Here is a 115,343-nt window from a genome sequence, read left to right as displayed (position 1 = left end):
GCATGCCGTCCCCGAGGCCGAAGCGCATGCGGATGACGCCGGCTTCTCGTTCGGAGAGCGAGTCGAGCAGGCTTTCCAGCTGCTTCTGCAACATCGTGAACCCGACGGCGTCCGCGGGCACAACGGCTTCCGTGTCCTCGATCAGGTCGCCGAACTCGCTGTCGCCGTCCTCACCGAGCGGAGTGTGCAGGGAGATGGGTTCGCGGCCGTACTTCTGGACTTCGACGACCTTCTCCGGGGTCATATCCAGTTCGCGGCTCAGCTCTTCCGGGGTGGGCTCCCGGCCGAGGTCCTGAAGCATCTGGCGCTGGACGCGGGCGAGTTTGTTGATGACCTCGACCATGTGCACTGGAATACGGATCGTGCGGGCCTGGTCGGCCATAGCACGCGTGATCGCCTGACGGATCCACCAGGTCGCGTAGGTGGAGAACTTGAAGCCCTTGGTGTAGTCGAATTTTTCGACGGCACGGATGAGGCCCAGGTTGCCCTCCTGGATCAGGTCGAGGAATTGCATGCCGCGGCCCGTGTAGCGCTTGGCGAGCGAGACGACCAGGCGAAGGTTTGCCCCCAGGAGGTGGCTTTTGGCGCGGGCGCCGTCTTTGGCGACCCACATGAGCTCGCGTCCGAGGGCGCTCTTCTTCTCGGCGTCGCTCATCTGGGACATCTTGTCTTCGGCGAAGAGCCCGGCTTCGATTCGCATCGCGAGCTCGACCTCTTCGGCGGCGTTCAGCAGGGCGACCTTGCCGATCTGCTTCAGGTAGTCCTTGACAGGGTCGGCCGTCGCGCCCGTGATTGCACTGGAGTAAACCGGCACCTCGTCGTCGTCGTCGACCAGTGACAGTACCAGGGCGCCGCTCGGGAGCGCCTCGGTGGATGCTGCGCGCTTCTTTTTGGCCTCGTCGGAGTCGTCGTCGGCATCCGCGTCATCTCCGCGGGCGGCCTCATCGTGTTCGTCAGATGCCGGCTTGGCCTTCGCCTTCGTGCTGGCGGCGCGCTTGCGCGGCGCGGGCTTCTCTTCACCGCTTACTGCGGCCGCTGCCGCAGTAGCGGCCTTGGCCAGAGCGGCCTTGGTCGGCTTCTTCGCGGCGGCCTTGGCTGCCGGCGCAACTGCGTCTGAAACCTCAGTGGTGCTCACGGTGAGTTCTTCGGTCTGCTCGATTTTTTTGCGGGTTGCCATTCGAACACCTCTCATGCCGTGGCGCGGGAGCCTGCGGCGCTGCCAAGCGGGTCCCGACCGGGTGGGTCTAGCGGGAGAGGAGCCTGGGCAGTTTGGATTTTGGGCAGTACTAGGACCCATGTCAAGTCCCGGGCTATTCACACCGACACTGCTGTCGTTGCTCCCAGGACCAGAACGGGCCCTATTGACAATTATTGCATGCTTTGTGTAGGAGACAAGCCAGGCGCGCAGCTATTCAGGCTGCTGCCTCCGGCGCCATGCCCGCGCCACGGCGACCCAGAGCGGCGCGACTTCCACTCCCTCGTCGCGGGACAGCTGGCTGCGGGTGCGGGCCCGGGCGTGCAGCAGGAAAATCACGCCGAGTCCCACAACCAGGAACTGCACAGAAAACGCAACCCGAAAGGAGTCGAGCGAATACAGATCGCTCACCTCCCCCCTGGCGGTGCGCCAGCCGTCCTGCAGGTCAAGCAGTAGCCCGATGAGGTAGACCATCACGAAACTGGCGGTGAAGCCGCCCACGTTCACGACGCCGTTCGCCGAGCCGTGGCTGCGCTGGGGGTTGAAGGTGCGCGCGAAATCGAAGCCGATCAGTGAGCCGGGTCCCCCGATGCCAAGTGCGACGAGCAGCACCAGCATCAACCAGAACGGCGGCTGCTCCGGCCACAGCAGCACCGCGGCCCAGGCCGCGCCCATCAGCGCGACGACGCCGAGCACGATGGTGCTGCGGCGCAGCGGAAAGCGCGCCGTCAGGATCCCCAGGATCGGCCCGCACACCATGCCGGCACCCACCAGGACCATCAGCATCGCCGCGGCGAGGGACGGGTCGTAGCCAAGTCCGTACACCATGAAAGGGAATCCCCAGAGCAGGGTGAAGACGGTTCCGGAGGACTGTGTGACGTAGTGCGACCAGAAGCCGAGCTGGGTTCCAGGCCGCTTGAAACTGTGTGTGAGCTGCAGTAGCGCGCCACGCCAGCTGGTGGTCCGGTTCTGCATGGATGCGCGCTCCGGCTGGTCCGTCACCACGACGATGACCACGATCAGGGCCAACACGGCAACCGAGGCGGCGGAGAGGAACGTCGGCGTCCACCCCCAGGTGTGCAGCACCCACGCCAGCGGTAGGGCGGACAGCACCTGGCCGAGCTGACCGATGTTGCCCAGCCACTGCGAGAGCTGAGGAACGATGCGTCCGGAGAACCACGAGGCGATGAGACGAATCATCGAGATGAAGATGGCGGCGTCGCCGGCACCGACGAGGATGCGCCCGAGCACGGCAATCGGGATGTCGGGGGCGAAGGCGAGCGTGGTCTGGCCGACCACCATCAGCCCTGTCCCGGAGGCCACCAGCACGCGAGGCCCGTACCGATCGATCAGGACGCCCACCGGAATCTGTGCCGCCGCATAGACGGCGAGTTGCACGACGGCGAGGCTCGACAGCAGCGCGGCAGACCCGCCGAACCGTTCGGTGGCGGCGACACCGGCGATCCCGAGGGAAGAGCGCTGCAGGACGGCGGAGAGGTACGCGAACGATCCGACGTAAAAGATCAACCAGGACCGGCGCGAGTTCATTGCCCCAAACTTACCCGCGCCGAAGCATCCGGATTCACGGCGACGCGCGGCGGATCAGGCCGGCGAACCGTCGTCTCTGCTGCGCCGGGTGGCGAGGAAGTTCTCCAGTTCGGCGGCGATCTCATCGGCGCTGGGCAATTCGCCGGCCTCGTCGGTCAGTGGGGAGCGCAGCGTGCTGCCCTCCATATAGGCGTCGTAGCGCTCTTCGAGCGTGCCGACGAGCTTGCCCAGCTCGGGGTTGTCCCGCACTTGCTCGTCGATGCGGGCGACGAACTCGCGGTTCTTCTCTCGCACCCGATCGGTGGGGAAGATCAGCCCGGTGGAGGCACTCGTGCTGTCCAGGGCTGCGAGGGCGGCGAGGGGGAATTCCGTGTCGGCCAGATAGTGCGGGATGAGCAGTACGAACCCGACGACGGAGACGCCAGCCTCCTGCAGCCGGTATTCCACCAGGTGCAGCACGTTCGCCGGAACCTGGGTGTTCGGACGCCAGACCGACATGCTCTCGACCAGATCGGACCGGTTTCCGCTGACGGTCACGCCGATCGGACGGGTGTGCGGGACCGGCATCGGAATCGCGTGCACCCAGGTTGTGGAGGCCACCTTGAAGCGGCGCTCAAGCTGCAGCACCGCGGCGGTGAACTGTTCCCAGCGGAAATCCGGCTCGAAGCCGGTCAGAAGCAGGAACGGCTGGCCGATCTCGTCCCGGGCCTGGTACACCCTCAGGGCGGGAGGCTGATAGTCGGTGAGGTGGTCCTGGTCGAACTGGATGATCGGCCGCCGCGCCCGGTAGTCGAGCAGCACGTCGGCGTCGAAGGTCGCGACGACGGTGTGGTCAAGGGTTTCCAGAAGGTATTCCGTGAATTGCGAGACGGCGCCACCGGCATCCGCGAAGCCCGTCAGACCCGCCACAAGGTGGAGCCCCTCCGGGACGTTTTGCGCGTCCGCAGTCAGCTCGTAAATGTCACCAGGATCCCGCATGACATTAACTGTAAGCGCCAAATTCCGGGCGGTGCGGGAATCGACGACCCCGCCGTGATGCCGAGAGCGAACACACCCGGAGCGTACGATCGGGGGATGAACGCACCCCGTCTGACCATATCCGCAGCACCCGCCCTCGAATCGGAGGTGGACGTTCTCATTGTCGGGGCGCTCCAGTCCGGCGACACCGCCGCCCTGTTCGCTGACGCCGCCTTCGCCGGCCTCGCGGACCAACTCGCCCCCCTGGGTATCACGGGTGGTCGCGATCAGGTGGTGCGACTGCCTGCGTCGATCGGCAACGCCCGCAGCATCGCCGTTGTCGGAATCGGCAAGGAGGTCACGGTCGATGCGCTGCGCCATGCTGCCGGGTCGGCCGTTCGCCAGCTGACCGGCGTGACCTCGGTTGCCTTCGCCTTCCCCATGACCACGGATGCCCAAGCGGAGGCCGTCCTTGAGGGTGCCGCGCTCGGTGCGTACTATTACACCGCGTACCGGCAGAATTCGCTCGCCGCGACCAAGATCCCGGCGCAGGAGATCACGGTGCACACCGCCGCGGAGGCGGCCGGAGCCTCCACCCGCGTCGGAGTCATCGCCGAGGCCGTCAACCTGGTCAAGGACCTGGTCAACATGCCGCCCTCCGACCTTTACCCGGAGGCACTCGCGCGCCTGTCCATGGACGCCGCCGCGGGCCTTCCCGTCGCCGTGCGCGTCTGGGACGAGGCGGAGCTGGCCGCGGATGGTTTCGGCGGCATCGCGGGCGTCGGCCAGGGTTCCAGCCGGCCGCCGCGCCTGGTCAAGGTCAGCTACACGCCGGAGGGCGCGACGCAGCACATTGCCCTGGTCGGCAAGGGCATCACCTTCGACACCGGCGGACTCTCACTGAAGCCGCCGGCATCCATGGTCGGCATGAAATACGACATGACCGGCGCGGCGACCGTGCTGGCCGTGACCCTGGCGGCCGCCCGCCTGGGGCTCAACGTGCGTATCACCGCCTGGCTCTGCATCGCGGAGAACATGCCGTCCGGCTCGGCCATCCGACCCAACGACGTGTTGCGGATCCGCGGAGGCCGCACGGTCGAGGTGCTGAACACGGATGCGGAGGGTCGCCTGGTTCTTGCGGACGGTCTCGTCGCGGCCGGCGAGGAGTGCCCGGATGCGATCGTGGACGTGGCGACGCTGACCGGCGCCGCCCTCGTCGCACTCGGCACCCGCTACTACGCCGCCATGGGTGAGGATGCCCTGGTCGCCCGGGTGCTCACCGCCGGCAAATCGGTGGGTGAGCTGGTGTGGCCGATGCCGCTTCCCGAGGAACTGCGCCCTCTACTCAACTCGGATGTCGCCGACATCGCCAACGCGAAGATCGGCAGCACCCACGGCGGCATGCTGCTCGCCGGAGTATTCCTGCAGGAGTTCATCGGAATCCGCGGCAACGGGGACGGCACCGAGACGATCCCGTGGGCCCACCTGGACATCGCCGGGCCGGCCCACAACACCGGCAGCGGGTGGGGATTCACGAATGCCGGGCCGACCGGAATCTCGGTTCGGACTCTGCTCCGACTGGCCGAGGACTTTTCGCGCCCGTAGTACAGTCAAGTGGGCGAGAAATCTCGCCCACTCTCGCCTGCCCGGATGCGTATCCTCGCTGCGGGCAGACCGGGTTGTGATGTATGAGGGAGTATCTGGGTGTCGGAACAGAATTTTGACCTTGTCGTTCTCGGCGGCGGAAGCGGTGGCTACGCGGCCGCATTGCGTGCCGTTCAGCTGGGGCTCACCGTTGGCCTGATCGAAAAAGGCAAACTCGGCGGAACCTGTCTGCACCTCGGTTGCATCCCGACCAAGGCACTTCTGCACTCGGCCGAGGTGGCCGATTTCAGCCGCGACGCCGCGAAGTATGGTGTCAAAACGCAGTTCGAGGGCATCGACATGCCCGCCGTGAACGCGTTCCGCAAAAGTATTGTGGCGTCGAAGTTCAAGGGGCTGCAGGGTCTGATCAAGTCGCGCGGCATCACAGTGATCGAAGGTGAAGGTCGACTGATTTCGCCGAACACCGTGCAGGTCGGTGCCGACACCATCGTGGGTAAGAACATCGTCCTCGCGACAGGCTCCTACTCCCGCTCCCTGCCGGGGCTCGCCATCGGCGGTCGAGTCATGACCAGCGAGCACGCCCTCGAGCTCGAGTTCGTCCCGAAGAAGGTCGCCGTGCTCGGCGGCGGCGTCATCGGCGCCGAATTCGCGAGCGTCTGGAAGTCCTTCGGTGCCGACGTCACCATCATCGAGGCACTTCCCCACCTGGTTCCCAACGAGGAAGAGTCCATCTCCAAGCAGCTGGAGCGCGCCTTCCGAAAGCGTGGCATCGAATACTCGCTCGGCATCCGGTTCCAGAGCGTCACTCAGCACGAGAACGGCGTTGTCATCACCCTGGAGGACGGCACCGTCATCGAGGCTGAGATTCTGCTCGTCGCCGTCGGGCGTGGCCCGTCGACCGCCGGACTCGGCTTCGAGGAGGTCGGCGTCACCATGGACCGCGGCTTTGTCCTGACCGACGAGCGCCTCGCGACCAACATCCCCGGCGTCTTCGCCGTGGGCGACATCGTCCCCGGCCTGCAGCTCGCGCACCGCGGATTCCAGCAAGGCATCTTCGTCGCCGAGGAGATCGCCGGTCTCAACCCGATCGTCGTCGACGACCTCAACATCCCCAAGGTCACCTATAGCGACCCGGAGATCGCCTCCGTTGGCTACTCGGAGGCCAAGGCTGCCGAAAAGTTCGGCGCCGACCAGATCTCCACCGTCGAGTACAACCTGGGTGGAAACGGCAAGAGCTCCATCCTCGGCACGAGTGGCTCCATCAAGCTCGTCCGGGTCAAAGACGGCCCCATCCTCGGTGTCCACATGATCGGCGCCCGCGTCGGCGAGCTGATCGGTGAGGGACAGTTGGTGGTGAACTGGGAGGCCTACCCGGAAGACATCGCCCCGTTCCTGCACGCGCACCCCACCCAGAACGAGGCACTCGGCGAGGCCTTCCTGGCGCTGGCCGGCAAGCCGCTTCACGCGTAGCCGTCGAACCTCTGCATTCAGACACTCAGTACTCTAATTACAGACAATTCGTTTTGAAGGAGACAATCGCATGAGCGAATCCGTTAACCTCCCGGCACTCGGTGAGAGTGTCACAGAGGGTACGGTCACCCGCTGGCTGAAGAACGTGGGAGACCGCGTCGAAGTCGACGAGCCGCTGCTGGAAGTATCGACCGACAAGGTGGACACGGAAATCCCGTCCCCCATTGCCGGCGTGATCGAGGCCATCCTGGTTCAGGAAGATGAGACCGTCGAGGTCGGAACTCCGCTGGTCACGATCGGTGACGGTTCCGGTGCCTCCGCTCCCGTCGCGGAAGCGCCTGCGCCGGTGGACGCTCCCGAGCCCGTCGCGGAAGCGCCGGCACCGGTGGCCGCCCCCGCACCCGTGGCGGCACCCGCACCCGTTGCAGCACCCGCACCGGTCGCGGCACCCGCACCGGTCGCGGCACCCGCACCGGTCGCCGCTCCCGAACCCGTCGCTGCACCCGCACCGGTGTTCGCGCCCACACCGGTCGCGGCACCCGTTGCTGCTGCGGCTCCTGTCGCTGCCCCCGTCGCCGCCCCAGCACCTGCCGCTGCCCCCGCACCTGCCGCTGCCCCCGTGGTCGCGCCGGAGCCGGCCGTCTCCCGCGGATCGCACGCGGGAACATCCGGCTACGTCACCCCCATCGTCCGCAAACTCGCGAACGAGGCCGGCGTCGATCTGTCTCGCGTGGTCGGAACCGGTGTCGGTGGACGCATCCGCAAGGAGGACATCGCGCTCGCCCAGGCCAGCGCTCCCGTCGGGACGGCTGCAGCAACAGCTCCGGCCGTGGAGGTTTCCGCCCTGCGCGGGACCACCCAGCCCATGTCGCGTCTGCGCAAGGTCGTCGCCGAACGCGCCGTCATCTCGATGCAGTCATCGGCGCAGCTGACCACGGTGGTCGAGGTCGACGTGACCCGGGTCGCGATTCTTCGCGACCAGGTCAAGGCCGATTTTCACGCCAAGACGGGTAACAAGCTGTCCTTTCTGCCGTTCTTCGCTCTCGCTGCAGCCGAGGCACTTCAGGCCAACCCAATCATCAACGCCACCATCAACGGCGACACGATCGTGTACCCGAGCCAGGAGAACATCAGCATTGCGGTCGATACCGAACGCGGCCTGCTGACCCCGGTCGTGCGCAACGCGGGCGAACTCGATCTGGCCGGATTCGCCGCTCAGATCGCCGATCTCGCTCAGCGCACCCGCGACAACAAGCTCAAGCCCGACGAACTGTCTGGTGGAACGTTCACGCTGACCAACACCGGTTCGCGCGGTGCGCTCTTCGACACCCCGGTCGTCTTCCTGCCGCAGAGCGCCATCCTCGGCACCGGGGTTGTCTACAAGAAGCCCATCGTCGTCAGCCAGGGTGGCCTCGACGCGATCGCGATCCGCTCGACCGTGTTCCTGGCTCTGTCCTATGATCACCGCATCATTGACGGCGCGGATGCTTCACGCTTCCTCGTCACCATGAAGCAGCGTCTCGAGGCAGGTGCCTTCGAAGCAAACCTCGGCATCTAGTCGATGTCGTCCGTGAGACCGGACCTTGACTAGTAGTCGAAAATATCCCTGATTCGCCAGCCGGCCTCGCCCTTGACCACAAGGACCGAGGCCGGCTGTCGTTCTGCATCCGGGGCCTGAAGCGACACGAGCGCGACATCCCCCATTCGCTCCACCAGAACCGCCGCCCACGACGACCAATCCTCGAATTCGGCGACCTCGCCGCCCTGTTGCATCATGCGCAGGGTGTAGCTGTCGGCCGCCAGAGCCGCCGATTGCGCCTGGTGCACGGCATCGAGGCAGACCACCGAAACCTCCGCAAGGCACCGGCTGCGGACCCGCAGCAGGGCCGGAAGCGCGACCACCGGGTCGTCACCGGTCACCACGGCTTCCTCTCGGGGAGACCCGTCGCCGCCTACTTCGTCGCCGTCAGCGGTGGTCGACTCGGCCGGCTTTGAAGAGCCCTCCGGCCGCGCTCCGTCGGTGTGTGCGGATCCACCCGCGGCCAGCGCCATCACCGCCAGTCCCGTACTCAACAGCGCCACGAGGGCCACGAGGAGCAGCGGCCCACGGCGGAGGCGGAACCGCCGGCCCAGCAGCGACTTCAGCCCACCGGCCAGGTGACCTTCCCACAGCCGGCCAACCGCCGTGCGAGCACGCGAGACCCGGCTGCCGAGCATCCGTTTGGCCCGGGGATCCTCTGCGGCAAAGCGGACCTTCTCCGTGGGAGCACATCCGACGAAATCGTCACTCAGAGGTCTCCGGAGCCAGTCGACGGCCGGTTGCGGCTCGCTGACGGCCTCGGGGCTCCGACCCAGCCTCACCGGCCTGGCCTCGGCCCAGGCGAACAGGAGATGCTCGACCTCGCCCCAGGTGCGGGCCGCCGAGCCAGCGGCCGGCACCGCACACCACCGTTCCAGGTCGCGGAGGACCGTCGGGACCGGCACGACGGGATCGACGTGGTCGAGCACCGTCCGGATGACCTGCGCGAGCCGGCCGTGCACCAGGGCGAGCGCCTCGGACCGCCCGCGACCGGCCTCGGGCAGCGCCCGGAGCTCTCCCAGCCCGGTCAGGACCGGGCGCCCGCTGGAGTCGAAGAGAATGCTCGCGAGGCTGACGGCCGGATGGATCAGGCCGATGGCCTGCAGCTCCGCCAATGCGGCCGCGATCGGCGCCAGGATCGTGACCGCCTCCCCGGGAAGCAAGTGGCTGCGGCCCTCCAGAAAGCCGCTCAGCGACCCGCCCGTGAGCTGTTCCAGTACGAGGCAGGTGCGGCCATCGGCCAGGGTGCCGACATCGACGAGCGTGGTCAGCCGTCCGACCGTCAGGGTGGTCAGGGCTTGGACCTCCCGTTCGATCGAGAGGTCATCCGTTCCCGGATGGAAGACCTTGAGCACGACGGACGTCGTGGAGCCACCCTGCTCCCACCCCCGCGCCTCATCCCCGGTCGAGGTCGACGGGGACGGCGCCACGCCCACATACAGGTCGGCCCGGTCGGTTGACGCCAAGCGCCGCAGAGCGCGGTAGCCTGCGACCAATGTGGGGCCGCCGCCGGGTACCGAGCCGGTCGAGTGCGGCGGGGACGCGGGCCCCGGATTGCGGACGCGTCGACCGCGAGTTCTCATACCGGACATGCTGGCCTCGCCGCTCCCCTCCCGGCCGACCCGGACTCGGTTCGGGGACAACCGGGCCGCCAACCCCGTGGGGAGGAGCGCCGGGGTTTAGGATGAGGGCATGCTCGACTTTGTCGTCGCGGGGCTAAGCGCCAACTCCGTGCCGTATGTTGAGGGCCTTGAGCTCCAACGCGCAGTCCACCGTTCCGTCGTCTCCGGGGAGAGGTCGGACACCGTCATCTTTCTCGAACATCCGAGTGTGTATACCGCCGGGAAGCGCACAGCTCCTGAGGAGCGTCCCCGAAACGGAACCCCCGTCATCGACGCGGACCGCGGTGGGAAGATCACCTGGCACGGCCCCGGGCAGCTGGTCGGGTATCCGGTTATTCGCCTCCGGGAGCCCGTCGACGTCGTCGGCTACGTGCGCCTCCTCGAGGGGATCCTCATCGACGCCCTCCTGGGCTTCGACATCGTCGGCTGCCGAATCTCGGGCCGTTCAGGAGTCTGGGTCGGCCCGGAGGGCCGGGAAGACAAAATCGCCGCCATCGGAATCCGCGTCGCGGAAGGAGTGACCATGCACGGCTTCGCCCTCAACTGCAACAACTCGCTCGAACCCTACGACCACATCATCGCCTGCGGGATCAAGGACGCCGGCGTCACCACCATCTCGAGAATGGTCGGCCACGACGTGAAACCGGCCGACCTCATCGCCCCCATCACGGCCCAGTTCGAGACCGTCTGGGCGGTGTCCGCATGAGCGCGGCGCCCGAGGGACGCAAGATGCTCCGCCTTGAGATCCGCAATATGGAAACGCCGATCGAACGTAAGCCCGCCTGGATCAAGACGGTGGCGAAGATGGGACCGGAGTACCGCAAGCTCCAAAACCTGGTGAAGGGCGAAAACCTGCACACCGTGTGCCAGGAGGCCGGCTGCCCTAACATCTTCGAATGCTGGGAAGACCGCGAGGCGACCTTCCTGATCGGCGGGTCACAGTGCACGAGGCGGTGCGACTTCTGCCAGATCGATACCGGCAAACCTGCCGAGTACGACACGGATGAGCCGCGCCGTGTCGCGGAATCCGTCGTCAAGATGAATCTGCGCTACGCCACGGTGACGGGCGTCGCCCGCGACGACCTGCCAGACGAGGGCTCCTGGCTCTACGCGGAGACCATCCGGCAGATCCATCAGCAGAGTCCCGGAACCGGCGTCGAGATTCTGGTCCCGGACTTCTCCGGTAACCCGGACCACCTCGGCGAGGTTTTCTCCGCCCAGCCCGAGGTCTTCGGCCACAATGTGGAGACCGTCCCGAGAATCTTCAAGCGAATCCGGCCGGCATTCCGCTACGAACGGTCCCTGGACGTCCTCACCCAGGGCCGCGATGCGGGACTTATCACGAAATCGAATCTGATCCTGGGCATGGGCGAGGAGCGCGCGGAGGTCAGCCAGGCCCTCCAGGACCTGCACGACGCCGGGACCGACATCATCACGATCACCCAGTATCTGCGGCCGAGCGCGCGTCATCTGCCCGTGGCCCGCTGGGTGAAGCCGGAGGAGTTCGTCGAACTCAAGGAGGAAGCCGAGGCCATCGGTTTCCTTGGTGTGCTCTCCGGCCCGCTTGTGCGCTCGTCCTATCGGGCCGGCCGGCTCTGGGCCCAGTCCATGCTGGCGACCGGTCGCGAAGTTCCGCCGCAACTGCGCCACCTGGCGGACGCATCCCTCGGGTTCGCGCAGGCGGTCTCCTGATCAAAAATCGGTCACGAGACATTCGGGTGACTGGGTAGTCTTGGAACCATGGCACGCAGCAAGGACAAGACTCCCCGCCCCCCCAAGAAGCCCGGCCGCATGAAGCAAATGTGGCAGGTGTTCCAGATGACACGCCGCTACGACAAGAAGATCGTGTTGTTCATGGTTCTCGGCTTCGTGGTGCCCGTCGCGGTCGCGCTGGGACTTGCCCTTATTCTGTCCCCCGGAAGCATCCTCAACATCGTCTTGTGGACGATTTCGGGTGTGCTCACCGGAATCCTCGCCATGCTCATCATCCTGGGCCAGCGGGCCGAGAAAGCCGCATACACGCAGATCGAGGGCCAGCCCGGCGCCGTCGGCGCGGTGCTGCGCGGTTCGCTGAAGCGCGGTTGGGTGGGAAGTGAGATGCCCGTCGCCGTCAACGGCAAGACTCAGGATGCCGTGTACCGGGCTGTCGGCCGCGGCGGCGTGGTGCTGATCAGTGAAGGGCCGCGCACCCGAACGGCCCGCATGCTCGAGGAAGAGCGCCGGATGGTGACCAGGCTCGGCGGCAGCATCGCCGTCACCATCATCAGCGTCGGCCCCGACGCCGATGCCGTGCCGCTGCACAAACTGGCCCGGCGCCTCACCCGGATCAAGCCCACCCTGACCAAGGCCGAGGTGCTCGCCGTGAACAACCGGTTGAATTCCATGACCAAGAAACTGCCGATCCCCAAGGGCGTCGACCCGATGAAGGCGCGTCCGCAGCGCGGAAACTAGGCTCTTCCCCTCGCGGCTCAGGCTAGGAGCGGATGAGCACCGTTCCCGCGACCTTGTCGTGGAAACCGCGCTGGTCCGAGTCCCAGACCAGAGCGGGGACCGCCAGCCCGAGCAGCAGGGACCGCACGACGGGGCGCCACAACCCGACCCAACCCGGCTGGAGCGGAACGACCCGGAGCCCGACCAGACGGTGGCCGATGCTGCCGCCGATGGTCGGGATGAACACGATCTGGAGCCCCACGAAAATGGCGGTCACAGCGAAGCCGTTGACCACGCCGCTCGTGCTGAAGAACAGTGCCGCCGCCCCGTAGGCCAGGGCCCAGTCCAACGCGAGGGCGCCGATCCTGCGGCCGACGCGCCCCACGGAACGAGTTCCCTCGTTCGGCAGGCCGAGGCGCTCCCCCGGCCAACGGCTCGGTGGAAGTTGTCCAAAAGTGGTCGAATTCGAGGCTGCGGCAGACACGGGCTGAGTCTACCGATCGGGCCCCGCTGTAACATGTGTGAAACATAAGCGTCACTGCCGGGTAATGGCATCCCAGTAGCCTCAAAGAAGCCGCAGCGCGCGACTTACACGTTCTATGCCCACGTCGTTTGGAGAAAAAACCGCATGTTCCGCGATTCGTCAGAAGTGCTCAAGTTCATCAAAGACACGGACGTCAAGTTCCTTGACATCCGTTTCACCGATTTGCCGGGTGTTCAGCAGCACTTCAACATCCCCGCGTCGACCGTCGATGAGGAGTTCTTCACGGTCGGGCAGATGTTCGACGGTTCGTCGATCCGCGGTTTCGCGTCGATCCACGAATCCGACATGCAGCTGATCCCGGACGTGACCACGGCCTACATCGACGCGTTCCGCACCGAGCGCACCCTCATCATGCTTTTCGACATCTACAACCCGCGCAACGGCGAGATCTATTCGAAGGACCCGCGTCAGGTTGCCAAGAAGGCCGAGAAGTACCTGGCCTCGACCGGGATCGCGGACACCGCATTCTTCGCTCCGGAGGCCGAGTTCTACATCTTCGACGATGTTCGCTACGAAGTGAACCAGCACTCCAGCTTCTACTCCGTGGACTCCAGCGAGGGTGCCTGGAACTCGGGCAAGGAAGAGGTCGGCGGGAACCTCGCCAACAAGACGCCTTTTAAGGGCGGCTACTTCCCCGTCAGCCCGGTCGACCAGCACGCCGACCTGCGCGACGACATCTGCCTCAAGCTGATTGACGCCGGACTCATCCTGGAACGCAGCCACCACGAGGTCGGCACCGGCGGCCAGGGCGAGATCAACTACCGCTTCGACACCATGGTGCACGCAGCCGACGATCTGCTCAAGTTCAAGTACATCGTCAAGAACACCTCGGCCGAGTGGGGAAAGACGGCCACCTTCATGCCGAAGCCTCTGTTCGGCGACAACGGCTCCGGCATGCACACGCACCAGTCACTGTGGGCCGACGGCAAGCCCCTTTTCTACGACGAGTCCGGCTACGGCGGACTGTCCGACGTCGCCCGCTGGTACATCGGCGGTCTGCTCAAGCACGCACCGGCCGTACTCGCCTTCACAAACCCGAGCGTCAACTCCTACCACCGTCTGGTGCCGGGGTTCGAAGCTCCCGTCAACCTCGTCTACTCGGCGGGTAACCGCTCGGCGTCCATCCGGATCCCGATCACGGGCACCAACCCGAAGGCGAAGCGCATCGAGTTCCGCGCTCCCGATGCCTCGGGCAACCCGTACCTCGCCTTCGCCGCCCAGCTGATGGCCGGACTGGACGGCATCAAGAACCGGATCGAACCGCACGAGCCGGTCGACAAGGACCTCTACGAGCTGCCGCCCGAAGAGGCCAAGAACATCCCGCAGGTTCCCGCATCGCTCGGCGAGGCCCTCGTAGCCCTCGAGAACGACCACGACTTCCTGCTTGCCGGTAACGTCTTCACGCCCGAACTGATCGAAACCTGGATCGACTACAAGCGTGAGATGGAAATCAAGCCGCTCGCGCAGCGTCCGCACCCGTTCGAGTTCGAGCTCTACTACGGCGTCTAGACCGCAGCCCCGGCAACCTGCTGGGTATCGGCAGGAGGACCTCATCCCCTCGGGGATGCGGTCCTCCTGCCTGTACCGGACCTACCCGCCGAAGGGGCCGGCGCGCTCCACCGGCCCGTAGAACAGGCGCTCGAACACCGCGCGGGCGCGGCGGGTCACCGAGAGGTATTCCTCCTCGAGCTGGTTGGCAGAGCCCGGCGGGTATTCCATCACCCGGGCGACGCCCTCGAGCTGCACGCGGTCGGTCGGGAGGACATCCGCGGTCTTGTTGGTCCAGAGGGTGATCGCGGACCGGCAGCGGGACGCGAAGAGCCACGCGGTGGTGAGAGTTTCGGCATCCGTCTCGTTGACCAGGCCCGCGGCGACGGCCGCGCGGAGGGCGCCGAGCGTCGACGAGGTACGCAGCTCGGCGATGTCGGCCGCATGCTGCAGCTGAAGCAGCTGCACGAACCACTCCACGTCGCTCAACGACCCTCGGCCGAGCTTGAGGTGCCGGTTGGGATCGGCGCCCTGCGGCAGCCGTTCGTTTTCGACTCTGGCCTTGATCCGCTTGACCTCACGGATCGCCTGTTCGCTGATCGATGACGGATACCGCACCTCGTCGGCGACGGCCTCGAAGTCGGCCAGGAGCCGGGCGTCGCCGGCGACTCCTCTCCCCCGCAACAGCGCCTGTGCCTCCCAGGTGAGCGACCAACGCCGATAGTAGGCCTCGTAGGACTCGAGGGACCTGGCAACGGAACCGTTCTTCCCCTCAGGGCGCAGCCCGATGTCCAGGTCCAGAGGCAGGCGGTTGTCATCGGTGAGCCGCGACAATTCCTTGACGATGAACTTCGCCCGGTCGTGGGCTGCCTCGCCGGTGAGGGTGCCCGGGCGAAAGACGTACATCACGTCGGCATCCGAGCCGAACCCCAGTTCCGAGCCGCCGAACCGGCCCATTCCGATCACGGCGAATTCGATCCCGTCGGCGTCCTGACCGTCTTCGGCCCCGTCGAGCGTGGTGCCACGGATGGCGGCGAGCACCCCCTCGATGATGGTGGCGGTGACGTCGGTGAGCCCCGTCGCCAGCTCGTCGATGCTGACCTGGCCCAGGATCGCCGAGAACGCCAGCCGCAGCATTTCGCGGCGCCGGGCCGTGCGCAGGATCGAGGCGGCCGCATCCGGGCTCTCGTGCCGTGCCAGCACGGCGCGGGCCTCCTCACGGAGGGTGGCCGCGCTGCGGGGCCGCAGGTCGTCCTCGTCTTCCAGCCAGGCCACGGATTCGGGAATCGTCTCCAGGAGCTCGCCGACGAAACGGGATGAGGACAGCACCCGGGTGAGTCGCTCGGCGGCCCCGGATGAGTCGCGGAGCATGCGCAGGAACCAGTAGGTCGTACCGAGACTGTCGCTCAGGCGCCGGAACGCGAGCAGCCCGTAGTCGGGGTCGGCTCCCTCGGAGAACCATTGCAGCAGCACAGGCAGTAGATTGCGCTGAATCGTCGCCCGTCGGGACACCCCGCCGGTGAGGGCCGCGATGTGACCGAGGGCGCCCTTGGTATTGCGGAATCCGATGGCGGCCAGCCGGGCCTCGGCCTGGGCGCTGGTGAGGCCCAGCCCGTCCGCGGGAAGCGCGGCCACCGCCGACAGGAGAGGGCGGTAGAACAGGCGCTCATGCAGGCCGCGCACCCGGTGCTTGGTGTTCAGCCACCGGACGCTCAGCTGGGCGGCGTTCGGGGCGAGCCCGGTCGCCCGGGCGAGGACGCGCAGGCTCGACTCGTCGCGCGGGACAAGGTGGGTGCGCCGGAGCTTCTCCAGCTGCAGGCGGTGCTCCATCAGCCGCAGGATGCGGTACTCCTGAGCGAACTCGGCCGCTTCAGCGCGCCCGACATATCCGCTCTCGGCCAGCGCGGTCAGCGCTGGCAGGGTGCCGGCCTGCCGAACCGCCGGATCCGCCTGACCGTGCACGAGCTGCAGAAGCTGCACGGTGAACTCGATGTCGCGGAGGCCGCCGGGGCCGAGCTTCAGCTGCACGGCGACTTCGTCCTCCGGAATGTTCTTGGTGACGCGCTCGCGCATCCGCTGCACGGACTCGACGAAATTCTCCCGGCTGGCACTGGTCCACACCTTCGGGGACACCGCCGCCACATACCGGCCCCCGAGCTCGAGGTCGCCCGCCAGCGGTCTGGCCTTCAGCAGCGCCTGGAACTCCCAGCTCTTCGCCCAACGGTCGTAGTAGGCCAGGTGAGACTCAAGGGATCGCACCAGGGCGCCGGACTTGCCCTCGGGACGGAGGTTCGGGTCCACTTCCCAGAGCTCGGGTTCGACGGCGGGCTGATTCAGGCCCCGCATCAGCAGGATCGCGAGCCGGGTGGCGATATCGACCGCGCGCGGCGCTTCCAGGCCGGCGGCCGGGTCACCCTCGGCGACGAAGATCACGTCGACATCACTGACGTAGTTCAGTTCGCCGGCGCCGGCCTTGCCCATGCCGATCACCGCGAGCCGGGTGGCGCGCACCTCTTCCTCCGGGAATACGCCTCGCCCCGCGACCAAACCGGTGGACATGCTACGCGCGACGGCCAAGGAGGCCTCCAGCGCGGCGGCCGCCAGGTCGGCGAGCGTGCGGGCGACGGCGTCCAAGCCCGCGACCGGGTCGGCCTGCTCGAGGTCGTAGGCGGCCAGCTGCGCCAGGCGGCGCCGGTAGCGCACCCGCAGGGCGACCCAGCCCTCATCGTCGACGAGGCTGGCGAACCCGTCCCGGGTACCGACCGCATCCAGCAGGTCCTCGATCAGTTCCGGCAGGTCGGGAAGGGTCGTGAGCGGCTGGGCGAGAACCGTCAATTCCTCCGGATGACGCAGGAAGAACTCGGTCAGTCCGCTCGACGCGCCGACGACCCGCAGCAGCCGCTGGGTCTGCTCCGGGTGCAGCAACAACGCCCGCACCTCGTGCGGTGCCTGGCGCAGCAGCGAAACGAGGGCCGCGAGGGCGGCATCCGGGTTGGCAGTCTTGCCGAGCAGCGGCAGCAGTGCGGCCGATTCGGGTCCGCCCAGGTCACCGACCTCGTCCAGCCGAAAACGCACCTCTCGTAGCTCGACGAAGCCTACCCGGGCGAGCTCGGTCAGGGTCAGCTGTTCCCGTGCCATCGGGTCTCGTCTCCCGCTGTTAGAGCATCTCGAGGTTCTTGTCGAGCTCGAAGGGAGTGACCTGCGAGCGGTACTCCTTCCACTCCTGGCGCTTGTTGAGCAGCACATAGTTGAACACGTGCTCGCCCAGCGTCTCGGCGACCAACTCGGACTCCTCCATGTACTGGATCGCGTGGTCCAGGCTCGCTGGAAGCTGCCGGTAGCCCAGGGCGCGCCGCTCGGTGTCGCTCAGGCCCCACACATTGTCCTCGGCCTCGGGGGGAAGCTCGTAGCCCTCTTCGATTCCCTTGAGCCCGGCGGCCAGCATGAGGGAGTACGCGAGGTACGGATTCGCTGCCGAGTCGATGGCCCGGTACTCGACGCGGGCGCTCTGCCCCTTATTAGGCTTGTAGAGTGGCACCCGGATCAGGGCGGACCGGTTGTTGTGACCCCAGCACACAAAGCTGGGGGCTTCGTCTCCACCCCACAGGCGCTTGTAGGAGTTCACGAACTGGTTCGTGACGGCGGTGATCTCCGGGGCATGCTTGAGCAGCCCGGCGATGAACTGGCGGCCGGTCTTGGAGAGCTGGTATTGCGCGCCCGCCTCGAAGAACGCGTTGGTGTCGCCCTCGAACAAGGACAGGTGCGTGTGCATTCCTGACCCGGGGTGCTCCGACATCGGCTTCGGCATGAACGTCGCGTAGACGCCCTGCTCGATGGCCACCTCCTTGATGACCGTGCGGAAGGTCATGATGTTATCCGCCGTGGTCAGCGCATCCGCGTAGCGCAGGTCGATCTCGTTCTGACCGGGACCTGCCTCGTGGTGGCTGAATTCCACAGAAATGCCAAGGTCTTCGAGCATCCGCACCGACCGGCGGCGGAAGTCGTGGGCTGTGCCGCCGGGAACGTTGTCGAAGTAGCCGGCGTGGTCCACCGGCACGGGGCCGTTCTTGCCATACTTGGACGACTTGAGCAGGTAGAACTCAATTTCGGGGTGGGTGTAGAACGTGAAACCGCGGTCGGCTGCCTTGGCCAGCGTGCGCTTAAGCACATTTCGCGGATCGGCGACGGCCGGCTGACCGTCCGGCGTCATGATGTCGCAGAACATGCGGGCGGTCGGGTCGATCTCACCGCGCCAGGGCAGGATCTGGAACGTGGTCGGGTCCGGGTGCGCGAGCACATCCGCCTCGAACGACCGGGTGAGACCCTCGATCGCCGAACCGTCGAAACCGAGACCCTCGGCGAATGCGCCCTCAACCTCTGCGGGTGCGATGGCCACCGATTTGAGGGTGCCGACGACATCCGTGAACCAGAGTCGGATGAACTTGATTCCCCGCTCCTCGATGGTCCGAAGAACGAAGTCGCGCTGCTTGTCCATTCACGCCCTTTCTTGTCGCTCCCTAGGCTACTGTCTGGCGCCGGCTCTCGGGCGAAATCGGCCGCCGATCGGCCTGAACGCGCCTTGACTACACTTGAGGCATGCCAGAGTCGACCGTTCCGGATGAACCCCAGCCCGTCAGCGAGCTGAATCCCTTCGTTTCCGTGCAGTCCGGACCCAAACGGGTGCGCACGCGCCATTTTCACAACGCCAAGCAGCAGGGCATTCCGATAACGGGGCTCACCAGCTACGACATGCTCACGGCCCAGATCTTCGACCAGGCCGGCATCGACTTCCTGCTCGTGGGCGATTCGGCCGGTAACAACGTGTTCGGCTACGAGACCACCCTTCCGGTGACGGTCGACGAACTCATCCCGCTCACCCGGGCCGTCGCGCGCGCCGTGACCCGCGCACTCGTCGTCGCGGACATGCCCTTCGGTTCGTACGAGACCGGCCAGAGCGAGGCCCTGCACACCGCCGTGCGTTTCATGAAGGAAGCGCAGGCCCACGCGGTCAAGCTTGAGGGCGGGGTTCGCAGCCACAAGCAGATCAAGCGCATCGTGTCATCGGGGATCCCCGTGATGGGGCATGTCGGCTTCACCCCTCAGAGCGAGCACGGGCTGGGCGGACACATGATCCAGGGCCGCGGCGAGGCCGCGGATGAGCTGATCGAAGACGCCCTCGCGGTGCAGGACGCCGGCGCCTTCGCGGTCGTGCTCGAGATGGTCCCGGCGACGGTCGCGGCACTGGTCACCGCACGGCTCGACATCCCCACGATCGGGGTGGGTGCTGGGCCCGACGTAGACGGCCAGCTGTTGGTATGGACGGATTTCGCCGGCATGACCGAGGGGCGGGTGCCCCGATTCGTTCGGCAGTACGCCAACCTGCGCGGCGTGCTGACGGATGCTGTGCACCGGTTCAAGGACGACGTCGACTCCGGCGCGTACCCCGGGCCGGAACACAGCTACGAGTAAAACTCGCCGCTCGCGGGACTAGCGGTCGTTCTCGGCCTCTTCCGCGGCCCATTTGGCGCTGTTCGCGCGCAGCTTCTCCAGCGCGTGGACGGCCTCCTCCCGGGTGGCGAATGGCCCGACGCGGTCCGCGGAGGGGGACTGCATCCCCTGTTCGACCGCGCCCGTGCGCATGTTGTACCAGAACTGATGATCGGTGCCTTCGGACATAAGCTTGATCCTATGCCTAAGGATTCTGTTGGTCACCTCCTCCCGGGCGCGGTTTCTCCGCTCCGCTCCGTTCCCCGCCACATCGTGCGCCCGGAGTACGTCGGCAAGGGGATGCCCTCGCCCTACACAGGATCGGATCTGTACTCCTCCGAGCGCATCGAGCTGATCCGGGAATCAGGCCGGATTGCGGCCGGGGCCATCGAAGCGGTCGCACAGGCCATCCGCCCCGGCGTGACGACAGAGGAACTCGACCGGATCGGCCACGAGTTCATGATCGAGCGTGACGCCTACCCGTCGACGCTCGGCTATCGGGCGTTCCCCAAATCACTGTGTAGTTCCGTGAACGAGGTCATCTGCCACGGCATCCCGGACGACACCGTTCTTGAGAACGGCGACATCGTCAACATAGACGTCACCGCCTACAAAAACGGTGTGCACGGCGACACGAACGCCACCTTCATCGTCGGCGAGGCACGGGACGAGGTCAGGCTTCTCGTCGAACGCACCCGGGAGGCTCTCGCCCGCGGTATCAGGGCCGTCGCTCCCGGACGCCAGGTGAACGTGATCGGCCGCACCATCGAGTCCTTCGCCAAGAGGTTCGGCTACGGGGTCGTTCGGGACTTCACCGGACACGGCGTCGGCGAGGCCTTCCACTCCGGCCTGATCATCCCGCACTACGACTCCGCTCCCGTCTACGACACCGTGATGGAGGTCGGCATGGTCTTCACGATCGAACCGATGCTCACCCTGGGCGGGACCGACTGGGACATGTGGGCGGATGACTGGACCGTGACGACCCGGGACAAGAGCATCACCGCCCAGTTCGAGCACACCCTCGTGGTGACCGACCGCGGCGCCGAGATCCTCACCCTCTCCTGACAACCGGTAGGTTTTGACTATGAGTTCAACCATGGCCATTGGCATTGACATTGGCGGCACCGGGATCAAGGGAGCAGTGGTCGATCTGTCCACCGGCAAGCTCCTGTCCGATCGCATGAAGCTTCCCACGCCTAAAGGCGGCCGACCAGCCGACATCATCGAAACGACCAGGACCCTCCTGACAACCGTTTCCGCCGAGGAGGGTGCCGGCGCGCTGCCGGTGGGCATCTGCTTCCCCGCCGTCGTAAAGAACGGCCACACCATGTCGGCCGCCAACGTCTCGGACAAGTGGATCGGCCTCTCCGCCGAGAATCTCTTCCAGAAGGGCCTCGGCCAGCCCATTCATTTCGTGAACGACGCGGATGCCGCCGGCTACGCGGAGGCGCAGTTCGGCGCGGCGAAGGGGGTGAAGGGAGTGGTCATCATGACGACCCTCGGCACCGGAATCGGAACCGCACTGCTCAACGACGGTTTGCTGGTGCCGAACACCGAACTCGGCCATCTGCAGATCGAGGGCGTCGACTACGAAACCAAGGCCGCGTACTCCGCCAAGGAGCGGGAGAACATGAGCTGGGAAAAATGGGCCGGTCGGCTGCAGAAGTACTACTCGACCTTGGAAGCACTGTTCTCGCCGGACCTCTTCATCGTCGGCGGCGGCGTGTCCAAGCACCACCAGGACTTCCTGCCCCTTCTGCGACTGAAGACAGCCATCATCCCGGCCGTGCATCGCAACAACGCGGGAATCCTCGGGGCCGCCGCACTCGCCGTCAAGCATCAGGACTGACCTGCCCGGGGCGGCAGAGCACCCCGGCGCAGAACCTGGCGGCCGGAAGGTGGAATGGGCCGGCTGTTACGCCGGGTTCTGTCCCGATGCCGAAGCACCCTGGACGGCCATCTATCTCGGGACTACGTTGCCGCAGCCCTCTAGCGGTCTACCCGGAAACTCGGCGAGCCGCCTTGGCGTTTCCTGTCTGACCTTGCTCCGGACGAGGTTTACCTAGCCGACCAGGTCACCCTGGCCTCTGGTGGTCTCTTACACCACCGTTTCACCCTTACCACCGGCCGAAACCGGAGGCGGTCTACTTTCTGTGGCACTGTCTCGCGGGTTACCCCGGGTGGGCGTTACCCACCATCCTGCTCTGCGGAGCCCGGACGTTCCTCGGCATCCGCTGACCCGAAGGTAGCGGATGACGCGACCGTCTTGCCGACCCATTCCACAGTCCAGAATACAGGCCGCCGGCGGGGCCCGGCTCCACCTAGATCCCGGACTCCTCCGTGCGAACCAGGATCGCCCCGCAGTCCGGGCAGAACAGGACCTCGTCGGCCGGCGAGGAACGCACGGCATCGAGGTCGCTGCCGGTGAGCGTCATCGTGCAGCCGCTGCAGGTGCGCGCCCGCAACAGGGCGGCAGCGTTGCCCCGCCCCGTCACGAAGCGCTTCTCGTACAGCGTGGCGAGGTCCTCGGCGACGCTGCCGGCGACGGCGGCCCGGTCCCGGCGGAGTTCGCCGAGCTGCCGGTTCAGATCGGCGAGGCTTTCGTTGCGCGCCTGCTCGGCGTCGTGGATCCGGAGCGCGATCGCGTCCCGCTCCGCCTCCACCGCGGAGACGGTCGCATCGCTTTCCTCGAGCCGTTCCATCACCGCGATCTCGATCTCCTCGAGCGCCAGGAGGCGCTTGCGCAGCGCCGCAAGCTCCGTCTCCAAAGCCTGCACGTCTTTCACCGAGGAAGTGTGCTGAACCCGGTCGGTGTCCCGCGCGATGCGCTTCTCGACCACTTCGACGTCGGATTCGATCCGCGCCAGCTCGGTGCGCACGTCATCACGTTCGCCGACGCGGGTGCCGAAGGCCATCCGAGTGGTGTCGAACAACGTGGTGAGTTCCCGGATCTCGGCGTGCTGGGGTAGGGCCTTCGTCTGATGCTCGACCTGCTGCAGCCGGATGTCGAGGGCCTGAAGCCGGAGAAGCTCTTTCTGTTCTACTGGGGATGCCTTCACGATGTCCTGACCTTTGCGAATAGAAATATGAACGAGCGTTGGGGGTGGATCCGAACTTCATCGGCAGGCTACTGCACGATCGCGAAGTCCCAGGGATCCGTGCGCAGGGAACTGCTGGTGATGCGCACACCGGGCAGAAGAGCCCGCAGCTGTTCGGCGGCCGGCTCGATCCAGAGCCATTCACTGGCCCAGTGCGACACGTCGATCAGGGCAGGGGTGCCCCCCGACAGCCCGGACTGCTCACGGGCCTCCGACGCCGGGTGGTGACGGAGGTCGGAGGTGATATAGACGTCGGACGCCTGCACGGCGGGATGAGGGAGAAGGGAATCGCCTGCACCACCGCAGAGCGAGACGGTTTTGACGACACTGCCGTACTCCCCCGAGACCCGGACGCCGGTGGCGGTCGCCGGCAGGAGCTGGGCGAGCCGGTGGGCCAGTTGGCCCAGGGTGATCGGGTGCGCGAGCCGGCCGACCCGGCCGATTCCCGTTCCCGCCGCGGCGCCCGCCGTGATGGGGGTTGCGTCAATGAGGCCGAGTCGGGTGGCGAGGATGTCCGAGACGCCGTCTACGACGACATCCGCGTTGGTGTGGGCCGCAAGGAGAGCGCAATTCGCTCGGATCAGACGACCGATCAGGGCGCCCTTGTAACGGTCTTCGGCGACCGACGTGACGCCGCGCAGCAGGAGCGGATGGTGCACCAGGAGCAGGTCTGCGTCATGTCCGACCGCCTCGTCCACGGTCGCGGAGACGGCGTCCACGGCCAGGTGGATCGATTCGACGGGCTGGCCGGGGTTGCCGCAGACCAGACCCGGGGCGTCCCAGACTTCGGCACCGGACAACGGCCACAGTTCATAGATGATCCGACTGACATCGGCGAGTGAGACGGGCACCTCGTCAGCCTACCGGTGACGAGGCGGTGCGCCCTCCTGACGACGGTTGACCGGAATTCCGAGGAACTGCAAGCGCGGTCACCGCCACCAGAACCAGCCCGAGCCCGGCCCAGCCGGACGGTGGCAACCGCTCGCCGACGATCAGGACCGCCAGCAGCGTAGCCACGAGAGGTTCGACCAGGGTGAGGCTGGTCGCCGTGCTGCCGCAGACCGTGCGCGGGCCGCGGCCGAAGAGCAGATAGGCGGCGAACATGGGCCCGATCGCGCGAGCAGCCCGAGCAGAACGCCCAGAGGAGCGGACCCGGCGGCCTGGTCCGACTGCCGGCCGGTGATCAGCAGAATCGTGCCGAGCAGAGCCACCAGTGTGCACAGTGTCCAGAGCCGTGTGACTGCCCTTGGTCGCCAGCGGGCTGGCGCTGACGGGCAGGAAGTGCGCGGCCGTGCCCGTCGTTCCCCAGAGCAGCGCAGCCAGAAAGATGGGGGCCACGCTGAGCCGGCTCGTGACGGTTCGCGGCGGCGTCACCATCCGAGAGTGCCGGGAGCCCCCTTGAACGGTCCGACGACCCGGGAGGTGATCCAGCCGCCGTAGAAGTCGCCCGGCTGAGGCAGCACCGCTTCCCCGTTCACGGTAACGAGGTCCATCCGTCCGGGGTACAGCGCGACGCGGTTCGCCAGATCCTCGAAGCCCCGCGTCGGCGACGGGTAGTACCACCCGGCCGCCTCCTCCACACGCCCCGGGGTGACCACGCTCAGGTACGACGCCTCGCCCTTGTACTCGCAGTACGATCGGCCGGTCACCGGTTCGAGGCTCCCCGCCCGGAACGCGGAGCGCGGCAGGTAGTAGACCGGCGGATGGCTGGTCTCGAGCACCCGGACGGCATCGTCGGTGTCGACCAGGACCAGGCCACCGAGGGTGACGACGACCCGGTCGGCACTCGTCTCCACGCGAGGCGGTCGCGGGTAATCCCAGACCGATTCCTGGCCGGGTCCGGGCACAACCCGGTTAGTGCGAAACGGCTTCATCCGGCCAGCGTACCGGGAGCGGCCGGGTGAATTCGAACATTGGACGAACCCTCCTGGCGCTGCAACTCCACGCCGAAGACGGCGGCCTGGGTGCGGCGCTCCATGCCGAGTTTGCTGAGCACCCCCGACACATAGTTCTTCACCGTCTTCTCCGCCAGGTCAAGGTGCTCGCCGATCTGGCGGTTGGTGAGGCCCCGGGAGATCAGATCGAGGACTTGCCGTTCCCGCGTCGTCAGCGCGCGGGCGGCAGGGTCGCCTCGGTCCAGCCCCAACGAGGTTGCCACCCGGCCGGCCAGCAGCGGGGTGAGCAGCGACTCCCCCCCTGCCACACGCCGGATTCCCTGCACCAGGCGATCACCGCGGATGTCCTTCAAGACATAGCCGGACGCCCCAGCCAGGACGGCGGCGCGGCTGGCCATGTCGTCGTCGAACGCCGTGAGCATCAGGCACCGGATGCCGGGATCCCTCCCCCGGATGTCCCGGCAGGCGTCGATGCCGCTTCCGTCGGGCAGCCTCACGTCAAGGACCACGACGTCCGGCCGGGTGGCGGCGACCCTCGCCACGGCCTGCCGCCTCGTTGCCGCCTCCCCCACCACTTCCAGGTCAGCTTCGGCGTTGATCAGGGCAGCCAGGCCGATACGGACGACGTCGTGGTCGTCGACCACGAACACGCGCGTCATCGGGAAGTCTCTGCGGAAGCGTCGCTCACGCGCGCCGTCCAACGCAGTTCGGCACCGCGCGGCGCCCGGTCGCGCAGCGACACCATCCCCTGCCAGCGTTCGGCTCTGACCGCCAGATTAGCGACGCCGCTGCGCCGACTTGCGCCGGTCAGACCGACGCCGGTGTCGCCGATCTCGACCGTGAGGATGTGCGCTGCGACCGAGACGCGCACTTCAGCCTCCCGGGTTCCGGAGTGCCGGACCACGTTGGTCAGCCCCTCGCGCACGACCGCCACGACATCATCAGCCAGCGAGGTGGAAACGAGCAGATCGATCGCCCCGGAGAACACCACCCGCGGCGGGTGCGCAAAAAGAGGTCCGACCTCGTCGAGCAGGTCGACGATGCTGCGGCGAAGCCCGTGCCGGTCGGGGTCCGCCTGCGTCGACAACCCGAAGATCGCGGTGCGGAGGTCGGCGATGACCGCGTCGAGCGCTCCCACCTGGTCGGCCAGCCGCCGCCCGAACACCGGGTCGGCAGTCATCCCGCCGAGGGCGCGCACAGCGAGCCCGACAGCGAAGACCCGCTGAATGACCCGGTCGTGCAGCTCACGTGCGATCCGGTCGCGATCGGTGAGCACCGCCAGACGCGCCCGGTCCGTGCTGCTCCGCTCGAGGTGGCGGCCCGCATATGCCAGTCGGGCGAAATCGACGGCCGAATCGAGGTCCACGGCAGTGAACGGGGGCGCCCCGCTGGGCCGGGAGGCCGTGAGCACCACTGCGGGCGGGCCGGTTTCCCCGGCTTTGCCCAGCGGGACCACCAGGGTCGACCCGAGTATCAGGAGCGACTCGGGGCCCGCAGCCTCGCGCTCTTCCCGGCCGACGAGGACCGGCCGGCCGGTGGCCATCGCCCGGCCGCACAGGCTCCCCGCCACGGGGAAGGCCAGGCCGTCCAACGGTCGAGTGGCGCTGCCATGAGCCGCGTGGACGACAAAACCGTCCCCCACGCCCGAATCAACACCAGGCGGCCCGATGACGCAGACTAGGTCCGCATCCGCAGCCGACGCGAAGATGTCTGCCAGCAACATCAGCGGGTCACCCGTTCGCTCACCCCGCAAACCCTCGATGAAATCGGCGGATGCGGCCACCCACCGCGACCGGCGCGGGAGGGGCAGGTGCGCCGGCAGGTCGATCACTGTCTCCGGGCGAGCCTCGGGACGTTCGTTCAGGGTGACCGGGATAGTTTCGTGGGGCATGACCGAGGACCGCCTCTCGTCTGGTAGCGGGGATACTACCCGCACGGGACCTTCGGCCCTGTCCCGGTCCGGCAGGCACTGCGATCATAACGTGGGGCGGACTGTCCGGTGCGATTCCACCCCAGAGCAGGAGTCACACCCATGGTTGAAAAAGTGATCGTCGCCATTGACGGTGGGGCCGCGAGCAAGGCGGCCCTGGAGTGGGCCCTCGACCGGGTCGTGACGCTCGAACGGATGCAGGGCACGCCCGTGCAACTCGAACTCACCACAGTGGTGGAGCTGGGCTGGTACCCCGCTGAGGGATCGGACTATTCCAGTCAGCCTGCCTACGAGCGCCCGCTCGCGGAAGCCCTTCGACGGGTCGAACAGGTGGCACCCTCCTGCCGGAAGACGAGCTACATCCGCCATGGCGTCCCGGTCGATGAGCTGGCGCGGGCATCGGCGACCGCCGACCTTCTGGTCATCGGCACGAACAAGACCGGTGTTCTCGCCGGGACGGTCTTCGGCACCCTTCCCCTTCGCCTCGCGGCCCACGCCCGTTGCCCTGTCGTCGTCGTCCCCGTCAACTGGCAGGCACGTGGCGGCCACATCGTCGTGGGCATGGAGAACGACGTCACGGCCCTGGTCGCCGTTGACTTCGCGGCCCGCGAAGCCGAGCGTTACAAACTCCCTCTCGATATCGTCCACGCCTGGACCATTCCCGCGACCGTGGCCGTCGAATACGGTGCCGTCCTGCCCTACGAGGAGATACGGGACGCCCACGCGCGCATCCAGTCGGGGGCAACGAGGAGGGTTCGCGACGCGCATCCGGCGCTGCATATCGCCGAGGTTCTGAAACAGGGCACCGCGGCATCCGTGCTCGTGAATGCCTCCCAAACGGCGTCCCTCGTCGTCGTCGGCACACACGGCCGGGGTGCCGTCGGCAGCCTCTTTCTCGGTTCGGTCAGCCACGACGTGCTGATGAACCTGCCGTGCCCGGTCGCTGTGGTCCCCCGCCCGGCCGGTGAACGCGCCGAGTCCCGACCGGACTCCACGGAAGGTGTGAAGAAGCGGTGAACACCTCCTACATCGGATTCGACGGGTCGCCCGTGGTCCTGGTGCACGTCGTCGACGATGGGTGGGGGCTGCTGGGTCCCGACTACCCGCGGGAGGCCGAGCGCCGGGCGAGCAGTCTGCTCACGCAGGAGATCACCGCGGCGAAGACGCATCCCGGGCTGGACATCGGCGCGCTCGTCCTGCACGGGTCTCCCGCCTGGACGCTCGCCGCGGTGCCGACATCCGACGATGTTTTGGTCGTCGGAACCCACAAGACCGGTTCCCTGAGCGGACGCGTGCTCGGCTCGCGCAGCGTTCAGATCGCCGCGGCGGCCGGCTGCACCGTCGCCGCGGTGCCGGAATCGACCACAGACAGCCGAAGCGGAGTCGTCGTGGATGTCGACCGTTTCGAGGGATCCACCTCGGCCGTCATTTTCGGCGCCCAGGAGGCGCGCCGCCTTGGCCACGAACTCATCCTCGTGCATGCGCCCTCGACTTTGCGTGCGGAGCCCGGAGCTCGCGACTGCCGCGACCCCCGGCGCGTTCGTGAATCCCCGGCTGGTGCACCGGCCGCCGGCCGAGGCTCTGCTCGATGTCGGCAGCGAGGCTGCCATACCGTGCTCAGAGTTTCACATCCGAGGCCCGTGACCCAGTCGGTGGTCGATTCAGTCACCCACGACGTCCTGATGAACATCAACGTGCCTGTGCTGATCGCCCGGTCCGACTGACACCCTCCGATTCGCACGCTCCGATGCGAGCGCTGTGAACAACTTAGACGGGTTCGCTGACCGGTCCGGTCTCGGTGCCGGCGACCCTGATCACGGCGACTGGGCAGGGCATGGTCAAAACGATCACATGACTGACCGAACCCAGCCAAAAGCGAGCGAACCCGTGGCGACCGTGGCTGCCCACAACGAGAAGCCGCGCACCGGTCGCCGCCGACACAAGTGCGTCCACCGGCAACCCGAGGTCGAGCCGCAGGTCGAGCACCAGGTCCGGTTAGCGTTCGGCCAGTCCCACCACCGCTTCGGAGAGGACCAGGCGGTCCGCTTCATCGGGCACCATCGGCCAGTCGATCATGGCGCGCTCTTCGGTCCAAGGGGCCGGCGCACTCCAGCAGTACAGCGCCGTCAACCGCTCGCCCAGGCGGTCCGCCTGATCCGCGGCGAATGTCACAGCGGCGAGGGAGGCCTCGGAACCGTCCACGACGACGACGGAACCGGCGGCGTAAGCCGCGATCTGCGCGGCTTGGGTGCTGAAGACGTAGTCCCGAAACCGGCCCAGGGCGTGCGAGCCCACGACGAGGAGTTGCGCGCCGACGGCCCAGTCGGTGAGGGCCCCGGTGGGCGAGCCCTCGAGGACCGTCGTGCGAAAAGTCAGGTCAGGAGCGACACTGCGGGCCTCCTCACCCTCACGGGCGAGCAGCAGTTCGGCCTGCTCGCGGGCCGAGTGCAGAAACCCGGCTGGGGTCGTGCCGAAGGTCGCGTCGACGACGTGCACCAACTCGATCTCCAGGCTCCGGGGACGCGCATAGTCGAGCGCCCACTGGAGCGCAGCCCGAGCCGGCGGCCGACCGCTGACGCCCACTACAACACGGTTGTCCACGACGACCTCCTCCGCTCCCCGTCACAGCGGGCAGAACGGGGTCTACGATGTCGCGCGCCGATCCGACAGAACAGGGCCGAAAGTCCCGGCGTCGGTCAGGACGTCAGTAGTCGAACTCGTCGAACTGTGGCGAATCCAGCCCGTCGCCCGTCCACGAGGCTCGGCCCGAGGCCGTGCCGACCAGGGCCTTATGGCGGAGAGTGTCCACCGTCTCCGGCTCCAACAGCTCTGACCGTGCGGAACCGGCAGTAACGCAGACCAATTGGCCGGATCCGCCGATCAGGATCTGGATGCGACCCAGCAGGCCCGTCTCTTTGACAATCGGGATGTCGACGACATCGACCTGGGGACGGAGACTTAACGCCTCGGCATAGTGCATGACGGCATCCGCAAGGTCATCGCCCGTGATGACCGATCCGCCGGGGTGAAATAGACGCTTCATGGTAGACCCCTGATTGTTCACGAAATGGACATGTGCAGCCAAGGTCTGGGGCATAATTCGATTCTAGACCGTGCGGGGTTTACAGGTCGAGAGTTCGGTTCACAACCTGTTCGGCAACCTCGACCAGCCACTGGCCGTTGTCGCGGGCATATTGACGCAGGGTCGCGAAGGCCTCTTCCATGTCGACGGTGTGGGTGAAAGCGACGACGCCCTTGGCCTGCTCGATCAGAACGCGGCTACTGAGCGCGCGTTGCAGCTACGCCCGAGCCACGCCGCTCTCCCTGATGGCGCGTTCCTGAAGAATGCCGATGGTGGCGGTGTCGGCCAGCGCCTGGACCGTGCGCAGGTCCCCCGCTCCCAGACCGCCGAGGCGATCCCAGAAGACATTGAGCGATCCGATGGTCGTCGCTCGCAGCCGCAGGGGGACCGAATGCATCGACTTGAAGCCAAGTTTGAGCGCTCCCGCCCGGAACCGTGGCCACACTGGGGCGAGGACATCGAGGTCGGGAATGGCCACGGGTAGCCGGTCGTGTAGCACTCGACGCACGGCCCATTGCCGGCCCGCAGCTGCGATATTTCAATCAGGCGACTTCGTTCGTTGGTTGAGGCCACGACCTCGAGATCGTTGTCGTTGTCGTTGTCGTTGTAGGCGGAGAGGATGATCCCGACCGCGGACGCCCCGAAGAGTGTGGCGCAGGTCTCTACGAGTGTGTGCAGCAGGACGACGAAATCGTACCCGACGACAAGCGGGTCGGCCAGCGTGACGAAGGTCTCAACCCACTGACCTTCACGTGTTCTGGTCACCATAATTCCATCCCAATACCCGTCTAATTCTGAAGTAAACATCAACCCTTCGCGCCACAACATCGTCCGCTACCTCGCGGACCGTGCGCGCGTGGGAGTGCGGGGGCGGCGGGAGTACAGGTCAACCGCTCCGATGTCCAACGTTCCGACGTTCCGACGTTCCGACGACCATCGGGAACGCGAACACGCCTTCGACGTCGCTCGCGCACACGGTTTCGGCGCCGAACGGTGCGCCGAGGGTGGAGATCGCCACGCCGGTGACGGGCAGCACCCGCAGGAACGGCGAACACAGGTAGGTGCTGTTCAGGTGCGCGTTGCGCAACTCCTCGACGGCGAGGCCGAACGATTGACGGTCAGACCGGGACATGACGACGTTCACCCCCCCAGGGCATCCGTTACTCGGATCGAAATTACTCGCATCGAAGTCGCTCGCGCGTGAGTGTGAACGGTGCCTTCACGACCACTCGGCTCCGCGGGAAAGCAACGATTATTCCGCGGCGGGGAGCGACTTTCTCAGTCACGCCGTTTCCAGCGTATCGCGCGGAACCCGGCTCCGTAGAGCTATTGAAGAACCTGCGTCCGACCTTTGCACGCACCGAGGATCGGTCACGGCCGGACGGGGCGTAGGCCGAGTCAGTCGGCGAACCTGCGCAGCATCTCCAGCACGACCGCGGCCGAGCGGTCGGCCGCGTCGTCGATGTGGGTGAGGTGATCGTCAACCGGTCCGCACAGGTCGGAGATGCCGCGGACCGCCACGAACGGTACGCCATGAGCGAAGCAGGTTTGAGCAGCGCCCACGGATTCCATGTCGGTGGCGAGAACCCCGGGGAACAGCACGCGGAGGCTCTCTGCGCGCTCCACGCTCACGAAGGCGTCGTTGGAGACCAGCAGCCCGCGGCGCACGACCAGCGCCGATCCGTCGGGCATCCGGGCAGCCGACTCGGCGCCGCGCAGCGCCTCAGTCGCGCCCTCGTAGCGAGCCGGCATGCCGGGCACCTGGCCGAGCGCGTACCCGAAGACGCGTGCGTCAGCGTCGCTGTTGAGGTATTCGCTCCCGATGACCACCTCGCCCACCCGCACCTGGGCGCCCACCCCGCCGGCCGAACCCGCGCTGATCACCAGCGGCGACGCCTCGGGGTCCTCGGCGCGCACAAATAGGAGTGCGGATGTCGTCCCACCGGCCGCGTTGACCAGCCCGATGCCGCTCTGCACGAGCAGCACTTCACGCCCGGCCAAGGTGAGGCGGTGCCGGCGGGCCCTGCCGATGGCGACCGGCGGCGCGGAAGCGGTGGCCGCCGCCAGGAACGGAGCGGCCTCCTCCTCCATCGCGACCAGAATGATCGCGTCGACGGTCGTCATGCGGTGACGGTGGCCCAGGCGCCACGGGCGGCCAGGAAGACCTTCACGGCGTCCTGGGCGGCTGCCAACGAGTGGTTGGCTCCCCAACCGCACTGAACCTCGTTGGCGGCGGGCACCTCGGTGGCGCCGAGGATGTCGGTCATGGTGGCCTCGATCAACTCGAGGACCTCGGCGTACTCCGGCTGCCCCTGCAGAATGAGGTAGAAACCGGTTTGACAGCCCATCGGCGAGAAGTCGATGACTCGGGTGGAATGGTTGCGGGAGTGCTCGGCGAAGAGGTGCTCGATCGAGTGCACTACCGGCATCTCCAGGTGAAGGACGTTGGGCTGGGTGAAGCGCACGTCGTACTTCACGATGGTGTCCCCCTGCGGCAGCATCTTGGTATCGGCCAGGCGCACGTAGGGTGCGACAACCGTACGGTGATCGAGGTTGAACGATTCGACGTTCATGCGTGGCTGATTCACGTGTTCTCCCTGGAAGCTGTCGTGGCACTCGGCTGGGGCTCGTTCGCAACGGACGTGATCAGGGGTTTATGTGTGGGCCCTACCGGGCTCGAACCGATGACATCCACGGTGTAAACGTGGCGCTCTACCAACTGAGCTAAAGGCCCCTGACGCAACGGCCGGTGAAGGCCGTGTTTCATCATACAGATTCTGCGCGCCGGGTGGACCGCGGCCGGGTTCAAGCCGGCTGGAGTTCGCCGATCGCAGCCCGGTAGGCCTCCAACGACCGGGGCTCGCCCGGCGCGGTGATGAAGCTGGCCCGGATGATCCCCTCAGGGTCGATCAAGAACGTGGCCCGGTTCGCAAAGCCCTTTTGCTCGAGGAACACCCCGTATTCCTTAGCGACCGCACCGTGCGGCCAGAAGTCGGCCAGGAGGTCGAAGGTGTACCGTTCCTGTTCCCCCCAGGCACGCAGGGCGTGACGGGAATCGACCGAGATGCCGAGCAGTTCCACCTCGTTGGCGACGAACAACGACAGGTTGTCCCGCAGCTCGCACAACTCACCACTGCAGATTCCCGAGAACGCGAGGGGGAAGAAGACCAGGGCGACCGACTTCTTCCCGCGGAACTCGCTGAGCTGCACCCGCTCGCCGAACTGGTTGAAGAGCTCGAAATCAGGAGCCTGGGTGTCATTTTCCAACGCCATGGAGCGCTTCCTTTCGTGCGCCCACGGGAACGATGCAAGGCGACGCCACAGCCTAGCCCCGCCTTCTGCCGGAACCAAGATGAGCGTCCCGAGGGACCCTCGATTCCCGGCCCGAACGGCGCTCACCGACCGCGCACAAACCGAAGGCAAAATCTGTAGGCTTGCGTGGTGCCATCGGTCGTGATCCGACCGTCATCCGGCACCGCTAACTTGGCAGGTTCGCTTCGATGGTCTGCCCAACAGAGAGAGGTCGAGTGTGACTGTCAACGACCAGGACCCGTATTCGGTTAACAGCACGGATGCGGACCCGGAGGAAACCGCCGAATGGTCGGAATCGCTGGACGCGCTCGTATCGGCCCACGGTCACCAGCGTGGTCGGGAGATCATGCTGACGCTCCTGAAACGCTCCAAGGAACTGCACCTCGGCGTCCCCATGGTGCCGACCACGGACTACATCAATACCATCGCGGCCGGCAATGAACCCGACTTCCCCGGCGACGAAGACATCGAGCGCCGCTACCGCGCCTGGATACGCTGGAACGCCGCCGTTCTCGTGCACCGTGCTCAGCGCCCCGGAATCTCCGTCGGCGGCCACATCTCGACCTATGCATCCTCCGCTGCCCTCTACGAGGTCGGCTTCAACCACTTCTTCCGCGGCCAGGACCACCCGGGCGGCGGAGACCAGATTTTCATCCAGGGCCATGCCTCCCCCGGAACCTACGCGCGGGCCTTCCTCGAGGGCCGCCTGAGCACCGACCAACTCGACGGATTCCGCCAAGAGAAGTCCCACGGCCCCAACGGGCTGTCCTCCTACCCGCACCCGCGACTGATGCCGGAATTTTGGCAGTTCCCGACGGTCTCCATGGGACTCGGCCCGATCAACGCCATCTACCAGGCGCAAACCAACCGGTACCTCACCAACCGCGGGATCAAGGACGCCAGCGACCAGCAGGTCTGGGCGTTTCTCGGCGACGGCGAGATGGACGAGGTCGAGAGCCGCGGGCAGCTGCAGGTTGCCGCCAACGAGGGTCTCGACAACCTCAATTTCATCGTCAACTGCAACCTCCAGCGCCTCGACGGCCCGGTACGCGGCAACGGCAAGATCATCCAGGAACTGGAAAGCTTCTTCCGCGGCGCCGGCTGGAACGTCATCAAGGTCGTCTGGGGTCGCGAGTGGGACGAGCTGCTCTCCCGCGACACCGATGGCGCCCTGCGCGACCTGATGAACGCCACCCCCGACGGCGACTACCAGACGTACAAGGCCGAGAGCGGTGCGTACGTGCGTGAGCACTTCTTCGGCCGCGACCCCCGCGCGCTCAAGCTCGTCGAGGGTTACACCGACGACGACATCTGGAACCTCAAGCGCGGTGGCCACGACTACCGCAAGGTCTACGCGGCATTCAAGGCCGCATCCGAGCACAAGGGCCAGCCGACCGTTATCCTGGCCAAGACGGTCAAGGGTTACGCCCTCGGCCCGAGCTTCGAGGGCCGCAACGCGACCCACCAGATGAAGAAGTTCACCCTCGACAACCTCAAGACGTTCCGCGACAGCACCCACATGCCGATCACGGATGCCCAGCTCGAGGAGAACCCCTACCTCCCGCCGTACTTCAAGCCGGACGAGGACGATGAGGCGATCCAGTACCTGCATGAGCGCCGCCGCGCGCTCGGCGGGTACGTGCCGGAGCGTCGCAGCAAGTACACGCAGATCACCCTGCCGGGCGACGCGACCTACGCCCCCACCAAGAAGGGTTCCGGCACGCAGGAGATCGCGACCACGATGGCCTTCGTACGGCTGCTCAAGGAACTGCTGCGCGCCAAGGACTTCGGACACCGCATCGTGCCGATCATCCCGGACGAGGCTCGCACCTTCGGCATCGACGCGTTCTTCCCGAATGCCAAGATCTACAACCCCAGCGGCCAGCAGTACACCTCGGTCGACCACGCGCAGCTTTTGGCGTATAAGGAGAGCCCGCAGGGCCAGATCCTGCACGTGGGGATCAACGAAGCCGGCGCGATGGCTGCTTTCACCAACGTGGGCACGTCGTACGCAACGCAGGGTGAGCCGCTCATCCCGATCTACGTCTTCTACTCGATGTTCGGCTTCCAGCGCACGGGCGACGCCATGTGGGCCGCGGGCGATCAGATGACCCGCGGGTTCATGATCGGCGCAACCGCCGGACGCACCACCCTCACCGGTGAAGGCCTGCAGCACGCCGACGGCCACTCGCCGTTGCTGGCCTCGACGAACCCCGCCGTGGTCTCGTACGACCCGGCCTACGGCTACGAGATCGGGCACATCGTGCGGTCGGGACTCGAGCGGATGTACGGAGGAACGCACGCCGACCCCAACGTCATGTACTACATCACGGTCTACAACGAGCCGCAGGTGCAGCCGCGCGAGCCCGACGACGTGGACGTGGACGGCATCGTGCGCGGCATCCACCGCGTCAGCGTGTCCGATGTGTCCGGTCCGAAGGCGCAGCTGTTGGCCTCCGGCGTCTCCGTGCCCTGGGCGCTCGAGGCCCAGGCCCTTTTGGCCGAGGACTGGGGAGTGTCCGCCGACGTCTGGTCGGTCACCTCCTGGGCCGAACTGCGTCGCGATGGCATCGCGGTCGAGGAACACAACTTCCTCTACCCGGACGACGCGCCGCAGATCCCTTATGTGACGGAGAAGCTGGCCGGCACCGCCGGACCGTTCATCGCCGTCACCGACTTCATGCATGCGGTGCCCGATCAGATCCGGCAGTTCGTGCCCGGCGACTTCGCGACCCTCGGCGCCGACGGGTTCGGTTTCTCCGACACCCGCCCGGCGGCCCGCCGCTACTTCAAGATCGACGGACCGTCGATGGTGGTGCGCGCACTCGAACTTCTCGCTCGCCGAGGCGAGGTCGACCGCAGCGTCGTCGGCCAGGCGATCGCGAAGTACCGGTTGCACGACGTAACGGCGGGAACTACCGGTTCCGCCGGGGGCGAGAGCTAACAGCCCCCGTGGCACCCACACCGAAGACGAAGGAACAGACGCTCAGCTGGCTGCGAACGATATCCGGGGAGCTTTCCACGGCGACGCTGAAGCGTCTCGAGGACACGCTGCCCTGGTACGGCGATATGCCGCCCGGGCGGCGTTCCGCCGTGGGCCTGGTCGCCCAGGCCGGGATCACGTCGTTCATCTCGTGGTTTGACGACCCGCGGTCCACTCCCTGGATCGCGGCCGACGTTTTCGGTGCCGCTCCGCGAGAACTGCTGCGCTCAATCAGCCTGCAGCAGACCCTGCAGCTCATCCGCGTCACCGTCGAGGTGGTGGAGGAGCGGGTCAAAGACGGCGGGGAAATCCTGCGGGAGGCCATCCTGCTGTACTCCCGCGAGATCGCCTTCGGCGCGGCGGATGTCTATGCCCGGGCAGCCGAGGCACGCGGCCTCTGGGATGTCCGCCTCGAGGCCCTGGTCGTCGACTCGATCCTGAGCGGCGAGTACGACGACGAACTGCCCAGCCGGATCGCGGCCCTCGGCTGGCACGGGCACGGCGAGGTCTGCGTGCTCGTGGGCACGACACCCAAGATGCTCGACGTCGACCAGCTGCGTCGCTCGGCCCGCCACATGGCCGCCGACGTTCTGATCGGGGTGCAGGGCAACCGGCTCGTCCTGGTCATCGGCCGGGCCCACCCGTCGCCGACCGAGACGGATGACGCGATCGGCACGGCCTCCGCTCTCAGCTTCATGGAGATCGCGGTGCAGCTCGAGCCGAGCTTCGGCGCCGGCCACCTGGTGCTCGGCCACGAGGTGCCGAATCTGGTCGACGCGTCCAAGAGCGCTAAGGCCGCCTTGGCCGGCTTCGCCGTGGCGCGCTCCTGGCGCAACGCCCCACGCCCTGTACAGGCGGACGATCTGCTCCCCGAGCGGGCGCTGGCCGGCGATCCGCTTGCCCGCGCCACGCTGATCCACCGGATCTACCGCCCGCTGCAGGCGCATTCGACCGAGCTGCTCACCACACTCTGGTGCTACCTGGACAACGGTCGCTCCCTGGAAGCCACCGCCCGGGAACTGTTCGTACACCCGAACACCGTGCGCTATCGCCTGAAGCGGGTGTCAGAGGTCATCGGCTACGACGCCACGGGCGCCCGTGAGGCCCTCATCCTGCAGGCCGCCCTGATCATCGGGTCGATCAGCGACCACGACGGCTCAACACGCCGGCGTTAATCGCGGCGTCAGAGGTGCCGAACTAACGAGATTCGACAAACACTCCGCGAATAGTTGGTGGATCTCCGACATGCCCGCAACAAACGAGGTTGGGAGACTGGACTAATGATTGTTGTCGTCTGCCCCGGTCAGGGCTCACAAACCCCCGGCTTCCTCGAGCCCTGGCTTCGGAACCCCACTTTCGCCGCCGGCCTGGACGAGATCTCCGCGGCTTGCGGAATTGATCTGATGCGCCACGGCACCGTGAGCGACGCCGACACCATTCGGGACACCCGAATCGCCCAGCCACTGATCGTGGCCGCCGGACTCCTCACGTTGAACGCACTCCTCGCCGACGGCCGGCGGGAGCGCATCACCGGTATCGCCGGTCACTCGGTGGGCGAGATCACCGCCGCAGCCGGCGCCGGCATCCTCAGCGCGGTGGACGCCGTGCGTTTCGTGCGCGAACGCGGCACCGCCATGGCCGAGGCCGCGGCGCTGGAGCCCTCCGGCATGAGCGCCGTGCTGGGCGGCGATGAGACCGAACTCCTGGCCCGCCTCGACGAACTCGACCTCGCCCCGGCCAACTTCAACGGTGGGGGACAGATCGTCGTCGCCGGCTCACTCGCGGCTCTGGCCGCTCTCGGCAAGAACCCCAATCCGCGCACCCGGGTGATTCCGCTGCAGGTGGCTGGTGCATTCCACACGCGGTATATGCACCCGGCGGTGAAGCACCTCACCCGTGTCTCCGCGCTGCTCGCGCCCGCCGATCCCACGCTTTCGATCTGGACGAACCGGGACGGCAGCGCGGTGTCCAACGGTGTCCGGTTCGTGGAGTTGCTGGTTGATCAGGTGTCCTCGCCGGTACGGTGGGATATGTGCATGCGTTCGTTCGCGGATGCCGGCGTGACCGGAATCATTGAGGTCGCACCGGCCGGGGCTCTTGTCGGCCTCGCCAAACGTGCCCTCAAGGGCGTGCCCAGCGTAGCGATCAGGACGCCGGACGACCTGCCCGCTGCGTTCGACCTGATCGACCAGCAGAACCTAGTCTGACCGAAAGAGAATATGTCCAAGCCAACACTCCAGCAATCGCACGGTCCCCGGTACACCCGGATTCTCTCGATCGGCGCCGCCCGCGGGGACCTGGTCGTGCCCAACGACGACCTGGTCGGTCCGATCGATTCGTCTGATGAATGGATCCAGCAGCGCACCGGCATCATCACCCGCACAAGAGCGAGCCAGGACATCCAGGCCGTCGACCTCGCGACGGATGCCGCCCGCGAAGCCATAGAGAGGTCCGGCATCCAGCCACACCTGATCGACGCCGTCATTGTGGCCACGATCAGCAACGGCCGGCAGACACCGTCCATTGCCGCCGTGGTCGCCGATCGGGTCGGCGCCAACCCCGCCGCCGCCTACGACGTCAACGCCGCCTGCGCCGGATACACCTACGCCGTGGCGCAAGCCGATTCCCTGATCCGCACGGGCACCGCCCACTACGCGCTCGTCATCGGCGCCGAGAAGCTATCCGACCTCGTCGATCCCACGGACCGCAGCATCTCGTTCCTCCTCGGCGACGGCGCCGGCGCCGTCGTCATCGGCCCGAGCGACTTCCCGGGGATCGCACCCACCGTGTGGGGATCCGACGGGTCCAAGGCCGATGCCATCACCATGAATCACACCCTGCAGGAATACCGACGCGGAGAATCCGAATGGCCCACCCTGCGCCAGGAAGGCCAAACGGTTTTCCGCTGGGCCGTCTGGAACATGGCGAAGGTGGCTAAGGAGGCTCTCCAGGTCGCGGGAATCGAGAGCGACCAGCTCGCCGCTTTCATCCCGCACCAGGCCAATATGCGCATCATCGACGAGTTCGCCAAGCAACTGAAGCTTCCCGACTCGGTCGTCATCGCCCGCGATGTCGCCACCACCGGGAACACCTCGTCGGCGTCGATCCCGCTGGCCACCCACCGTCTCCTGGAAGAGCACCCCGAGCTCAGCGGTGGCCTCGCCCTCCAGATCGGCTTTGGAGCAGGACTGGTGTTCGGCGCGCAGGTCGTCGTGCTTCCCTAGATTTCACTCAACTCCCCTCTAAACTGAATCTCGGTCATACGAGACACCCCCAAGGAGAAATAACATGGCATTGTCCACCGAAGAAGTTCTTGCCGGCCTGGCCGAACTCATCAACGACGAGACTGGCATCGCGACCGACACAGTTGAGATGGGGAAGTCATTCACCGATGATCTGGACATCGATTCCATCTCGATGATGACCATCGTCGTCAACGCGGAAGAAAAGTTCGACGTCAAGATCCCCGACGAAGAGGTCAAGAACCTCAAGACCGTCGGCAACGCTGTCGACTTCATCGTCAAGGCTCAGGTCTAGTCCACAAATGAACAGGCCGGTCGGCATCTGCCGACCGGCCTGATCTGTGGGTGATGCCCACGTTTGCACGCCTCACGGAGAGTTAACGTTATGACCAAAAAAATCGTTATCACCGGCATCGGTGCGACCTCCCCTCTCGGCGGCACGGCCGCCGACAGCTGGTCGGCCCTGCTCGCCGGTGAATCGGGGACGAGCACGCTAGACCACGAATGGGTGGCCCGGACTCAGCTCCCCGTGACCTTCGCCGCCCAGGCCAGGGTTCCATCCGTCGACGTTCTGGCCCGCCACGAGACGAAGCGTCTCGACCCCTCCAGCCAGTTCGCGTTGATTGCCGGGCGTGAAGCCTGGGCGGATGCCGGCTCCCCCGAAGCAGACCCCGAACGGCTGGCCGTCGACTGGGCGACCGGAATCGGTGGAGTCTGGACCCTTCTCGACGCGTGGGACACCCTCCGCGAACGCGGTCCGCGCCGCGTGCTGCCGATGACCGTGCCCATGCTCATGCCGAACGGCCCGGGAGCGGCCATCGGAATGGACCTTCACGCCCGGGCCGGAATCACCACAGTTGTGTCCGCGTGCGCCTCGAGCACCGAGTCTCTCGTGAACGCCTACAACCGCCTACAGGCCGGGCTCGCCGACATCGTCATCGCCGGTGGCTCCGAGGCCGCAATTCACCCGCTTCCGATCGCATCCTTCGCTGCCATGCAGGCCTTGTCCAAGCGCAACGACGACCCGGCCACGGCGTCGCGCCCCTACGACATCACCCGGGACGGCTTCGTTCTCGGTGAGGGTGCCGCGGCGCTCGTCGTCGAGACGGAAGAACACGCCAAGGCCCGCGGCGCGCGCATCTACGCCGAGCTCCTTGGTGGTGCCGTGACCAGTGACGCGTACCACATCACCGCTCCAGACCCCGATGGCACGGCTGCGGCCCGCGCGATGATCACCGCGATCAGGAATGCCGACGCGAGCCTGGCGGATGTCTCGCACATCAACGCGCACGCGACCAGCACTCCGGTCGGGGACATCGCCGAGTACAACGCACTGCGCCGCGTGTTCGGCGACCTGCTCGACGGAATCCCGGTGTCGGCGACCAAGGCTTCCACCGGTCACCTCCTCGGTGGTGCCGGGGCGATTGAGGCCCTGTTCACGGTTCTCGCTCTGGCCAAGCGCATGGCCCCGCCGACCATCAACCTGCTGAACCAGGATCCAAGCATCCCGCTCGACGTGGTGACCATGCCGCGCACGTTGCCTTCAGGCGATCTGCTGGCCATCAGCAACTCGTTCGGTTTCGGCGGTCACAACGCCGTCGTGGCGTTCCGGTCGGTCTAGCTCCACCCGGCGGAAAACCTGCCTGCACCGGGATGGCCCCGACCGGCACCGGTCGGGGCCATCCCGTGTTCGGGAGCGACCTTGCGCTGCACGTCAGCCCACCTGGTGCAACCACACGACCGAGTTGAAATCGCCGGCGTGCCGGAACGGTTCGAGCTCGTCGTCCCAGGCCTGCCCGAGCGTAATGCGGAGCTGCCGGTGGAGCTCCAGCGCGTTTGCCCCGGCCAGGTCCATGGCGTGGCGCAGCCGGTCCTCCGGGATAACGACGTTACCGGCCGTGTCGGTCTGGGCGAAGAAGATGCCCAGGTCGGGGGTGTGCAGCCAGCGCGCCCCATCGGCGCCGAAACCGGCGTCCTCGGTGACCTCAAAGCGAAGGTGGTCCCACCCGCGGAGCGCCGACGCGAGCCGCGCCCCCGTACCGCAGGCGCCCTCCCACTGGTACTCGGCCCGCTGCGCTCCGCGGAGCACGGGCTGCTCAGACCAGTCGAAACTGACGGGCACGCCCAGGGCGCGACCCACCGCCCACTCCACATGGGGACTCAGAGCGCGAGGCGAAGAATGCACGTAAATGTAGCCGCGCGCAGTCGCTTCCTGCCGAGCGTGTGTAGCCACCATCGTTTCTCCCGTTCTGTGAGGTGCGTCTTCCCCAACGACCTCTGAACGAAACAATGCGGCATGCTGTGAACTTATCGAGAACTTGAACCTATGACCAACGGTCGACGCACCGCGCAGGCGCTGCATCCATGAATTATGCCTCAGCGACCCCTGCGATCACAAGACTCGAGCCGGGACCGGATCTCCGTTCGCTATACTCAGTATGGTCATACCTTGGCCACCGGAGGTCCCATGTCTGTTCGCAGCTGCCTGCTGGCGATCCTCACGATCGGTCCGGCCTATGGCTTCCAGCTTCATGGCGAGCTGGAGTCTCGAACGGCCGGTCGGCGGGCGGTCAACGTCGGGCAGATCTACGGCACTCTTGAGCGGCTGGTGAAACAGGCGTCCGTTGAATCGGCCGGCAGAACCGCAGACGGCCTACCGCTGTACCGAATCACCGCGCTCGGCCAGGCCGAGGCGCTCCACTGGCTGGCCGATACCGAGAGCTCTCCCGGCAACGAGTGGAGCGACCTGCTCGACCGGGTCCTGATCGCCATCTCCCTCCCTGATCCTCAGGTGCTGGGCATCGATGCGCGCGGCATCGTTGCCCGGTACCGCCGGCGGTGGCAGTCAACTACCGAGACTGCGACTATGGACGCCGCGGCCACGGGCGCGGAGCGCTTGGCGGGCGCCGCCCGGGCCGCGCTGTCCGCCGCTGCACTGGACTGGCTTCGGGACGTCGACGCGCTGCTCGAGGACGGCCACGCCGCGGGTTTTCGGCACGGTCTGAACGACGTGCGGCCGAAGCGCGGACGACGACCGGCATCCGTCGCCTGACCTGGGCGACACGCACCGTCGGAGCTGCCGTCGCCTCTGCGGTGGTTGCACCTACTTCGCCTGCGCGTAGCTGTCGACCGTCGCAACAGTGAGCAGGAAATCGACCGGGAAATCGCCGAACAAGTGCCGGCCGGCGGTATCCGCCGCGCGCCGGATGATCTCCTCGACGGTATCTGCCAGCGCGGCGGGCGTGTGCACCATGACCTCGTCGTGCAGGAAGAAAACCAGGTGCGGGGCCCGGTCGAATTCCGACCCGGAGGCACCCTGGGCCCACTGGGAACCCTGGGCACCCTGGGGCAGCATTCGCAGTTCCCGGCGCACCTCCGCCATCCAGCACAGCGCCCATTCCGCGGCGCTGCCCTGAACGATGAAATTGCGGGTGAAGCGGCCCCAGTCTCGCGCCTGACTACGGGCCCGGCGCTCGTCGGCATCCGTCGCCCCGGGGTCGTAGGCCTTGGCCTGGGTGGCCAGCCAGCGTTCCCCGGGCCGCGGGGAGGAACGCCCAAGCCGTGTCGTCACGCTCTCGCCGCGTTCCCCGGCGCGTGCGGCCGTTTCGGTGAGGGCCAGTGCCCTCGGAAAGGCCTTCGCGAGCCGGGGCAGGAGGCGCCCGCTCTCCCCGCTGGTGGCGCCGTACATGGCCCCGAGCATGGCCACCTTGGCGTGGTCGCGGGTCTCCACGACGCCCCCGGCGACGATCCCGGCGTACAGGTCCGTTCCTCGGCCGGCCTGGGCCATGGCCGTGTCGGCCGATAGGGCGGCGAGGATACGCGGCTCGAGCTGCGCGGCGTCCGCGACCACGAGCTTCCAGCCCGCGTCAGCGACGACTGCGCCGCGCACCTGTTTGGGCAGCTGCAGGGCTCCCCCGCCCCGAGTGGCCCAGCGGCCCGTCACCACCCCGCCGGGGATGTACTCGGGATGGAACCGGCCGTCGACGATCCAGGTGTCCATCCAATACCAGCCGTTCGCGCTGAGCAGCCGGGCCAGCTTCTTGTATTCGAGCAGCGGATCGATCACAGGGTGGGTGAGCTCCTTGAGCTCCCAGGCGCGGGTGGACGTCACCTTCAGGCCGACCTTCTGCAGTGCCCGCATCAGATCGGGCTGGGAGTCGGGGTTGAGACCGGGTTCGCCAACAGCGTCACGGATGCGCCGAGCGAGGTTTTCGAGGCGTTCGGGCCGGATGCCCGGGGCGACGCGGGGGCCGAGTTCGCGGGTCAGCAGAGCGTCGTGCACGTCGGTGCGCCACGGCAGGCCGGCGAACTGCATCTCGGCGGCGATCAGCGCCCCGGCCGATTCCGCGGCGAGCAGCAGGCGGAGGCGGCCGGGCTCCGCAGAGGCGCGGACCGCGTCGAGCTGGCGCCGGTATTCCGCCTGCGTACCGAACCCGGCGGCCGCGCTGCCGGCGTCGCGGCCGGTCACGCCGTCGGCGGCGGTCTCGGTGTCGCTGCCGGCGGCGCTGTCACCGTCGCTGTCGAACAGGTCGAAGAGTGTCACCCCGGATGCGGACGCGGCCGGTTCGAAGGCCACCGCCCGATCCCAGCGGCTCGGCTCCGCCCGGGCCAGCGCGCTTGCCTGGGTCAGCGACGACTGGCGCAGGATCGCGTGGCACAGGCGCAAGTCGTGGGCGCGGTGCACCCTGATTCCGGCCGCCAGGAGCAGCGGGTAGATGCGGGCCGTGTCCTCCCACACCCAACGGGGCCGGTCTCGCTCCTGACCGAGCACATAGCCGGGGAATTCGTGTGAAGGCAAACGGAGTGCTGGCCCCGCGACGTTGCCCTCGGCGTCGAGCGACAGCACGAGGATCTCCCCGTTTCCCGTTCGACTCGCCAGAAGGTGCACCTGCCCATTCTGCCGGTTCGGGACCGTGCCGGCGGGAAAAGCATCCGTCATATGACCGTCAGTTCGTCCGGCCGTCTGTCGGTGGAGTGGCGTCGGCCTCAGCCCACGCCTCCTGCAGCAGGGCGACGGTCTCGTTGTCTGAGAGTTGGTGGAAGTCGGTGTAGAAGGGCCCGATTGCCCACAACTCCTGCGGGGCGTGCAGCACGACGATGACATCCGCATACTGCCGCATCTCCCCGAGCAGCTCGGCGGGTGCGACCGGGACCGCGAGCACCGTGAGTGCGGCGCCCTGCCCTTTCAGGGCCGCGAGGGCTGCCTTGGCCGTGGCTCCCGTCGCGAGGCCGTCGTCCACGACGACGGCGACACGGCCCCGCGGACTGATCTGCGGGCGGTCATTGAGGTAGAGGGTGCGACGTCGTGCGATTTCGGCCAGCTCGCGACGGCGGGCCCGGGCCAAACCCATCGAGTCGCCCCCGGTGGCGGCGAACACGTCCTCATTGACGATCGCCTGCGGACTAGCACCGTCGACGACTGCCCCCATCGCGACCTCCGGATAGCCCGGGGCCCCGATCTTGCGCACCAGGATGAGGTCCAGCGGGGCATGCAGGCGCCGAGCGACCTCGATCGCCACAGGCACACCGCCCCGCGGGAGGGCGTAGACCACCGGGTCGTGCGCCTCAAGCTCAGTCAGTCGTTCGATCAGTGGTTCGGCCAGCAGTCGGCCGGCCTCGCTCCGATTCGTGAACATGAGGCTCCCACCCGGCGAATACCTCCTGCGGGTCCGCCTCGTCCGATTCTGCCGCCGACCCTCGGCTTTGTCGAGGGCCGCCCGGGGCTCAGGCGCGGCGACCCGATTCGAGCTGACGGGCACACATGCCACTTCGGTGGTCCCGGGCACTGGACGCGTCCGGGGACCGAGGGCAGACTCGGTTCAACCAGAACAATCACGGCACCATCGAACGGAACCTGGATCAGCTGTGTATCGACGACTCACCACCCTGATTGCCGCGACCGGGCTCACGGCCGGGATCGCTCTCCTGCTGACGCTCGGCACCGTGATGCCGAGTGCGACGCGCGTCTCCGCCGACGAGTGCCCGGGCGAAACCGTGCCGATCGTCGATGTCGACGGGGAGTCACAGTGTGTGGCCCTGACCGAGGGTGAAACCACCCCCGGACCGACACCGACACCGCCGCCCCCTCCCACTCTCACTCCGACCAAGTTCCCCTCGCCAGCACCTGAGGAACCCGCCACCACTCCCCCGGCAGAGCCGGCCCCCTCGGCCGGGCCACAGTCCACGCCGGCTGTCGTTCCACCGTCGGCGACGGCGGCGGCACCGTCGGAAGCCCCACCTGCCAAGAACGTGGATCCAGCCCCGACCTCTGCTCCCGTTCCAGGCGAGCGCGCAGGAACGACCAGCGAGCCGGAGAACACCAGCACGCCGACTCCGGCGATGATGCCCACGGAGCCGCCCGCGAACGCCGACATCACCGGCGTGATCGTGCCCGGCAACGGGCCCCGGCTGCTCTGGGGCGTCGCCGTCGGGGCATCCGCATCGGGGTTGCTGGCCGCGCTCGTCGCCTTCTACCTGGTGTCGGTGCGACCGTTCTTCATCGCACGCAGACGGCCGGGAGCAGTCGGCTGACTCGCACAGGTTTCTTTGGCGCCGACCGGGTCAGCCTGATGTCGATGACGAACGCCTACCGCGGCCGGGGCACCGTGCGGTACGCCGGCCTGGCCCTGAGCCTGTTGGGCGAGATGATCGACGCGATCGCCAAACAGCCATGGCGCATCGTCGCGCGCGCCTTCCGCCGCGCCGTCGACGGGAGGCCGAGCTGGCCGCCGACGTGCGGCGGTCGGATCAGTGTGACCTGCTGGTCGACCTGACCGCCAAACTCGACCGGCTCCCCCGGTATTTCTCCGTGCACCCCGGCAGGGTCATCCTCGCCGATGCGTCACTGCTGGATGGCACCCCGGTGCAGGGGTCCGGCATGGGGAGGTGATGCCCGACTGTCTCCGTCACCCGGGAGAATCTGTGGGACCTGCGTGAGGTCGCTCGCCAGAGTCAGCGGAGTGCGGGGGCCCCGGCTCGCGCACCGCGCACGACGATCGATGCAGGGGCCCGCCTCAACGCACACTGAGCCTTCCACTCGTTCGACTGTGGAGCAGCCAGGAGCATGACCCTCCACCTCGACCTGCGGCTCACCCCCAAATCCGTTGCCCCGGTCGGGTCAGGTCAGGTCAGGTGCGGTCAATACCAGTTGTTGGTCACGGAATGCGCCCAGGCTCCGCACGGGGTGCCGTACCCGGCCTTGATGTAGCCGAGACCCCAGGAGATCTGCGTCGTCGCGTTCGTGGCCCAGTCGGATCCCGCCGTGGCCATCTTGCTCCCGGGCAGGGCCTGAGGGATTCCGGTGGCGCCGCTGGGGTTGTTGGCCGTGTACGACCAGCCGGATTCCTTGTTCCAGAGCTGTACGAGGCAGGAGAACTCGGACTCGCCCCAGCCGTACTTGGAGGCTGCCATCGCCCGGGCCGTCGCCTTCGCCTCGGCGGGCGTGTTGCCGCCGGCGTCGGGCTGGGACTCAGCAGCTGGAGCGGAATCGCGCGACGCATCCGCGGCCGCGGCCCGGGCGTCCGCCTGAGCCTGAGCCTGAACGGCAGCCTCGGCCTGGGCGCGAGCGGCCTCGGCGGCGGCTCGGTCTACCTCGGCCACAGCCGAACGGGCCGTGTCGGCCGCCTCCTGAGTCTGTTCGGTGAGCTCGATGACGGTGTCCGTCTCCAACGACTTGTAGTCCCCGAGCGCGGCGACGGATGACGCCAGTGGGGTCGGATCCACCTTGTTCGCCATGGCCGTGATCACCGTTCCGGCGTCACTGAGGGTGCTCTCCGCCCGGTCATGGGCGGTTTTTGTGGCTATGGCGGAGTAGACACTGAGCTGCTCGTGATGCAAACCGGTGCTTTCGGAGAGCTCCGTCGTCGCGGCGATGCCGGCAGAACTTACCGCGGATGCCTGTGACACCGCACCGATTCCCATGATCAGGCCGAGGAGACCGAGAGCTGCTCCGGTGCCGACAGCGACGGATCTGGTGCGCGAACGTTTACGTTTGGCGTTCATTTCTCGCCGGGCGGTCAGAGGTGAACGGGGTGAAGCAGAGCGCATGACTTCCAAATGCGATGCGGCCGGGCTACACGATCCTCGGCGCACCTTGATCGGTGGACTCACGGCCAGATGAAGCCGCATGGACGAAACCTCCAGCTCGCACTCACTTTCTGGACAGATGCTCAGTTATAGCTGGCAAAGTCATCCGTACTTGGCCGCCACCGATGCCGGTGCACGTCGACAGGCTCGAGTCAGGACAACTCGTTGTCCGCGTAACGGGGTGATACAGGTGAACTTCGGCAGATTTGTTTTGAGGGAACTTTAGGTGTGGAGTTCGCAGCCCTAAGCTCTCAGCCTGCCGTCAGGCGCCCCTCGGCTTCGCGACTTCACAGCCTCGCTCAGGTTTTGGGTGCCTCTCGCCGTGGTCGTCGGTACTTCGCTGACCCGTCGTGATGCGCTGCCAGACCTGTCGCGGCATGTCCAGGCCAGAGATTGTGACGGATGCCACGCTCGAGGCGAAATACGGGGTGCACCCGATGCAATAAGTTGCCCGGCTTCGACGCCCATATGCGGGTGGGCACTCGCGGACAGCCGGTGCGTTGATCACGACTTACTGTTGGCCACCGTTGGTGATCAGGTCTCTGACAGCGAGCATGTCCGGTCGGGACCGGTCGGGCCGCCGCGGACGGGCCGAGCGCGGCATCCGCTTCGAGGCACTCCAAAAGGGCGACAGGGGGCAAGCTCGGTGGAGATCAGCAGCGATCGAGAACTCTTGTCGGAGGGGTTCAACAGGGAGGGACATCCAGATCGATCCTCACGAGGACCTTGTCGCTCTCCACGATCGAGCGTTGTGGGCCGCTCATTGCCCGAGTTCGTATCCGATGAGCCAGTGCAGTCCATGACGGTCGATGACTTGGCCATCCGAAGCACCCCAAGGCTTTGGGGCAAGGTAGTCAACGATCTGGCCGCCCATCGCGAGTTTGTCAAACCACTCGTGGAGAATTTCCGGTTCGGCGGCGCCCAGCAATGAGAGCTTGACGCCATCAAGCCGAACACTTTTTTCACCTGCGGCTGCATCGGATCCCATCAATACAACTACGCCCTCGAGCACTCCGTGAGCTATGTTGTGGGGCGGGCCGTCGCTGCGACCGAAATCCTCGTAGGTATGCAGGGTGAGCTCTCCACTGAAAACATCCGCGTAGAAGCGGAGCGCTTCGCGCGCTGTACCGGGGAAAGTGACATAGATCTGCGGCGCCATCATATGCAAAGCATACAGATCGACCTACCACCGATCGCTAGAACGCTGTGAGGGTTCGTTGTCTGATCGAGCTGGTGATCGTCGATTCGCTGAAGTAGGACATCCCTTGGCCGCGGTCGCGCCCTGGCATTGGTGCACGTCATCAAGATCGGCGACGGTGTACCGTCCTCTACGATTATGGTATCGGCTATTCACTGGCAACGGTCGCGCCATGATGCGATGGTACTGTCAGCTCGCCCGAGCGACACAGCCGCAACGATGGTGACAGTCGGAAAACGAGAGAGGCACACCACTCACGGCGCATGTACGCCGGCGGGCGCCCGAACCGGTGGGCGCGTTTCCTGAACCGAATAAGCGCGATGGTGTTCTCGCTCGGTATCGTTGGCCACGGCGCGGTAAGCCTCGAGGCCGTCAATCCGAAGTCGCACACCCTGCTCACCCTGCCGCTCGTGGTGGCCCGCTACGAAGGTTGTGAGTACGTGGTTTCGATGCTGGGCCAGGGCTCGCGGTGGGTGCGCAATGTGCGGGCCGCGAATGGGAGCGCCGTCATCCACGCGGGGCGCAGGCGACCGGTGCTACTTGAAGAGATTCGCGCGGATGCCCGCGCACCGATTACCAAGTCATACCTGGCGCAAGCACCCGGCGCCCGACCGCACATTCCGGTCGATCAGTCGGAGCCAGTCTAGGCATTCGAAACCATAGGAGCCGACTTCCCGGTGTTCATGATCCGGGATGTCCAGTAAGGCGCAACGGGCACCACTGGTGGTCGCGCACTATCCCGCTGAACCGTGGCTCACTGTTTGCGTAAGCGTTCCTTGACCCCGTGTTCGACGAGAACGGGAACAAAGTCACGTATCGGGCGGCCGGAGAAGTTCTGATGCTCCTCGCGGACAGCTCTTTCAACGCTCGACCGTGGCACATTTGGGAATCGTTTCGTGAGTCGATCCACCACTTTTTCGACGGCCTGCAATTCATCGTTGAGGTTCACAGTCTCCAGTGTGGCACCGTCGGGAGCTGCCTATCAAGGCGTTGCTGTCACCGAAAGTTGCGCACTCTGCCCATCGCTTTCGTCAGCGACCAGCACGAAACGGGAATTACGCATCTCCCGGTCGAGGGTGCACGATGAAATCATGGGATCTTCACAAGATGCGCCTTGAGTTCGGGCCTTGCGTCCATCGCGATCAAGCCGGGACGAGCGAATACCGGGCCGAGACTTGATGGGGTCCGACGGTTGCCGCTGCCGCGCCGGCCTTCATTGGCAGCGTGGTTGGGCGCGCAATTGACGGGATAGACGACAGCCTGATCTCGCCAACCCGATCGCCACGGCCTTCCTAGTTTTTCTTCTCCTGACGTGCCCGCCGATTCTGATCACACTCTTCATGCAAGATCATCGCCGTGCTCGCACTCCTCGGCATCATCCCAGCAATGGTCAACATCTCGGGTACTCGGCGTCGTTCGAGTTATTCCCGGGCAGGAGCTATGACGAGACGGACCTGAAGACGTCGATGCGCCACAAGCCGATCGCGCGGGTCACCCTGGCGAAGCACGCATCCGTGGCCACCGAGGACTACTCATCCCTGTTCCGGTCCGACACGAACCGCGCTCCCTACACCCAGGCACCCCTCAGCACGTCGCAAACGAACGCTCTGATAACCCTCGACCGACAGCTCCGCGTGGGTCCTGGCCGCATCCTTGCTCAAGCGGTTGTCGATACCCTCGTGCCGATGCCACTCTCGTGGGGGCTCCTTGCGACCCTCGATACGCACCGCCTCATCAAGCGGGCGGTCTTCGAGCCATTCCCAGACCCTCAGCAGTCAATGATCCTCGACGGTTCCCGATCCCTGTCACCGCTGCGAAACAAGGTGAGAGGTTGCGATCGGCTCCCTGGCTGTCCCCGTGGCCTCGACCCCGGATGACAGCACGGGTCCGCCGCACACCGCGGTATGCGGCGGACCCCCGACTTGCCGGTGCTGTCCCGCAGGTGGTTCTACTGTACGTCCGTCGGTTCTGGTTGCCCCGGTACTTCATCCGAAGTCGAGTGCCGTCCGGGTTGCGACGGATCGCTCGTGGTCGCGCCGCGCGCATCCGGTCTTCGTCCCATTCGGCGTCGGACGGGTCCGCGGTCAGATTCTCGTGCGCGACGCCTCCGGAGCCGGGTTCGTCATTCCGGTCAGGTTCAGGCGGCGGCAGCACAGGCGCTCTCGATCACCGATCCCCAGTACGGCACGAACATGGTGTTCGCGACGTTGTTGTAGCCGAGACTGTTGACCGAGTTCTGATAGCCGGCCGAACCACTGCCGATGAACCGCGGGCCGCCGGATGTTCCACCGGTCATGTCGCAGGGGATGCCCTGCGATTCGGACTGGGCGTATGGGGAGTCCGTGGCGGTGCCGGAGCAGGACTGCAGGGTGTTGCCGGTGAACGGTGCCGCTGCCGGGTAGCCGAAGGCCGAGTAGGTGAACCCTCTGCCGTCATTGAAGGCCACGCCCGATGCGCCGCGACAAAATCGACACCAGGCAGGTGGGCACCGGCACCGTCCACAACGACGCATCGATACGCTCTGGCTCGACGGGGAGACGAACGGCCCTGCGTGAGTCACGATTTCCCGACCGTGCAGATTTCTCTGAACCGTCGCTGTACGGGGCGCCGTCAGCCGCCGCCGACGTGGATTCCGGGTCGGCGGGCCGGATCAGCTTCGCTCTGGCGAAGGATTTCGCGCACGACGGGTGCGGTATCTCCTTGGCCGAGGAGGAGGTAGCGCAGGAGGTGCCCTAGGGGGTTGCCCTCTGACCATTCAAAGTAAGCGTGAGGTCGCACTCCGGATGCGTCCTGCAATGCCAAGAGGATGGCGGCGATGGCGTTCGGAGCCGCGGGGCTCTGGGCTCGAAGCACCCGAAGCCCGTTGACTTCTTCACCGCGAACATGGAGCGTCTCGCTGAAACTAGACGGATCCACCACCTCGATCTCCAGGAACAGCACGTCAGCGCGACCCGGCACGGGATTCATCCCCCGCTGCGCCGTCTCCTTTCCGGCATAATCGGTCTGTTTGCCCGGCTTCGGCTTGTTCGCAATCAGGTTCAACGCGCCATCGAAGGCGAGCGAGTCGGTGATGAAGCGCCGCGCCTGTTCGTCCAGTTCGACCGTTTCCACCCGCAGTTCGGTGGTGCGTGAAACTCGGGATACGAGTGAAACGACGATGATTCCCAGAATGAAGAACGCAGAAATGGCTATGCCGTCTGGCTTCTCCAAGATGTTCTCGCCCAGGGCGTACAGGAGGATCAAGGTCAGAATGGTGAATGCGACACTGGCTCGGCGCTGGTGGCGTCGGATCGCCGAGATCGTGACGGCGACGGCTCCGGACACCATCATCGCCAGAATGCCGGTGGCGTAGGCGCCCGCCTGCGCGTTGACGTCGGCGTTGAAGCCAATCGTGATCAGGATACTGATGCCGGTGTAGACGAGAACCACGGGGCGCACGGCGCGGCTCCACTCGGGGGCCATGCCGTATGACGGCAGGTAGCGCGGGACAATGTTGATCAGGCCGGCCATCGCGGACGCCCCCGCAAACCACAGGATGAGGATGCTGCTCACGTCGTAGACGGTGCCGAAGGTGTTTCCGACGAGTTCGTGGGCCAGGTAGGCCAGTGCGCGGCCGCTGGCTTCGCCACCGTCTTCGAAAGCTTCCTCGGGGATGAGGAGGGTGGTGACGAAGGTGCTCGAGAGGAGGTAGGCGCTCATGATGAGGGCCGCCGCGGTCAGGAGCTTGCGGGTGTTGCGGATGCGTGAAGCCAGGCGCTCCTCGGTGGTTTTCCCTGCCGAGGCAACCAGGGGCATCATGCTCACCCCGGTCTCGAATCCGGACAGACCCAACACGAGCAGCGGGAAAGCGATGATGGCGGGACCGAGAAGATCACCGAACCCCCCGCCGCGGGAGGTGAGGGCGTCTGTCCATCCGGCGAGAGCGGCTGGTTCCGTGAGGACGTCGTAGAGGCCGACGCCGATGACGACGGCGTTTAGGGTGAGATACACCGCCACCAGCGGGATGGCAACCGCCACGGCTTCGCTGAAACCGAGAAGGAAGACGCCGCCGAGGGTGAGGAGCAGGACGATCGTGATCGTCACGGCATGCCCCTCGAGGAAGCTGGGCGCATATGGGTTCTCAAGAAGGTGGACCGTGGCATCCGCCGACGACAGGGTGATCGTGATGATCCAGGACGTTGCGACGAAGCCCAGAAGTACCAGCACGAAGAACTTGCCCTTCCAGAACGGGAGGAGCCGCTCGAGCATCGCCACCGAACCCTGGCCGTGCGGGCTCTCCTTCGCCACCCGCCGGTACATCGGCAACATCCCCAGCAGGGTCAGTGCAACGATCAGCAGGGTCGCCAACGGCGCCAGTGCTCCGGCAGCCAGCACGGCGATGCTCGGCAGGTACGACAACGTCGAGAAGTAGTCGACGCCCGTCAGACACATGACCATCCACCAGGGACGCTTCGTCACCGTGTCTTCGTGGCTCTCCGGTCCGACGGGCTGCACACGGTTCCGAAGCAGCCACCGCACAAGGCTGCCCGCTGGCGCTCCCGAACGGACGGGGCTGGCAACGCTCGCCGGGATGACCGGAACGTCCAATGAATCCACTGTGATCTTCCATCCCGCCCGCGCCGGTCACTAGAGGGTGCGAGCAGATCTATCGAATGCGAACAACACCTCTATTGTGAGCCACACACGAGCGAGCGCCGCACGCTCAGGGCAAAGATCTGAGCTCGAAGTGCTGTCGGCCTCGAGCGCGGGTCACAGCCACTTTTTTTCTCGAAGACCACGTACCGGGCAACGCCAAGGAAGACCATCTCTCCGAGTGCGATCGGGTATCCGAAAGTCCAGTGCAGTTCGGGCATGAAGTCGAAGTTCATGCCGTCGGCCGTGCCGACGAGGGCTGGGGCGAAGAGGATGGCCGCCCAGGAGGAAATCTTCTTGACCTGTTCGTTCTGAGCGAGGCTCGTCTCAGACATGTGGCGCATTTCGTCATTCTGCCGTTGATTCACCAGGGTGGAGTGCACGGTCAGTGCGTTTTGTAGGATGGCGCGGAATGAGTCCGCTCGATCGACGACGCGGATGGCGTGGTCCAAGACGTCGCGGAAGGAACGTTGGAGCTCCAGTTCGACCTGGTATTTTTCCGAGCCGCGGAGGAGCGCTTGGAGCATCCCGATCAGGAGGGGTGCACCGCGCGCTGGAACTCGATAACTTCCCGGGAGAGGTCATAGATGCGTCGGGAGACGCTGGGGTCGCCGTCAAAGAGTTGGTTTCCGATTTCGTCGATATCGTTCTCGAGTCCGGCGATGACGGGTGCATACTCATCGACTACCTCGTCAAGGATGGAGTACAGCACGGCTTGTGGACCCTTCGCGATAAGCGGGAGATTCGCCTCGAGGCTGTGCCTGACCCGGCTGAGGGTCGTCGATTCGGCGTGGCGAACGGTGACAACAAAGTCCTCGCCGATGAAGAGGTGAAGCTCACCGAATTCCACCTCTTCCTTCTCGTCGATGTATCGTGCGGGGCGCAAGACGAGGAACAACGTGGATCCGTACCGCTCGAGCATGGCTCGTTGATGGCCGGTCAGGGCATCTTCGACGGCCAGCGGGTGGAGATCGAATTCGCTGGCAACCGACCGTATCTCGGTGGCGTCCGGTCTGTAGAGTCCGATCCACGCCATGCCAGCGTTCTCGCGGAGGGCCTGGTACGTTTCCTCACGGCTGCGGAGGCTCTCCGCGCGGTGTCCGGCTAAGTAGATGCCGTTGTCAATCAATGCCATGGTCGTGACCCACCGTTCAGTCGTGCGAGAAAGTGTGTGAGCAGAGCCCAAAGACGGCGTGCAATCAGGGCGTCGATCAGGATGGGGCGGGAGAGCACCGCACGTGAGTGCGGGTCAGGATCCTAGATTCAGTCGTTGCGTTTGAGAAAACACCAGCGTGGAGAACCTCACGATAAACGCTACCGAACTGAAGAAGCCTCCGATCTCGCTAAACCCGGGGTAGGGCACGTTTTGGCCGTAGAAGCCGGTGACGGCCGTCGATATGGCGATGATGGCAGTCCCGTCACCTTCTTGGTGATCACGTTGAGCCGGTTTCCCTGGAGGGCCAGATTCGCTTCGAGGATACTCGTGGCGAGGTCGCGCAGGCTCTCCGTCCATTTCATAGCGCGCAGTACATGGTCGTAGACACCCTGACAGTAAGGACCCATCTCGTCGGCCACAAGGTGAAGGTCGCGACGGAGGAGCGTGTTCACCACTTCGCGCATCGGTAGGATCACCCGCCGAAGCGTTACCAGGCTCTTCCGGAGCGCGAAAGAACTCCGTTGCAGGGCTTCCTGGTCGGCCGAGGGCACGAATAGCTGGTTCTGGAGCTCTTCGATCTCCTCGTCGAGGGCGTCTACCGCATCGAAGTACCCGTCGACAAGTTAGTCCAACAGTCCGTGCAACAGGAAGGCGACACCATGCTTCGCCAAGTCCGGGAAAGAGTCCCATCTGGCAACCACATTGTCCAAATCGATGCTCTCCTCCTTGTGCACGGTAACCAGTGCACGGGCCGTGATGAAGGCGGCAATCTCGTCGGTGGTAACCGCTTTTGAGGCCGGATCGAAGCCGACAGCGCAAGCAGACAAGAACGAGTGATCGGGATAGTGATCGAGCTTCGGCCGCTGACGCAGTTTCGTGGCGTCTTCGACGGCCAACTCGTGCAAACCCAGCTCCTCGGTGAGTAATGCGAGGTCGGCACCATCCGGGGTACAGAAGTCCACCAAACCATGGAGTTGGGAAACTCAAGATGTTCGGACACATCGGCCAGCGCAAAGTTCTCGTCGATGAGGACATCATCACGGTAACAGCGGGTACGAGGAGTGGGAACAGCATAGTCAACCATGTACACCCGTGATCTCCTGGGACCCCGTTTCGCGATTCACGAAGGTGCATTGGGCGACTATCCCTCTCCAAACGGCATGGTCTTCGCACTGTTACGCCTCTGGCATGCGCAAGAACCCAGTCCCTGATGGCCAGACAGATCCCCACCAACCCCCGGCTGGATTTTAGGACGCGAGTCCCGCTATAGGCGGCCCGGGCTTGGCTAATTCGACGCGCGGCCGGACTAGTGTTCGGTCCAGCAGCCCAGGATGGCAGTAGCTACTTGATAGGAAAACGCGGTGCGGGTGACGCCATGCGGCCCGACCCTATCCGTCAACTTTCTGGCGTCAACTTGTAACGTCATGTTGTCTTTGAGGAAGACGACCACGCCGCCTGTGGTTTCGTAAGCAGGCAATCCGAGATTCGCGAGTCCTTCAATGGGTTGGACTGGGGCAAGGTTTCCCTGCATTGTGTCGAAGTAGCTGCGGGCAGACGCTGCGTCCGAGGATTCCTGCACCGAGATCACGAATTCTCCATCAGTCAGATGGTATGTGCAGGTGTATTGGCGATTGATCCAGCTGTCGACGGAGTGTGGCGGGGCGGCGAGAGTTAGCGCACGTGTGATGTTGTCGCGTGTTTCGGTGCCACAAATCATCTGTGATGCTGCGGACGGTTCTGCCTCCGCGCTGCCTGCCGAGCTCGACTGCGGAGTCGGGGAGGCCGACGTGCCTGGCATGGACATTCCGGGGGTCATTGTGTTCACGGCGCCGGAGGAGGTGGTGGCGCATCCAACCAGCAAAGCCGTGGAAGCCACCGCGATCGCAAGCAGCCAGTCGGGCCTGTTGATACGCGTCTTTGTCCTGCTACGCCGCATGGCTGGACACCAGGCTGGCGTAGACAACAACATTATCTGGGTACGTACGAGTGGTTTCGTTGAACTCTCCACCGCAGGTGATCAGCCGTAATCCCGCATGATCGGTGTTGCCGTAGACGGCGAACTGCGGAAAATCATCTTTCGGGTATTCCTCCACTCCGTCGACCACGAATACCGCCACTGTCGCATCGGCTCGGGTAACCAAAATCTCGTCGCCGGGACGCATCTCGCCAAGTCGGTAAAACACCGCGCGCCCCTGCACCCTGGAGTCGACGTGACCCAGGATGACGGAAGGTCCGATCGCGCCAGGGGTGGGCGAACCGGTGTACCAGCCGGCCGGAGAGGCCTCGTCCAACGACGGCGTCTGCACCGTGCCATCAGGATTCTGTCCCAATTGCATCAGGACAGAGTCCACTTCAATCGCGGGGACATTGATCTGAGTGGGCTCGGAGTCGGTCAAGGTCGGGCCGACAACCTGGTCAACCCGCGGAGTCGGCGGATCTGAGATGGGCTCCGGTGAGGGTGTAACGGAGACGGACTCCTGCGATGGGGCTGATACGGCAGCCGAGGCAGGCGGCCGTGGAGGAGGAGGGTTGCCCCACAGGGCGAAGCCGATCGCCGCACAGCCGACGGTGAAGAGCAGAACCGCCGCCGCGGTAGCCAGACGGCTACCGCGACGACGCTTTTCAGCCGGGATAATCACCGGGGATCAAACCGATCTCAGCCTCGTGCGGCAAGACGCCGACGAATCATCACCGCGCCACCTGCAGCGGTCAGGGCCCCGGCACCGAGGGCGAGAAGGCCCATGTCAGCACCGCTCGAAGTGCTGCCACCACCGGTTTCCACGCCACCGTCAGGCATGTTCGCCTGCGACGCGCTCAGGGCGCCACACAGAGCCGGCGACGTTGCTGCCAAGGGCAGACTCGGAACCAAGTCACTCTTTGCGTCCTGTGCTGCTTTCGTCAACGTGGCCGGGTCTAGCCCGTGGACCACCACAACCGCCGTGCCTGCCTCCAGCGAGGCCGCGGTGGCGGCATCCAGAGTGAAGGTTCGGTTGTAGTCGTAGTTTGCACCCATCCCGGCAAGCGTTAGATCAGTTCCGGCCGCCGGACTCGTGTCGCCGCTCGTGGACAACGTTGTGCCAATCTCTCCGTAGGACGGCTGACCTTCGGTCGTGCTGATCACACCATCTCCATCGGTGTCAGCTGCCGTGGTGGGACATTCCCCCTTCGCACCGATGTGGATGTGCTGTACGTGCGGGTACGGCTTACCGTCGAAGGTCTCGGCCAGACCCTTGACGGTCTGGGTGACTGTGGCCTGATCACCGGAAACCTCAACGGAGATGGTGCCGCTGCCGTTGCTGCCGTTGATCGCATCCAGCGTCCCCTGGTAGGACGCGTCACCAGTGGCTGCAAAGGCTGGACCACTCGTCAATACGGCGACACCTAAAGCAAACGCGGGCACAAAAAACACTGCTGTTTTCTTATTCATCAAAGTCCCTTACTAGGAGGTAGTTTCGAAAACATATCGGAGCGAAAACATAAAAGAGTATTCTTCAGTTGAGTTTGTGCGTACAGGCCTTATATGTCAAGAGTGGCCCTGGCCCTGGTGGCCGACAACTCACAGGACACACTGTTTACTCTGGAAAGAACACGTCGAGAGTTCACTTTTGAGTAAGCAGACGAGGCCGTGAAGCTGATCATCACCACCGGCAAAACGGTCGCGACCGTCACCCGAGAGCGGAGTCGACGAGGCAACCCTGGGCCGCATGGTGACCGCGTTCAAGGCGCTCAACGAAACCCGACGGGCCGAAGTGATGGAGTCTGAAGGGGCCGAGCTGCAGCGGCTACGGCAAAAAGACGCGGATCTGAAGATGGACAGGGCGTGCTTGAAAAAAGCGTCGACCTTCTTCCACCAGGAAGCATCGAATACGAGGTCCAGGCGTATGAATCGATTGGCGTAATAGAGATCAATTTCACCATCACCCGCATGGTCCGCCTCGTCGACATCGGCCGTCCGCCATCGCCGGCGTCGATTGGGGGTGGAAATCATTTCCTGAAGAACTGTCGCCACGACCAGGAAACGCCTAACGATGGCGAGATCTGTCCGAAGAAATAGAAGACCTCCACCACCGCCACCACCCTTGGCCGAGACTTCTGTCGCGGCACCGCCGCCGGCGCCACTCCTCGATCGGGCCTGTCACACCAGTGGACTTCGAGTTGCCAGAGCTAATCGGACCTTCAAAGGTCGACCCGGGCGCTCGCTGGCAGAGCGTCATGAAGCCAGTCTCTAAGCGCCAATTACGTCGCTGCATCACAACATCGCTCGCGGACCGGATGCCCTACTTAGCTCATATCCTTCGTCATCGGTGAGGCACACCTGCTCGCCAACACCCACCTCAAAATGCTCCGCATGCTCACAAACGTCGACATGGACACCGGATCGCACATCGCGATACGCCTTATCGGGCAGCACACACTTCGGCGTCGGTGAGCTCAAACTCGCGGTGCTCCCAGCGCCAGACCGAAACATCTCCACCCGGGACAATGATCGGGATGAACGCAGCCGATACGACCGATTACATCCGCAGCACCTTGAAGCTGCCGGCCAGTCCAACCCACACTTCGCCAACGACACCATCCACGCCGTCACGCCATCTACCTCGCACCGGAAACTTCCGACAAGGCTTTAACAAACCCGGTCGACGTCACCGACGGTGACCCCGCCACCGTCAAACAACGCGACGGGCGACACCAACGAGCGGGCGTAGGTCTTTGGAAATGTCACTGAGTCGTGGTGGCAGACGGTCGGTTTTTCACAAAAAGGATCGTGAAAATCAGAGCGGCCAGAGCGGTACCAGCGAGGAGAATTAGTCCGATCGCATAGCTGTTTTCCGCAGCGTTGTAGGTGGCCCCCATCACCAGTGGCGGGAAGTATCCGCCTAACCCACCGGCAGCGCTGACGATGCCACTCACCGCCCCCACTCTGGCGGGCGGTGCGCTCCTCCCGATCCAGGCGAACACTCCCCCAGCACCGAGACCGAGTGCAGACGCCATCGCGACAAAGGTGAGGCCGGCGGGGATCTCGCCATCGGGACGGAGGTTCACCACCCAAGCGAGAACGGCCACCGCCGCCAGCGACCCGATTACCACTGGCTTCGGACCGATGCGGTCGGCAAGAATTCCGCCGATGGGGCGGAGAATAACGGCGGCAACCGCAAACCCAGCCGTTCGTGTCCCCGCGGCAGTGAGGTCGAAATCGTATATCTGGCGGAGATACGTGGGCAGGTAGGTGGAAAAAGCGACGAATCCGCCGAAGACCAGCGCATAGAGAAAACTCATCTGCCACGTCACGCTGAGCCGCGCCGCCGCGGTGAGCTTGGGAAGGAATGGATCAGTGCTGGCCGTGAATCCGGGGGCCTCTGCCATAAGTGTCCATACGCATATTGCGGTGACGAGGAGGAGCGTCGCGATGATGAGGTGAGTTGGAACGTATCCGAGCCATTCCACCAAACGTGGAGTGAAGAAGGCCGACACTGCGGTGCCGCCCATCCCTGCCCCGAAGACGCCGGTTGCAAAGCCTCGGCGGGATGGCTGGTACCACTGGCTCACGAATGGAATTCCCACGGCGAACACGGTTCCGGCTACGCCGAGCAACAGCGCTGCCACGACCAGGAAGGCAAATGCGTTGAGGGTTCCGGCAAGCGCGACGAGCAAGAGGGCGGGGACGGATGCAAGCAGTACCAGTGTGAATAGGAGGCGTCCGCCGAATCGGTCGGTGAGCACGCCCACTGGAATGCGGCCGATCGATCCGACGAGTATGGGCATCGCCACGAGTACAGACGTCTGGGCCGACGAGAGATTCATCGACTCGGTATAGCGGATGCCGAGCGGCGAGACACTCGTCCACGCCCAGAAGCACACGACGGAGGTGAGAGTCGCGAGGGTGAGGTTCACACCCTTGCTGTGGTGTGCCTTCTGCCGTGCAGTCATTTTCGAGCCCATCGGTGTGCCCATTACCCGCACCTCCGATCAGCGTTTGTCCCGGGTGCGATCCTGGGTTCCGATGGGCGCCCACCCGCGGCGCACCGGCCGAATCTGCCCGGGCTCTTGATCTCTGGACCGGTAGACGATGTAGGGCCGGAACAGGTAGTGCAGAGGTGCGGTGAAGGCGTGCACCAGCCGGGTGAAGGGCCACACGACGAACAAAATCATGCCCACGAGGGTGTGAATGTGGAAGGAGAACGGAGCTGCGGCCATGGCCGCGATATCTGGTTGCAGAATGAAAAGCGAACGAAACCAGGGCGACACGGTTTCACGGTAGTTGTGGCCATGCTCGCCGCTGAAAACGCTAGCGAGGGTGGTCCAGAGCCCCAGGACGATCGCGGCGGTCAACACGATGTACATCATCTTGTCGTTGGTGGTCGTGGCCATGAAGACCGGCCCGGTTTTGCGGCGCCGATAGATCAGGATCACAATGCCACCGAGAGTGCAGACCCCCGCAACGCCGCCGACCAGCAGAGCGTTGAGGTGATAGAAGTCCTGGCTCATCCCGAAAAAGAGTGTCCAGGACATCGGGATCACCAGGCCGAAGAAATGCCCGGCGATGACGGCGAGGAACCCGAAATGAAATATTGGCGATCCAATGCGCAGGAGCCGGGATTCGTAGAGCTGGGACGAGCGGGTGGTCCAACCGAATTGGTCGTAACGGTAGCGCCAGATAGTTCCACTGATCAGGATCGCCACCATCACATAGGGGAGAATTCCCCAGAGCAGCACGTCCCACATCACGAGCTCGCGTTCAAAGGAAGCAGGCGCGGGTCGTACGGTTCAAGTCCGACACTTTCGGCGGGGGGGCCGACGCCGGCCATGGCTTGCACGGCCTGCCGGTCGGCGGGCGAGGGGCCTGGAAGTGTGGCGCAAATGCCGTCCATCACGGTGGCGTACGGCGACCCGTGCTCCGTGAGTGAAAGCCGGAGCATTTCGACGCTGGGCCGGTACTGGATGAGCAGGTCCCGGCCTGCTACTGGGCTGGCCACAGCCGCGAACTCGAGCACCAGCGGCAAGAAGTCGGGCAACTCACCGTGCGTATTGGTCAGATAGTCGCTCCCCCGGTACACCTGCTTGAACGCAGCCAGCACGTCGCCCCTGCGCCGGGTGTCGCCATCCGTCCAATAGGACAGGTAGAGCGGATGATGCTTACTGAGGTCGAACGTCTCAACGTAGGAGCGCTGGAGGGTGCCGATCGCGGTGTTCTCAAGGTACGCGATGACCGCGGTGAGATCAGGTGCTGCCGGGCCCTGTTCGGCCAGTGCGGACCGCATCAACTCGCACCTTCCCACGAGTTGAGCGTCCGGATACGACAGGCACCACGAGGCAGCCTGGTAGAAGACCCGCTGCGCCAGGCTATGAGCTGCAGCCCGGTCACGCCTCACAGCGCACCGCCATCCGTCGGTGGGCGCAAATCAGCCGGTGACGGCGGTGCAGCGCGCGGCTGGTCGCGTTTCTCGGAGAAAGAACCCACGGGGCTTCCGTTGCCGTCCCAGTTGAGGAGGTTTACGCGGCCCCGGAGCGACTGCTCGCCGGCGGGAGTGTCGGAAGTCTGCCGATCTTTGAGCGCGTAGAAGTTCTCCACGGCGACGGGCGTCGGTCGACCACTCGCCTCCCCGAACGGCGAGTCTTCGTACATGCCCGGCCCGCCCTCGAAATCGACCGAGCAGCCCATCTCCTCCAGGTCATGCGCCTGCTCGACGTGCGCCTTGGGGATAACGTAGCGCTCGTCGTACTTTGCGATCGCCATCAGCCTGTACATTTCATACATGTTGCCTGGCGTCATCCCCACAGCCGCGGGGATCGACGGGTCAGGTTTTTGTCCCATCGTGATGCCGCGCATGTAGGCGCGCATCGCCGCGAGTTTGCGCAAAACCTCGGTGATCTTGTCGGTGTCGCCAGCGGTAAAAAGTTCGGCGAGGTACTCGACGGGAATGCGCAGCGCGTCGATGGCGCCAAAGAGGTTGCCGTTGTCTTCGGCATCGTGGCCCTGTTCGCTCAGGAGATCGACAATGGGAGACAGCGGGGGCACGTACCAGACCATGGGCATCGTGCGATACTCCGGGTGCAGCGGTAACGCCACCTTGTACACCTTCGCGAGAGCGTACACGGGCGATTTCCGTGCGGCGTCCAGCCAATCGCTGGGAATGCCTTGGTCGAGGGCGGCAGCGGCCACTTCGGGGTCGTTCGGGTCGAGGAGCACGTCCATCTGCGATTCGTACAGGTCGGTGACATCCGTCACCGCTGCGGCGTCGGTGACGCGGTCGGCGTCATAGAGGAACAAGCCGAGATAGCGGAGGCGCCCGACACACGTTTCGGAGCAGACTGTGGGGAGGCCAATTTCCACCCGCGGATAACAGAAGGTGCACTTCTCGGCTTTGCCGGTTTTGTGGTTGAAGTAGATCTTCTTGTACGGGCAGCCGGTGATGCACTGGCGCCAGCCGCGGCACTTGTCCTGATCGACGAGCACAATGCCGTCTTCCACGCGCTTGTAGATGGCACCGGATGGACACGATGCCATGCAGGAAGGGTTGAGGCAGTGCTCACAGATCCGCGGAAGGTAGAACATAAAAGTTTGTTCAAAGGCGAACTTAATCTTGTCTTCCGACTCCCTCCGCACCTTCTCCACGATGGGGTCAAGGTGACCCATCTCAGGGGCGCCGCCGAGGTCGTCGTCCCAGTTCGCCGACCAACTGATTTTGGTGTCCTCGCCCGTGATCAAGGATTTCGGGCGGGCCACTGGGAAGTCGTCTCCCAGCGGTGCGTCGATCAGTGTTTTATAGTCATAGGTCCAGGGCTCGTAATAATCCTTCAACTCGGGCTGCACGGGGCTTGCGAAGATTCCGAAAAGCTTCTTCAGGCGTCCGCCCCCCTTCAGCACAAGTCGGCCCTTCTTGTTTAGCTGCCAACCGCCCTTCCACTGTTCCTGGTCCTCGTAGCGACGCGGGTACCCCTGCCCCGGCCGGGTTTCCACGTTGTTGAACCAGACATATTCGGTTCCGGCGCGATTCGTCCACGCCTGTTTGCAGGTCACCGAGCAGGTGTGGCACCCGATGCATTTGTCGAGGTTCATCACCATGCCCATTTGAGCCATCACGCGCATCAGTACCGCACCTCCTGGGAACGCTTTCGGATTGTGGTGACCATGTCACGCTGGTTGCCGGTAGGGCCCAGATAGTTGAAGGCGTACGACAGCTGCGCATACCCGCCAATGAGGTGGGTGGGTTTGACGAGCAGGCGGGTGGGCGAGTTGTGAATTCCGCCCCGGCGGCCCGTCGCCTCCGACTTGGGTACATCGATTGTGCGCTCTTGCGCGTGGTAGACGTAAACGACTCCCGCGGGCATCCGATGGCTGACCACGGCGCGGCACACGTACACGCCGTTGAAGTTGACACACTCGATCCAGTCATTGTCAGAGACCGAGATGGCCGCCGCATCCATGGGGCTAATCCAAGCCGTCGGTCCTCCCCTCGATAGAGACAGCATAAAAAGGTTGTCCTGATATTCTGAGTGGATCGACCACTTCGAGTGCGGAGTCAGATAGCGCACTGTGATCTCGGTGGTTCCGTTCGGGCCAAACCGAGGTTCGCCAAACAGGCGCTGCATATCCAGCGGTGGTCGGTAAATCGGGAGGGCCTCCCCGAGGTCGCGCATCCAGTCGTGGTCGAGGAAGAAGTGCATCCGGCCGGTGAGGGTGTGCCAGGGTTTCAGCCGCTCGACGTTGATCGTGAACGGGGAATACCGACGCCCACCAGTCTCCGACCCGGACCACTCAGGCGAAGTGATGACAGGGACGGGCCCCGCTTGCGTCTGCGCAAAGGTCACCCGCTTCTCTTCGGATCCCTCGGCAAGGTCGACGAGCTTCATGCCGGTCTGCTCTTCCAGTTCGCGAAACCCCTGCACGGCCAGTTCGCCATTGGTGGTGCCGGAAAAGCTCAGGATGGCCTGGGCGAACTTCGCATCGGTATCGATGGCCGGGCGGCCGTTCCCCGCACCACCGAGCATCACCCCGTTGCTTCGGGCGAGCCGCTCGATCTCGTGCCCCATCCGATAGGTGATGTTCTTCACGGTGAAACCGCGTTCCTCCGCGAGGGGTCCAACCGTGGCTAGCTTCTCCGCGATAGCGGTGTAGTCCCGTTCGACGATCGAGAAGACAGGCATATTCTGACCGGGGACCGCCGGTATATCGGTGTTCCGCCAGTCGCGCACCACTCCACCCGGCTGCGCTATCTCCCCCGGCGTATCGTGTTGCAGCGGCACACTGACCAGGTCCCGTCGGGTGCCGAGGTGCGTCACCGCCTGCCGGGAAAACTCCTCGGCGAGCAGTCGAAACGTGTCAAAGTCGGTTTTCGCCTCCCACGGTGGGTCGATTGCGGGGCTGAAGGCGTGCACGAAGGGGTGCATGTCGGTAGAGGAAAGGTCGTGTTTTTCGTACCAAGTTGCAGCCGGAAAGACGATGTCCGACAACAGTGTGGTTGACGTCATCCGGAAATCAGCTGAGACGAGCAGGTCCAGTTTTCCTTCCGGAGCCTCGTCGTGCCATTTCACATCACGCGGTCGGGCAGCGTTCATGTGGTCGGCACCCATCACGTTGTTGTGAGTGCCGAGAAGGTTGCGCAAAAAGTACTCGTTGCCCTTGGCAGATGAGCCGAAAAGGTTGGAGCGCCAGAGCACCAGGGTGCGCGGCCAATTTTCGGGAGCGTCGATATCGTCGATGGCGGGGGTCAGCCGCCTGCTTTTGAGGGCATCGGCGATCCAGGTGGGGGCGTCGGGCGCCTCCCCCGCATCCACCGCCGCTTGCGCCTCATCGGCGAGGTCAAGCGGGTTGCGGTCGAACTGAGGGTAGAACGGCATCCAACCGAGCCTGTTCGACTGCGCGATCGTGTCCGCGGTGTGCATACCGTCGAAGTGCCCATCAGCGAGAGGGGACTTGAGCGAGTCGGCCGAGTACCCATCTGAGCGCCATTGGTCGGTGTGCATGTACCAATACCCGGTACCGATCATGGTGCGCGGCGGTCGACTCCAGTCCAGAGCGTTAGCGAGAGAAATCCATCCCGTGATCGGACGGGTTTTCTCTTGGCCGACGTAATGCGCCCATCCGCCGCCGTTTCGCCCCATGCATCCGGTGAGCATCACGAGCGAGAGAACCGCACGGTAGGTGGCGTCACCGTGGAACCACTGGCAGATACCGGCCCCCATAATGATCATGGACCGCCCCTTCGATTCCTCAGCGTTGCGGGCAAATTCTCGCGCCACCCGGATGCACGCGGCGGCCGGCACGCTCGTGATCTCCTCCTGCCAGGCCGGCGTGTACGGCGTCGACGCGTCGTCGTAGTCGGTCGCCCAGTCGCCCGGCAGTCCTGGACGCCCAACCCCGTATTGAGCGAGCATCAGGTCGAACACCGTGGTTACCAGGTGCCCGGCCACTCGCCGGACGGGAACGCCGCGAGTCACGATCGACCCCTCCCCGGAGGGTGCCTCGAAGCAGGGCATCCGGATCTCAGCGGTCTCCGGGGGCTGGCCTGAGACGGACTCGTCGAGAAGGCTCAACGCCGGGTCGACACCCTCGAGGTCGAGGTTCCACTTGCCCTTACCCGCTTCACCGTACCGGTAGCCGATGGAACCATTGGGCACCACGGGAGCGCCAGTGGCTGAGTCAAGCAAGACCGTTTTAAACGCAGCATCCGGAATATGCGCCTTGTCGGGCAAGTCAGCCGCCATCAAAAATTTCGTGGGCACCAGCCCACCGCCAGCGTGCTCCTCGAGCCGGACAAGGAAGGGCAGATCTGTGTAGCGGCGCACATAGCCGCTGAAATAGGGCACCTGCCGGTCGACGAAGAATTCCTTGAGCATCACGTGCCCCATCGCCATCGCAAGCGCCGCGTCAGTGCCGGCCTGGGCGGGCAGCCACTCGTCGGCGAACTTCGTATTGTCGGCATAGTCGGGGCTGATCGCGACCACCTTTGTGCCGCGATACCGCACCTCCGCCATAAAGTGCGCGTCAGGCGTGCGCGTCACGGGAACGTTTGATCCCCACATCATCAGATAGGTGGAATCCCACCAGTCACCTGATTCAGGCACGTCTGTCTGGTCGCCGAACACCTGCGGAGAGGCCACGGGAAGGTCGGCATACCAGTCGTAAAAAGACGTCATCACCCCGCCGATGAGCTGGATGAACCGGTTACCCGCCGCGTGCGACACCATAGACATGGCCGGGATCGGGGAGAACCCGGAACACCGATCCGGACCGTACTTCTTGATCGTGTGGACGTGGGCGGCGGCGGCGATTTCGATCGCCTCCTGCCACGGAATCCGGACGAGCCCGCCCTTCCCTCGCGCTTGCTGGTAGCAACGACGTCGTTCAGGGTCGTCCACAACGTCGGCCCAAGCGAGCACGGGGTCCTGGAGACGAACCTTCGCCTCACGGTACATTTCGACGAGAACTCCACGGGCGTACGGATACCGCACCCGCGTGGGTGAGTAGGTGTACCAACTGAACGCCGCACCACGGGGGCACCCCCGCGGCTCGTACTCCGGACTGTCGGGGCCCACCGACGGGTAATCCGTCTGCTGCGACTCCCAAGTGATAATGCCGTCCCGAACGTAAACCTTCCACGAACACGACCCCGTGCAGTTCACCCCGTGGGTGGAACGCACCACCTTGTCATGGCTCCACCGGTCGCGGTAGAACACATCGCCCTTGCGCCCGCCTTCACGGAACACTGCGCGCCCATCATCTGTTTGGTCCCACCGAGTGAAAAAACGGCCTAGCGCCAACATGGTGTCCGACGCTTTTCCGTCCAAACCGGCAGGCACTGGAGCAGCTGCCATGGTGAGATTCTATATATCGCCCTTGCAGTCCGCTAGTGGTGCCCGTGAACGCGGATGGTCAACACCTAACACGAGACTGTCATCCTAGGAAACAGGGTTGAACCGGGTTTCTCAAAAACACCTCACTTCTTAATCCAGGACGCCATGGATAGTAGAGCTAAGTGTTCGCACTGACGTCGGTTGAGAAGACGTACTTCAGCAGCGTCCGCAAGGAAGTGCGCCGTGCGTGGAGGGCTGCGGCTCGCCAGGCAATTCGTTTCGGCGTCCGACGGTTTTAAGCTGCCCCTTCCGCGGAGCGGTGATGGTGACACGGTTTGCCTCTGTGCTCATCAGCTCAGCGTTCTCCCAGCGAACCCCTATTGTCTCTATTGCACATTTCGATTGCCTCCAACGAACCGCCCCGATTAAGAGGAGAGACCATGCCCTTCATCACCGCCCCGGATCACAACGGTCCCGACGTCGAACTGCACTACGAAGACGTCGGAGCCGGTAAGCCCGTCGTACTGATCCACGGTTGGCCCCTGAGTAGTAGGTCCTGGGAGGGGCAGGTACCCGCACTGGTCGAGGCCGGCTACCGGGTCATCACTTTTGACCGTCGCGGGTTCGGCCAGTCGTCACAGCCTTGGGATGGGTACGACTACAACACGTTCGCCGCCGACCTGAAGGCCGTGATCGATACCCTCGATCTGCGGGAGGTCACCCTCGTCGGATTCTCGATGGGCGGTGGAGAGCTCGCTCGATACGTCAGTACCTATGGCACCGCCCGCATCGCCAAGCTCGTCTTCGCCAGCGCCGTGCCGCCTTACCTCTGGAAATCGGATGACAACCCTGACGGGGGCGTCGACGCCGATTTGGCTCAATGGTTCCACGACGGCTTGACCGGAGACCGGCCGGCGTTCCTGCACGAATTTTTGCAGATGTTCTTCACCGCCGGCAAGCCGTCCCCGGTCAACACTCCAAAGGTTAGCTCCGAGCAGATTGCCTATAATCTCGACATCGCTCAACTGGCATCGCCGAAGGGGACGCTCGACTGCGTAACCGCATTCTCCACTACCGACTTCCGCGACGACCTTACGAAAATCACGGTGCCGACTCTGGTCATCCACGGTGACTCCGACACCATCGTGCCATTCGAGGTGAGTGGCAAACGTACTCACGAGGCCATTGCCGGCAGCAAACTCGTCGTGATCACAGACGCCCCGCACGGGGTCACCGTTTCGCACAAGGACGAATGGAACCAGCACGTACTCGCATTCCTCGCGAAATAGCCAACCGCGTAAGGACCTCGCCGACGGGGTTACGTACCCTTTAAGCAGGATTATTTCGCCTTGTGATAGGTCGTAGCCATGCATGAATAGCCCGACACTAAAGTCTTGTCCCGGGCTTTCTTATCCGCGTCCTTCCGAGCCAGAGCGGCCGCGTCGGCCTCCAATGCAGCGCGCGCCTCGGCAAGTTTCACCAGGCGGGACTCCCGCCGCGCGAGCTCCGGCGGCAACTCATCGCCGCGTTTGTCTTTCCCGAACCGCGCATTCTCGGCAACGCCGATCGCGTCCGCGTCAGCCAGCAGCGCGGAGACTTCAGCGGCGAGGACCTTCTGCTTCTCTGTCAACCGACCGTGACTCATCGCCTTGCGCAGGGACGCGTTCGCGCACACCTTCGTGCCGTCCAACGCGACCTGCCCGAGCGACACCATCCCGGCAGTGCGGCCGAGTTCCAACGCCTGCAAGAACACGTTCCCCAAGCTGGAGAGGTGGCGTTTCCGGAACTGGGCAATGGAACGAAAATCTGGGGCCTGCTGCGCGGCCAACCAGCGAAACGCGACCATATCCACGCGGACCCGTGCCAGCTCCCGCGATGACCGGATCCCGACGCAATACCCGTAGAGCAGGACACGCACCATCAGCCGGGGGTCATACGGCGGCTGTCCCTTCGCCTTTGCATACGACGCGTAAACCTTCGTCAGGTCGAGCTGGGTTTCGACGATATCCGCGATGAAGGGAGAGAGGTGATTCTGCGGCAACCACTCAACCAGCGATGTGGCACCAACATCACCGCCGCCGGCTCGAACACTCAAAACCGTTTATTCACATTAGCGCCAGCCTCAACACCGTCATTCACGACCAGGTCAACATGCTCAAGCTTCGTCCCGGGAAACAGACCATCCGAATCGCTCACAAGTAGTTTTCCAGACCCCATACCAAAGCCCGGGAACGCGACCGGCGTTTTAAACACTGCTACGACTGGCCCACGCTCCTAAGGCGTGTCGCTGACCCCGTTGCCGAGTCCGGGGACTCCCCCGCGCTACCCCGACTGCTCGCCGAACTGAAGGTTTCCGTGTTGCCTTCCAAGGATGCCCAGACCGGGTCCGCGCGGACAAGGCGTACCCGTGCCGGGTCATCTGCACCCAACTATGCAACCGCAGCATCCCTCGCGGTCACCAAGCCCGACGACCAGATTGGACACGCGTTGTGCCGAGGATCCCGCGGCAGGCGCCCGCCACGATTGGACAGCGATTATTGCGCCACCCCTGTGGCGCTGCGCGCGCTTCCCGTATAGGTCACCGCGGTGGCGTTGGTCGTCTCTACGCTTTGGTCAGACGGTGTCGGCGCAGAACCGCCCATGTTCCGCGTCGCTGGCCGCGCTGAGCCCGCAGTCAGAGCCATTGCCGTCACCCGCGCAGAGGTTGTGCGGCCAGCACCCAGCTGGCCGCACAACTCTTCGGTTCAGTGGATGGTGATGTTGCCGCCCCTGAGGGCCACCGGCGTCGAACCCGTGGTGAAGACCACGGTACCGGAGGGGTTCTTGATCACGACCTTGATCGTGTCGCCCTTCTTCCCCCCTGAGGCCCCGTTGTCCACGACCGACACCTGGAAGGTGTAGCCCGCGGTGCCGTTCCACTTCCCGCCGCCGGTCCACGTCGCCGTGTTCCCTGAGACGACCAGGCTGATCGCGGTGTTGCCGTGGAACTTGGCCTTGTCGGCCTTGGCGCGCAACTGGAACTGTCCCTTGAAGCCGGTGGCTTCGGGGATCACGTTGAACCCGAATGACGTACGGCCCGTCGAGATGGATGTCCAACCGCCACCGGTCACCTTGGCCCCGGCGGCCTGGACGGTGACCAGCGTGTCGGCAGCAGTCGCAGATCCCAGGTAGTAGTCGTTGCCAGCGAACTCGGCCTTGACCGCGTACACGCCCGAGGCGAGCGGCACGGTGATGCTGGCCACTCCGCTGGCGTTGGTCGTCGCGGAGAACGTCTGCGTCACCATGTTCGAGTCGGTCACGGTAAAGACGACCGTCTTGTTCGACAGGTCACCGAGAGTCGAGTCAAGCTCACCCAGAGTGGCGGACAACGTCGTGCTGGCCATCGTGGCAATCAACGTCTCGCCGTTGTAGGCCAAGGTGGAGTCCTCCTTCGCCACCGTCACGGAGTCGGTGTCGGACGAGGCTGCGAATCCTGCATCGCCTGCGAACGAGGTTGTCACCTGGTACGCCCCGGGGGGCTGCGACACGGCGATCGAACCGCTGGCCGTTCCGGCGGCGCCGGTTGAGCCCGCGGTCGACTGCGTCCCCAGGATGAACGTCAGGTCCTTGCCGCTCACGGCGGCATCGGGATCGGCCGTTGTGTCGGTCAAGACGCCGGACAGTCCGATTGGGTCGGAGTACTGGACTGTCGTGGACCCGGTGTAGGCGGTGTTTGTCGCCGCTGGCCCGGAGACCACGCAGTCAGGGTCGGCACCGTCAACGAGCCCATCTCCGTCGTTGTCGACCGAGTCGTTGCAGATCTCCGGCTTCGTGGTGGTGATCCCGCTGGCGCTGAGCACGACCCAGCTGTCGAGGATAGTGTCGCTTCCGTCCGCGATGGCCAGCTTCATTGTGTTGGTCTCGCCGTTGTTGACGGCAGACTCGCATACCAGTCCAACGGTGAGTCCGTCGGCCTGCGTGTCTATCGTTGGCGTTCCATCGCTCAGATCGTTGTTCCGGTACAGCTGTGGGCGCACTGGGTCGGTGCCCAGCGGTTTGCCGCCATTGATCGTGTTGATCGACACCGGGACGTTATCCACCGTCGCGCAGTTCTGGCCGTTGACGAAAAAAGCGAAGGTGTCGTTGAACGAACTGTTCGAGAACTCGTTGTACTCCTCAGAGGCGAAGACGTAACTCACGTACACCGTCGCCGCGTTGGGGACGAAGTCGAAGCTCAGCACCGAGGCGTCGAATGTCTGGAATCCGGCCAGCGTCGTGAGGTCAGTGTCTCCCGCGCCCCCGAAGGTGGTGGTGGTGCCGTCTGCGTCGTTCGGGCCGACGATGGATGCCACCTCGCCCGACGACAGGATGACACCCGAGTCGAAGCCGAAGACGGTGGGATCGGTCTCGGCGAAGGTCCCCGCCGCCCGTTCGTCTCCGGTGTAGGTGACGTTGCTGACGGACACGCCCTCGCCCGCCAGCGCCTGCGCCAGTTCGAGCGGGGTTTGTGGGCCGGTGAGGTTCGCAGTGGTGGTGGCGGCGTTGGCTGGTCCCGTTCCCAGGACCAACATCGATGCCGCGAGCGCAATCGCTACCGCGCCTGAAATTAGCCTTGATTTCACGATCGTGCTCCCTCGTCTCGGTTGTTGCCGCGGGCGTTCTCGAGGCAGTGCTCCTTCGCCCGTGGCAGGGGGTCATCTCCCTTTGTCGGGAGCTAGTTTCGGCTCCCTTTTGGGGAGGTGACCTTCCGTAAATTAGGCCTACCTCCCAACCATGGCTAGGAGCGTGGGTCAGTAACGGCAAAGTTTAAAACGCCGGTTGATTTGCCGGGCTTGGCGTGTTGGTCTGGGAAAATTGCTTATGAGCGATTTAGGAGGTCTGTTTCCTGCGGCTGAACTTGAGCACGTTGATCCGGTCGTTGATGACGGTGTTGAGGCTGGTGCTGGAGTGAACAAGAGGTTTCGGGCGTTCGAGCCGGCTTGCGTCGTATGCGAAGTCGAAGGGGCAGCCGCCGTATGACCCCAGGTTGATGGTGCGTGTCCTGCTCTACGGGTATCGCGTCGGGGTTCGATCGTCGCGGGAGTTGAAACGGGTCTTCGTGGACGTGGTCGCGTTTCGGTGGTTGGCCGCGCAGCAGGCACCAGATTTTCGTTTGATCGCCCGGTTTAGGAAACGGCACCTCTCCGGCCTGGACAACGTGTTCTTGCACTCGTTGAAACTGTGCCGTACGGCCGGGATGGTGTCGCTCGGGCAGGTCGCGTTGGACGGCACGAAAGTGCGCGCGAACGCGTCCAGACGCAAGGCCATGAGTTACGCCCTGGTGACAGAGAAGCAGAAAGTCCTCGCCGACGACGTCTCCGCCCTCCTGGCCGACGCGGACGCGATCGATGGGGCTGAGGATGCCCGGTTCGGGAAGGATAAACGCGGCGACGAACTGCCGCCCGAGCTCGCCAGGCGGGAGTCGCGTCTGGTGAAACTGGCGGAAACGCGCGCCGCGTTGGAGGCCGACGCGGCCGCTCGGGCACGGCAAGACGCGGAGAAGAAAGCTCGGGAGGAGGACGACGATGACGACACTGCCCTGCAGAGGGGTGAGGCGGCGGCGAAGAACGCGGTCGTCGCTCCGAAGGCTCAACGCAACTTCACCGGCCCGGACGCACGGATCATGAAGACCGTCGACGGGTCCTTTCACTATGCCTACAACGCACAAGCCATCGTGGACGGGGAACATCAAGTCATCGTCGCGACGACGCTGACGGATATTGCTGTGGATGTGGAACAGGTCGTTCCACTGATCGAGAAACTCCATGCCACGGTAGGTGTCCTGCGCCAGCAGATCCTCGCAGATGCGGGGTATTGCTTAGCAGCGAATCTGGACTACGCCAAGACCGTCGAGGCGGCCAGCGGCGGCCGGACCGAGTTTTTCATCGCGACCGGCCGGGTCAAGCACGGTGAACGTTTTCCGGAGGTTCCCCGCGGATGGATCCCCGCCAATGCGCCGTTGCGGGAGCGGATGGGCCGGAAATTGAAGACGAAGAAGGGCCGCGCCGTTTACACTCGGCGCAAAGCGATCGTTGAGCCCCTATTCGGGCAGCTCCACACCCGGTAAGGAAAATTTGTACTGCTGCGCGGGTTGGAACAGGCAGCCCACGAGTGGGACTTGATCGCTGCCTGCCACAACCTGATGAAGCTACACACCCTGCAAACCAAGGTCCGCTTGGCCGCGCACAACGCCCTGACAGCCCGCCCAGCAACCCAAAAACCCGGCGGATCCGCCCTGACGGGGGCAGCGACCCCGGCTTGCGCCGTCAGCGCGCTCGTGGCCCCGTTTTCGATCGGCACAAGGACAAAAGCACAGCCACAGTCCCTGACGATTGCGCCGGCAAAGTCCCACCCAACAGACGATATCGACCGCAATTTCGTGCAATCAACATCATTCGCCGGGGTCAAAGGCGGTCAGGACGGCGGCAACAGGTAGCCACGCAGGAACTCATCGAATGCGGCGGGCATGTCGACGCTCCCGTCGAGAAGCCACTGCTGCTGGAGCCCGTCCATCACGGCAGTGATGAGACGCGAGGCATGCCGCACGTCGAGGTCGGTGCGCACGAGGCCGTCGCGCTGTGCCTCGGAGAGCACGCGCTCGGTGTCGGCGGCCGTCGCCGCGTACCGTTCGACGAAGTACTCGTGCACCGGATACTCATAGTCCGTGGCCTCGGCGGAGATGACCGTGTATAGCGATGTCAGCCCGCGCGTGGTCTGGTTGTAGGCGACGACCTTGCGCATCTGCTCGAGAAGTGTGATCTCGCTAACATCGCCGACGGCAGCGCGCACGCGCTCGTCGCGCTGTCTCAACACCTCCGTGAACAGGTCTTCCTTCGAGGCGAAGTGGTGCAGCACCCCCGCGGGGGTCAGCTGGACGCGCTTGGCGATCTCACGCAGTGAGCCGCTGTGGAAGCCGCTCTTACCGAACACGAGAAGCGCGGCATCCAGGATTTCCTGACGTCGGGCTTGGCCCTTGGGGTAGCTGCCGCGCTTGCGGTCCTGAGTGTCCGTCATAGAAGAAACCTATCGTATGTAAGGTTTTTGGGCTAGGGTCGAAACTCAACGAGGGGCTTCACCCCTCTGCGGCCGTTACGAGCAGTCGCAACTCTGCCATACGGCAGGAGTCGAACCAATGGAGGCACGACATGAATCGATGGGGATCAATCGCGGCAATGGGCCTGGTGGGGGTTATCGCCCTGACCGGCTGTGGCCGTGCCGAAGGCGGGAGTACCGCCACGAGCGGCGCCGCAATCGACGCCAAGCCGGCAACGGGCGAAGTCACGGTCTGGGCGATGGGCAACGAGGGCGAAGTACTCGACCAGCTCGCGACCAAGTTCGAGGACGAGAATCCGGATGTCACGATCAACGTCACTGCGGTGCCGTGGGATTCCGCGCACGACCGCATCGCCACGTCGATCGCCGGCGGCGAGACCCCGGACATCTCGATGCTCGGCACGACCTGGGTCGGCGAGTTCGCTGCAACCGGTGCTCTCGAGCCCACCCCGGAAGGCCTCGTCGACGAGGCATCCTTCTTCGAGGGCTCTTGGAGCACCGCGGTCGTCGACGACGTCGCCTACGGTGTGCCGTGGTACGTCGACTCGCGTGTTCTCTACTATCGCACCGACCTCGCCGAGGCCGCCGGCGTCGAGGCGCCCACCACGTGGGACGAGTACAAGGCCTTTGCCCTGGCGCTCAAGGGCGGCGGCGCCACGTCGGGCGTCTCCCTTCCGCCCGGCGGATTCGACTCCTGGCAGTACGTTGCCCCTCTCGCCTGGCAGGCCGGCGGCGATATCCTGAACGAGGATGGCACCGAGTTCACGTTCGACACCCCAGAGTGGGCCGAGGCGTTCGAGTTCTACAAGAGCTTCTTCGACGAGGGCGCCTCCGAGGCGGTTCGCCTCGAGGGCGGCGAGATCGAACAGAAGTTCATCGAGGGATCGGTCGGCTCGTTCTTCAGCGGCCCGTTCCACGTCGGACTGCTCCGTGAGCAGGGCGGCCCGGACTTCGCCGACAAGTTCGCCGTCGCCCAGGTTCCCGGAGCCGACACCCGCACGAGCTTCACGGGAGGCGGCAACCTCACCGTCTTCGGCGACAGCGAGAACCGTGACGCGTCGTGGAAGTTCGTGCGCTGGCTCAGCCAGCCCGAGACGCAGCTCGAGTGGTACGACATCTCCACCGACCTCCCCTCGGTGCAGGCCGCGTTCGAGGATCCGATCTTCACCGACGACCCCTACCTGAGCGTGTTCGCCGCGCAGCTCGCCGACTCGAAGGCGCCGCCCGCGATCCCGACCTGGGCCCAGGTGTCTGCCGTCATTGACCAGGAGCTCGAGAAGGTCACGCGCGGTGACCAGACCGTCGACGCCGCCCTCAAGACGATCCAGCAGCAGGCGGACACGATCGGCACCGGCAACTAGCCATGGCCGTCTTCGCACCAGAGACCGGGCGGGCGCCCTCACCGCGTCCGCCCGCGCCGCCTGCGCCGACGGCGCTTCGACGCTCGCCCGGTCGGCGCAAGATGACCTGGATCGCGTGGGGCTTTGCCGCCCCTTTCATGATCCTGTTCGTGGTCTTCATGGCCGGCCCGATCTTCGCGTCCTTCGTGATGAGCTTCACCGACCTCACGACCCGCGACCTTCGATCGCCGTTCAACGTGAACTTCATCGGCCTCGAGAACTACCTAAACCTCTTTCAGGACCCCCGGTTTCTCAAGGCCCTCTCCAACACCGCGGTCTTTGTGATTGTGGGCGTCCCGCTCACGATCGTTCTCGCCCTGCTCGTGGCCCTCGCCCTCAACAACGGCATCAACAAGTTCCGCACCGTGTTCCGCGTGGGCTACTACGCCCCCGTCGTCACGAGCATCGTGGCGATCGCGATCGTCTGGAAGTTCATCCTCCAGCCGGACGGGTTGCTCAACGGGTTTCTCTCGATCTTCGGAGTCTCCGGCCCCAACTGGCTCGAAGACACCACGTTCGCCCTCCCATCGCTCATTGCCATGGCGATCTGGCGCAACATCGGAACCCTCATGGTGATCTTCCTCGCCGGGCTCCAGGGCGTGGGGCAGGAGCAGCTCGAGGCAGCCATGATGGACGGCGCCGGTCCGGTTCAGCGATTCTTCAACGTCGTCGTGCCTGCCCTGCGACCGACCCTGCTGTTCGCGGCGGTCATCACCGGCATCGGGTTCCTGCAGTTCTTTGAGGAGCCCTTCGTGATGACCCGCGGCGGGCCGCTCGACGCGACCCTCTCGACCGCGATGTACACGTTCAACCAGTTCGGATTCGGCAACTACTCCTATGCCTCCGCAGCCAGTTACGTGCTGTTCCTCGGCATCGTTGTCCTGTCGCTCGTGCAGTTCCGATTCCTCCGACAGAAGGACTGACCATGATGAGACGCAAACCGAGATGGTGGCTCTACATCGTGCTCGTCACGGGGTTCGTCGCGATGATTTTCCCGTTTATCTGGATGCTACTCGGCTCGTTCAAGACGAACGCCGAGATCCGCAGCGCCCCACTGAACTTCTTCCCGGAGAACCCGACGCTCGAGAACTACGTGCAGCTCTTCGGGCGGCTCGACTTCACGACCTACTTCACCAACAGCGTTGTCGTCGCGGTCTTCGTGACGCTTGGCAACATCGTGTTCTCGTCAATGCTGGGCTACGCGCTCGCGAAGCTTGAGTTCGCCGGCAAGAAGGTGCTGTTCGGTCTTGTGCTCGGCACGCTCATGGTGCCGGGCGTCGTGACCTTCGTGCCGCTGTTCGTGCTCACCTCGAACCTCGGCCTCGTGAACTCGTACCCCGGCCTCATCCTGCCGTTCCTGATCACGCCGCTCGGCGTGTTCCTGATGCGGCAGTTCATCCTGAGCCTTCCCGACGACATTATCGAGGCCGCCAGGATCGACGGTGCCAGTGAGTGGCGGATCTTCCTCCGGGTGATCATGCCGCTGTGCGGACCGGCCGTCGCAACCCTTGCGATCCTGACCTTCCTGGGCAGCTGGAACAACTTCCTCTGGCCGCTCGTTGTCGCCACGAGCGAGGACAAGTACACGCTTCCGGTCGCCCTCGCGCTCTATTCGGTCGGCCAGAACGCCTCGCAGTACGGCCTGATGATGGCGGGCGCCGTCGTGGTCGTAGTGCCCGTGCTCGCAATCTTCATCGCCCTGCAGCGCTACTTCGTTCAGGGCATCGCCCTGACCGGGATCAAATAGTAAGGAACACAATGACTTTTCCCAACGGATTTCTGTGGGGTGCCGCCACTGCGCCGCACCAGGTCGAGGGCAACAACACTTCCAGCGACTGGTGGCTGCGCGAGCACGGGCAGCTGCCGAGCCCGCATCCGGTCGAGTCGCCGAGTGGCGATGCCGCGGACAGCTACCACCGCTACCCGGAGGACATGCGCCTGCTCGCCGAGGCCGGGCTCACGAGCTACCGGTTCGGCATCGAGTGGGCCAGGATCGAGCCAGAGGAAGGCTTCGTCTCCCGGGCGCAGCTCGACCACTACCGCCGGATGATCGACACGGCGCTCGGCCTCGGACTCACGCCCATGGTCACACTGCACCACTTCACCAACCCCGCGTGGCTCGCGCGGGACGGCGACTGGCGCAACCCCGCGGTCGTCGACCGGTTCGCGCGTTTCGTCGAGTCGGCTCTGCCGATCCTCTCCGACGTCGACCTCGTCTGCACGATCAACGAGCCGAACATGGTCGCCATCATGGCGAACTCGCGCGAGGCGTTCCCGCACGTCGGCCTCCGGGCCGGCGACCCCGTCGTCACCGAGAACCTCATCGCCGGACACACGCGCGCGGTCAACATCCTGCGCGGCGCCGGCAAACGCGCCGGGTGGTCGGTCGCGACGCAGGCCTACCAGCCCGAGCCGGGCGCCGAGCAGGCGGCCGACGACTACGGATACTCGCGCGAAGACGTCTTCATGGACGCAGCGCGCGGTGACGACTGGATCGGCATCCAGGCCTATACGCGCACGAAAATCGGCGCGAACGGGCCGATCGCGATTCCGGCTGCTGCGGAGCGCACCCTCACCGGTTGGGAGTACTACCCCGGAGCGATCGAATTCGGCATCCGCCGCTCCTGGCAGCGCAACGGTGGCGTACCGATCTACGTGACGGAGAACGGCATCGCGACCGCCGACGACGCGCGCCGCATCGACTACACGACGGGAGCGCTCGAGGGGATTCTGAGTGCCATCGCGGACGGCATCGACGTGCGCGGCTACCTGCACTGGAGCGCGCTCGACAATTACGAGTGGGGCAGCTACGCGCCCACCTTCGGGCTCATCGGCTGGGACGCCGAGACGTTCGAGCGCCACCCCAAACCGAGCCTGGCGTGGCTCGGAGAGGTCGCCCGGGCCGGGCGGCTCTCAACCTCAACACCGTTCAGTTAAGCGTTCTCGTGTTGCGTTGTGGTTATGCGCGTACAGGGTGGGTGAGGCCGGTCTCCGACCGTCGGTTGCCGGATGTTTTGTCGGTTAGTTTGTTGACCCGGGTGTTCCCGGCTGATGTCATCGACGAGGTGGTCCAGGCCGCGGGGCGGACTGTGCAGCGAAACCGGTCGTTGTCGGCGCGGGTGATGACGTATTTTTTAATCGGGATGGGCTTGTATGCCGAAGAGTCCTACGAGGACGTGTTTGCTCAGCTCACGGATGGGCTGTCGTGGTCGTCTGGTTGGTCCGAGGCGTATGCGCCGCCGTCGAAGTCCGCCATCTTTCAGGCGCGTCAGCGGCTGGGGTTTGAACCGGTTCGGGACCTGTTTGCCCGTGTCGCACAGCCGCCGGCAGGTCCTGACACGCCGGGGTCATGATTGGCTGGATGGCGTTTGATGTCCATCGACGCGACGATTCTGGATCTGGCGGACAGCGTGGTGAATGCTGAGTTCTTTGGTCGCCCACCCGTCAGTCGCGGGGAGCAATCTGCTTTCCCGCAGGCACGGTTGGTGGCGTTGGCTGAGTGCGGAACGCATGCCAGTCTGGACGCGGTGATGGGCCCGTGCACGGCGTCGGAAGAGCTTGCCAAGTGGTTTGTGTAAGTGTTTCGGAATTGGTTGAGGTGTGGGTTGCTGGGTCTGGGTGGGCCAGGGCGAGCTGGTTGAGGGCGAGCTTCCAATTCGTGGTGATTTTGGCCTTCGACGAGGCGGCCTTCGGCCTTGCGTTTGGTCGTGCGGTTGCCTCCTCGTTCTTTGGCTCGGTCGCGGGCGCGTTTGTCTTCGATGTTGCAGATCGCCAGCCAGAGCATCTTGATCGCGGCCTCATCGTTGGGGAAGTTACCGCGGTTCTTCGTCACCTTCCGCAGCTGGTAGTTCAACGACTCAATGCTGTTAGTCGTGTAAATCACGCGTCTCAAATCGGGTGGAAGCGCGAGGAACGGAGTGAAGCGTTCCCACGCGTCCTCGAACGTTTTCACCGCTGCCGGGTACCGCCTGCCCCGGGGTGATGACGCGGACGATGAAGCAGATCTCGCGCCCTACTTCATGCAATACGCCATGGACGAGATGCGAATCGTCATGACACCGAGGCTGCTCCGCCTACGACGCCTAGTGATCGGAGAGGTCAGCCGCTTCCCCGAACTGGCCCGAGCCCTATTCGAAAACGGTCCCCAACGATCGATCCAGTCATTGGCCATCGTCATCTCCAAGCTCGTACAGCGCGGACTCCTGAGCGCACCGAGCCCAGCAGTAGCAGCCACGACCCTGAATTGGCTGGTACTCGCCGCGCCGGTCAACGAAGCCATGCTCCTGGGCGACGACGCCATCCCGACTACCACCGCCATGAAGGCCCATGCAGCGGAGGCCACGCGTGTATTTCTCACCGCCTACGACAGCGATACCGCCGCTTAGCTTTGCGACTCACACACTTGTTCGGGGGTCTGTCGGACTGGTCTCCCGGCTGCTAGACAAAACCCGTATGGATGGTCGCCTGGGCGAATTGACGTGGGGCCACATGGGGCATGGTCCTAGAGACTGGAACCCGCCGGGATATTGGGACGCACCGAGGGCCGCCACATCGTCGATGAGCAGCTCGTCGAGGATGTCAGCGCGGGTGTGGGTGGCGCCCTTCCGTGGGTTCGCGCCGATGCTCCCGATCATGGCTTTGATGACATCGCCGCCCTCTTCATTGGCCTTCGCGATCCGACCCCAGCGTCCGGCGGTATAGGCCGCGCGGACACCTGCAAATACCTGTCCCGCGGGCGGAAGGGCGAACGAACCGATGCTCGTGATCGTTCCCGCGACACCATCGGCGAGAGCCCACCTGTCGTCTGAGCTGACGTCGCCGTCCAACATCCCGTTGACGCCGGTAGCCATGTTGAGAACGCCCACACCGACCCCGAGAACCGAGAACACCGAAGCCCTTGCCGATCCGCGCTGTCTCCCGGCGAGATGCTGAACAGATACTGCAGCTCGTGCACCCAGAAACCGATGTCATCCACATTCGGGGACGCCGGCGTCGCGGGTAACGAAGACGTGGGGGTCATCGTTTCGGTATCGGTCATGTTCATCCTCTCCCGTGGAAAGTCGTACGGTCACGCATTCATTGCGATGTGGACATATGGCGGACGCCGCGAAGTATCGACGAGATGACGTCCCTCGTCGCTGGCGGGTACCAGTCCCCGGCGATGATCGACAGCAGACCCGTCTCTCCACGGTACGTGCCGTTGTTACGCAGCAGGTCGATGACCGCCCCGATTCGGGGATCCGACACCGTTGCTGGCAGGGTCCGCGCCCGCGCCAGAACGGACTTGCGCTCGAGGAACACAGACTCGTCAGCGATCTCGAGTCGATCACGTCCCATCGGATAGCCGCCGGTTTCGCGTACGACCCCGCGCTCGACGAGTGCCACATAGAGGTGGGGCACCACGGCGACAGTCACCGGCTGAAGCACCTTGTAGGCGAATGGGGGTCGTCGCCGAGCAGATACCGCTGCAAGGGCGTCATCCAACATGGCGGACCCGGTCGGCGAGTCGTCGACGACCACGAGGCGGGCGTTGTCAGCGGGCTCGGTTAGAAATCCGGCCTTCGGGTCTGTCAGGATGCGTCCTTCGAGCGCGAGTTCGATTAAAGCGCCGGCGCCCGGCATGATCTGGTCGGGTTCGAGCTGTCCCGGCCTCTGCTGGAGCATCAGCTGGACGTCTTCGGCGATGCTCGGCACCGACGTGGTGGCGTCTGTCATGGTCCTATTCTTTCAGGCCGACGGGGCAAGGTCACCATGGCCACGCATCCTCGACGAGGTTGCCTACTGTTTCGGCGCCATCAGAGACGGCATTTCCGACGTCCGATGCGACATCGGAAACGACCCCCGGCGTCGCCTGTCCGAAGTCGCCGATCTTGTCGATCTCCCGATTTGCCGAATCGGGGAGTAGTCCCCAGCGGGAATGTCGCTGCTCAAGGTCGATGAGCTGCTGACTCTTTCTCCAGCGGACGGCCGAGGCTCGTGGTTTGGCCCGGCGCCGGTAGATCGTGGGGCACGTGTCTCCGAACTCCTGGAGGGAGTTCGATAGATCGATGAGGTTCTCCAGCGACCGGTTGAGCCGGTCGAGTTTTTGTCACGACGAGCGGATCGCCGGTCCGGTTCGCTGAGCGAGCGCCTTGTGGCCTTGCCCGCGGTTAGTGGACACGGGGTTACGCGGCTTTAGCGAGCCCGCGTTCTGGTTTGATTATTGCAGTTCGAAGTCGACGGGGCTGATCTGGCCGAGGGAGGTATGCCGGCGGCGCCGGTTGTAGCGGGCTTCGACCCAGGCGCCGACTTCCCGGGATGCCTTGTTGTTGCTGGGCTAGACGCGTCGGTGGTAGAACTCGGTCTGGAGCGTGGCGAAGAAACTTTCCGCCATCGCGTTGTCCCAGCAGACCCCGGTGTAGCCCATCGACCGGGTGATGCGGTGCGCTTTAGCGAACGCGGTGATCTGCGCTGACGCGTATTTGGTGCCGCAATCGGAAAGAAAGATCACCTGCTCGGGCCGCTCACCGCAGAGCGCCATGGCCATGACCAGGGCGTCCTGGATGAGGTCGGTTCGCATGTGGTCGGCGATGGCCCAGCCGATCACGCGGCGCGAGTGCGCGTCGATCACGGTGGCTAAATACAGCCACCTTTCCCAGGTCCTCAGGTGGGTGATATCGCCCACCAGACCTGGTTCAGAGCCCCGGTATCCCACTGCCGTTTGACGGCGACGTCCGGATAGGCGTCCCCGGTTTGGCTGACCGTGGTGGTGCGCCAGCGTTTGGGGCTGATGCTCACCAACCCAGGCGGCGCATGGTGCTGGCCACGGTCGCGCGCTGAGTTGCCCCTAACGTGGCGACAGCTTGCGAAGGGCACCAGCCTTATGCGCGGCTTCGGCATCCGTTTTCTCAGATTTCACGATAAATGCAGGGTCATCTTTCGAGGCGTGGAACGTTTTGCCCGCGAAGTCAAAATCGCTCGTCTTCTTCTCGATTACCTCCCCCTGAGTTCGCCCCTGAGACGTCGCCCAACTGACCCGGTCGCCTGTGCTGAAGTCTGTCATCCTTGAAGCATACGGACGGAGACGGACCTGGGCTAGAGGGGTGGGCTGAGTGTCACGTTCTTGTCTGTTCTAAGGAATGATCGTTCCCGCGTAATTCGTTTTCCACGCTTGATTTGCCACGCGCTCGTGACGGCCCTCGGTTACGTCCCCGTGAGTGGTGTGGTTTCCCGCTCTTGAGCGTTGCTTCGTCAACGTAAAGAGCCACCGTGGGATGGTCAGTGAGTACCGACTAAAGCAACTCACAAAGGACACCACACGATGGCTCTAGACCAGTCTGCCCTGCTCGACCTGCTGGGAGAACTCAAACTCACCGATGTCACCGACCGCATCCGCGTCGCGACCGAAACCTTGTATCAAGAATTGATCGATGCGGAGGCGACCGCGTTCATCGGTGCAGCCCCGTTCGAGCGTTCTGGCGACCGCACCACTTACCGCAACGGCACCCGAGCGCGCACCCTGACGACCACAGCCGGGGGCCTCGATCTGAAGATCCCGAAGCTGCGCGCCGGGTCGTTCTTCCCCGCGCTCCTGGAGCGTCGCCGTCGGGTCGACCAGGCGTTGTTCGCTGTCGTGATGGAGGCTTATGTCCACGGCGTCTCGACCCGCAAAGTCGACGACCTGGTCAAGGCCCTCGGAACGGACATGGGGATCTCGAAGTCGGAGGTGTCCCGGATCTGCGCGGGCCTGGACGCCGAGGTGGCCGAGTTTCGCGACCGCACCCTCGCCGCCCAAGACTTCCCCTACGTGTTCCTCGACGCGACCTACTGCAAGGCCCGCGTCGGGCACCGGATCGTGTCCCAGGCCATCGTCGTCGCGGTCGGCGTGGCTGCCGACGGGCGCCGGGAAGTCCTCGGTTTCGACGTTGGTGACAGCGAGAACGAGGGCTTTTGGACCAGCTTCCTTCGGTCGTTGAAGACCCGCGGCCTCGACGGGGTCAAGCTGGTCATGTCTGACGCTCACACCGGCCTGAAGAAGGCCATCGGGACCGTGTTCCAGGGCGCCGGCTGGCAGCGCTGCCGGGTGCACTTTATGCGCAACGTCCTCGCCGTGATCCCGAAAGGATCCCAGGACATGGTCGCCTCGATCATCCGCACCATCTTCGCCCAACCGGACCGCGAACACATCGAGAAGCAGTTCCGAGAAGTCACGACCATGCTCGGCCGATCGCACCCCAAGGTCGCTGCCATGCTCGTCGACGCACAACCCGACCTCCTCGCGTTCGCCGCGTTCCCACGGCGACACTGGCGCCAGATCTGGTCCACGAACCCGCTGGAACGGGTCAACAAGGAGATCAAACGCCGCACCGACGTCGTCGGAGTGTTCCCCAACTCCGCGGCCCTGCTGCGCCTGGCCGGGTCGGTCCTGATCGAGCAGCACGACAAGTGCGAAGCCGGCGAACGCCGCTACTTCTCCGAAGCATCCATGCTCGAGCTGGCCACCATGAACAACCCCATCGAGGTCATCGACGAGGCGGTGATACTCCCCGAACTCGCCGCCGCCTAAGCTAGAACAGCTGACCCGCACGGTGTCGAGAAACTCCACCACTCAGCGGGACGTGACCCCCGGCGAATTCGATCTAGCGTGCTTCGCCAGTCCTCAAAGCCTGATGAAGACTTCCTTATCTCGACCGCCCGAGCTATTGGTACATCGAATGACGGAACGACCACTCTGGCCACTTCTTCCAAAAAGCCTCCCGGGTGGGTGAACCGCGCAGCCGAGCCCACCTTTGTGCGCAGGAGTTCGAGGTCTCGCTCGGTTGAGGGCACGTATTGTGCTCCTGAGGCGTCTGCGATGGCGAGGGTCTTGGCCAGGTAGTAGAAAATATGCTGGGTTTCCCACGGCTCGTCGCTGGGAATTGCGCCGCCGGAGAAGCTCAATGACAATCCACGTAGGTTGTCCCAGACGGCGAATGCGTCATCTGCTGTAGAGGGCTGGCGCGCCAGTGACTGCATTGCCTGCGAGCGAACGTCGTGCCGTACCGAAGTCGCCAAAGCGTCTCTGCGATCGGAGAGAATCGGCCACTGGCTTCGGAGAACCACGACGCCGCTCTTAATTAGCGATTCCAGCGAGTAGAGATTTTCGACTATTGCAGCGAAGCGAGCGACCGCCCTGTCCGGGTCGTCCCTAAACGCCATAAATGTACCATGTGTGCTCCATATTGCCGGACCGGATGTGACGGTGTTGAATTTTGCATCCTCTGGCCTACGCACTCGAATCGGGTGAGTCGTCGGCAGACGCGACCGATCGTCAAAGTAGTCAGCGAGCGGGTCAAGGACTAGGAGGTTGGAATAATAAAGCAGGGATCTACTTAGGTCGCCCCGGAGAAAGGGCTCGCTCCAGTAGGTGCCGAGCCAACCACCAACGAGGTAGGTGCCCCCAGGAATTTCGTCCTTGCTCTGTGCCTCAGACAACTCTCCCAAGAGACCGGCCAAGTCATCGAGTTCTGGAATCGTGAGCTTGCGAAGCTGCATTGGCGTGGGACGCGAGCCAAGAGCAGTCTCCAGGACGTCCAACGCAGTGGGAAGATCCCCAGGTCCTGCTATCGCCATGCGCGGCCTCTTTCTCGAATGGTTTTATCATCGCAGTCGTCAATTCACTCCAATCGCCTGTGCCCAGCACATGATTAGCGATTCAATGCTCCGCTTTCGGTGAAGTAGGCCGCCTTGTCATCATCAAGGTCGATCACCCCCGCCCGTTCTCCGTCGCGGATGACGGTTACGAGCATGTCCAGGACAATCACCGCGGCTCCGCACCATTCGTACATCGGCACGGTGTTGCTTCGGTGCGGGAACCGTTTCGATGCGTGCCATTTGCCGAAGTCGTTGTGGAGATGTCGACCGTAGAGCTCGATGAGCACACGTTCCCAGACCGGCGTCGCGTTTCCGTCGAAGCTTTGAGCCAGACGGGACGGGACGCTGTCCGCTCGCGCATACTTTTCCACCTCGCTGAGATGGGTCGATATGCGTCCATCCTCGCGCCTCATTTGGCGTCGAGCGGCATCGATCACCCGATGAACCTCAGTTTGCTCGCCTGTGGTAAAGAACTTGCGTAAGAGCGCCGCGTGTAGGTTCACAATCCAGTAGATACCGTCGCTGATGTGATCCTCATTTCGGAGGGGTAACTCCGGTAGTGGAAACGTTGCTTGGAGGCTCGCGTAGTCGCTGATTGCCTCCAGGAACATCTCGATGCGCACGCGGTCGTTAGGTGGATCTTTGAATTTGGCGTAGTGGTGGCGCGGATGTTTCGGTTGATTGCCTGCCATGAGACGACGGTAGATCCCAGCACCGACAGGCGTGCTGTTCTTGAATGGCAGACGAACTGCGTCTGAAAGCCGAACGGCTACCGGACGATCCCGCGTAGTCAGGGGCGCAGTCGCAGTTCCAGCTAATCAGACCGCACGGACGTATGTGGACAATACTTGCGAGGCGGAATATGGGCCGTCACCGTCCCTGTCGAGCTGCGGCGTGTCGAACTCGATCCAATAGACGAACTTGCTTTCCCGAGCCGCTGCCGGTGTGAGACCGTGCGCTCGTTCAGACGACTGGACGGTCCCGGAGCAGGGCTCGCTGAATGGGCCCCCGAAGATCGGATCACTCAGTATCCGCACTCGCGTGCCTGGCCGTAGAGCACGCGCAAATGTTTGACGAATCCCCATGACAGGGATTTTAGCGTCGCTCCTCAAACTCGGATTCCCCGTCCGCAAGGCGAACCTCAATCGATTCCGCCGGTCGTCAGCGGAAACGCTCTTCGTCGAACTGCTGAGTGCCGCCCTCCATAGTCCATGACGCGGCAAACGGCATCAGGGTCTCAATGGTGGCGACACGAACACCCTCGGCGGTCGGAAGAAGCACCCTGATGCCGGGGTAGTAATCGAAAAGGACCTGCCGGTCACGACCGCACGGTCCGACAACACCGCGCCCGTGATTGCCAACAGCGACGATTGTCGTGATTTCTCGCCCGCCCTGTGCACGCGCCGCGCCAAGTGCAACCAGCTCGGCGCACGGACCGCCGGTGAAGTGGAACAGATTCACCCCAGCGAACATGCGGCCGTCGGCGTCTCGAACTGCCGCGCCCATGGTGTGTGCACCATCTTCATCGGGCCCGGCGTCCGTGTTCGCGTCGATGACCTCTCTTGCGAGTTCAACGAGCTCAAGGTCTTCGGCCGTCGGCACTGCGAGTTCAGCGGTTGGGAGCATGAGCGTAATCCTACGGATCGAACCGAACGCAAGTCTTGGCTGGCATGTCCGTAAGCGGAACCTTCATGGGGCACAGAATTCGCCGCCAGTGCTTCGAGCCGGCGTTGAGCAGCTGGGTGGCGTTTGGGAACGTCTTACGGGCACTCGCCATCGCGGTGCTGGGGTTCTCTTTTCATCTACGCCGATTGCAATTGATCCCATGACGGGCGCGGCTTTGGAGTTTCTGAGCCTCGGCACGGTTGCGGATATCAGGCGGATGAGGGCGACGTGGAGTCAGCGACATCGTTGGTGCTTTGCAGTCGCAACTTGGTCAGGCACTGCTCGGAGTGATCGTCACGAAGAACGCGCGGGGTCTCATACGGTGGGCCAACGGAACGGTTCATCCGCCGTAGACGAGCGAGTAGCTGCTGTGCGATACGTTCCAAGTTGTTGAGTTACCGCTCGCGGTGGAACCGGGCAAAGTAGCTCGTGCGTGGCTCATAGGGATGAATCCCCAGTTGGATGACGAGTCCCTGGCCGAGGTGCTGTCCACCGGTCGAGCGCGCGGCGTCATGGCGGCAGCACGGGCTTTCAATAATGATGGCTAGCCCCGCGCTCGCGCTCATTGAACCACCGCTGAATATTGCCTTCTCAGGGAGCCAGGGGTGGTGCGGGTGAAGGTTGCTGTACCGAAACATGAATCGTGTCGCTCAGGTCATCGTTCCCTACCTGCGGGGCGAGAACATGGCATTCGCCTACTTGACCCTCGAAACGGTCGGCTTCACTTCACCGACGGCGGTGTCGGAGCACTGTGGATGAGTCTCGTCTGGACGTTGATCTGGGCTGCTCGCGGGCGCAGACTACAAGTCGGAGCGGAAGAGGGTGTTGTGATGGTGGACAGGATCGGCGACATCTGGGGCACCAGGACGCCTTTTGGCCGCGGCGAGAAGTGGCCGGTGCGTGTTGATCAGAAGTTGGCTGATGGCCTCGGTGAGGACGACGTTGATCGTTGGGTGCAGTCGGCTTGCACGCTATGCAGCAATGGCTGCGCGTGCGACATCGCGGTGAAAGACGGGCGGATGGTCGGAGTGCGGGGTCGAGCCATCGACACCGTCAATCATGGGCGACTCGGGCCGAAGGGCCTCTTCGGCAGTTGGCAGGGTATGTCGAACGGCGACCGGCTGACTCGTCCGCTCATCCGGATCGGTGGCGAGTTGGTCGAGACCGACTGGGACACGGCGATGTCCCGGATCGTCGAGCGAAGCAGGCAGCTCTTGGCGGACAAGGGTCCACTGAGCCACGCGTTCTATACCAGCGGCCAATTGTTTCTCGAGGAGTACTACGCGCTGGCAATTCTCGGCAAGGCTGGTATCGGTACCCCGCACATGGATGGCAACACCCGATTATGCACGGCGACCGCGGCGGCGGCGATGAAGGAGAGCTTTGGTGCGGATGGCCAGCCTAATAGCTGCGCCGACATCGACGAATGTGATGCGATGTTCCTATTCGGGCACAACATGGCCGAGACGCAGACGGTGCTGTGGGCGAGGGTGCTCGATCGGATCGCCGGGCCCGACCGGCCACGTATTGTCTGTATCGACCCGCGTGAGACTGAGGTGGCGCGGGTCGCGGACGTGCACCTTGCGGTGCGTCCAGGGACGAACCAGGCACTGATGAATGGTCTGATCCGGGAACTGTTCATGAACGGATGGATTGATGAGGCCTACATCGCGGCCCACACCATCGGAGTCGACAGATTGCGGGCCGTCGTGGAACCATGGACGCCAGACGCAGTAGCTGAAACCTGCGGTGTCTCGGTCGACGATGTGCGAGAAGCTGCACAAATTTTCGGCACGAGCGCCCGAGTGCTCTCCACCGTTTTGCAGGGCTTCTACCAGTCGGCGCAGGCAACCGCGGCATCGTGTCAAGTGAACAATATGCACTTGCTGCGAGGAAAACTCGGCGCGCCAGGAAGCGGGGTGCTGCAGATGAACGGCCAGCCCACCGCGCAGAACAACCGGGAGTGCGGAGCGGACGGAGACCTTCCCGGATTCCGCAACTGGGAGAATTCGGAGCACGTCCGCGAGCTCGCGACCCTATGGGACGTTGATATTTCGCTCATTGCGCACCAAGCTCCCCCAACCCATGCGATGCAAATCTTTCAGTATGTCGAGCAAGGCAACATCGAGTTTCTCTGGATCTCGGCGACGAACCCGGCGATTTCGATGCCGGAATTGGAACGTATCCGCGCCATCCTCGGCCAAGAGAACGTCTTCCTCGTCGTGCAGGACCTCTATCTCACCGAAACGGCGCTGTTTGCCGATGTCGTGCTGCCGGCCGCGGGCTGGGGCGAGAAAACAGGAACTTTCACCAACGCGGATCGTACGGTGCATCTCTCCGACAAGGCCGTCGAGCCGCCTGGTGAGGCAAGGAGCGATCTGGATATTTTTCTTGACTATTCGGCGCGGATGAATTTTCGCACGAATTCGGGCGCGCCACTTCTCGACTGGGCCGGACCGGAGGACGGATTCCGCGCGTGGCAGGACTGCAGCCGAGGCCGCCCGTGTGACTACACCGGCATCACCTACACGCGACTTCGAGGAGGAAGCGGCATTCCGTGGCCGTGTAACGACGAGCATCCGGAGGGAACAGTTCGACTCTACGGTGACGGCGTCTTCGCCACCGAGCCAGACGACTGCGAAACGTTCGGCCATGACCTGCTCACCGGTGCCTCGGCCGGTGAGCAGGCGTTCCGTGCGCTGGAGACTCACGGGCGCGCCGTTTTCAAGGCTGCACCCTATGCGCCACCATCCGAAGAGCCGGATGCCGACTTTCCGTTGCGGTACACGACCGGCCGCACCGCGTACCAGTTCCACACGCGCACTCGCACCGGTCGTGCCCGGCAGCTCAACGACGCGGCACCGTCGGCGTGGTTAGAGATCTCGGTGTTGGATGCTGGCCGGCTCGATATCGTGGAGGGTGACACTGTACGAGTCACCTCCCGTCGCGGTGCACTTGTCGTTCCCGCCCGCGTCAGCAATGTGCGCGAGGGTACGGTATTCGCACCGTTTCATTACGGCTATTGGGATTCGGGACGACCCGGTCCGGACGGTCACCCCACCGCAGCCAACGAACTGACGATGACAGAGTGGGATCCGGTATCCAAGCAGCCCCTGTTCAAAAATGCGGCTGTGCGGGTGGAGAAAGTAGCGGACGGTACCGGCCCGTCACCGGCTCCAACGACCGCAGCATCCCGCCCTGCGGATTCCGGCGGCGTGCCGGTCACGGTTGGCGGCCCGGACGCCGAGGCGCACGAATCAACATCTCCGATCAAGTTGCCCGCTGTCGCGCCCGAGCAGGGAAACTGATGCTGTTCCCTGCATGCATCATCCCCAGCCGTCGCCGGTTCCACCTTTCTGAAGCCAACTCAGCCGTAGGTGGCTCCGCCCGGGCGCTCAGCCGCAGCTCAGCCGGTGCTATCGAGAATCAGGCGCGCCGCTTCCGTTGGTTGGTCCCAGTGCGGGAAGTGACCGCAGTTTTCGAACCAGTGCAGCGTTGCATCCGGGAACAGCTCCGTGGCCCGCGCCGCCTCACTGGGAACGGTGACCTTGTCCTTCCGCCCCCATCCAATGACCACTTTGCCCTTGAGTGAACCGGCCGGTGCGCCTTCCTGGCGGGGTCCGTGAATCAGCGCGTTGAGGGCCGGGTCCAGGCTGGTCGATGTCTTGAACCCGCGAAGCTCGTGCAGGACCAGATCCTGTGGCAGCTTCCAGGGGTGGGCGGAGAACTGTGCAAACAGGGCCGTGCGACCCACAGGGTTGCCCGTGAGGAAGGGAAGCGCCGGTTGGATGCGGCGCACCAGTGCGACGGATGCCTTGATGCTTGTACCAAAGATCGCTGCCTGGCGGTCATTCCAGAATCCACCAGGGTCCAGTGCGACCGTGGTGCCAGCGTGCCCGCGGCGTGCCATTTCCATTACCATCCGGGCGCCCATGGAGCTGCCTACCAGATCAAGGTCACCCAGTTCCGCGTCGCGGATAAAGGCTTCGACGGAATCGGTCAGCGTGGCAATGGTGGTTTCGCCGGTCAGCGGCGCGGATTCGCCGCAGCCGGGGAGGTCGACGGCGATGACATCACGTTCAGCGGCCAGCGCCGGGATTACCGGGTTCCAGTTGCCAATACTGGAACCGACCCCATGGATCAGCAGGAGTGGCTTACCGGAGCCTTGCCGAGTTGAGTGCAACATGACTTCACTGTAGGGGCAGTGCAACATATCTGGCCAGAGGTTATCTGGCCAGAGGCCCGACGGCACAGCGATACGCCGTTAGGCAGCGCATCCAACGCTCAATCGCAGCTTGGGTAGGCAGTCCCATCGATCCGCAAGAGGGACGCCCTGCGGATACTCCCCCGCGACGACTGGGTTGCGCATCGCGCTTGGGCGGGACGTGCCCGTATGACTCGCCCGTTGAGGATTCGCCCTCAGGTACCTTTAGCGCGACAACCGTTCAACGCTCCAGCTGTGTTACTGCACCGTTTCGTCGTGCATCCATTCGCGCACGATAGGTGCCGGGTCCGTGGGGGCAACACTGTACGAGGGCTTCCAGTCAGCCGTGTTGGCGCCGGTGGCGTCGAAGAGGCTCAGTAGCTCGTCTGTCGTATTGGGGACCACGTATCTGCCGCACATGCAGTTGAAACTAGCTCTCCCCCGGCCTGATCAGCAATGAAATCGTCCCGACACCTTCTGAGCAACATCACTGAAGGGGACGTCAAGCCAGCCGAACGATACGGCACTCCGGGCAGCACCAGTACGGGCCTTCATCTGCGCCCTCAATCACCATGGGCACCAGGCACCGTTCACAGTTCGGCACACCCAGCTCGTCGTCCATGACGGACACACTGCGCTCGCACCCCGACTTGACCCTCAGGCCCGTCACCGGGACGCAATCCCCGGCGACAGCGGATTCCACGCGGCACGTGACGAGGACCCTTTCGCATGCTCGAACGCACGATCGGAGTCGCAACAATCGGCCCGCCAGCGCAAGGTCAGCACCCTCAACATCTCCGTCCTCGGCTCCTTCCTCGAATGGCGTGCCATCGTCTTCAGCTCTAAATGCCGACCCATCATGGTCAATACCTTCCCCTGGTTCCGCGACAAAACCCTCACCACCACGATCAACCGCGTCCCGACCAGGACACCGAATCTCGCACCGACGCCTATCGCCGTGCCGGACGACACCGCTGCAGCGGAGGTTGCGGCCCATGGCTGGGTATGACGACGACAACTCGTCAGACCTGAAGAGGCCGCGGTCCACGTAAGCCAAATGTTCCTCGACTGGCTCACCCGTCACCTCGCCACCGTCGAGGTCGTCGGCACCAAACCGACTCCGTGGTGCACCCAGTGGTGGCTGCACCCGGAGGTCATTGCCCGGTTTAAGGCCCTCTGGCAGGCCAGCATGCAAGCTGACGCCAGCGTCATGGACGGCGACGCCGGCGCCGTGTCGTCGTGGTGGATCAACCACTGGGACCGCCATACCGCCGTCATCTTCGACACAGGTAACGGGCCCTTCCGCAACTGCGATCCCGACCAAGGACACCTCCATCGCCGCAAGGACACAACCGCCCCGATCGTGCGGACGTCGATGCCGCCTGACGACGTGGAGCTGTACAGGAATTGTCCGGGACGGACGGCGAGCCAAGCCTCTTCCCGCACCGTCAACAGTCAGTCGATGACTCGTAGGACTAGCTCCGCTACCCAGGGATGGCGGACCTCAATAGTGGGCATGGGCCCCGGCCGCGGACACCCTCTATTATGGGCAACGCACGTGCACGTCTGTTTGGACGGTGCCCAAGGACCCCAATGCGCCTGCACGGTCACGAGCCGCGCCGACATTTCTCTCCCTACCGACGCACATTCTCCACGGCGTGTAACAGGCCCAGCTCGTCCCTGACTGGGTTGCCTTCCCAGTCACCTTCGACCGTGCACGCGAAAGCTCCGACGGTCGCGGCTGTCAGCAGCCGTTCCTCCGGGGTCACCCCGCGCAGTAGGTCAGAAAGATAGCCTGCGACAAAGGCGTCACCCGCGCCCACAGTGTCAACCGCGCGCACCGGGATGGCCGGCTGTTCGAAGTACTCCCCATGGATAAGGGCGACGGATCCGCGTGCTCCGAGCTTGATTACGGCATGTCGCGGTCCGAGTTCAGCGAGAGCTGATGCCTGGTCGCGTGGAGTTCCCGGGCCTACGACAAGCGCGGCTTCATCATCGCCGGCGAATACCAGGTCCGCCTGCTCGGTGAGGCGGCGGAAGGCCGCTGCCGCTGCCGGAGGTGCCCACAGAGCCGAACGGTAGTTGTAATCGAATGAGACCAGGGTGCCGGCCTCCTTCGCGCATGAGACGGCGAAATCAACTGCGTCAGCCGCTGATGCGGAGAGCCCGGCGGTGATGCCGGTGACGTGCAGAATTTTTGCCGATGAGATCGCCACCGTATCGACGTCCGAGGGGGAGAGCCGTGAACCTGCGCTGCCCGAGCGGTAGTACACGACCTTGATCGAATCTGCGGTTCGTCGTTCCTTGATCATGAGACCCGTTGGGGCAATCGGGTCGATGATGCCGTGCACGACGACCCCCTCGGCGCGTAATTCCCGGAGTACTCGCTCTCCTAGGCTGTCAGCGCCGACACGACCGATCCAAGTCACAGATGTGCCGAGACGGCGCAAAGCAATAGCGCAATTGCTCTCTGCGCCACCAACGGACAAGCCAAGGGCCGATTGATGCGCGAGAGAACCCGTGGCGTTCGCCTTGATGAGCGCCATGGTTTCGCCGAGGGTGACAACGTCAATGTCTCGCGTCATGCTCGCACCGACGAGCGTGCAGCGACGGCCTCGAGGACGCTTGCGGTCAATGTCCTGGCTCGCTCCTCGAGTGCGCCGAGGTCGCCACCCGAGAACGCATCCCCTAGAAGAGGGCTGCCTAGACTCACGGCACAGGCCCCGGCCGTGATCCACGCAGGCGCCTCCTCTAGGGTTACACCGCCGGAAGGGACGATCTCCATCCGCGGGAAGGGTCCCCAAATCAGGCTGAGATATCCAATCCCCACTCTTGAAGCTGGGAACACTTTCACTGCCGTGGCGCCTGCCTGCCAGCCCGAAAACAACTCTGACGGAGTCATTCCACCGGGAAATACAGGAACAGCTCGGTCGACGCAAGTGCGCACGACGTCAGGATTCGTCGTAGGAGTCACAATGAATTGCGCGCCTAGATCTAGACACTCCACCGCCTGGGCGACGTCCACGATCGTGCCAACACCGATTTCAACGTCTCCGCCGAAGCGGGCGAGCAGTGCAGGAAGTTCTTCGACCACACCCTCGGTACTGAGCGTCAGCTCAATCGACCGCACACCGCCTGTGGCGAGTGCTTCGATCACGGGCGCGTACTCACGTGCATGACTTGCCCTGAGCACGGCCAGAACCGGTGTCGCGGCGAGCAGGGTGGAAACGGCGGGCCTCTGAATATTCACTACCGTGCCATCCATCCGCCGTCGACCGGAATGACCACACCGTGGACGTAATCCGATGCGCGTGAGGCGAGGAAAATCGCCGCACCGGCGATATCGTCGGCAGCTCCCCACCGACCGGCCGGAATTCGCGCTGAGATCTGCTCGCTACGTTCTTCATCTGCCAGGAGGGCGGAATTCATTTCTGTGGCGAAGTAGCCCGGAGCGATCGCATTGACGTTGACTCCGCGAGCCGCCCATTCGTTGCACAGTGCCTTGGTCAATTGGGCGACGGCTCCTTTGGACGCCGCATATGCGGGAACACGCAGTCCGCCTTGAAAAGAGAGGAGCGAAGCTAAGTTGATGACTTTTCCTTCGCCCCGCTCCAGCATGGCGGCGCCGAATCCTGTGCACAGTTGAAAGACTGCGCGGAGGTTGACGTTCATCACTGCGTCGAAGTCGTCGAGGGGGAACACCACTGCGTCGTGCCGCACCTGAGTGCCGGCGTTATTGACCAGAATGTCGACGTGGTTTGAGGCGAGGACGACGCGGATCGCTTCGGCGATTGACTCGCTCTCCGACAGGTCCACGCTGATTCGCGTGACACGGCGCCCCGTCGCGGCAGCCAGGCTCAGCAGAGACTCTGGAATGTCGCCACGCTGCAGGGCGATGACATCAGAACCGGCACCAACAAGGCCTGATGCAATTGCCAATCCGATGCCCCGAGAGGCTCCGGTCACCACGGCGGTCTTACCGGTCAGGTCGAATGCGCTCATGATGCCACCGCCTCTTGTGAACTGACGTATACCTTTAGGCAGCCCGATGCCGCCATGGCCCGCTCGAAGGCCTCCGCGACGTGATCGAGTGGAAACACCTCGACAGGGATGCGTTCCAGTCCAAGCACCCCCGATTCGATCAGCGCAACGGCTTCTTCGAAGTCAGCGCGGGTGTAGACACGCACACCAACGACGGTGTTCTCGGCAAATGTCAGTGCCTGGAGATCGACCTCAGCGGGCTTCTTGTAGACCCCGACCAGGACGATCGTTCCTAGCACACGCACGCTCTTGCCCAAGTTAGCGGCCACCGAGGGGTGGGCTGCGGAGTCAAAAACGATGTCGGCGCCCGCGCCTTCCGTTGACTGAAGGATGCACTCTACGGGGTCAGCGTTGCCCGGCACTGTCTCGAAGCCCAGGTCTGCAGCGACGAGCCGTCGCTCCTCGCTCGGTTCCGAGATCAGGATCTGCCCGGCTCCCGCGTTGCGTGCCACCAGGGCCGTCAGGATACCGATCGGCCCCGCACCGAATACCATCACTGTTTCACCGCCCGCGAGCCCGGATCGGTGCACCGCGTGCACCGCCACTGCAAGTGGTTCCGCCAACGCCGCCTCACGCAAGGGAACACGCGCGTCAATCGGAATCAGTGACCCCACGGGAAGGGCGACATATTCCGCGAGTGAACCTGGCGAGTCGATTCCATGCAGCCTCAGTTTCGTGCAGACGTGTGAGTTCCCGGCTTTACATGGGCCACAGGACCCACAGGTGACCAGCGGTTCCACGGCGACGCGAGTGCCGACAGCCGGGCTACCCTCGCTTGCTGTTTCCACTATTCCGGTGATCTCATGCCCGAGAATCGCGGGCGCGGCGGCCCGCGGATGGGTTCCATGAAGGATACTGAAGTCCGTGCCGCACAGCCCGGTGAGTTCGATTCTCACCAGGGCGTGGCCCTTGGGCACGGTCGGCATCGGGACTGTGCGCACGTGGAGGGAGTCGGGGCCGATCCACACGGCAGCTCTCATTTCATTCTTTGCGGCTGATGATGATGAGTTGGTCATACCAGGACTTCCCTGTTGAGGATGTTGCGGGGGGTGCGACCGGCGCACACCTCAATGACGTTTTCGATGGTGCGAGTCTTCAACTCGCTATATGACTCCTCGCTGTACCACGCGACGTGGGGGGTGAGCACGGCGTTTTCCGCGTGCAGCAAGGGGCTGTTCACCGGCACGGGTTCTTCCTCGAAAACATCCAGCCCCGCGCCCTTCAGCCGACCGCTCGCCAGTGCATCCACGAGTGCATCCGTGTCGACGACGCCGCCCCGGCAGGTATTGATGAGAATCGCTCCGGGCAAGAACTTCCCGAGCGCCTGAGAATCTATGAGGTGCCGGGTGGCGTCGTTTAGTGGCACGTGTACGGACACGACGTTGGCGGTGGCGTACAGCTCGTCCAAGCCAACGAGTGGGATGCCCTCACTGCTGACTCCATCAACGGGAAGTGCGGGATCATGCGCAATAACGGTGTAGCCCAGTCCACGGGCCTTGCGGGCGGTGGCGGATCCGATGAGACCGAGGCCAACGACTCCGAAAACCCTGGTGCTGATGCGGTGAAGCGGTCGAAGGTCATCGATCCGGCTATTGCCGTGACGCACCTGCCTGTCGAAACGTACGATGCCACGTTCCAGGCTGACCGCCAGAGCGATCGCGTGATCGCTGACATCCTCGGTTCCATAGTCCGGAACGTTGCACACCGCCACACCGTGCCTTGTGGCTGCCGGCACGTCCACGGTGTCGTATCCGACCCCGTATCGGCCAATGGCTTTCAGCTGGGGCAGTGCCGCAAGCACGGTTTCCGTGATGGGTGCATATTGAACAACCAGGCCGTCCGCGTCCCTGCCGGCGGCAATCACATCGTCCTCGGTGCGGCATTGGGCGAGAACCAGTTCGACGCCGTGCGCCCGAGCCACAGCGGTTTCTTCGGCTGTCTGCGGATGGTCGCAGTCTGTGATGACTATCTTCATGCTGTCCAATCTGAGCGAAATGATTTGACAAAAAAGCTTCTCGCCGTAATGTATACCAAAAGAAAACCGGTTTTCTAGTGCTAGCTTTCTTTGGAAGGCTCACAGAGCCGGTTCAAACCCCAGCCACTTCAAAGGAGAAGACATTGACGAAACTCGACGGCAAGGTTGCATTGATCACCGGGGCTGCATCAGGTATGGGAAAGGCCATGGCCCTCGGCTACGCAGCCGAAGGCGCCCACGTCGTGATCGCTGATCTCAACATGGAAGGCGCACAGGCAGTCGTCGCCGAGATCACGGCTGCAGGCGGGTCAGCATCTGCCCGATCGCTGAATGTGGCTGACGAGGTCCAATCCAAGGAAATTGTGGACGCCATCGTCGCTGAACACGGTTCGCTTGACATCCTGGTCAACAACGCAGGCATCGGACTCATCAAGCCCGTTTGGGAGACGACTGCGGCGGAGTGGGACCGCATCTTCAGCGTGAACGTGCGCGGATTGTTCTTCCTGACGCAGGCAGCGTGCGAACCGATGCGTGCCCAGAAGAGCGGAAAGATCATCAACATGGCTTCCATCGCGGGGCGCCGCGGCGAGGCTCTCGTCGCCGCATACTGTGCATCGAAAGCCACCGTCATCTCAATCACGCAGTCTGTTGCCATGGCCATGGCCCCTTACGGAGTCAACGTGAATGCAATGGCACCCGGAATCGTTGACACACCGTACTGGAAAGAGGTCGACAAGCAGTTCGGCGAGATCACCGGTAAGTCCGAAGGAGAAACATTCCGCGACGCGGCAGCCGGAATTCCGCTCGGTCGCACTTCGGTCCCCTCAGATGTCGTCCCATTGGCCATTTTCCTGGCCGGGTCCGGCTCCGACTACATCACTGGCCAGACGTACAACGTAGAGGGCGGAATTGTCATGAGCTAACGTGCCGCGCCGCGCCGCGCCGCCCCACCCCGCTCAGACCCTGAACAACTATCGACAAAGGCCAATGATGACCAGCACTCTCTTCAGTGAAGATTCCCTCCTCTCCAGCTCACCCGCAATGCTGATCGGAGGCCAATGGACGCGGACCGAAGCCGCACGACCGGTGACGAACCCGTCGACAGGAAAGCAGATCGCCACCGTTCCGGAAGGAACAGCTGCACATCTCGAAGAGACGCTGTCGGTCGCTCGCCATGCGCAGAAGAACTGGGCGCGTAAAACCTACGCCGAACGCGGCGCAGTGCTGGAGTCTGTCGTTCGAATTGTGTCGGAACACCACGAGGAGCTTGCGCAGATCGTGGTCGCCGAACAGGGAAAGACGATCACCGAGGCGCGAGGCGAGATCGGCGGCGTGAAGGCATTCTTTGATTTTGCAATTAGTCAGAAGTACCGAAACGTCGGTGAACTTGTGGCTCCCTCAGCTCACGGCCGCCAGTTGATCGTGCGAGAAGAACCGATTGGGATCGTTGCGGCCATCATCCCCTGGAACTTCCCGGCCGCCATCTTCGCGCGGAAAGTAGCACCAGCGCTGATGGCCGGAAACGCGATTGTGCTGAAGCCGAGTGAAGAAACGCCCCTTTCAGCCATTGCGATGGCACGGGTGTGCCAGTTGGCCGGCGTGCCAGACGGCCTCATCAGCGTCATCACCGGCCCTGGTCGAGTCATCGGTGACGCAATTGTCCGCCACCCATCCGTCGGAATGGTGACCGTGACCGGCTCGACCCGGGCCGGACGACAGATTCTCGCCGCGACTGCCGAAAAGGTTATCCCGGTGTCGCTGGAACTCGGCGGCAAGGCGCCGGTTATCGTATTTGACGACGCCGAACTAGAGCTAGCGGTGCAGCAAGCCTTCGAAGCTCGGTTCTGGAACTGTGGGCAGGTGTGCACGTGCAATGAGCGCACTTACGTGCAGCGCGGTGTCTACGACGAGTTCGTGCGCCGGTTCGTCGCGAAGGTGAGGGACCTGAAGGTCGGCGATCCGCTCGATGACACGAGCCAGATGGGACCGAAGGTTTCTCAGGCGGAGTGGGACAAAGTGAAGTCGTTCGTGGACGGCGCCGTGTCTGCTGGTGCACACCTTGAAATTGGTGGTGGAAAACCAGAAGGTATGGAGGACAGCGACGGATTCTGGTTCGCTCCGACGGTACTTACCAACGTCACGAACGACATGGACATCGTCCAGCAGGAAGTCTTCGGCCCCGTGCTGCCGATCATCCCCTTCGATGACTACGACCAGGTGATCGAGTGGGCGAATTCCACAGAGTATGGCCTTACGGCCTATGTGTACACGGAAAGTATGCGAACCGCTCTGGCTGCGACCGACGATCTTGAGTTCGGGGAGGTTTATCTCAACCAGACCGGGCCCGAACAGGTGCAGGGGTTTCACACCGGGTGGAAGCTCTCCGGGCTCGGCGGTGACGACGGTGCCCACGGATTCGAGCGATACCTGCGTCGAAAGACTGTCTACCTCGATTACGCGAAGCCCTCCCGCTGACCGATAGTTTCAACCGCCAGACCGACGAATGCAACGACATGAGGAAGGTGCGTGCAATGTCCGAGAAAAGCCCGAAAGAGCAGCGAGTGCGCCTGATTGACGTCGCGGATGCCGCAAATGTGACGAAATCAGTGGTTTCGCGAGTGCTCAGCGGAGACCCGACTCTCGCGGTCCGCGACGAGACGAGAGACCGGATCCTCGCACTCGCCGCAGATCTGGCCTACGAACCGCATGCTGGAGCGAAAGCTCTGGCGGGTTCGCGCTCAAAGGCACTGGCGTTACTGATTCCCGATCTTACGACCCCGGTTTACGCTCGGATAGCTCGGGGCGCGTACCAACGTGCGCGCGAACGCGGGTATGTCGTGCTCCTCGCTGAAGACCGTGAGGATTCGCAGTCACAGTCCGACTACACCGACCTGGTGAGCGCCGGACGCGTCGATGGGCTCCTCATCGCCTCATCGAGGGAGGGTCACCCTCTCCTAGCCGATGGGCGCCTGAGAACAGTGCCGCATGTGTTCGTGAATCGCACCGTCCCCGATTCTGGACGGAACGTGAGCATCAACCAATCAAGCGCAAGTGCGAACGCGTACAGGTTTCTTTTCGAGCGGGGCCACCGCAAGATTGGGCATATCTCCGGTACCGACACGCTCTCACCGGCGGTCGAACGTGAGCGCGGCTTCGACCAAGCGGCCAGCGATCTGGGCGCCGAGAAGCCGATGGTGGTGCGGGATGACTTCCTAGAGTCGGGCGGCTATCGTTCGGCAGAACTCCTGATGCGCGAGCACCCGGAGATCACCGCACTGTACGCCGGTACGTTCTCCCAGTCGGTCGGAGCACTCAAAGCGCTCCGTGACTTGGGCATTCGAGTTCCCGAAGATGTTTCAGTCCTCTCCAACGACGATCTCCCGCTGGCCAACTACCTGGTGCCATCCCTATCGGCGATGGCGATGCCTCTCGATGAGCTTGGGAGGCTCGCTGTCGACACGCTCGTCGACCAGCTCGAGGGCAAGGCCGTGGCCGATGTCGTACTCGAGCACGACGCCGTGGCGGTCGAACGGGGCTCCACTGCACGTGCACGACCCTCTCCGTGACTATCACGTCCGCAACCTATCCCGAGCTCAGAATCTAATTTTTTCACCCGCCGACCGTACCGAAACAGGGAGACCTCCTTGCCTCAAATCGAGCAAATTCGAACTGATTTGTACCGCATTCCGCTGGCGCAACAGCTGACTGATAGCACCCACGGGACCATGGTGGACTTCGAATTGATCACGGTTCGGATCACTGACAGTGACGGGGTGGAGGGCTGCGGATACACGTACACCGTGAACCACGGTGGTGCTGCAGTCGCGGTAATGATCGAGCGTTACCTCACACCGCACCTGATCGGCAAGGAAACTGACCACAGAGAAAAACTGTGGCAGGACATGTGGTGGATGCTGCACTATGCGGGCCGAGGTGGTCACGCGACCTCAGCGATCTCCGCAGTCGACATTGCACTGTGGGACATGCACGGGCGTCGACAGAACCAGCCACTGTGGCGACTGTTCGGCGGATTCGACCCGAAGGTCCCCGTCTACGCCGGCGGCATCGACCTGGAGTTCCCAATCGAACAGTTGCTTGCACAAGCTGACCGGTTTATCGCCGAGGGTTTCCGCGCTATCAAGATGAAAGTCGGGCGGCCGCTACTACGCACCGATTTGGCCCGAGTCACGAGCATGCGGGAGCATCTCGGGGATGACTTCCCCCTGATGGTCGATGCCAACATGAAATGGGGCGTCGACGAGGCGATTAGAGCCGCCCGGGCCATGCAGGAGTTCGGGCTCGTCTGGATTGAGGAACCAACCATCCCAGACGACGTCGCCGGTAACGCTCGGATTGTGCGAGAAGGACACCACGCAATCGCGGCTGGGGAGAACCTTCACTCCCTCTACGAGTTCCAGCAGCACATCACGGCAGGCGCTGTCACGCTTCCTGAACCTGACGTGGCCAACTGTGGGGGTTACACCGTCTTCCGTAAGGTTTGCAGCCTCGCGGAAGCGCACAACCTGCCCGTGACCTCCCACGGAGTCCACGACCTCACGGTTCACGCACTCGCCGCAGCACCCAATCGAACCTTCATGGAAGCCCACGGCTTCGGACTCGACGCGTTCCTGCACGAACCGATGGTCATCGACGACGGGTTCGCCGTCGCTCCAGAACGCCCCGGTCATGGGGTCACCCTCGACTTCAACGCACTTGAATCCGTCCGAAGCTGACCGAGCCAGCGTTCACACCCCGAAACTCCGCCCGGACGGTATCCGGAATCACACAATGAAAGTGGGAATGGAATGACCGCTACACCGTTACGAAAGGCGCTTTTCAGCACAGTCGCCTGTGCCGCCGTCCTCACCCTCGCACTCACCGGCTGCACCAACACCGGCGAAAGCAAAGCCGCCACTTCCGGTGGCGCTGACCAGGTCGTCAAATCCTCAGATGGCCCGACCTGTGCCCTCGCGGACTACAAGGGGGACAAGTTCGAGCTCGCCGACGCTGTCGTCGGTTTCTCGCAGTCAGAAAAGGAAGACAACCCCTTCCGCATCGCCGAGACGCAGTCCATCAAGGACGAGGCTGCAAAGCTCGGAGTAAAGAAACTCATCGTCACGAACGCGCAGTCGACGCTGTCCAAGCAGATCTCCGACATCCAGGACATGATTTCGCAGGGCGCACAGGCCCTGATCGTGGCCCCGCTCAACTCCGACGGGCTCGAGCCAGCACTGTCGGTGGCGCGCGAGAAGAACATTCCCGTCATCACCATCGACCGCCTGCTGAACGCGGAGGGCTGCAGCGACTACGTCACGTTCCTCGGATCTGACTTCGTCGAGCAGGGCAAGCGTGCCGCTGACCAGCTCATCGCGGGCACAGGCGGCGAAGGCAGCATCGCGATCCTCCTGGGCTCGTCGGGCAATGGCGTGACAACGGACCGCCTCAAGGGGTTCGTGGACCAGATGGCCGCAGAGGCGCCCGACATGGAGATCGTCGCCCAGCAGACTGCCGACTTCTCACGCGACAAGGGACAGTCGGTAACTGAACAGCTTCTGCAGGCGAACCCTGAGATCACGGTCATCTATGCACACAACGACGAGATGGGACTCGGCGCCCAGGCCGCCATCATCGCCGCGGGCAAGACCCCCGGTAAAGACATCCAGATCTACTCCATCGACGGAACACGAAATGCCGTCGAACAGGTAGCTGCAGGAGCCTACAACGGTGTGGTCGAGTCCAACCCCCGCTTCGGTCCGCTCGCATTCGCCACACTGAAGAGCTTCCTGTCAGGTGAGGCAGTCAGCCAGAGCATCGTCATCGAAGACGGCGAGTACGACCCGTCGAACGCAGCCGAAAAGGTTGATCTCGCTTACTAACTCGAGCGATAAACGCGGGGTCAGTTGCGACGTGCGCAGCCGGCCCCGCACCCTCCCGACAGAAAGGCCTCGTGCGTGATCACACCAACTGGCACCCCCCGCGATGCGACGGTCCTGGAAGCCCGCGGCGTAACCAAGCGATTCGCTGGAATCACAGCCCTCGACAATGTCGACTTCACTCTTCACCCCGGTGAAAGTCTCGCACTCATGGGCGAGAACGGAGCCGGAAAATCAACCCTCATCAAGGTGCTGACCGGTGTCTATCAGCCGGACGCCGGCGAACTTCATCTCGGGGGCACCACCACCACGTTTGCGCGCCCCCTGGATGCCCAACGATCGGGCATCAGCACGATCTATCAGGAGGTCAACCTCATTCCTCTCCTGTCTGTTGCGCAAAACATCTTCCTCGGGCGGGAACCCCGCGACCGTTGGGGACTGATCGACTTCAAGCAGTTGAACGAAAACGCCCGCACGCTCCTCGACACGTACGACATTCACGTTAATGTCCGGCGGCCGCTCCACCGCCTCGCCCTCGGCATGCAGCAGATGGTTGCACTGGCTCGCGCGGTAAGCATCGATGCGCGTGTCGTCATCATGGACGAGCCAACGTCCTCGCTAGAGGCTCGCGAAGTGGAGACATTGTTCCGCGTCATCGGGTTGCTGCGAGCCCAAGGCATCGCCATCGTGTACGTGAGCCACCGGATGGATGAGATTTATCGCGTGTGTGACTCGGTCACCGTGCTCAGGGACGGCAAGTCCGTTCACTCTGGTCTGCTCGCAGACCTGCCCCGCGTCGAACTCGTGTCAATCATGCTCGGTCGCTCCGTAGAGAAAACGAAACGTGAGTCCCTTACCGCGTTCGGGTCCGCCCGCACGAGCTCCCAGGCACCAACACTCATCGCAACAGACCTCACCCGGAAGCATCAGATCAGCGGAATCAGCCTCGAGATCCGCCCCGGTGAGGTCGTCGGGCTCGGTGGTCTTCTGGGGTCCGGCCGATCGGAGACTCTGAAGGCTCTTGCTGGTGTCATGAAGGTCGACAACGGTCACGTCCGTGTCGGTGGGCGTCTCGTGAAGAACGGGTCAGTTTCGGCCGCCATCCGAGCGGGCATCGTGATGCTCCCGGAGGACCGCAAAGCCGAAGGGATCATCCCGAACCTGTCCATTCGGGACAACATCGTCCTAGCTGCGCTTCCCCGGCTCTCTGTCGGAGGCTTCACTTCACGGGCACGCCAGGACGCAATCGTCGACGTCTTCATGAAGCGGTTGCGTATCAAGGCAACGAGCTCGAGCCAACTGGTCTCTGAACTATCAGGCGGCAACCAGCAAAAAGTGATGATCGCGCGCTGGCTCGCAATGAACCCGCGAGTCCTTCTGCTCGACGAGCCCACCCGCGGGATCGACGTGGGCGCGAAAGCCGAGGTGCAAGCACTCATCAATGAGCTGGCAGACGAAGGCCTTGCCATCGTCATGGTGTCCTCTGAGGTCGAAGAGGTCGTCGAAGGTTCGGCCCGTGTCATCGTGCTTCGCGATGGTTCGGTCGAGACCGAACTCATTGGAGACGAAGTCACTGAGCATCATCTGCTCTCGGCGTTGGTCGGCGAGCCCATCACCGTCACGAAAGAACTCCCATGACACAAGCAGCGGTAGCACCCACAGCACAACGTCAGAGCCGGTCGTTGGCATACCTCCAGCAGTACGGGGTGTACATCGCCATCGTTCTTCTGCTCATGTACAACGCAGCGTTCACGTCGAACTTCATCAGTGTAGATAACTTCAGGACGCAATTCATCCAGATGGTTCCCGTCCTGATCGTGGCGTTGGGGATGGCGCTAGTCATTGGGACGCAGGGCATTGACCTTTCCGGCGGAGCCGTCATGGCCCTCGCCGCAGCGGTCATCCCGCTCTATATCGGCTACGGCCTCATTCCCGCCGCCGCAATGGCAATATTCGCTGGCTGCCTGATTGGCGTGGCCAACGGAGCGATGATCGCGTTCATTGGTGTGCAACCCATCGTGGCTACCCTGGCGCTCATGGTCGCCGGCAGAGGAATCGCCTTGGTAGTGGCGAATGAACAACTGAAGTCCGTAACCAACCCAACGATCCTGTCGCTCGGCCGAAACTCAATTGTTGGCGTGCCGTACAGTGTGCTGGTCGCCGTGATCCTTGTGGCTGTTGTCGCCCTCCTGGTGAACCGCACCACTTTTGGCAAGCAGCTGGTGGCCGTGGGAGGGAGCAGGCGCGCAGCTGAGCTAGCGGGCCTCCCGGTCAAGAGAATCCTAATGACCACATATATCCTCGCAGCCGCACTCGCGGCAGTCGCGGGAATCGTCGCAACCGCCAGGCTCGGGGCATCCGTGCCCTCAACACTCGGCAACCTCATCGAGCTATCGGCCATCACCGCGGTCGTCATCGGAGGCACGCCGCTAACCGGCGGCAAGGTCAAGGTAGTCGGCACGGTAGCGGGTGCCCTCCTGCTTCAGCTCATTGCGGCAACGTTGATCAAGAACAACGTGCCGGATGCATACTCACAAATCACCCAGGCCGTCATCATTCTGATTGCGGTTTACATTCAGCGCGGAAAGTTGGCTGTCCGATGAGCGTCATCGTCCCCGAAGCAGGACTTCCAACGACGAAGCGTTTTGATCGCGAGACACTCGCCTTGGGAGCACAGAAATACGGCGCCACAGTAGTGCTGGCGCTCCTAGTCGTCATTGGTACCATCGCCTTCCCGACCTTCGCATCCGTCAGCAACGTTTCGAACATCGCGACCCAGTCGTCGTTCCTGGTCATCGTTGCTGCCGGAATGACGTTTGTAATCCTCACAGGCGGCATCGACCTTTCTGTAGGGTCTGTTTTCGCCCTCGGCGGCGTGCTGGCAGCCTACGGCTCCACGTTCGGGTCGGTTGAAGCACTCCTGCTGCCGCTGGTCGCTTGCGGGGTGATCGGCATGATCCAGGGTTTCCTGGTTGCCTACGTAGGGATGGCGCCGTTCATCGTCACGCTCGCCGGCCTGCTCGGCGTGCGCGGTATCGTCTTCGCGTCGACTAACGCCGGGTCAAACACTCCAATCGTGAGTGACCTCTCTTTTAAAGCAATCGGCCAAGAGACGCTGTTCGGAGTCAGGTGGCCGGTGATCATTGCCATCGTCGTCATCATCGTTGGAACAGTCCTTCTGACGCGGTCGCGCGGAGGCCAGTCCATTCTCGCGGTGGGTGGGTCGGAAAGCGCTGCCGCACTCATGGGTGTTGCAGTCGCGCGTATAAAATTCAGCGTCTACGTCGTCAGCGGCCTGTGTGCGGGCCTGGCCGGAGCCCTCAACGCTGCATACTCCTCATCCGGTGTGCCAACCGTGGGCGCGGGACTTGAACTCAGTGCGATCGCGGCGGTCGTCATCGGCGGAACTTTGCTCACTGGAGGGCGAGGCAACCTGATCAGCACGGTCGTGGGGGTGCTTCTGCTGAGCGTCATCCAGAACCTCATCAACCAGGTGGGCTCACTCAGTTCGTCTGTTCAGTCGGTAGTGAGCGGCCTATTCCTGGCCATTGTGGTCATCGTCCAGACAATCCTGTCCCGAACACAACGCCTGTAGCGTTCATTCTCGGTCCACGGCGCTGACCTCGGTGCGAAGCCGTGAGTGATTGGTGGCGGATGCCGATGTCAAGCGGCCTCGGACTGGGGAGTCGGTCGGTTCGCTAAGCCCCAATCCACCGAATGGCTGAGGCTGGGCGTCGTTTTCTGCTTTGAGGGGATGCCGGGCGCTGGGGCGTGTTCGAGTGCCGAGCCTCGCTGCTCGGGGTGTTCCACTTGGTTTCCAGGTCGAGCCAGTCGGGGCGGGCAAGTCAGGTCGGTGTTGGGCTGGGTGATGCGAAGACGGGGTCGAAGAGGTGGGTTCAGCCGGTTTCCCAGGGCCAGTTTTCGGGCAGGTGCAGGGTGACCCGCCGGGCGGACGAGGCGATCCTCGCGGGGATGTTGATCAGTTTCTGCGGATGGTCGTCGTCGTTGCCCGGGCCGGGCCGGTGCCGGCGATCGCGGCGGTGGCGCTGGTGAGGTTGAAGGCGATCACGGCGAGGACCAGCCGGGCCGCGTTGGCCGCGAACACACCGGAGGGCAGGTGGGCGAGGGCGCTGCTCTTCAGGTCGGAATTGACGAGCTGGGACTGCCCCCGGTTTGGTTGACTCCTAACCTGTGGAGATTCGTCTTCGCTGGAAGGATGTCATCATGCCCAAGCCCTATCCACCCGAGTTCCGCCGCGATGTTGTCGCGGTCGCCCGGAAGCACGAAGCCCCGCTGAATCAGATCGCGAAAGACTTCGGGATCTCGGAGTCTTGCCTGGCGAATTGGCTGAAGAAAGCCGACGTCGAGGAAGGCGTCAAGCCGGGCGTGACCGAGAAGGAGTCCGCTGAGCTGCGGGATGCCAAGAAGCGCATTCGGCTGCTCGAGCAGGAAGCCGAGGTCATGCGCCGTGCCGTCGCCTATATGTCCCGGGACGTCAACCCAAAATGATCTACCCGCTGGTCCTTGAACTTGCCGTCGACGGTGTCCCCGTCACGGTGACCTGCCGGGTGTTGCGCTTCTCCAAACAAGCGTTCTACCAATGGAAGCGCGACCCCATCTCCCAGCGCGACTGGGACGACGCCCACCTCACCAACGCCGCCTGGGATATCCACCGAGACGACCCCGCGTTCGGCTACCGGTCCATCTCCGACGAGCTCGGCCAGGCCGGCCTCACCGCAGGTGAGAACCGGGTCTGGCGGCTGTGCTCGCAGCAACGGCTCTGGTCCGTGTTCGCGAAGAAACGCGGCCTCACGCGCAAGGCCGGCCCGCCCGTCCACGACGACCACGTCAAACGGAAATTCACCGCGACACGCCCGAACCAGCTCTGGCTCACCGACATCACCGAACACCGCACCGACGAGGGCAAGATCTACCTCTGCGCGATCAAAGACGTCTACTCGAACAAGATCGTCGGGTACTCGATCGACTCCAGGATGAAGGCGTCCCTGGCCGTCGCAGCCGCCCGGAACGCGATCGGCCAGCGCACCATCGACGGCACGATCCTGCACTCCGACCGAGGCTCGCAGTTCCGCTCCAACGCGTTCCTGCGGGTGCTGAAGAACAACGGCATCACCGGGTCGATGGGCCGCGTTGGCGCATGCGGCAATAACGCCGCGATGGAGTCGTTCTTCGCCCTGCTACAGAAGAACGTCCTCGATCGGCAGCGGTGGTCAACCCGGGAGGAACTGCGCCTGGCGATGGTGGTCTGGATCGAGCGCACCTATCACCGAAAGCGCCGGTAGCGCCGCCTCGGTAAGCTCACCCCGACCGAGTTTGAAACAATAAACGTGGCCCTCAAGGCCGCCTGAAACCACTAACCCTTTGAGTCAACTGAACTCGGGGCAGTCCCGAACGTCGCCATTGCAAATGGCTGGGTGGACGTGCTCCAAGGCCAGATCCAGGGTTCCGAGACGCAGGCGAGGACTCGGCACAATGTCGGCGGATCCTCCAGCGCTGACCATTTCGAGACCTGAGATAAGGTCCACCCGGCCTGCCGGGTGCGCAGCATTCCAATTGTTTAGGGAGCTGGCTCAGACCGCCGGGCGCGCCTGATTACCAGCCGGTAACGCTCCTATAGCGTTGGGCGTCGGAGTCCCCCACTCCAACGATTAGCCCCGGTTCTCATGCTCGTCTTTCCCCAGGCGATACATTCCGGGGCTTTTTCGTTCCTTGCCCCACAGCGACATAGCTCGCTGTCCGCGAGGAATTAGTCGAGCTGCTGCGGTACTTCATCCCAGCCCAGAGCTTAGGTGAGTTTGTCGGCATCTGGGAGCGCGTTCTTCTCGGAGGGCGGCAGGGAGTCATATGTGTAGGTGGACACGGCCATGGGATGGCAATTAACATCTGGGAGAGCGACATCACGCTCGTGCAGGCGATGAGAGGCGGGATTCTCCTCGCCGATTTCGTCTCCGAACCCGACATCAAACAGTTCATCCCGGACATCAGCCAGGCATGGGCTGACGTGCTGATGGAGAGAATCCAGGGATAGCTGTCGGCAGCTGAGAAGTGGAAGCCGCGGACGAAAACTGCCGCTTCCGCTGCGCCAGCGTCTGGCGCCGCGCATGATCTGTGCGATACGACATCAAGAGGCGGCAGATGACTTCGAGGACAGACGGCGCAGCGATTGGTAGGATCCAGACGTGACGACCATACCGAAGACGCCGCCGCAGGCCGTTCGGGGTTGGTCGGCTGCTCTACCCCTGCTTCCCTTGTACACCAGCGTCGGGCTCCTTCTTACTTCCTTCGTTGGCTCGCTGGTCACCCGTGCACAAGGCAGCTACTTCGGTATCGTCGATGTGACCGCACTCCTCATTGGCCTGGCTCTAATTTTCATCACGGCACCTTTGACCCTCTCAATAGCCAGCGGCCGCTCAGACCGCTTCCGAGCCGGGGTGTTCTATGTGGGCGGAGGTGCGGCCCTGCTCGCCATCTGGTCCTTCTTTGTGGTTTGGTTCGTTTTCCCCCTCGGGGAAGGCGCTCACATAGCGTGTCAATATGCCCTCGGACGGTCCAGCGGTCGCATCCTCGCCACCACCCAGGGTTGCGTCCAATAGCGTGGTGTAACCCCCGGCCCTGATGGGCGTGTTGCACCGATGTAAGGCGGCCACCGCGTGATTCTTGGAAAGACCGATCAAGTCTTTTCCGAAGGAGTACACGCGATGACCGCACCCCATTTTATTGACCCTGCCCGTTTCCTGTCCGAACAACTCGAGCAAGCCTCGCCGGACTTGATGCGGCAGATGCTGACCACGTTCATCAACGCGCTGATGAGCGCCGAAGCGGAAGCCGTCTGCGGCGCCGAATACGGCCAAGTCTCCGCCGACCGGGTCAACTCCCGCAACGGCTACCGGCACCGGGATTTCGACACCCGCACCGGCACCCTCGACGTCGCGATCCCGAAGCTGCGCACCGGCACCTACTTCCCGGACTGGCTCCTCGAGCGCCGCCGCCGCGCCGAGGCCGCCCTGACCAGCGTCGTGGCGACCTGCTACCTGCTCGGGGTGTCGACGAGGCGGATGGAGAAACTCGTCGAGTCCCTCGTCATCACTCGCCTCTCGAAGTCGCAGGTGTCGATCATGGCCAAGGACCTCGACGAACAGGTCGAGCAGTTCCGCACCCGGCCCCTCGACGCCGGCCCTTACACGTTCGTGGCCGCCGACGCCCTGGTGCTGAAGGTGCGCGAGGGCGGCCGTGTCGCCAACGTCCACGCGCTCCTCGCGACGGGCGTGAACAAGGACGGGCACCGCGAGATCCTGGGCCTGCAGGTCACCAGCGCCGAAGACGGCGCCGGCTGGCTCGGCTTCTTCCGCGACCTGACCGCCCGCGGCCTCACCGGCGTGAAACTCGTCACGAGCGACGCTCACGCCGGCCTCGTGGCCGCCATCGGGGCGACCCTGCCCGGCGCGACTTGGCAGCGCTGTCGCACCCACTACGCCGCGAACCTGATGTCCGCGACCCCGAAGACCAGCTGGCCGTGGGTGAAGACCCTGCTCCACTCCGTCTACGACCAGCCCGACGCGGACGCCGTCCACGCCCAGTTCGACCGGGTCCTGAACGCACTGGAGGAGAAGCTCCCCGCGGTCGCCACCCACCTCGAGGCGGCCCGGGCGGACGTGCTCGCCTTCACCGGCTTCCCGAAGGAGATCTGGCGTCAGCTCTGGTCCAACAACCCCCAGGAACGTCTCAACCGCGAGATCCGCCGCCGCACCGACGTCGTGGGGATCTTCCCCGACCGCGGCTCCCTGATCCGGCTCGTCGGCGCGGTCCTGGCCGAACAACACGACGAATGGATCGAGGGCCGCCGCTACCTCGGCCTCGACGTCCTCAGCCGCTCACGCCTCACCCTCGTCCCGACCGAGAAGGAGGAACCCGCAACCGAACTCGGCGCCCTCAGCGCCTAGAAATCCAAGAATCACGCGGCAGACGCGTTACACCACACATTTGGACTTGACCCCACCCAGAGCTTGTTCCCTACGCAGATTCACTGCAATACGACCCAAGGTTCGAACATGGCGTCCGTCTACTCCGGCTGGGAATCAGCCGGCCTCAACAGTGTCACAGTACTACTTGTTGCGGCCGTCGCTGTCGGCATCTGGCTTATGGCCACGCGAGGCAGAAAAGCGGCTGAGCCGCAGTCGTCCGTATGATCCTCGCGGCGAGGGTCATGCACGCGATCAAGCTTTAGGGCGGGGTGTCCCTGTGTTCTTGTCAAGCGGCGAGTGGATGGTCAGCTTGATCAAGGGTGCCGTCGCTTGCTGTCCGCGAGGAATTAGTCGAGCTGCTGCGGTACTTCATCCAAACCCAAAGCTGAGGTAAGTTCGTCGGCACCTGGGAGAGCGTTCTTCTCGGAGGGCGGCAGGGAGTCATATGTGTAGGTGGACACGGCCATGGGGGAGCCCGAGCGACCAAGCGCGTAGCGGACTGTGTGATCGTTTCGGTCACCGCAGATGAGGATACCGACCGTGGGCGCGTAAACGTCTCGTCGGAGTCTGCCGTCGACGAGGGAGACGTAGAAGGCGAGTTTGCCGTCATGCTCGGGTTGGAACTTTCCGGTCTTCAGTTCGATGACGACGTACCGGAGTTGCTCGACGTGAAAGAACAGCGGGTCGAGGTAGAAGTCATCGCCGGCGACATCGAAGTGGACCTGGCGGCCCACGAATGCGAACCCCTTTCCCCCCAGTACCTCAGAGCAAGTCCGCCGTTTGACGCTCAGGGCGGATGTTCGCTGGATTTATTTGCCGGCCAGAAGAGCGAAATATCCCGGAATCTGCTGCGAAAGACCGGTGGATTTCATCGGGACCACTTCGATGTTCACCGGCCCGTCCGCGATCAACTGCCAGTCCGAATCCGAAAATGTGCTGTGCCGTTCCTGGGCGCCGAAACGCCCGGGGCGGGGCAGGTTTTCCAGGGCGCTCTGCAACTGCCGGGGTATGCTTCGCGGCGTGGCACCCAGCTGCTGCAGGTAGGCGAGGCTGTTTCCTTGGAAGTTGGTTTCGGCGAGGAACACCCGGCCGCTGCGCCCGATGACGGTTCGCAGGTTGGCAGCTAAGCTGGACTGTTTGTCGGGTTTCAGGACGTGAAAGACTCCGCGGACAAAAACGTTGGCAGGCCCCATCCGCTCCAACAGGTGCTCTCCCGCTCCTACTCCCGCAGCATCCATGACCATGAAGTCGGCGTTCTGGACGCCTTCAGCTTCCCTCCTCGCCAACTCGACCGCGCCGGTTGAAACATCGATGCCGAGCACGCTTGGAAAAAGACCAGCAAGCCAGCGGGTGTAGGTCCCGTTACCACACCCGACGTCAATCACCGGAAGAGCCGGATCAAAGTGGGCTACGACGGCGTCGGAGTACTGCGCATGCTCGGTCCGGGATCCGGAGTCCCACAGCACGTCTCCGGAACGGCCGGTGGTGTGGATTCCGCGCCAATACCCATCCCACGCGGCCGCCGGGTCTCTCGGTACCCGGGAAGTGAGGCGTACTACTGTTGGGACAAGTAGCATTTGTTCCCAAAGCTTTGACATGCCCTAACTCTACCGACGCTGCGCGAGGCTCCGGAGCTGATCCAGTACCTTCGCGGGCGGCAGCGGGTAGCTGTAGTAATAGCCTTGCCCGTAAAGGCAACCCATGGCCTGCAACTGGATCGCCTGCTCGGCGGTTTCGATGCCTTCCACGATCGCTTTCAGTCCCGCAGAGGAAATCAGCTGAAGAATGGCAGCAATGAATTTCAGCTGCTGCGGGTCCGAGCCCATGTCCTGAATCAGGGATTGGTCGACCTTCACCGTGTCCGCGGGAAGCGACCGGAGATAGCTGATGGACGAATAGCCGGTACCGAAGTCGTCAATTTGCAGCCCCACGCCCATGTCCCGCAGCCCGCTGAAGACCTGTTCTTCCGCCGTTCCCCTAGACATCAACACGGTCTCGGTGATCTCCAAAACCAAACGCCGCGGAGCCACGTGATTCCGGTCCAGCGTATCCCTGATGTCCTCCAGCAGATCACTGCGAAGCAGTTCGGCGGCGGAAAGATTGATGTGCAGACGGAAGTCCGTCAGGTCAGGTGCGGTTTCGCTCCAGCGTCTCATCTGGGCGACTCCTTCATGCAGCACCCACCGCCCCAGCTCTAGGATCAGGCCGGTTTCTTCCGCGATGCGGATGAAGCTGTCCGGCATAATAATTCCGCGCACGGGATGATGCCACCGAAGGAGGGCTTCGATGCCTATGACCCTGCCGGAGGCCAATTCGACCACCGGCTGGTACCGCAGTGCCAGTTCGCCGCCGGCAACAGCGCTGCGTAGTTCGGCGGTTATGCGCGAGCGTTCCCGGACAGCGTCGAGCATATCGGGGTGGAAGAGCTGGACGTTGTTGCGACCCTGCTCCTTCGCCTGATACATGGCGATGTCAGCATCGCGCATCAGCGCCTCGGCCGGATACCCCGGCGTGCCGATGCAAACCCCGATGCTGGCCATTGCCCAGACCGTTTCGGTTCCGACACGCACGCTGTCCTGCAGTTGCTCGGATGCCCGGTGCGCAATTTGCAGGATCTCCTCTTCCGTGGCCTCGGTGATGACGATGGCAAATTCATCCCCACCCAGACGGGCCACTGTATCGGCGGCCCTGACGGCGGACCGGAGACGCTTGGCAACCTCGACCAGCACGGCGTCACCGGCACCATGGCCCAGAGTGTCATTTATGGCCTTGAAAGAATCCAGATCCAGCACCAGCACGGCCGGGGCTTTCCCGCTGTCCGCACTGGCCAGGATTGCCTCCTGGATCCGCTCGTTGAGCAGGGTCCTATTCGCAAGGCCTGTTAAGGCATCCGTCTTGGCCATCTGCTCCAGCTCAGCCTGCGCTCGCCCCAACATGGCCGTACGGTCGGCAACCCGCCGTTCCAGATCCGAGTAAATATGGTCAAGTTCCTCCGCGAGCAGGTTGACACCCGTGATGACAGCATCGATGTCATCCCTACGTTCCGAAGTTTTCATGCGTGTGTCCAGCTCACCGGCAGCCAACCGGACAATGCCCTCCACCAACTGCTGCAGGCGCGGGTCCTCAGCGGCCTTTCCCGAGGTCATATCGTCCAAAAGTGCAATCCACGACGGGAAGTCTGGCCCTTTGCAGACCCCGGCCGAAGAACTGGCAACTGCCCCGGGGTCGCCCTGAATCGATCTGTCACGCGCTGAATCCTGCGGTCACCAGCGACCTCCGATGTGGGCCCACTATCGATACTCCACCAAGAGGAGTACCCACCCGAAGGCGCCTGCCAGCCCGACGGGCGGTCAGTAACCCTGCCGGTTGGCCGGAACGTGTCGGGCACCGCCACCGCCGGTTCCCCGCTCAAAGGACAGACGCCCGGTGTGGCCCTCATCGCGGCAGGCAGCACTTCCCGGCGCTCATGCACGGGCACTAAGCCAGTCCAAGGCCTCGCTGCGCGATGTAAAAAAACGAGTCGGACAAGGCGGGACGTGCACACCGAGGAAGAAGTTCGCCAGGACCCGATCTACAGGCGATTCGCCTAATAGAGCAATGCGTGAGGCGCTGCAGGGAATGGACCAAACAGCCCTGGCCTCACGGCTAACCGAACCGACCGCTGCCATATCGACGAGCATGGGATGCTCTTCCTGCTGGCAGACCTCGTTGACTTTCGCCATCGCGGCCCGAGCGTCCTCGACCTGAACGTGGACCCCGGGCAGCCAGCGCAGATGGAGAAGCCCGCTATCACTCATTTCAATGCTGAGCTTTGCCTCGTTTGCAGCGACCGGATCCACCACCACGTGTCCTCCCCCGAGCACGCCGCCGAACCATTCAGCCGCTCCTCAAAGGTACTCGGGTTCATCGATTTCTCCCGTCACGAGGACGGTGGGTTGCAGGCTGAGAGCGGTTCTTGCCTCTGCAGGCACGGAGGATGCAATGTATTAGCGCGAGTATCCAAATGCCGGGTCCAATACCGATCAGGTATGCAGGTTACTGATCTCACAGCGGCCATGAACGAATTACGACTGAGCGACCTCTCACGGGACATCCGGAGCTCCTGTTAACGCCAACTGAAAACAGGGCCAGAAACGCCAACTGAAAATAGGGCCACCAACCATCATGGAAGGTGATCAAATTGG

99 protein-coding genes, 1 tRNA gene, 1 other RNA gene and 10 pseudogenes (1 of these 111 running past the window's edge) are annotated in these 115,343 nt (G+C 64.1%); 47 read left to right on the top strand and 64 right to left on the bottom strand.

Annotated features, from left to right (window positions below; genetic code table 11):
- The 3 genes from CXY79_RS12535 to CXY79_RS12525 all read right to left on the bottom strand — a co-directional run.
- A protein-coding gene (locus CXY79_RS12535; RefSeq protein ID WP_134570218.1) for an RNA polymerase sigma factor crosses the window boundary here: on the bottom strand, nt 1-1,177 show its 5' portion. Its footprint begins 131 nt before the window's first position; only the first 1,177 of its 1,308 coding nucleotides appear in the window; its start codon is at nt 1,175-1,177; the stop codon falls past the left edge of the window.
- Nucleotides 1,178-1,408: 231 nt separating this feature from the next.
- Nucleotides 1,409-2,743, bottom strand: a complete 1,335-nt coding sequence (locus tag CXY79_RS12530) for a nitrate/nitrite transporter (RefSeq protein ID WP_104101987.1) — start codon at nt 2,741-2,743, stop codon at nt 1,409-1,411.
- Nucleotides 2,744-2,797: 54 nt separating this feature from the next.
- Complete coding sequence (locus tag CXY79_RS12525) at nt 2,798-3,721, bottom strand: proteasome assembly chaperone family protein (RefSeq protein WP_104101984.1); 924 nt, start codon at nt 3,719-3,721, stop codon at nt 2,798-2,800.
- 96 nt (nt 3,722-3,817) lie between these two features.
- Here CXY79_RS12525 and CXY79_RS12520 point away from each other — a divergent pair, with 96 nt between their 5' ends.
- The 3 genes from CXY79_RS12520 to CXY79_RS12510 all read left to right on the top strand — a co-directional run bounded on the left by CXY79_RS12520 (nt 3,818) and on the right by CXY79_RS12510 (nt 8,333).
- On the top strand, nt 3,818-5,305 hold the full coding sequence (locus tag CXY79_RS12520; RefSeq protein ID WP_104101981.1) for a leucyl aminopeptidase: 1,488 nt from the start codon (nt 3,818-3,820) through the stop codon (nt 5,303-5,305).
- A gap of 99 nt (nt 5,306-5,404) precedes the next feature.
- Nucleotides 5,405-6,775, top strand: a complete 1,371-nt coding sequence (gene lpdA / locus CXY79_RS12515; protein WP_104101978.1) for a dihydrolipoyl dehydrogenase — start codon at nt 5,405-5,407, stop codon at nt 6,773-6,775.
- A 70-nt stretch (nt 6,776-6,845) separates the two neighbouring features.
- Nucleotides 6,846-8,333 carry a 2-oxo acid dehydrogenase subunit E2 gene (locus CXY79_RS12510; protein WP_104101975.1) on the top strand — a complete coding sequence of 496 codons (1,488 nt, stop codon included), beginning with the start codon at nt 6,846-6,848 and terminating at the stop codon, nt 8,331-8,333.
- A gap of 29 nt (nt 8,334-8,362) precedes the next feature.
- Here CXY79_RS12510 and CXY79_RS12505 read toward each other — a convergent pair whose 3' ends face one another.
- Nucleotides 8,363-9,937: a protein kinase gene (locus tag CXY79_RS12505; protein WP_158250291.1), complete on the bottom strand. Its 1,575-nt coding sequence runs from the start codon at nt 9,935-9,937 to the stop codon at nt 8,363-8,365.
- Between the two features lie 109 nt (nt 9,938-10,046).
- Between CXY79_RS12505 and lipB the strand changes: the two genes are divergently transcribed.
- Genes lipB through CXY79_RS12490 form a run of 3 tightly spaced genes read left to right on the top strand, consistent with a single transcriptional unit; the run spans nt 10,047 to nt 12,427 of the window.
- The gene (lipB, locus tag CXY79_RS12500) at nt 10,047-10,682 is read left to right on the top strand and encodes a lipoyl(octanoyl) transferase LipB (RefSeq protein WP_104101969.1); all 636 of its coding nucleotides are present in this window, start codon (nt 10,047-10,049) and stop codon (nt 10,680-10,682) included.
- A complete protein-coding gene (gene lipA / locus CXY79_RS12495; protein ID WP_104101966.1) occupies nt 10,679-11,668 on the top strand; it encodes a lipoyl synthase in 990 nt (329 codons plus the stop codon). The genes lipB and lipA overlap by 4 nt, the downstream gene beginning before the upstream one ends.
- Before the next feature lie 48 nt (nt 11,669-11,716).
- Nucleotides 11,717-12,427, top strand: coding sequence for a DUF4191 domain-containing protein (locus tag CXY79_RS12490; protein ID WP_104101963.1), 711 nt, complete (start codon nt 11,717-11,719; stop codon nt 12,425-12,427).
- 22 nt (nt 12,428-12,449) lie between these two features.
- Here CXY79_RS12490 and CXY79_RS12485 read toward each other — a convergent pair whose 3' ends face one another.
- Nucleotides 12,450-12,890, bottom strand: coding sequence for an RDD family protein (locus tag CXY79_RS12485; protein WP_104101960.1), 441 nt, complete (start codon nt 12,888-12,890; stop codon nt 12,450-12,452).
- A gap of 144 nt (nt 12,891-13,034) precedes the next feature.
- Here CXY79_RS12485 and glnA point away from each other — a divergent pair, with 144 nt between their 5' ends.
- Complete coding sequence (gene glnA, locus CXY79_RS12480) at nt 13,035-14,459, top strand: type I glutamate--ammonia ligase (RefSeq protein WP_104101957.1); 1,425 nt, start codon at nt 13,035-13,037, stop codon at nt 14,457-14,459.
- Nucleotides 14,460-14,540: 81 nt separating this feature from the next.
- Here glnA and CXY79_RS12475 read toward each other — a convergent pair whose 3' ends face one another.
- Entirely contained in the window at nt 14,541-17,576 is a 3,036-nt protein-coding gene (locus CXY79_RS12475; protein ID WP_104101954.1) for a bifunctional [glutamine synthetase] adenylyltransferase/[glutamine synthetase]-adenylyl-L-tyrosine phosphorylase, read from the bottom strand.
- Nucleotides 17,577-17,595: 19 nt separating this feature from the next.
- A complete protein-coding gene (locus CXY79_RS12470) occupies nt 17,596-18,933 on the bottom strand; it encodes a glutamine synthetase family protein (protein ID WP_104101951.1) in 1,338 nt (445 codons plus the stop codon).
- 101 nt (nt 18,934-19,034) lie between these two features.
- Between CXY79_RS12470 and panB the strand changes: the two genes are divergently transcribed.
- The gene (gene panB / locus CXY79_RS12465; protein ID WP_104101948.1) at nt 19,035-19,907 is read left to right on the top strand and encodes a 3-methyl-2-oxobutanoate hydroxymethyltransferase; all 873 of its coding nucleotides are present in this window, start codon (nt 19,035-19,037) and stop codon (nt 19,905-19,907) included.
- Nucleotides 19,908-19,925: 18 nt separating this feature from the next.
- Here the strand turns inward: panB and CXY79_RS12460 are convergent, their stop codons facing one another.
- Nucleotides 19,926-20,114, bottom strand: coding sequence for an SPOR domain-containing protein (locus CXY79_RS12460; RefSeq protein ID WP_104101945.1), 189 nt, complete (start codon nt 20,112-20,114; stop codon nt 19,926-19,928).
- 12 nt (nt 20,115-20,126) lie between these two features.
- On the opposite strand from CXY79_RS12460, the gene map reads away from it, so the two are divergent.
- Both map and ppgK read left to right on the top strand, forming a co-directional pair.
- Nucleotides 20,127-20,993 carry a type I methionyl aminopeptidase gene (map, locus tag CXY79_RS12455; protein WP_104101942.1) on the top strand — a complete coding sequence of 289 codons (867 nt, stop codon included), beginning with the start codon at nt 20,127-20,129 and terminating at the stop codon, nt 20,991-20,993.
- 31 nt (nt 20,994-21,024) lie between these two features.
- Nucleotides 21,025-21,777 (top strand): polyphosphate--glucose phosphotransferase, encoded by a 753-nt coding sequence (gene ppgK, locus CXY79_RS12450; protein WP_304466200.1) that lies wholly within the window; start codon nt 21,025-21,027, stop codon nt 21,775-21,777.
- Between the two features lie 51 nt (nt 21,778-21,828).
- On the opposite strand, the gene rnpB is transcribed toward ppgK, so the two are convergent.
- The 7 genes from rnpB to CXY79_RS12415 form a co-directional block, all read right to left on the bottom strand.
- Nucleotides 21,829-22,205: RNase P RNA component class A (gene rnpB / locus CXY79_RS12445), an RNA gene on the bottom strand.
- Between the two features lie 44 nt (nt 22,206-22,249).
- Nucleotides 22,250-22,987, bottom strand: a complete 738-nt coding sequence (locus tag CXY79_RS12440; RefSeq protein ID WP_104101937.1) for a zinc ribbon domain-containing protein — start codon at nt 22,985-22,987, stop codon at nt 22,250-22,252.
- A gap of 68 nt (nt 22,988-23,055) precedes the next feature.
- Nucleotides 23,056-23,877, bottom strand: coding sequence for a Nif3-like dinuclear metal center hexameric protein (locus tag CXY79_RS12435; RefSeq protein ID WP_104101934.1), 822 nt, complete (start codon nt 23,875-23,877; stop codon nt 23,056-23,058).
- A gap of 4 nt (nt 23,878-23,881) precedes the next feature.
- The gene (locus tag CXY79_RS16755) at nt 23,882-24,403 is read right to left on the bottom strand and encodes a DMT family transporter (protein ID WP_104101932.1); all 522 of its coding nucleotides are present in this window, start codon (nt 24,401-24,403) and stop codon (nt 23,882-23,884) included.
- The gene (locus CXY79_RS12425; RefSeq protein ID WP_104101929.1) at nt 24,397-24,900 is read right to left on the bottom strand and encodes a DUF427 domain-containing protein; all 504 of its coding nucleotides are present in this window, start codon (nt 24,898-24,900) and stop codon (nt 24,397-24,399) included. Before CXY79_RS12425 ends, CXY79_RS16755 begins: the two co-directional genes overlap by 7 nt.
- Entirely contained in the window at nt 24,897-25,580 is a 684-nt protein-coding gene (locus CXY79_RS12420; protein ID WP_104101926.1) for a response regulator transcription factor, read from the bottom strand. Before CXY79_RS12420 ends, CXY79_RS12425 begins: the two co-directional genes overlap by 4 nt.
- Complete coding sequence (locus tag CXY79_RS12415; RefSeq protein ID WP_104101924.1) at nt 25,577-26,812, bottom strand: sensor histidine kinase; 1,236 nt, start codon at nt 26,810-26,812, stop codon at nt 25,577-25,579. The genes CXY79_RS12420 and CXY79_RS12415 overlap by 4 nt, the downstream gene beginning before the upstream one ends.
- A gap of 141 nt (nt 26,813-26,953) precedes the next feature.
- Between CXY79_RS12415 and CXY79_RS12410 the strand changes: the two genes are divergently transcribed.
- Both CXY79_RS12410 and CXY79_RS12405 read left to right on the top strand, forming a co-directional pair.
- Nucleotides 26,954-27,868, top strand: coding sequence for a universal stress protein (locus CXY79_RS12410; RefSeq protein WP_104101921.1), 915 nt, complete (start codon nt 26,954-26,956; stop codon nt 27,866-27,868).
- A complete protein-coding gene (locus tag CXY79_RS12405; RefSeq protein ID WP_104101918.1) occupies nt 27,865-28,575 on the top strand; it encodes a universal stress protein in 711 nt (236 codons plus the stop codon). The genes CXY79_RS12410 and CXY79_RS12405 overlap by 4 nt, the downstream gene beginning before the upstream one ends.
- Nucleotides 28,576-28,618: 43 nt before the next feature.
- Here the strand turns inward: CXY79_RS12405 and CXY79_RS12395 are convergent.
- From CXY79_RS12395 to CXY79_RS12360, 9 genes and pseudogenes are all read right to left on the bottom strand, one after another.
- Nucleotides 28,619-29,434 (bottom strand): annotated as a pseudogene (locus CXY79_RS12395) (universal stress protein).
- A gap of 121 nt (nt 29,435-29,555) precedes the next feature.
- The gene (locus CXY79_RS12390) at nt 29,556-29,894 is read right to left on the bottom strand and encodes a hypothetical protein (protein WP_104171093.1); all 339 of its coding nucleotides are present in this window, start codon (nt 29,892-29,894) and stop codon (nt 29,556-29,558) included.
- A gap of 79 nt (nt 29,895-29,973) precedes the next feature.
- Nucleotides 29,974-30,120 carry an ANTAR domain-containing protein gene (locus CXY79_RS16570; RefSeq protein ID WP_233191471.1) on the bottom strand — a complete coding sequence of 49 codons (147 nt, stop codon included), beginning with the start codon at nt 30,118-30,120 and terminating at the stop codon, nt 29,974-29,976.
- 30 nt (nt 30,121-30,150) lie between these two features.
- Nucleotides 30,151-30,330, bottom strand: a complete 180-nt coding sequence (locus tag CXY79_RS16565; protein WP_233191459.1) for a hypothetical protein — start codon at nt 30,328-30,330, stop codon at nt 30,151-30,153.
- A gap of 489 nt (nt 30,331-30,819) precedes the next feature.
- Nucleotides 30,820-31,065 (bottom strand): hypothetical protein, encoded by a 246-nt coding sequence (locus CXY79_RS12380; RefSeq protein WP_146068139.1) that lies wholly within the window; start codon nt 31,063-31,065, stop codon nt 30,820-30,822.
- Nucleotides 31,066-31,331: 266 nt separating this feature from the next.
- Nucleotides 31,332-32,057, bottom strand: coding sequence for a 5'-methylthioadenosine/S-adenosylhomocysteine nucleosidase (gene mtnN / locus CXY79_RS12375; protein ID WP_104101904.1), 726 nt, complete (start codon nt 32,055-32,057; stop codon nt 31,332-31,334).
- Nucleotides 32,054-32,506: an S-ribosylhomocysteine lyase gene (locus CXY79_RS12370; RefSeq protein WP_104101902.1), complete on the bottom strand. Its 453-nt coding sequence runs from the start codon at nt 32,504-32,506 to the stop codon at nt 32,054-32,056. Before CXY79_RS12370 ends, mtnN begins: the two co-directional genes overlap by 4 nt.
- Nucleotides 32,507-32,594: 88 nt before the next feature.
- A tRNA-Val gene (locus CXY79_RS12365) sits at nt 32,595-32,667 on the bottom strand.
- A gap of 71 nt (nt 32,668-32,738) precedes the next feature.
- Nucleotides 32,739-33,206, bottom strand: coding sequence for a peroxiredoxin (locus tag CXY79_RS12360; protein WP_104101900.1), 468 nt, complete (start codon nt 33,204-33,206; stop codon nt 32,739-32,741).
- Between the two features lie 256 nt (nt 33,207-33,462).
- On the opposite strand from CXY79_RS12360, the gene aceE reads away from it, so the two are divergent.
- The 6 genes from aceE to CXY79_RS12330 all read left to right on the top strand — a co-directional run bounded on the left by aceE (nt 33,463) and on the right by CXY79_RS12330 (nt 41,091).
- Nucleotides 33,463-36,189, top strand: coding sequence for a pyruvate dehydrogenase (acetyl-transferring), homodimeric type (gene aceE, locus CXY79_RS12355; protein WP_104101897.1), 2,727 nt, complete (start codon nt 33,463-33,465; stop codon nt 36,187-36,189).
- Between the two features lie 8 nt (nt 36,190-36,197).
- The gene (locus tag CXY79_RS12350; protein ID WP_104101895.1) at nt 36,198-37,403 is read left to right on the top strand and encodes a CdaR family transcriptional regulator; all 1,206 of its coding nucleotides are present in this window, start codon (nt 36,198-36,200) and stop codon (nt 37,401-37,403) included.
- Between the two features lie 105 nt (nt 37,404-37,508).
- Entirely contained in the window at nt 37,509-38,435 is a 927-nt protein-coding gene (locus tag CXY79_RS12345) for an ACP S-malonyltransferase (protein ID WP_104101893.1), read from the top strand.
- 12 nt (nt 38,436-38,447) lie between these two features.
- Complete coding sequence (locus tag CXY79_RS12340; RefSeq protein ID WP_104101891.1) at nt 38,448-39,452, top strand: beta-ketoacyl-ACP synthase III; 1,005 nt, start codon at nt 38,448-38,450, stop codon at nt 39,450-39,452.
- 64 nt (nt 39,453-39,516) lie between these two features.
- Nucleotides 39,517-39,765: an acyl carrier protein gene (locus tag CXY79_RS12335; RefSeq protein ID WP_104101888.1), complete on the top strand. Its 249-nt coding sequence runs from the start codon at nt 39,517-39,519 to the stop codon at nt 39,763-39,765.
- A gap of 90 nt (nt 39,766-39,855) precedes the next feature.
- The gene (locus CXY79_RS12330) at nt 39,856-41,091 is read left to right on the top strand and encodes a beta-ketoacyl synthase (RefSeq protein ID WP_104101886.1); all 1,236 of its coding nucleotides are present in this window, start codon (nt 39,856-39,858) and stop codon (nt 41,089-41,091) included.
- 93 nt (nt 41,092-41,184) lie between these two features.
- Here CXY79_RS12330 and CXY79_RS12325 read toward each other — a convergent pair whose 3' ends face one another.
- Complete coding sequence (locus CXY79_RS12325; RefSeq protein WP_104101883.1) at nt 41,185-41,706, bottom strand: DUF3145 domain-containing protein; 522 nt, start codon at nt 41,704-41,706, stop codon at nt 41,185-41,187.
- A gap of 231 nt (nt 41,707-41,937) precedes the next feature.
- On the opposite strand from CXY79_RS12325, the gene CXY79_RS12320 reads away from it, so the two are divergent.
- Nucleotides 41,938-42,522: a PadR family transcriptional regulator gene (locus CXY79_RS12320; RefSeq protein WP_104101880.1), complete on the top strand. Its 585-nt coding sequence runs from the start codon at nt 41,938-41,940 to the stop codon at nt 42,520-42,522.
- Between the two features lie 51 nt (nt 42,523-42,573).
- Here the strand turns inward: CXY79_RS12320 and CXY79_RS12315 are convergent, their stop codons facing one another.
- Both CXY79_RS12315 and CXY79_RS12310 read right to left on the bottom strand, forming a co-directional pair.
- Nucleotides 42,574-44,358 (bottom strand): bifunctional 3'-5' exonuclease/DNA polymerase, encoded by a 1,785-nt coding sequence (locus tag CXY79_RS12315; RefSeq protein WP_233191458.1) that lies wholly within the window; start codon nt 44,356-44,358, stop codon nt 42,574-42,576.
- Nucleotides 44,359-44,416: 58 nt separating this feature from the next.
- Nucleotides 44,417-45,106 (bottom strand): phosphoribosyltransferase, encoded by a 690-nt coding sequence (locus CXY79_RS12310; RefSeq protein WP_104101874.1) that lies wholly within the window; start codon nt 45,104-45,106, stop codon nt 44,417-44,419.
- A gap of 229 nt (nt 45,107-45,335) precedes the next feature.
- On the opposite strand from CXY79_RS12310, the gene CXY79_RS12305 reads away from it, so the two are divergent.
- The gene (locus CXY79_RS12305) at nt 45,336-46,001 is read left to right on the top strand and encodes a hypothetical protein (protein ID WP_104101872.1); all 666 of its coding nucleotides are present in this window, start codon (nt 45,336-45,338) and stop codon (nt 45,999-46,001) included.
- Nucleotides 46,002-46,015: 14 nt separating this feature from the next.
- Nucleotides 46,016-46,353 (top strand): annotated as a pseudogene (locus CXY79_RS17005) (DNA polymerase III subunit alpha); the annotation flags it as partial.
- Between the two features lie 254 nt (nt 46,354-46,607).
- On the opposite strand, the gene CXY79_RS12295 reads toward CXY79_RS17005, so the two are convergent.
- Both CXY79_RS12295 and CXY79_RS12290 read right to left on the bottom strand, forming a co-directional pair.
- On the bottom strand, nt 46,608-47,471 hold the full coding sequence (locus CXY79_RS12295) for a hypothetical protein (RefSeq protein ID WP_104101866.1): 864 nt from the start codon (nt 47,469-47,471) through the stop codon (nt 46,608-46,610).
- 844 nt (nt 47,472-48,315) lie between these two features.
- Nucleotides 48,316-48,717, bottom strand: a complete 402-nt coding sequence (locus CXY79_RS12290; protein WP_104101863.1) for a VOC family protein — start codon at nt 48,715-48,717, stop codon at nt 48,316-48,318.
- A 356-nt stretch (nt 48,718-49,073) separates the two neighbouring features.
- Between CXY79_RS12290 and CXY79_RS12285 the strand changes: the two genes are divergently transcribed.
- Nucleotides 49,074-49,400, top strand: a complete 327-nt coding sequence (locus CXY79_RS12285; protein WP_198416281.1) for a hypothetical protein — start codon at nt 49,074-49,076, stop codon at nt 49,398-49,400.
- 107 nt (nt 49,401-49,507) lie between these two features.
- On the opposite strand, the gene CXY79_RS15740 is transcribed toward CXY79_RS12285, so the two are convergent.
- From CXY79_RS15740 to CXY79_RS12245, 8 genes and pseudogenes are all read right to left on the bottom strand, one after another.
- The gene (locus CXY79_RS15740) at nt 49,508-49,702 is read right to left on the bottom strand and encodes a three-helix bundle dimerization domain-containing protein (protein WP_134343049.1); all 195 of its coding nucleotides are present in this window, start codon (nt 49,700-49,702) and stop codon (nt 49,508-49,510) included.
- 1,188 nt (nt 49,703-50,890) lie between these two features.
- Nucleotides 50,891-51,211 (bottom strand): annotated as a pseudogene (locus tag CXY79_RS12275) (hypothetical protein); the annotation flags it as partial.
- 152 nt (nt 51,212-51,363) lie between these two features.
- Complete coding sequence (locus CXY79_RS12270; protein ID WP_369827982.1) at nt 51,364-53,325, bottom strand: amino acid transporter; 1,962 nt, start codon at nt 53,323-53,325, stop codon at nt 51,364-51,366.
- Between the two features lie 188 nt (nt 53,326-53,513).
- A pseudogene (locus CXY79_RS12265) lies at nt 53,514-54,520 on the bottom strand (magnesium and cobalt transport protein CorA); the annotation flags it as partial.
- A gap of 179 nt (nt 54,521-54,699) precedes the next feature.
- Nucleotides 54,700-55,503: pseudogene (locus CXY79_RS16560) on the bottom strand (magnesium transporter CorA family protein).
- A 344-nt stretch (nt 55,504-55,847) separates the two neighbouring features.
- Nucleotides 55,848-56,258 (bottom strand): hypothetical protein, encoded by a 411-nt coding sequence (locus CXY79_RS12255; protein ID WP_146068138.1) that lies wholly within the window; start codon nt 56,256-56,258, stop codon nt 55,848-55,850.
- Nucleotides 56,259-56,466: 208 nt separating this feature from the next.
- Nucleotides 56,467-56,937, bottom strand: coding sequence for a class F sortase (locus tag CXY79_RS12250; RefSeq protein ID WP_166785893.1), 471 nt, complete (start codon nt 56,935-56,937; stop codon nt 56,467-56,469).
- Nucleotides 56,938-57,197: 260 nt separating this feature from the next.
- Nucleotides 57,198-57,968: a hypothetical protein gene (locus CXY79_RS12245; protein ID WP_104101847.1), complete on the bottom strand. Its 771-nt coding sequence runs from the start codon at nt 57,966-57,968 to the stop codon at nt 57,198-57,200.
- Nucleotides 57,969-58,361: 393 nt separating this feature from the next.
- Here CXY79_RS12245 and CXY79_RS15735 point away from each other — a divergent pair, with 393 nt between their 5' ends.
- Nucleotides 58,362-58,595 (top strand): hypothetical protein, encoded by a 234-nt coding sequence (locus tag CXY79_RS15735; RefSeq protein WP_134570204.1) that lies wholly within the window; start codon nt 58,362-58,364, stop codon nt 58,593-58,595.
- A gap of 665 nt (nt 58,596-59,260) precedes the next feature.
- Here the strand turns inward: CXY79_RS15735 and CXY79_RS12235 are convergent.
- From CXY79_RS12235 to CXY79_RS12215, 5 genes are read right to left on the bottom strand one after another with little or no spacing between them, the layout of a single operon-like run.
- The gene (locus CXY79_RS12235; RefSeq protein WP_104102218.1) at nt 59,261-60,481 is read right to left on the bottom strand and encodes an MFS transporter; all 1,221 of its coding nucleotides are present in this window, start codon (nt 60,479-60,481) and stop codon (nt 59,261-59,263) included.
- A gap of 27 nt (nt 60,482-60,508) precedes the next feature.
- Entirely contained in the window at nt 60,509-61,264 is a 756-nt protein-coding gene (narI, locus tag CXY79_RS12230; RefSeq protein ID WP_104101842.1) for a respiratory nitrate reductase subunit gamma, read from the bottom strand.
- On the bottom strand, nt 61,264-61,911 hold the full coding sequence (gene narJ / locus CXY79_RS12225; RefSeq protein WP_104171073.1) for a nitrate reductase molybdenum cofactor assembly chaperone: 648 nt from the start codon (nt 61,909-61,911) through the stop codon (nt 61,264-61,266). The genes narI and narJ overlap by 1 nt, the downstream gene beginning before the upstream one ends.
- Nucleotides 61,908-63,629, bottom strand: a complete 1,722-nt coding sequence (gene narH, locus CXY79_RS12220; protein ID WP_104101839.1) for a nitrate reductase subunit beta — start codon at nt 63,627-63,629, stop codon at nt 61,908-61,910. Before narH ends, narJ begins: the two co-directional genes overlap by 4 nt.
- Nucleotides 63,629-67,357, bottom strand: a complete 3,729-nt coding sequence (locus tag CXY79_RS12215) for a nitrate reductase subunit alpha (protein WP_104101837.1) — start codon at nt 67,355-67,357, stop codon at nt 63,629-63,631. The genes narH and CXY79_RS12215 overlap by 1 nt, the downstream gene beginning before the upstream one ends.
- A 419-nt stretch (nt 67,358-67,776) precedes the next feature.
- Here CXY79_RS12215 and CXY79_RS12210 point away from each other — a divergent pair, with 419 nt between their 5' ends.
- Nucleotides 67,777-68,625, top strand: coding sequence for an alpha/beta fold hydrolase (locus CXY79_RS12210; protein ID WP_104101834.1), 849 nt, complete (start codon nt 67,777-67,779; stop codon nt 68,623-68,625).
- Nucleotides 68,626-68,675: 50 nt separating this feature from the next.
- Here the strand turns inward: CXY79_RS12210 and CXY79_RS12205 are convergent, their stop codons facing one another.
- Nucleotides 68,676-69,431 (bottom strand): transposase, encoded by a 756-nt coding sequence (locus CXY79_RS12205; RefSeq protein WP_104101831.1) that lies wholly within the window; start codon nt 69,429-69,431, stop codon nt 68,676-68,678.
- 649 nt (nt 69,432-70,080) lie between these two features.
- Entirely contained in the window at nt 70,081-71,886 is a 1,806-nt protein-coding gene (locus CXY79_RS12200) for a choice-of-anchor L domain-containing protein (protein WP_104101828.1), read from the bottom strand.
- Between the two features lie 443 nt (nt 71,887-72,329).
- Between CXY79_RS12200 and CXY79_RS16750 the strand changes: the two are divergent.
- Nucleotides 72,330-72,506, top strand: a pseudogene (locus tag CXY79_RS16750) (transposase); the annotation flags it as partial.
- Between the two features lie 45 nt (nt 72,507-72,551).
- The gene (locus CXY79_RS17000) at nt 72,552-73,421 is read left to right on the top strand and encodes a transposase (protein ID WP_369827981.1); all 870 of its coding nucleotides are present in this window, start codon (nt 72,552-72,554) and stop codon (nt 73,419-73,421) included.
- 347 nt (nt 73,422-73,768) lie between these two features.
- On the opposite strand, the gene CXY79_RS12190 is transcribed toward CXY79_RS17000, so the two are convergent.
- On the bottom strand, nt 73,769-74,368 hold the full coding sequence (locus CXY79_RS12190) for a TetR/AcrR family transcriptional regulator (protein ID WP_104101824.1): 600 nt from the start codon (nt 74,366-74,368) through the stop codon (nt 73,769-73,771).
- A gap of 131 nt (nt 74,369-74,499) precedes the next feature.
- Between CXY79_RS12190 and CXY79_RS12185 the strand changes: the two genes are divergently transcribed.
- The 5 genes and pseudogenes from CXY79_RS12185 to CXY79_RS16555 all read left to right on the top strand — a co-directional run.
- Nucleotides 74,500-75,768 carry a sugar ABC transporter substrate-binding protein gene (locus CXY79_RS12185; protein ID WP_233191455.1) on the top strand — a complete coding sequence of 423 codons (1,269 nt, stop codon included), beginning with the start codon at nt 74,500-74,502 and terminating at the stop codon, nt 75,766-75,768.
- A 101-nt stretch (nt 75,769-75,869) separates the two neighbouring features.
- Complete coding sequence (locus CXY79_RS12180) at nt 75,870-76,730, top strand: carbohydrate ABC transporter permease (RefSeq protein ID WP_233191454.1); 861 nt, start codon at nt 75,870-75,872, stop codon at nt 76,728-76,730.
- Between the two features lie 2 nt (nt 76,731-76,732).
- Complete coding sequence (locus tag CXY79_RS12175; RefSeq protein WP_198411515.1) at nt 76,733-77,554, top strand: carbohydrate ABC transporter permease; 822 nt, start codon at nt 76,733-76,735, stop codon at nt 77,552-77,554.
- Nucleotides 77,555-77,565: 11 nt separating this feature from the next.
- On the top strand, nt 77,566-78,744 hold the full coding sequence (locus tag CXY79_RS12170; RefSeq protein WP_104101813.1) for a glycoside hydrolase family 1 protein: 1,179 nt from the start codon (nt 77,566-77,568) through the stop codon (nt 78,742-78,744).
- An 11-nt stretch (nt 78,745-78,755) separates the two neighbouring features.
- Nucleotides 78,756-79,343, top strand: a pseudogene (locus CXY79_RS16555) (transposase domain-containing protein); the annotation flags it as partial.
- A gap of 76 nt (nt 79,344-79,419) precedes the next feature.
- Here CXY79_RS16555 and CXY79_RS12160 read toward each other — a convergent pair.
- A pseudogene (locus tag CXY79_RS12160) lies at nt 79,420-79,786 on the bottom strand (transposase); the annotation flags it as partial.
- 40 nt (nt 79,787-79,826) lie between these two features.
- On the opposite strand from CXY79_RS12160, the gene CXY79_RS12155 reads away from it, so the two are divergent.
- A complete protein-coding gene (locus CXY79_RS12155) occupies nt 79,827-80,192 on the top strand; it encodes a TetR/AcrR family transcriptional regulator C-terminal domain-containing protein (protein WP_104101807.1) in 366 nt (121 codons plus the stop codon).
- Nucleotides 80,193-80,883: 691 nt separating this feature from the next.
- Here CXY79_RS12155 and CXY79_RS12145 read toward each other — a convergent pair.
- The 3 genes from CXY79_RS12145 to CXY79_RS12135 form a co-directional block, all read right to left on the bottom strand.
- On the bottom strand, nt 80,884-81,522 hold the full coding sequence (locus CXY79_RS12145; RefSeq protein ID WP_104101803.1) for a GPP34 family phosphoprotein: 639 nt from the start codon (nt 81,520-81,522) through the stop codon (nt 80,884-80,886).
- Between the two features lie 601 nt (nt 81,523-82,123).
- Complete coding sequence (locus tag CXY79_RS12140; protein WP_158250288.1) at nt 82,124-82,471, bottom strand: DDE-type integrase/transposase/recombinase; 348 nt, start codon at nt 82,469-82,471, stop codon at nt 82,124-82,126.
- Between the two features lie 162 nt (nt 82,472-82,633).
- Entirely contained in the window at nt 82,634-82,849 is a 216-nt protein-coding gene (locus CXY79_RS12135) for a DUF2945 domain-containing protein (protein WP_104101798.1), read from the bottom strand.
- 258 nt (nt 82,850-83,107) lie between these two features.
- Here CXY79_RS12135 and CXY79_RS12130 point away from each other — a divergent pair, with 258 nt between their 5' ends.
- Entirely contained in the window at nt 83,108-84,352 is a 1,245-nt protein-coding gene (locus tag CXY79_RS12130) for an IS256 family transposase (protein WP_104101796.1), read from the top strand.
- On the opposite strand, the gene CXY79_RS15730 is transcribed toward CXY79_RS12130, so the two are convergent.
- From CXY79_RS15730 to CXY79_RS12120, 3 genes are all read right to left on the bottom strand, one after another.
- Entirely contained in the window at nt 84,349-85,320 is a 972-nt protein-coding gene (locus tag CXY79_RS15730) for a hypothetical protein (RefSeq protein ID WP_158250287.1), read from the bottom strand. The two genes, CXY79_RS12130 and CXY79_RS15730, sit on opposite strands and share 4 nt — an antisense overlap.
- Nucleotides 85,321-85,472: 152 nt before the next feature.
- Nucleotides 85,473-86,111: a hypothetical protein gene (locus CXY79_RS12125; protein WP_146068135.1), complete on the bottom strand. Its 639-nt coding sequence runs from the start codon at nt 86,109-86,111 to the stop codon at nt 85,473-85,475.
- Between the two features lie 469 nt (nt 86,112-86,580).
- The gene (locus CXY79_RS12120) at nt 86,581-87,045 is read right to left on the bottom strand and encodes a cytidine deaminase (protein ID WP_104101792.1); all 465 of its coding nucleotides are present in this window, start codon (nt 87,043-87,045) and stop codon (nt 86,581-86,583) included.
- 675 nt (nt 87,046-87,720) lie between these two features.
- Between CXY79_RS12120 and CXY79_RS16740 the strand changes: the two genes are divergently transcribed.
- Both CXY79_RS16740 and CXY79_RS12115 read left to right on the top strand, forming a co-directional pair.
- A complete protein-coding gene (locus tag CXY79_RS16740) occupies nt 87,721-87,843 on the top strand; it encodes a hypothetical protein (RefSeq protein ID WP_255409036.1) in 123 nt (40 codons plus the stop codon).
- A 71-nt stretch (nt 87,844-87,914) separates the two neighbouring features.
- Nucleotides 87,915-90,392, top strand: a complete 2,478-nt coding sequence (locus CXY79_RS12115; RefSeq protein WP_104101790.1) for a molybdopterin oxidoreductase family protein — start codon at nt 87,915-87,917, stop codon at nt 90,390-90,392.
- Nucleotides 90,393-90,490: 98 nt separating this feature from the next.
- Here CXY79_RS12115 and CXY79_RS12110 read toward each other — a convergent pair whose 3' ends face one another.
- Nucleotides 90,491-91,336, bottom strand: a complete 846-nt coding sequence (locus CXY79_RS12110) for an alpha/beta fold hydrolase (protein WP_233191453.1) — start codon at nt 91,334-91,336, stop codon at nt 90,491-90,493.
- A gap of 210 nt (nt 91,337-91,546) precedes the next feature.
- Complete coding sequence (locus tag CXY79_RS15725) at nt 91,547-91,708, bottom strand: SOS response-associated peptidase family protein (protein ID WP_146068134.1); 162 nt, start codon at nt 91,706-91,708, stop codon at nt 91,547-91,549.
- 637 nt (nt 91,709-92,345) lie between these two features.
- Here CXY79_RS15725 and CXY79_RS16995 point away from each other — a divergent pair.
- Nucleotides 92,346-92,972 carry a DUF4913 domain-containing protein gene (locus tag CXY79_RS16995; RefSeq protein WP_104101782.1) on the top strand — a complete coding sequence of 209 codons (627 nt, stop codon included), beginning with the start codon at nt 92,346-92,348 and terminating at the stop codon, nt 92,970-92,972.
- Here CXY79_RS16995 and CXY79_RS12095 read toward each other — a convergent pair.
- The 5 genes from CXY79_RS12095 to CXY79_RS12075 are packed head-to-tail and all read right to left on the bottom strand — an operon-like array spanning nt 92,923 to nt 97,304.
- Nucleotides 92,923-93,873, bottom strand: a complete 951-nt coding sequence (locus CXY79_RS12095; RefSeq protein ID WP_198412874.1) for a sugar kinase — start codon at nt 93,871-93,873, stop codon at nt 92,923-92,925. The genes CXY79_RS16995 and CXY79_RS12095 overlap by 50 nt on opposite strands.
- The gene (locus CXY79_RS12090) at nt 93,870-94,538 is read right to left on the bottom strand and encodes a bifunctional 4-hydroxy-2-oxoglutarate aldolase/2-dehydro-3-deoxy-phosphogluconate aldolase (protein ID WP_233191452.1); all 669 of its coding nucleotides are present in this window, start codon (nt 94,536-94,538) and stop codon (nt 93,870-93,872) included. The genes CXY79_RS12095 and CXY79_RS12090 overlap by 4 nt, the downstream gene beginning before the upstream one ends.
- Entirely contained in the window at nt 94,538-95,290 is a 753-nt protein-coding gene (locus CXY79_RS12085; RefSeq protein WP_304466199.1) for an SDR family oxidoreductase, read from the bottom strand. Before CXY79_RS12085 ends, CXY79_RS12090 begins: the two co-directional genes overlap by 1 nt.
- A complete protein-coding gene (locus CXY79_RS12080; protein ID WP_199186763.1) occupies nt 95,287-96,345 on the bottom strand; it encodes a zinc-binding dehydrogenase in 1,059 nt (352 codons plus the stop codon). The genes CXY79_RS12085 and CXY79_RS12080 overlap by 4 nt, the downstream gene beginning before the upstream one ends.
- Nucleotides 96,342-97,304 carry a C-terminal binding protein gene (locus CXY79_RS12075; protein WP_104101771.1) on the bottom strand — a complete coding sequence of 321 codons (963 nt, stop codon included), beginning with the start codon at nt 97,302-97,304 and terminating at the stop codon, nt 96,342-96,344. Before CXY79_RS12075 ends, CXY79_RS12080 begins: the two co-directional genes overlap by 4 nt.
- Before the next feature lie 143 nt (nt 97,305-97,447).
- On the opposite strand from CXY79_RS12075, the gene CXY79_RS12070 reads away from it, so the two are divergent.
- The 8 genes from CXY79_RS12070 (at nt 97,448) to CXY79_RS12035 (ending at nt 106,772) form a co-directional block, all read left to right on the top strand.
- Entirely contained in the window at nt 97,448-98,227 is a 780-nt protein-coding gene (locus CXY79_RS12070; RefSeq protein ID WP_104101768.1) for a glucose 1-dehydrogenase, read from the top strand.
- Nucleotides 98,228-98,291: 64 nt separating this feature from the next.
- Nucleotides 98,292-99,779, top strand: coding sequence for an aldehyde dehydrogenase family protein (locus tag CXY79_RS12065; RefSeq protein WP_199186762.1), 1,488 nt, complete (start codon nt 98,292-98,294; stop codon nt 99,777-99,779).
- 56 nt (nt 99,780-99,835) lie between these two features.
- Nucleotides 99,836-100,870, top strand: coding sequence for a LacI family DNA-binding transcriptional regulator (locus tag CXY79_RS12060; RefSeq protein WP_158250286.1), 1,035 nt, complete (start codon nt 99,836-99,838; stop codon nt 100,868-100,870).
- Between the two features lie 159 nt (nt 100,871-101,029).
- Complete coding sequence (locus CXY79_RS12055) at nt 101,030-102,037, top strand: mandelate racemase/muconate lactonizing enzyme family protein (RefSeq protein ID WP_104102205.1); 1,008 nt, start codon at nt 101,030-101,032, stop codon at nt 102,035-102,037.
- Nucleotides 102,038-102,109: 72 nt separating this feature from the next.
- Nucleotides 102,110-103,180 carry an ABC transporter substrate-binding protein gene (locus CXY79_RS12050; protein WP_104101764.1) on the top strand — a complete coding sequence of 357 codons (1,071 nt, stop codon included), beginning with the start codon at nt 102,110-102,112 and terminating at the stop codon, nt 103,178-103,180.
- 75 nt (nt 103,181-103,255) lie between these two features.
- Entirely contained in the window at nt 103,256-104,815 is a 1,560-nt protein-coding gene (locus CXY79_RS12045) for a sugar ABC transporter ATP-binding protein (RefSeq protein WP_104101761.1), read from the top strand.
- A gap of 68 nt (nt 104,816-104,883) precedes the next feature.
- Nucleotides 104,884-105,780 (top strand): ABC transporter permease, encoded by an 897-nt coding sequence (locus tag CXY79_RS12040; RefSeq protein ID WP_199186761.1) that lies wholly within the window; start codon nt 104,884-104,886, stop codon nt 105,778-105,780.
- On the top strand, nt 105,777-106,772 hold the full coding sequence (locus CXY79_RS12035; protein WP_104101757.1) for an ABC transporter permease: 996 nt from the start codon (nt 105,777-105,779) through the stop codon (nt 106,770-106,772). The genes CXY79_RS12040 and CXY79_RS12035 overlap by 4 nt, the downstream gene beginning before the upstream one ends.
- Nucleotides 106,773-107,073: 301 nt before the next feature.
- Here the strand turns inward: CXY79_RS12035 and CXY79_RS16550 are convergent.
- A pseudogene (locus tag CXY79_RS16550) lies at nt 107,074-107,330 on the bottom strand (transposase); the annotation flags it as partial.
- A 71-nt stretch (nt 107,331-107,401) separates the two neighbouring features.
- Here CXY79_RS16550 and CXY79_RS12025 point away from each other — a divergent pair.
- From CXY79_RS12025 to CXY79_RS12010, 3 genes and pseudogenes are all read left to right on the top strand, one after another.
- Nucleotides 107,402-108,546: pseudogene (locus CXY79_RS12025) on the top strand (IS3 family transposase).
- A 521-nt stretch (nt 108,547-109,067) separates the two neighbouring features.
- A complete protein-coding gene (locus CXY79_RS16040) occupies nt 109,068-109,226 on the top strand; it encodes a hypothetical protein (RefSeq protein WP_158250285.1) in 159 nt (52 codons plus the stop codon).
- 670 nt (nt 109,227-109,896) lie between these two features.
- Complete coding sequence (locus CXY79_RS12010) at nt 109,897-111,138, top strand: IS256 family transposase (protein ID WP_104101748.1); 1,242 nt, start codon at nt 109,897-109,899, stop codon at nt 111,136-111,138.
- A 368-nt stretch (nt 111,139-111,506) separates the two neighbouring features.
- Here CXY79_RS12010 and CXY79_RS12005 read toward each other — a convergent pair whose 3' ends face one another.
- The 4 genes from CXY79_RS12005 to CXY79_RS11990 all read right to left on the bottom strand — a co-directional run bounded on the left by CXY79_RS12005 (nt 111,507) and on the right by CXY79_RS11990 (nt 115,004).
- Entirely contained in the window at nt 111,507-111,917 is a 411-nt protein-coding gene (locus tag CXY79_RS12005; RefSeq protein WP_369827980.1) for a PDDEXK nuclease domain-containing protein, read from the bottom strand.
- Nucleotides 111,918-111,968: 51 nt separating this feature from the next.
- Nucleotides 111,969-112,757: a class I SAM-dependent methyltransferase gene (locus CXY79_RS12000; RefSeq protein WP_104101742.1), complete on the bottom strand. Its 789-nt coding sequence runs from the start codon at nt 112,755-112,757 to the stop codon at nt 111,969-111,971.
- A 9-nt stretch (nt 112,758-112,766) separates the two neighbouring features.
- Nucleotides 112,767-114,305 carry a bifunctional diguanylate cyclase/phosphodiesterase gene (locus CXY79_RS11995; RefSeq protein ID WP_104102202.1) on the bottom strand — a complete coding sequence of 513 codons (1,539 nt, stop codon included), beginning with the start codon at nt 114,303-114,305 and terminating at the stop codon, nt 112,767-112,769.
- 318 nt (nt 114,306-114,623) lie between these two features.
- Nucleotides 114,624-115,004, bottom strand: a complete 381-nt coding sequence (locus tag CXY79_RS11990; protein WP_369827978.1) for an STAS/SEC14 domain-containing protein — start codon at nt 115,002-115,004, stop codon at nt 114,624-114,626.
- Nucleotides 115,005-115,343: the final 339 nt, after the last annotated feature.

The sequence above is a fragment of the Cryobacterium sp. M96 genome (assembly GCF_002929845.1).
Lineage (GTDB): Bacteria > Actinomycetota > Actinomycetes > Actinomycetales > Microbacteriaceae > Cryobacterium > Cryobacterium sandaracinum.
Note: the sequence above shows the minus strand (reverse complement) of the source record. Positions and strands in the feature narration are given on the sequence as shown.

Bases quoted from the DNA above. Each gene is read 5' to 3' on its own strand.
- CXY79_RS12530 (WP_104101987.1), bottom strand. From the start codon at position 2,743: ATGAACTCGCGCCGGTCCTGGTTGATCTTTTACGTCGGATCGTTCGCG.
- CXY79_RS12525 (WP_104101984.1), bottom strand. From the start codon at position 3,721: ATGCGGGATCCTGGTGACATTTACGAGCTGACTGCGGACGCGCAAAAC.
- CXY79_RS12520 (WP_104101981.1), top strand. From the start codon at position 3,818: ATGAACGCACCCCGTCTGACCATATCCGCAGCACCCGCCCTCGAATCG.
- CXY79_RS12510 (WP_104101975.1), top strand. From the start codon at position 6,846: ATGAGCGAATCCGTTAACCTCCCGGCACTCGGTGAGAGTGTCACAGAG.
- CXY79_RS12505 (WP_158250291.1), bottom strand. From the start codon at position 9,937: ATGAGAACTCGCGGTCGACGCGTCCGCAATCCGGGGCCCGCGTCCCCG.
- lipB (WP_104101969.1), top strand. From the start codon at position 10,047: ATGCTCGACTTTGTCGTCGCGGGGCTAAGCGCCAACTCCGTGCCGTAT.
- lipA (WP_104101966.1), top strand. From the start codon at position 10,679: ATGAGCGCGGCGCCCGAGGGACGCAAGATGCTCCGCCTTGAGATCCGC.
- CXY79_RS12490 (WP_104101963.1), top strand. From the start codon at position 11,717: ATGGCACGCAGCAAGGACAAGACTCCCCGCCCCCCCAAGAAGCCCGGC.
- glnA (WP_104101957.1), top strand. From the start codon at position 13,035: ATGTTCCGCGATTCGTCAGAAGTGCTCAAGTTCATCAAAGACACGGAC.
- CXY79_RS12475 (WP_104101954.1), bottom strand. From the start codon at position 17,576: ATGGCACGGGAACAGCTGACCCTGACCGAGCTCGCCCGGGTAGGCTTC.
- CXY79_RS12470 (WP_104101951.1), bottom strand. From the start codon at position 18,933: ATGGACAAGCAGCGCGACTTCGTTCTTCGGACCATCGAGGAGCGGGGA.
- panB (WP_104101948.1), top strand. From the start codon at position 19,035: ATGCCAGAGTCGACCGTTCCGGATGAACCCCAGCCCGTCAGCGAGCTG.
- CXY79_RS12460 (WP_104101945.1), bottom strand. From the start codon at position 20,114: ATGTCCGAAGGCACCGATCATCAGTTCTGGTACAACATGCGCACGGGC.
- map (WP_104101942.1), top strand. From the start codon at position 20,127: ATGCCTAAGGATTCTGTTGGTCACCTCCTCCCGGGCGCGGTTTCTCCG.
- ppgK (WP_304466200.1), top strand. From the start codon at position 21,025: ATGGCCATTGGCATTGACATTGGCGGCACCGGGATCAAGGGAGCAGTG.
- CXY79_RS16755 (WP_104101932.1), bottom strand. From the start codon at position 24,403: ATGGTGACGCCGCCGCGAACCGTCACGAGCCGGCTCAGCGTGGCCCCC.
- CXY79_RS12425 (WP_104101929.1), bottom strand. From the start codon at position 24,900: ATGAAGCCGTTTCGCACTAACCGGGTTGTGCCCGGACCCGGCCAGGAA.
- CXY79_RS12420 (WP_104101926.1), bottom strand. From the start codon at position 25,580: ATGACGCGCGTGTTCGTGGTCGACGACCACGACGTCGTCCGTATCGGC.
- CXY79_RS12415 (WP_104101924.1), bottom strand. From the start codon at position 26,812: ATGCCCCACGAAACTATCCCGGTCACCCTGAACGAACGTCCCGAGGCT.
- CXY79_RS12410 (WP_104101921.1), top strand. From the start codon at position 26,954: ATGGTTGAAAAAGTGATCGTCGCCATTGACGGTGGGGCCGCGAGCAAG.
- CXY79_RS12390 (WP_104171093.1), bottom strand. From the start codon at position 29,894: ATGAAGCGTCTATTTCACCCCGGCGGATCGGTCATCACGGGCGATGAC.
- CXY79_RS16565 (WP_233191459.1), bottom strand. From the start codon at position 30,330: ATGCATTCGGTCCCCCTGCGGCTGCGAGCGACGACCATCGGATCGCTC.
- CXY79_RS12380 (WP_146068139.1), bottom strand. From the start codon at position 31,065: ATGTCCCGGTCTGACCGTCAATCGTTCGGCCTCGCCGTCGAGGAGTTG.
- mtnN (WP_104101904.1), bottom strand. From the start codon at position 32,057: ATGACGACCGTCGACGCGATCATTCTGGTCGCGATGGAGGAGGAGGCC.
- CXY79_RS12370 (WP_104101902.1), bottom strand. From the start codon at position 32,506: ATGAACGTCGAATCGTTCAACCTCGATCACCGTACGGTTGTCGCACCC.
- CXY79_RS12360 (WP_104101900.1), bottom strand. From the start codon at position 33,206: ATGGCGTTGGAAAATGACACCCAGGCTCCTGATTTCGAGCTCTTCAAC.
- CXY79_RS12345 (WP_104101893.1), top strand. From the start codon at position 37,509: ATGATTGTTGTCGTCTGCCCCGGTCAGGGCTCACAAACCCCCGGCTTC.
- CXY79_RS12340 (WP_104101891.1), top strand. From the start codon at position 38,448: ATGTCCAAGCCAACACTCCAGCAATCGCACGGTCCCCGGTACACCCGG.
- CXY79_RS12335 (WP_104101888.1), top strand. From the start codon at position 39,517: ATGGCATTGTCCACCGAAGAAGTTCTTGCCGGCCTGGCCGAACTCATC.
- CXY79_RS12330 (WP_104101886.1), top strand. From the start codon at position 39,856: ATGACCAAAAAAATCGTTATCACCGGCATCGGTGCGACCTCCCCTCTC.
- CXY79_RS12325 (WP_104101883.1), bottom strand. From the start codon at position 41,706: ATGGTGGCTACACACGCTCGGCAGGAAGCGACTGCGCGCGGCTACATT.
- CXY79_RS12320 (WP_104101880.1), top strand. From the start codon at position 41,938: ATGTCTGTTCGCAGCTGCCTGCTGGCGATCCTCACGATCGGTCCGGCC.
- CXY79_RS12310 (WP_104101874.1), bottom strand. From the start codon at position 45,106: ATGTTCACGAATCGGAGCGAGGCCGGCCGACTGCTGGCCGAACCACTG.
- CXY79_RS12295 (WP_104101866.1), bottom strand. From the start codon at position 47,471: ATGAACGCCAAACGTAAACGTTCGCGCACCAGATCCGTCGCTGTCGGC.
- CXY79_RS12290 (WP_104101863.1), bottom strand. From the start codon at position 48,717: ATGATGGCGCCGCAGATCTATGTCACTTTCCCCGGTACAGCGCGCGAA.
- CXY79_RS12285 (WP_198416281.1), top strand. From the start codon at position 49,074: ATGGTGTTCTCGCTCGGTATCGTTGGCCACGGCGCGGTAAGCCTCGAG.
- CXY79_RS12255 (WP_146068138.1), bottom strand. From the start codon at position 56,258: ATGATTTGTGGCACCGAAACACGCGACAACATCACACGTGCGCTAACT.
- CXY79_RS12245 (WP_104101847.1), bottom strand. From the start codon at position 57,968: ATGAATAAGAAAACAGCAGTGTTTTTTGTGCCCGCGTTTGCTTTAGGT.
- CXY79_RS12235 (WP_104102218.1), bottom strand. From the start codon at position 60,481: ATGGGCTCGAAAATGACTGCACGGCAGAAGGCACACCACAGCAAGGGT.
- narI (WP_104101842.1), bottom strand. From the start codon at position 61,264: ATGTGGGACGTGCTGCTCTGGGGAATTCTCCCCTATGTGATGGTGGCG.
- narH (WP_104101839.1), bottom strand. From the start codon at position 63,629: ATGCGCGTGATGGCTCAAATGGGCATGGTGATGAACCTCGACAAATGC.
- CXY79_RS12215 (WP_104101837.1), bottom strand. From the start codon at position 67,357: ATGGCAGCTGCTCCAGTGCCTGCCGGTTTGGACGGAAAAGCGTCGGAC.
- CXY79_RS12210 (WP_104101834.1), top strand. From the start codon at position 67,777: ATGCCCTTCATCACCGCCCCGGATCACAACGGTCCCGACGTCGAACTG.
- CXY79_RS12200 (WP_104101828.1), bottom strand. From the start codon at position 71,886: ATGTTGGTCCTGGGAACGGGACCAGCCAACGCCGCCACCACCACTGCG.
- CXY79_RS17000 (WP_369827981.1), top strand. From the start codon at position 72,552: ATGGTGTCGCTCGGGCAGGTCGCGTTGGACGGCACGAAAGTGCGCGCG.
- CXY79_RS12190 (WP_104101824.1), bottom strand. From the start codon at position 74,368: ATGACGGACACTCAGGACCGCAAGCGCGGCAGCTACCCCAAGGGCCAA.
- CXY79_RS12185 (WP_233191455.1), top strand. From the start codon at position 74,500: ATGAATCGATGGGGATCAATCGCGGCAATGGGCCTGGTGGGGGTTATC.
- CXY79_RS12180 (WP_233191454.1), top strand. From the start codon at position 75,870: ATGACCTGGATCGCGTGGGGCTTTGCCGCCCCTTTCATGATCCTGTTC.
- CXY79_RS12175 (WP_198411515.1), top strand. From the start codon at position 76,733: ATGATGAGACGCAAACCGAGATGGTGGCTCTACATCGTGCTCGTCACG.
- CXY79_RS12170 (WP_104101813.1), top strand. From the start codon at position 77,566: ATGACTTTTCCCAACGGATTTCTGTGGGGTGCCGCCACTGCGCCGCAC.
- CXY79_RS12155 (WP_104101807.1), top strand. From the start codon at position 79,827: ATGCAATACGCCATGGACGAGATGCGAATCGTCATGACACCGAGGCTG.
- CXY79_RS12145 (WP_104101803.1), bottom strand. From the start codon at position 81,522: ATGACAGACGCCACCACGTCGGTGCCGAGCATCGCCGAAGACGTCCAG.
- CXY79_RS12135 (WP_104101798.1), bottom strand. From the start codon at position 82,849: ATGACAGACTTCAGCACAGGCGACCGGGTCAGTTGGGCGACGTCTCAG.
- CXY79_RS12130 (WP_104101796.1), top strand. From the start codon at position 83,108: ATGGCTCTAGACCAGTCTGCCCTGCTCGACCTGCTGGGAGAACTCAAA.
- CXY79_RS15730 (WP_158250287.1), bottom strand. From the start codon at position 85,320: ATGCAGCTTCGCAAGCTCACGATTCCAGAACTCGATGACTTGGCCGGT.
- CXY79_RS12125 (WP_146068135.1), bottom strand. From the start codon at position 86,111: ATGGCAGGCAATCAACCGAAACATCCGCGCCACCACTACGCCAAATTC.
- CXY79_RS12120 (WP_104101792.1), bottom strand. From the start codon at position 87,045: ATGCTCCCAACCGCTGAACTCGCAGTGCCGACGGCCGAAGACCTTGAG.
- CXY79_RS16740 (WP_255409036.1), top strand. From the start codon at position 87,721: ATGAATCGTGTCGCTCAGGTCATCGTTCCCTACCTGCGGGGCGAGAAC.
- CXY79_RS12115 (WP_104101790.1), top strand. From the start codon at position 87,915: ATGGTGGACAGGATCGGCGACATCTGGGGCACCAGGACGCCTTTTGGC.
- CXY79_RS15725 (WP_146068134.1), bottom strand. From the start codon at position 91,708: ATGTGCGGCAGATACGTGGTCCCCAATACGACAGACGAGCTACTGAGC.
- CXY79_RS16995 (WP_104101782.1), top strand. From the start codon at position 92,346: ATGTTCCTCGACTGGCTCACCCGTCACCTCGCCACCGTCGAGGTCGTC.
- CXY79_RS12095 (WP_198412874.1), bottom strand. From the start codon at position 93,873: ATGACGCGAGACATTGACGTTGTCACCCTCGGCGAAACCATGGCGCTC.
- CXY79_RS12085 (WP_304466199.1), bottom strand. From the start codon at position 95,290: ATGAGCGCATTCGACCTGACCGGTAAGACCGCCGTGGTGACCGGAGCC.
- CXY79_RS12080 (WP_199186763.1), bottom strand. From the start codon at position 96,345: ATGACCAACTCATCATCATCAGCCGCAAAGAATGAAATGAGAGCTGCC.
- CXY79_RS12075 (WP_104101771.1), bottom strand. From the start codon at position 97,304: ATGAAGATAGTCATCACAGACTGCGACCATCCGCAGACAGCCGAAGAA.
- CXY79_RS12065 (WP_199186762.1), top strand. From the start codon at position 98,292: ATGATGACCAGCACTCTCTTCAGTGAAGATTCCCTCCTCTCCAGCTCA.
- CXY79_RS12060 (WP_158250286.1), top strand. From the start codon at position 99,836: ATGTCCGAGAAAAGCCCGAAAGAGCAGCGAGTGCGCCTGATTGACGTC.
- CXY79_RS12055 (WP_104102205.1), top strand. From the start codon at position 101,030: ATGGTGGACTTCGAATTGATCACGGTTCGGATCACTGACAGTGACGGG.
- CXY79_RS12050 (WP_104101764.1), top strand. From the start codon at position 102,110: ATGACCGCTACACCGTTACGAAAGGCGCTTTTCAGCACAGTCGCCTGT.
- CXY79_RS12035 (WP_104101757.1), top strand. From the start codon at position 105,777: ATGAGCGTCATCGTCCCCGAAGCAGGACTTCCAACGACGAAGCGTTTT.
- CXY79_RS16040 (WP_158250285.1), top strand. From the start codon at position 109,068: ATGGCAATTAACATCTGGGAGAGCGACATCACGCTCGTGCAGGCGATG.
- CXY79_RS12010 (WP_104101748.1), top strand. From the start codon at position 109,897: ATGACCGCACCCCATTTTATTGACCCTGCCCGTTTCCTGTCCGAACAA.
- CXY79_RS12000 (WP_104101742.1), bottom strand. From the start codon at position 112,757: ATGTCAAAGCTTTGGGAACAAATGCTACTTGTCCCAACAGTAGTACGC.
- CXY79_RS11995 (WP_104102202.1), bottom strand. From the start codon at position 114,305: ATGACCTCGGGAAAGGCCGCTGAGGACCCGCGCCTGCAGCAGTTGGTG.